This is a genomic window from Phaeodactylibacter sp., from assembly GCF_022763345.1.
Classification (GTDB): domain Bacteria; phylum Bacteroidota; class Bacteroidia; order Chitinophagales; family Saprospiraceae; genus Phaeodactylibacter.
Genome location: NZ_JALEGS010000029.1, coordinates 1 through 115,343 on the forward strand (window position 1 = coordinate 1; position 115,343 = coordinate 115,343).

The 115,343-nt window shown below is 49.2% G+C and carries 90 protein-coding genes, 1 tRNA gene and 1 pseudogene (1 of these 92 running past the window's edge); 42 read left to right on the forward strand and 50 right to left on the reverse strand.

Annotation, left to right across the window (positions count from 1 at the left end; translation table 11 throughout):
• Positions 1–711 precede the first annotated feature (711 nt).
• Positions 712–1,986: a replication-associated recombination protein A gene (locus MRY86_RS07975; RefSeq protein WP_293564882.1), complete on the reverse strand. Its 1,275-nt coding sequence runs from the start codon at positions 1,984–1,986 to the stop codon at positions 712–714.
• A 116-nt stretch (positions 1,987–2,102) separates the two neighbouring features.
• Here MRY86_RS07975 and MRY86_RS07980 point away from each other — a divergent pair, with 116 nt between their 5' ends.
• The 6 genes from MRY86_RS07980 (at position 2,103) to MRY86_RS08005 (ending at position 9,540) form a co-directional block, all read left to right on the forward strand.
• Complete coding sequence (locus MRY86_RS07980) at positions 2,103–4,226, forward strand: carboxypeptidase regulatory-like domain-containing protein (RefSeq protein ID WP_293564881.1); 2,124 nt, start codon at positions 2,103–2,105, stop codon at positions 4,224–4,226.
• Between the two features lie 99 nt (positions 4,227–4,325).
• Positions 4,326–4,889, forward strand: a complete 564-nt coding sequence (locus MRY86_RS07985) for a sigma-70 family RNA polymerase sigma factor (protein WP_293564880.1) — start codon at positions 4,326–4,328, stop codon at positions 4,887–4,889.
• Entirely contained in the window at positions 4,889–6,256 is a 1,368-nt protein-coding gene (locus MRY86_RS07990; protein WP_293564879.1) for a hypothetical protein, read from the forward strand. Before MRY86_RS07985 ends, MRY86_RS07990 begins: the two co-directional genes overlap by 1 nt.
• The gene (locus tag MRY86_RS07995; protein WP_293564877.1) at positions 6,250–7,386 is read left to right on the forward strand and encodes a PKD domain-containing protein; all 1,137 of its coding nucleotides are present in this window, start codon (positions 6,250–6,252) and stop codon (positions 7,384–7,386) included. The genes MRY86_RS07990 and MRY86_RS07995 overlap by 7 nt, the downstream gene beginning before the upstream one ends.
• A gap of 592 nt (positions 7,387–7,978) precedes the next feature.
• Positions 7,979–8,866: a hypothetical protein gene (locus tag MRY86_RS08000; protein ID WP_293564875.1), complete on the forward strand. Its 888-nt coding sequence runs from the start codon at positions 7,979–7,981 to the stop codon at positions 8,864–8,866.
• Positions 8,863–9,540 (forward strand): DNA alkylation repair protein, encoded by a 678-nt coding sequence (locus MRY86_RS08005; protein ID WP_293564874.1) that lies wholly within the window; start codon positions 8,863–8,865, stop codon positions 9,538–9,540. The genes MRY86_RS08000 and MRY86_RS08005 overlap by 4 nt, the downstream gene beginning before the upstream one ends.
• Before the next feature lie 18 nt (positions 9,541–9,558).
• On the opposite strand, the gene MRY86_RS08010 is transcribed toward MRY86_RS08005, so the two are convergent.
• From MRY86_RS08010 to lepB, 3 genes are read right to left on the reverse strand one after another with little or no spacing between them, the layout of a single operon-like run.
• Complete coding sequence (locus MRY86_RS08010; protein ID WP_293564873.1) at positions 9,559–10,314, reverse strand: SDR family oxidoreductase; 756 nt, start codon at positions 10,312–10,314, stop codon at positions 9,559–9,561.
• A 13-nt stretch (positions 10,315–10,327) separates the two neighbouring features.
• Positions 10,328–11,962 (reverse strand): aspartate:alanine exchanger family transporter, encoded by a 1,635-nt coding sequence (locus MRY86_RS08015; RefSeq protein ID WP_293564871.1) that lies wholly within the window; start codon positions 11,960–11,962, stop codon positions 10,328–10,330.
• Between the two features lie 9 nt (positions 11,963–11,971).
• Positions 11,972–13,582, reverse strand: a complete 1,611-nt coding sequence (gene lepB, locus MRY86_RS08020) for a signal peptidase I (RefSeq protein ID WP_293564869.1) — start codon at positions 13,580–13,582, stop codon at positions 11,972–11,974.
• Positions 13,583–13,998: 416 nt separating this feature from the next.
• Between lepB and MRY86_RS08025 the strand changes: the two genes are divergently transcribed.
• Complete coding sequence (locus MRY86_RS08025; RefSeq protein WP_293564868.1) at positions 13,999–14,724, forward strand: DUF697 domain-containing protein; 726 nt, start codon at positions 13,999–14,001, stop codon at positions 14,722–14,724.
• A gap of 21 nt (positions 14,725–14,745) precedes the next feature.
• On the opposite strand, the gene tsaD is transcribed toward MRY86_RS08025, so the two are convergent.
• Entirely contained in the window at positions 14,746–15,741 is a 996-nt protein-coding gene (tsaD, locus tag MRY86_RS08030) for a tRNA (adenosine(37)-N6)-threonylcarbamoyltransferase complex transferase subunit TsaD (RefSeq protein ID WP_293564866.1), read from the reverse strand.
• A 61-nt stretch (positions 15,742–15,802) separates the two neighbouring features.
• On the opposite strand from tsaD, the gene MRY86_RS08035 reads away from it, so the two are divergent.
• The 7 genes from MRY86_RS08035 to MRY86_RS08065 all read left to right on the forward strand — a co-directional run bounded on the left by MRY86_RS08035 (position 15,803) and on the right by MRY86_RS08065 (position 22,621).
• Positions 15,803–16,192, forward strand: a complete 390-nt coding sequence (locus MRY86_RS08035) for a polymer-forming cytoskeletal protein (protein WP_293564864.1) — start codon at positions 15,803–15,805, stop codon at positions 16,190–16,192.
• Positions 16,193–16,355: 163 nt separating this feature from the next.
• Positions 16,356–16,943, forward strand: coding sequence for a hypothetical protein (locus MRY86_RS08040; protein ID WP_293564862.1), 588 nt, complete (start codon positions 16,356–16,358; stop codon positions 16,941–16,943).
• Positions 16,931–17,767: a DUF3822 family protein gene (locus MRY86_RS08045; RefSeq protein ID WP_293564860.1), complete on the forward strand. Its 837-nt coding sequence runs from the start codon at positions 16,931–16,933 to the stop codon at positions 17,765–17,767. Before MRY86_RS08040 ends, MRY86_RS08045 begins: the two co-directional genes overlap by 13 nt.
• A gap of 10 nt (positions 17,768–17,777) precedes the next feature.
• Positions 17,778–18,335, forward strand: a complete 558-nt coding sequence (locus MRY86_RS08050) for an RsmD family RNA methyltransferase (protein WP_293564858.1) — start codon at positions 17,778–17,780, stop codon at positions 18,333–18,335.
• Positions 18,336–18,433: 98 nt separating this feature from the next.
• The gene (locus MRY86_RS08055; RefSeq protein WP_293564856.1) at positions 18,434–18,868 is read left to right on the forward strand and encodes a hypothetical protein; all 435 of its coding nucleotides are present in this window, start codon (positions 18,434–18,436) and stop codon (positions 18,866–18,868) included.
• Between the two features lie 85 nt (positions 18,869–18,953).
• Entirely contained in the window at positions 18,954–20,900 is a 1,947-nt protein-coding gene (argS, locus tag MRY86_RS08060; protein ID WP_293564854.1) for an arginine--tRNA ligase, read from the forward strand.
• A 38-nt stretch (positions 20,901–20,938) separates the two neighbouring features.
• Positions 20,939–22,621, forward strand: a complete 1,683-nt coding sequence (locus MRY86_RS08065; protein ID WP_293564852.1) for a glutamine--tRNA ligase/YqeY domain fusion protein — start codon at positions 20,939–20,941, stop codon at positions 22,619–22,621.
• 36 nt (positions 22,622–22,657) lie between these two features.
• Here the strand turns inward: MRY86_RS08065 and MRY86_RS08070 are convergent, their stop codons facing one another.
• A complete protein-coding gene (locus MRY86_RS08070) occupies positions 22,658–23,008 on the reverse strand; it encodes a hypothetical protein (RefSeq protein ID WP_293564850.1) in 351 nt (116 codons plus the stop codon).
• A 10-nt stretch (positions 23,009–23,018) separates the two neighbouring features.
• The gene (locus tag MRY86_RS08075; protein ID WP_293564848.1) at positions 23,019–24,344 is read right to left on the reverse strand and encodes a DASS family sodium-coupled anion symporter; all 1,326 of its coding nucleotides are present in this window, start codon (positions 24,342–24,344) and stop codon (positions 23,019–23,021) included.
• A gap of 488 nt (positions 24,345–24,832) precedes the next feature.
• Here MRY86_RS08075 and MRY86_RS08080 point away from each other — a divergent pair, with 488 nt between their 5' ends.
• From MRY86_RS08080 to MRY86_RS08090, 3 genes are all read left to right on the forward strand, one after another.
• Positions 24,833–27,703: a SusC/RagA family TonB-linked outer membrane protein gene (locus tag MRY86_RS08080; RefSeq protein ID WP_293564846.1), complete on the forward strand. Its 2,871-nt coding sequence runs from the start codon at positions 24,833–24,835 to the stop codon at positions 27,701–27,703.
• A gap of 46 nt (positions 27,704–27,749) precedes the next feature.
• Positions 27,750–29,057: a RagB/SusD family nutrient uptake outer membrane protein gene (locus tag MRY86_RS08085; protein WP_293564844.1), complete on the forward strand. Its 1,308-nt coding sequence runs from the start codon at positions 27,750–27,752 to the stop codon at positions 29,055–29,057.
• A gap of 294 nt (positions 29,058–29,351) precedes the next feature.
• Positions 29,352–32,000, forward strand: coding sequence for a gliding motility-associated C-terminal domain-containing protein (locus MRY86_RS08090; RefSeq protein WP_293571212.1), 2,649 nt, complete (start codon positions 29,352–29,354; stop codon positions 31,998–32,000).
• Positions 32,001–32,007: 7 nt separating this feature from the next.
• Here the strand turns inward: MRY86_RS08090 and MRY86_RS08095 are convergent, their stop codons facing one another.
• From MRY86_RS08095 to MRY86_RS08110, 4 genes are all read right to left on the reverse strand, one after another.
• Positions 32,008–33,066, reverse strand: coding sequence for an ATP-binding protein (locus MRY86_RS08095; protein ID WP_293571214.1), 1,059 nt, complete (start codon positions 33,064–33,066; stop codon positions 32,008–32,010).
• Positions 33,067–33,113: 47 nt separating this feature from the next.
• Entirely contained in the window at positions 33,114–33,800 is a 687-nt protein-coding gene (locus MRY86_RS08100; protein ID WP_293564218.1) for a response regulator transcription factor, read from the reverse strand.
• Positions 33,801–33,927: 127 nt separating this feature from the next.
• On the reverse strand, positions 33,928–34,281 hold the full coding sequence (locus tag MRY86_RS08105; protein WP_293564217.1) for a DUF4296 domain-containing protein: 354 nt from the start codon (positions 34,279–34,281) through the stop codon (positions 33,928–33,930).
• Entirely contained in the window at positions 34,281–34,778 is a 498-nt protein-coding gene (locus tag MRY86_RS08110; RefSeq protein WP_293564216.1) for a histidine phosphatase family protein, read from the reverse strand. Before MRY86_RS08110 ends, MRY86_RS08105 begins: the two co-directional genes overlap by 1 nt.
• A 203-nt stretch (positions 34,779–34,981) precedes the next feature.
• On the opposite strand from MRY86_RS08110, the gene MRY86_RS08115 reads away from it, so the two are divergent.
• Positions 34,982–35,773 carry an SDR family oxidoreductase gene (locus tag MRY86_RS08115; protein ID WP_293564214.1) on the forward strand — a complete coding sequence of 264 codons (792 nt, stop codon included), beginning with the start codon at positions 34,982–34,984 and terminating at the stop codon, positions 35,771–35,773.
• A 76-nt stretch (positions 35,774–35,849) separates the two neighbouring features.
• Here the strand turns inward: MRY86_RS08115 and MRY86_RS08120 are convergent, their stop codons facing one another.
• From MRY86_RS08120 to MRY86_RS08180, 13 genes are all read right to left on the reverse strand, one after another.
• On the reverse strand, positions 35,850–37,301 hold the full coding sequence (locus MRY86_RS08120; protein WP_293564212.1) for a T9SS type A sorting domain-containing protein: 1,452 nt from the start codon (positions 37,299–37,301) through the stop codon (positions 35,850–35,852).
• A gap of 130 nt (positions 37,302–37,431) precedes the next feature.
• On the reverse strand, positions 37,432–38,241 hold the full coding sequence (locus tag MRY86_RS08125; RefSeq protein ID WP_293564210.1) for a DUF1853 family protein: 810 nt from the start codon (positions 38,239–38,241) through the stop codon (positions 37,432–37,434).
• Positions 38,242–38,321: 80 nt separating this feature from the next.
• Positions 38,322–38,474, reverse strand: coding sequence for a hypothetical protein (locus tag MRY86_RS08130; protein WP_293564208.1), 153 nt, complete (start codon positions 38,472–38,474; stop codon positions 38,322–38,324).
• A gap of 54 nt (positions 38,475–38,528) precedes the next feature.
• Positions 38,529–38,912, reverse strand: a complete 384-nt coding sequence (locus MRY86_RS08135; protein WP_293571215.1) for a hypothetical protein — start codon at positions 38,910–38,912, stop codon at positions 38,529–38,531.
• A gap of 102 nt (positions 38,913–39,014) precedes the next feature.
• Positions 39,015–39,458, reverse strand: a complete 444-nt coding sequence (locus tag MRY86_RS08140) for a hypothetical protein (protein WP_293571216.1) — start codon at positions 39,456–39,458, stop codon at positions 39,015–39,017.
• Between the two features lie 75 nt (positions 39,459–39,533).
• The gene (locus MRY86_RS08145) at positions 39,534–39,929 is read right to left on the reverse strand and encodes a DoxX family protein (protein WP_293571218.1); all 396 of its coding nucleotides are present in this window, start codon (positions 39,927–39,929) and stop codon (positions 39,534–39,536) included.
• Between the two features lie 90 nt (positions 39,930–40,019).
• The gene (locus tag MRY86_RS08150; RefSeq protein ID WP_293571219.1) at positions 40,020–40,484 is read right to left on the reverse strand and encodes a Crp/Fnr family transcriptional regulator; all 465 of its coding nucleotides are present in this window, start codon (positions 40,482–40,484) and stop codon (positions 40,020–40,022) included.
• Between the two features lie 272 nt (positions 40,485–40,756).
• Complete coding sequence (locus tag MRY86_RS08155; RefSeq protein ID WP_293571220.1) at positions 40,757–42,529, reverse strand: SDR family NAD(P)-dependent oxidoreductase; 1,773 nt, start codon at positions 42,527–42,529, stop codon at positions 40,757–40,759.
• Positions 42,530–42,737: 208 nt separating this feature from the next.
• Entirely contained in the window at positions 42,738–43,106 is a 369-nt protein-coding gene (locus MRY86_RS08160; protein ID WP_293571222.1) for a DUF4345 family protein, read from the reverse strand.
• Between the two features lie 2 nt (positions 43,107–43,108).
• Positions 43,109–43,582, reverse strand: a complete 474-nt coding sequence (locus MRY86_RS08165; RefSeq protein WP_293571224.1) for a hypothetical protein — start codon at positions 43,580–43,582, stop codon at positions 43,109–43,111.
• Positions 43,583–43,635: 53 nt separating this feature from the next.
• Entirely contained in the window at positions 43,636–44,202 is a 567-nt protein-coding gene (locus MRY86_RS08170) for a cyclic nucleotide-binding domain-containing protein (protein ID WP_293571226.1), read from the reverse strand.
• Between the two features lie 277 nt (positions 44,203–44,479).
• Entirely contained in the window at positions 44,480–44,947 is a 468-nt protein-coding gene (locus MRY86_RS08175) for a hypothetical protein (RefSeq protein WP_293571228.1), read from the reverse strand.
• 93 nt (positions 44,948–45,040) lie between these two features.
• Positions 45,041–45,916 (reverse strand): RNA polymerase sigma factor, encoded by an 876-nt coding sequence (locus MRY86_RS08180; RefSeq protein WP_293571230.1) that lies wholly within the window; start codon positions 45,914–45,916, stop codon positions 45,041–45,043.
• Positions 45,917–46,347: 431 nt separating this feature from the next.
• Here MRY86_RS08180 and MRY86_RS08185 point away from each other — a divergent pair, with 431 nt between their 5' ends.
• From MRY86_RS08185 to MRY86_RS08200, 4 genes are all read left to right on the forward strand, one after another.
• Positions 46,348–47,199: an ABC transporter ATP-binding protein gene (locus tag MRY86_RS08185; protein ID WP_293571232.1), complete on the forward strand. Its 852-nt coding sequence runs from the start codon at positions 46,348–46,350 to the stop codon at positions 47,197–47,199.
• A 4-nt stretch (positions 47,200–47,203) separates the two neighbouring features.
• Positions 47,204–47,974: a hypothetical protein gene (locus MRY86_RS08190; protein ID WP_293571233.1), complete on the forward strand. Its 771-nt coding sequence runs from the start codon at positions 47,204–47,206 to the stop codon at positions 47,972–47,974.
• A complete protein-coding gene (locus tag MRY86_RS08195; RefSeq protein ID WP_293571235.1) occupies positions 47,974–48,345 on the forward strand; it encodes a GntR family transcriptional regulator in 372 nt (123 codons plus the stop codon). The genes MRY86_RS08190 and MRY86_RS08195 overlap by 1 nt, the downstream gene beginning before the upstream one ends.
• Positions 48,346–48,410: 65 nt before the next feature.
• Entirely contained in the window at positions 48,411–49,319 is a 909-nt protein-coding gene (locus MRY86_RS08200) for a DUF2807 domain-containing protein (RefSeq protein WP_293571237.1), read from the forward strand.
• A 172-nt stretch (positions 49,320–49,491) separates the two neighbouring features.
• Here MRY86_RS08200 and MRY86_RS08205 read toward each other — a convergent pair whose 3' ends face one another.
• The 8 genes from MRY86_RS08205 to MRY86_RS08240 form a co-directional block, all read right to left on the reverse strand.
• Positions 49,492–50,211 (reverse strand): LytTR family DNA-binding domain-containing protein, encoded by a 720-nt coding sequence (locus MRY86_RS08205; RefSeq protein WP_293571239.1) that lies wholly within the window; start codon positions 50,209–50,211, stop codon positions 49,492–49,494.
• Complete coding sequence (locus tag MRY86_RS08210) at positions 50,208–51,185, reverse strand: histidine kinase (protein ID WP_293571240.1); 978 nt, start codon at positions 51,183–51,185, stop codon at positions 50,208–50,210. The genes MRY86_RS08205 and MRY86_RS08210 overlap by 4 nt, the downstream gene beginning before the upstream one ends.
• 10 nt (positions 51,186–51,195) lie before the next feature.
• Positions 51,196–53,388: an erythromycin esterase family protein gene (locus MRY86_RS08215; RefSeq protein ID WP_293571242.1), complete on the reverse strand. Its 2,193-nt coding sequence runs from the start codon at positions 53,386–53,388 to the stop codon at positions 51,196–51,198.
• Entirely contained in the window at positions 53,375–53,686 is a 312-nt protein-coding gene (locus MRY86_RS08220; protein WP_293571243.1) for a hypothetical protein, read from the reverse strand. The genes MRY86_RS08215 and MRY86_RS08220 overlap by 14 nt, the downstream gene beginning before the upstream one ends.
• Before the next feature lie 467 nt (positions 53,687–54,153).
• Positions 54,154–54,699: a hypothetical protein gene (locus MRY86_RS08225; protein ID WP_293571244.1), complete on the reverse strand. Its 546-nt coding sequence runs from the start codon at positions 54,697–54,699 to the stop codon at positions 54,154–54,156.
• A gap of 220 nt (positions 54,700–54,919) precedes the next feature.
• Complete coding sequence (locus tag MRY86_RS08230) at positions 54,920–56,422, reverse strand: S41 family peptidase (RefSeq protein ID WP_293571246.1); 1,503 nt, start codon at positions 56,420–56,422, stop codon at positions 54,920–54,922.
• 65 nt (positions 56,423–56,487) lie between these two features.
• The gene (locus tag MRY86_RS08235; protein WP_293567067.1) at positions 56,488–57,264 is read right to left on the reverse strand and encodes an AraC family transcriptional regulator; all 777 of its coding nucleotides are present in this window, start codon (positions 57,262–57,264) and stop codon (positions 56,488–56,490) included.
• A 530-nt stretch (positions 57,265–57,794) separates the two neighbouring features.
• Positions 57,795–62,930 (reverse strand): choice-of-anchor Q domain-containing protein, encoded by a 5,136-nt coding sequence (locus tag MRY86_RS08240; RefSeq protein WP_293571248.1) that lies wholly within the window; start codon positions 62,928–62,930, stop codon positions 57,795–57,797.
• Positions 62,931–63,708: 778 nt separating this feature from the next.
• Here MRY86_RS08240 and MRY86_RS08245 point away from each other — a divergent pair.
• Both MRY86_RS08245 and MRY86_RS08250 read left to right on the forward strand, forming a co-directional pair.
• Positions 63,709–65,868: a prolyl oligopeptidase family serine peptidase gene (locus MRY86_RS08245; RefSeq protein WP_293571250.1), complete on the forward strand. Its 2,160-nt coding sequence runs from the start codon at positions 63,709–63,711 to the stop codon at positions 65,866–65,868.
• A gap of 53 nt (positions 65,869–65,921) precedes the next feature.
• On the forward strand, positions 65,922–66,128 hold the full coding sequence (locus tag MRY86_RS08250; protein ID WP_293571252.1) for a hypothetical protein: 207 nt from the start codon (positions 65,922–65,924) through the stop codon (positions 66,126–66,128).
• Between the two features lie 788 nt (positions 66,129–66,916).
• Here the strand turns inward: MRY86_RS08250 and MRY86_RS08255 are convergent.
• Both MRY86_RS08255 and MRY86_RS08260 read right to left on the reverse strand, forming a co-directional pair.
• Entirely contained in the window at positions 66,917–68,056 is a 1,140-nt protein-coding gene (locus MRY86_RS08255) for an ATP-binding protein (protein ID WP_293571254.1), read from the reverse strand.
• A gap of 504 nt (positions 68,057–68,560) precedes the next feature.
• Positions 68,561–68,632: transfer RNA gene (locus MRY86_RS08260), tRNA-Arg, on the reverse strand.
• Between the two features lie 104 nt (positions 68,633–68,736).
• On the opposite strand from MRY86_RS08260, the gene MRY86_RS08265 reads away from it, so the two are divergent.
• Positions 68,737–69,105, forward strand: a complete 369-nt coding sequence (locus MRY86_RS08265) for an MmcQ/YjbR family DNA-binding protein (RefSeq protein ID WP_293566826.1) — start codon at positions 68,737–68,739, stop codon at positions 69,103–69,105.
• On the opposite strand, the gene MRY86_RS08270 is transcribed toward MRY86_RS08265, so the two are convergent.
• The 6 genes from MRY86_RS08270 to MRY86_RS08295 all read right to left on the reverse strand — a co-directional run bounded on the left by MRY86_RS08270 (position 69,077) and on the right by MRY86_RS08295 (position 74,247).
• Entirely contained in the window at positions 69,077–69,856 is a 780-nt protein-coding gene (locus MRY86_RS08270; protein ID WP_293566825.1) for a TraB/GumN family protein, read from the reverse strand. The two genes, MRY86_RS08265 and MRY86_RS08270, sit on opposite strands and share 29 nt — an antisense overlap.
• A gap of 117 nt (positions 69,857–69,973) precedes the next feature.
• The gene (locus MRY86_RS08275) at positions 69,974–70,447 is read right to left on the reverse strand and encodes an Lrp/AsnC family transcriptional regulator (protein ID WP_081968960.1); all 474 of its coding nucleotides are present in this window, start codon (positions 70,445–70,447) and stop codon (positions 69,974–69,976) included.
• Positions 70,448–70,649: 202 nt separating this feature from the next.
• On the reverse strand, positions 70,650–72,086 hold the full coding sequence (locus MRY86_RS08280) for a Glu/Leu/Phe/Val dehydrogenase (protein ID WP_293566824.1): 1,437 nt from the start codon (positions 72,084–72,086) through the stop codon (positions 70,650–70,652).
• A complete protein-coding gene (locus tag MRY86_RS08285; protein ID WP_052516423.1) occupies positions 72,079–72,294 on the reverse strand; it encodes a CcmD family protein in 216 nt (71 codons plus the stop codon). Before MRY86_RS08285 ends, MRY86_RS08280 begins: the two co-directional genes overlap by 8 nt.
• Before the next feature lie 186 nt (positions 72,295–72,480).
• Positions 72,481–73,080 (reverse strand): inorganic diphosphatase, encoded by a 600-nt coding sequence (locus MRY86_RS08290; protein WP_293566823.1) that lies wholly within the window; start codon positions 73,078–73,080, stop codon positions 72,481–72,483.
• An 84-nt stretch (positions 73,081–73,164) separates the two neighbouring features.
• A complete protein-coding gene (locus MRY86_RS08295; RefSeq protein WP_293566822.1) occupies positions 73,165–74,247 on the reverse strand; it encodes a branched-chain amino acid aminotransferase in 1,083 nt (360 codons plus the stop codon).
• Positions 74,248–74,363: 116 nt separating this feature from the next.
• Here MRY86_RS08295 and MRY86_RS08300 point away from each other — a divergent pair, with 116 nt between their 5' ends.
• The 6 genes from MRY86_RS08300 to MRY86_RS08325 all read left to right on the forward strand — a co-directional run bounded on the left by MRY86_RS08300 (position 74,364) and on the right by MRY86_RS08325 (position 83,456).
• Positions 74,364–74,822 (forward strand): hypothetical protein, encoded by a 459-nt coding sequence (locus MRY86_RS08300; RefSeq protein WP_293566821.1) that lies wholly within the window; start codon positions 74,364–74,366, stop codon positions 74,820–74,822.
• A gap of 30 nt (positions 74,823–74,852) precedes the next feature.
• Positions 74,853–75,434: a non-canonical purine NTP diphosphatase gene (locus MRY86_RS08305; RefSeq protein ID WP_293566820.1), complete on the forward strand. Its 582-nt coding sequence runs from the start codon at positions 74,853–74,855 to the stop codon at positions 75,432–75,434.
• Positions 75,435–75,525: 91 nt separating this feature from the next.
• Positions 75,526–76,644: a hypothetical protein gene (locus MRY86_RS08310; RefSeq protein ID WP_293566819.1), complete on the forward strand. Its 1,119-nt coding sequence runs from the start codon at positions 75,526–75,528 to the stop codon at positions 76,642–76,644.
• Between the two features lie 3 nt (positions 76,645–76,647).
• Positions 76,648–76,911 (forward strand): preprotein translocase subunit SecG, encoded by a 264-nt coding sequence (gene secG / locus MRY86_RS08315; RefSeq protein WP_293566818.1) that lies wholly within the window; start codon positions 76,648–76,650, stop codon positions 76,909–76,911.
• Positions 76,912–77,004: 93 nt separating this feature from the next.
• The gene (locus MRY86_RS08320) at positions 77,005–77,409 is read left to right on the forward strand and encodes a gamma-glutamylcyclotransferase family protein (protein ID WP_293566817.1); all 405 of its coding nucleotides are present in this window, start codon (positions 77,005–77,007) and stop codon (positions 77,407–77,409) included.
• A 197-nt stretch (positions 77,410–77,606) separates the two neighbouring features.
• The gene (locus tag MRY86_RS08325; protein ID WP_293566816.1) at positions 77,607–83,456 is read left to right on the forward strand and encodes a reprolysin-like metallopeptidase; all 5,850 of its coding nucleotides are present in this window, start codon (positions 77,607–77,609) and stop codon (positions 83,454–83,456) included.
• 35 nt (positions 83,457–83,491) lie between these two features.
• Here the strand turns inward: MRY86_RS08325 and MRY86_RS08330 are convergent, their stop codons facing one another.
• From MRY86_RS08330 to MRY86_RS08350, 5 genes are all read right to left on the reverse strand, one after another.
• Positions 83,492–85,378 carry a glycosyl hydrolase gene (locus MRY86_RS08330; RefSeq protein WP_293566815.1) on the reverse strand — a complete coding sequence of 629 codons (1,887 nt, stop codon included), beginning with the start codon at positions 85,376–85,378 and terminating at the stop codon, positions 83,492–83,494.
• A gap of 89 nt (positions 85,379–85,467) precedes the next feature.
• Positions 85,468–86,355 carry a homogentisate phytyltransferase gene (locus MRY86_RS08335; protein ID WP_293566814.1) on the reverse strand — a complete coding sequence of 296 codons (888 nt, stop codon included), beginning with the start codon at positions 86,353–86,355 and terminating at the stop codon, positions 85,468–85,470.
• A 4-nt stretch (positions 86,356–86,359) separates the two neighbouring features.
• Complete coding sequence (locus tag MRY86_RS08340; RefSeq protein ID WP_293566813.1) at positions 86,360–87,196, reverse strand: methyltransferase domain-containing protein; 837 nt, start codon at positions 87,194–87,196, stop codon at positions 86,360–86,362.
• Between the two features lie 32 nt (positions 87,197–87,228).
• Positions 87,229–88,140 carry a methyltransferase domain-containing protein gene (locus MRY86_RS08345; RefSeq protein ID WP_293566812.1) on the reverse strand — a complete coding sequence of 304 codons (912 nt, stop codon included), beginning with the start codon at positions 88,138–88,140 and terminating at the stop codon, positions 87,229–87,231.
• 352 nt (positions 88,141–88,492) lie between these two features.
• Positions 88,493–89,851, reverse strand: coding sequence for a hypothetical protein (locus tag MRY86_RS08350; protein WP_293571256.1), 1,359 nt, complete (start codon positions 89,849–89,851; stop codon positions 88,493–88,495).
• 295 nt (positions 89,852–90,146) lie between these two features.
• Between MRY86_RS08350 and MRY86_RS27155 the strand changes: the two are divergent.
• From MRY86_RS27155 to MRY86_RS08370, 5 genes and pseudogenes are all read left to right on the forward strand, one after another.
• A pseudogene (locus MRY86_RS27155) lies at positions 90,147–90,680 on the forward strand (trypsin-like serine protease); the annotation flags it as partial.
• 1,053 nt (positions 90,681–91,733) lie between these two features.
• A complete protein-coding gene (locus MRY86_RS08355; protein ID WP_293565565.1) occupies positions 91,734–93,821 on the forward strand; it encodes a GEVED domain-containing protein in 2,088 nt (695 codons plus the stop codon).
• Between the two features lie 34 nt (positions 93,822–93,855).
• On the forward strand, positions 93,856–98,055 hold the full coding sequence (locus MRY86_RS08360; RefSeq protein WP_293565563.1) for a S8 family serine peptidase: 4,200 nt from the start codon (positions 93,856–93,858) through the stop codon (positions 98,053–98,055).
• 33 nt (positions 98,056–98,088) lie between these two features.
• Positions 98,089–99,750: a SprB repeat-containing protein gene (locus MRY86_RS08365; protein WP_293571258.1), complete on the forward strand. Its 1,662-nt coding sequence runs from the start codon at positions 98,089–98,091 to the stop codon at positions 99,748–99,750.
• Between the two features lie 165 nt (positions 99,751–99,915).
• Positions 99,916–100,716: an alpha/beta fold hydrolase gene (locus tag MRY86_RS08370; protein ID WP_293565559.1), complete on the forward strand. Its 801-nt coding sequence runs from the start codon at positions 99,916–99,918 to the stop codon at positions 100,714–100,716.
• A gap of 8 nt (positions 100,717–100,724) precedes the next feature.
• Here MRY86_RS08370 and MRY86_RS08375 read toward each other — a convergent pair whose 3' ends face one another.
• Entirely contained in the window at positions 100,725–102,791 is a 2,067-nt protein-coding gene (locus MRY86_RS08375; protein WP_293571260.1) for a penicillin acylase family protein, read from the reverse strand.
• A gap of 124 nt (positions 102,792–102,915) precedes the next feature.
• Between MRY86_RS08375 and MRY86_RS08380 the strand changes: the two genes are divergently transcribed.
• Positions 102,916–103,653, forward strand: a complete 738-nt coding sequence (locus tag MRY86_RS08380; protein ID WP_293568410.1) for a hypothetical protein — start codon at positions 102,916–102,918, stop codon at positions 103,651–103,653.
• A 12-nt stretch (positions 103,654–103,665) separates the two neighbouring features.
• Here MRY86_RS08380 and MRY86_RS08385 read toward each other — a convergent pair whose 3' ends face one another.
• The 4 genes from MRY86_RS08385 to MRY86_RS08400 form a co-directional block, all read right to left on the reverse strand.
• Positions 103,666–104,208, reverse strand: a complete 543-nt coding sequence (locus MRY86_RS08385; RefSeq protein ID WP_293568409.1) for a GNAT family N-acetyltransferase — start codon at positions 104,206–104,208, stop codon at positions 103,666–103,668.
• 142 nt (positions 104,209–104,350) lie between these two features.
• Positions 104,351–104,707, reverse strand: coding sequence for a DUF5615 family PIN-like protein (locus MRY86_RS08390; RefSeq protein WP_044228129.1), 357 nt, complete (start codon positions 104,705–104,707; stop codon positions 104,351–104,353).
• A complete protein-coding gene (locus MRY86_RS08395) occupies positions 104,707–104,949 on the reverse strand; it encodes a DUF433 domain-containing protein (RefSeq protein WP_044228125.1) in 243 nt (80 codons plus the stop codon). The genes MRY86_RS08390 and MRY86_RS08395 overlap by 1 nt, the downstream gene beginning before the upstream one ends.
• A 240-nt stretch (positions 104,950–105,189) precedes the next feature.
• Positions 105,190–107,568: a M1 family metallopeptidase gene (locus MRY86_RS08400; RefSeq protein ID WP_293568403.1), complete on the reverse strand. Its 2,379-nt coding sequence runs from the start codon at positions 107,566–107,568 to the stop codon at positions 105,190–105,192.
• Positions 107,569–107,700: 132 nt separating this feature from the next.
• On the opposite strand from MRY86_RS08400, the gene MRY86_RS08405 reads away from it, so the two are divergent.
• The 5 genes from MRY86_RS08405 to MRY86_RS08425 all read left to right on the forward strand — a co-directional run.
• Positions 107,701–108,282, forward strand: a complete 582-nt coding sequence (locus MRY86_RS08405) for an RNA polymerase sigma-70 factor (RefSeq protein WP_293568401.1) — start codon at positions 107,701–107,703, stop codon at positions 108,280–108,282.
• A gap of 171 nt (positions 108,283–108,453) precedes the next feature.
• Positions 108,454–109,455: a FecR domain-containing protein gene (locus tag MRY86_RS08410; protein ID WP_293571262.1), complete on the forward strand. Its 1,002-nt coding sequence runs from the start codon at positions 108,454–108,456 to the stop codon at positions 109,453–109,455.
• Positions 109,456–109,643: 188 nt separating this feature from the next.
• Positions 109,644–113,195, forward strand: coding sequence for a TonB-dependent receptor (locus MRY86_RS08415; protein ID WP_293565503.1), 3,552 nt, complete (start codon positions 109,644–109,646; stop codon positions 113,193–113,195).
• A gap of 30 nt (positions 113,196–113,225) precedes the next feature.
• Positions 113,226–114,632 (forward strand): RagB/SusD family nutrient uptake outer membrane protein, encoded by a 1,407-nt coding sequence (locus MRY86_RS08420; RefSeq protein WP_293565505.1) that lies wholly within the window; start codon positions 113,226–113,228, stop codon positions 114,630–114,632.
• Positions 114,633–114,691: 59 nt separating this feature from the next.
• Positions 114,692–115,343: the 5' portion of a glycerophosphodiester phosphodiesterase family protein gene (locus MRY86_RS08425; RefSeq protein WP_293565507.1), read on the forward strand. 317 nt of this gene lie beyond the right edge of the window; only the first 652 of its 969 coding nucleotides appear in the window; it begins with the start codon at positions 114,692–114,694; its stop codon lies off the right edge, out of view.

Sequence of the window (115,343 nt, forward strand, 5' to 3'; positions counted from 1 at the left end):
CGAAGTGGTTTGCGACATCGGAGCAAGCCACTTCCCAGCGTAAATGCTGACATTGAGTAGGTTTGCTGTGGCAAACCACTTAATCGTCAGTATATCTTTCCCCGTTAAGCCCTTCATTTCGTAAATCATCGAAAAAAGAGGGCGTATCGGGAAGCATGCAGGAAAATTATATACTATTTTGTACCTGCAAAGCGTTAATAACGCATCAAATTGGTAATACATTCATTGTATATACATTCGTGGAATTATAATCATTGCTATTGAGTCGCACAGAAATGTGCGACTTTTTTTTGCGCGATCTCAAGTTTTTTTTCACAAGGATGCTTCTTGTTTCCTCTTTTTTACTGGATTTCTGCTACAGGTGTGTCGATTTTGTTTTTCACAAACCCTTGTTTTTGTCTTTGTTCTTCCCTGGATAATGTTGAATATTTGTACTGTGAGAGAGAAGAAACGTTGTCAACGGACCGTAAATCACCTTTCACCATTAAGATTTGAATATGTTCATGGGATTATAATTTGTTAGTAGTGAGCCGTTCGCTACGACAGCTGAACGGCTTACTATTTTTTATAATCTCCGATCAAGATAAAAGAGTACGATTCCAACTAGGTTAAACAAAGGTCGTTTACGTTTGGATACGTACTATTCGTGAGATTTTTTTAGATATGTTCATGGGATTATAAGCTAAGGCTGTGCGAAAAGCACAGCCTTTTTTAATACCCGTACCAATCGTCCCACCATTCTTTCAGCTGCCGCTTCAACTTCTGCTCTGCCGCATTATCCTGTGGCTCGAAAAGCTTTTGACCCTTTAGTTGATCCGGGAGGAAATCCTGTTGCACAAAGTTGCCCGGGAAATCGTGGCTGTATTTATAGTCTTTGCCATAGTCCAGGTCTTTCATCAGTTTAGTAGGGGCATTGCGCAGGTGCAGGGGCACCGGGAGGCTGCCGGTCTGCCGGACCAGCTGCTGAGCCTGATTGATAGCCATGTAAGCCGAGTTGCTTTTTGGGGAACTGGCCAGGTAGATGGCCGCCTGAGATAAAATAATCCGGCCTTCGGGCAGTCCGACCGCTTGCACGGCCTGGAAAGTAGTGGTCGCCATGAGTAGGGCATTGGGGTTGGCCAAACCAATATCCTCTGCCGCTGAAATCAGCAGCCGACGGGCAATAAACTTTACATCTTCCCCTCCTTCGATCATGCGGGCAAGCCAATAGACGGCCCCATTCGGATCGCTGCCCCTGATGGATTTGATAAAGGCCGATATGATATCGTAGTGCTGCTCTCCGCCTTTATCGTACCGGCTGATATTCTGCTGCAGCTTTTGGGTCACCATTTCATTGGTCACGGTGATGGGCTCGGAAGCCTTGCCGTAATTCGTCACCAATTCCAGGATGTTGTAAAGCTTCCGGGCATCCCCACCGGAGTGGAGGAGTATGGCATCGTAGTCCTCTATGTTGATTTTCTGCCCTTTCAAAAACTCATCTTCTTTGAGGGCCTGCTCAATAAGCCCGATCAGTTCATCCTTGCTGAGCGGTTCCAGCACATACACCTGGCAGCGGGAGAGGAGGGCTGGGATGACCTCAAAGGAAGGGTTTTCCGTAGTGGCTCCAATAAGCGTGATGACGCCTTCCTCCACTGCCCCGAGCAGGGAATCCTGCTGGGATTTGCTAAAGCGGTGGATCTCATCGATGAATAGGATGGGGTTGGGGCTATCGAAAAAGCGCTGGCTTTTGGCCCGCTGAATGGTTTCCCGCACATCCTTCACGCCGGAGTTGATCGCCGACAAGGTGTGAAAGGGCCGGTCAAGCTCATTAGCAATGATTTTCGCCAGGGTGGTCTTGCCGATGCCCGGCTGCCCCCAAAGAATAAAGGAAGGGATTTGACCAGACTCAATAGCCTGCCGCAGGACTGCACCCGATCCTACCAAATGTTGCTGCCCTACGTAATCTGCCAATTGGCGGGGGCGCATCCGTTCTGCCAGTGGTCTCATAAAAAATTATTTTTTTTCTTTTCTCACCCAACGCTTCACCCAAATTGCCCGTGAAGGTAACTGAAAGCTTTGCAAAGCTGAATGAATTATCAACAACTGTAGTACAAAAAACGAACATGAAGAAGATTATTACAATGACAACCGCGCTTTTACTGAGCGTTTTTGTTTTTGCTCAGAATCAGGTGACCGTCAGCGGAACGGTTACCAATACAGATGGCACGCCGGTAGAAGCACTGACCGTTGAGGTCTTTACGGACTCTCTGGTAAGCGGCGGCTTTTTATCTGCTGTTGCCCTTACCGATGAAAACGGCGCCTACTCGGTTGAGTTCACCCTCGATGATGCGGATACGCAGGGATGGGCATACGCCAGGATAACCAATTGTGATCAAAATTTCCTCTTTGGTGACGGGACTTGGTCCCCCGCAAATAGTGAGGTGGTTATTGACTTCACTTACTGTGATATTCAGATTACCTGTCAGGCTTTTGTTTATCCGGACTGGCAGGATAATGTAGTGGCTGCCACAATGATTGGAGTCGCGCCGTTTAGCTACGAATGGAGCACGGGAGCAACCACTCAGAGTATTGTGCCAGATGGCAGTGGGCTGTACTGCGCTACGGTAACCGATGCCTTAGGATGTGCGTCCACTGCATGTTATGATGCAACCGGAGGCAGCGGTTCAGACTCTACCTGCGTGGTCAACCTGGTTTCTTCCACAACCGCTGAAGGGCTGGTGATCGAAGCCTTTGCTTACGGGCTGGGCGCGATCGATTACTCCTGGAGTACGGGTGAGGCGACTTCCTCTATTGAAGTGACGGCAGCAGGGACGTACTGTGTGACCACTACGGATGCGGAGGGGTGTGAAGCTACGGCCTGCACCGATTACTTCCCAACTCCATGCGGAGTGAGCATTGAGCTTGATGCTCTTGGGATGGAACTACAGGCTATTCCGCAAGGTGTAGCGCCTTTTGCTTACAGCTGGAATACCGGTTCTACGTTCTCTACAACAGACATTGACCCCAATACAAACTTCTACTCCGTAACCGTATCTGATGCTGCAGGATGCACCGCCACGGCAACCTACTGGTATCAGGGTGGGGTAGACTCCTGCTCCGTTGAGATTATAGCAGTTCAGAATGGGACGATGTTGGAAGCCGTTGTTTCAGGCGCGACCGGGGCAGTTACCTATAACTGGAGTACCGGAGCGACTACCGCCACCATTCAGGACGTTGAGCCTGGCAATTACTGTGTGACCGTAACGACCGCCAATGGTTGCACTTCCACGGACTGTATTTTTATCGTTGACCCTTCAGCCCCCTTTATCATTGACGGATATGTTTACCTGCCCGACAGTATTAACGGTGGTGAGATGGAAGGTTGGGTTTATCTGATCGTGTACGACGAAGAAGAAGGCACCCTGACTGCCGTAGACACTACGGAAATGGAGAGCCTGGGCTTTGAGGGCGCAGCCTACTACAAGTTTGATGCGCAGCCTGCCGGTGAGTACCTGATCAAGGCAGCACTGGCACCCGGTACGAATGGGTATGAAAACCATCTGCCAACCTACTACAGCCATGTCCTTTGGTGGGACGAAGCCAATACGGTCACCCTGCCATTTAATGGCTGGGGCACCTTCAACTTTACCCTGATTCCCGGCGACAACCCTGGCGGTCCTGGATTTATCGGTGGGTACGTTGCAGATGGCGCGAACTTACAGTCTGGTGAGATCGAAGTCCGCGGCAGTGAACCCATGGAGGGCGTTTCCATCATCCTGCTGGACGAAGAAGAAAATCCGGTAAGCTATACCTACACGGATGCCAATGGCGAATTTATGTTCCCAAGCCTGGCATACGGTACCTACAAAGTGGTCATTGAGCACATCGGATACGAGCAGCAGTACTATTGGGTCACCCTGAGCGAGGACAACCCAGGTGCAGAAGGCCTTTATTTTGAAATCGGAGAAGAAAGCATTACTGATACCGACGAGCTGGTCCGTGAAGCTGCACTGTCTGTCTTCCCTAACCCGGCAACCTCCACCTTACAGGTAGTTGCTTCTGAAATGCAGGGGCAGGGCGCTATACAAGTGTGGAATGCGCAAGGACAGATGGTCCTCAGCCGCACGAATATAGAGATGAGCGGCACTACTACTACGCTTGACGTGAGCACACTGCCTGCAGGGATGTACTACCTGCAAGTAACCGCAGAAGGCCAGCTGCTGACCCAAAAGTGGATGAAGCAATAACACCCTTTACGATACGGGCTCAATCAGGGAATACCCGGTTGAGCCCGGTTTTTTGACAGGTTCTTGCTATTTTACACCAGAACAACCCATTAGTATAGCTTGGAAATAGACCCGAAGCTGATCAAGGATTGCCAGAATGGAAACCGGAAGGCACAGTTTGCCCTTTACCGGCTCTGCTATCCTTTGCTTATGGGCGTTTGTCTTCGCTACCGAAAAAACGAGCCGGATGCGGCAGCCATGCTTAATCAGGCTTTCCTGAAAATTCTGGATAACCTGGACCGGCTACCCGGTCATGTGCCCTTTGCCGCATGGGCTAAGCGGATTACTATTAACACCTTGATTGACGATTTCCGCAAGAACCGAAAGGTTAAAGAATTAATCGCCTCCACCTCCATCCACGACCTGCCGGAAGCGCAGGGCGGGGTGGATTATAATGAGGCAGACAAACAATTTGATGCAGAGCAACTGGAGGGCTTTATCCGTCAACTGCCGCCTATGACCTCCAAGGTGTTTAATTTATTTGCAATAGACGGCTATCCGCATACGGAAATTAGTAAGATGCTGGACATCAGTGAGGGGACTTCCCGCTGGCATTTGGCTTCCGCCCGTAAAAAACTGCAGGAAATGATACGCAACGCTATGAATGCTTCAAAGATCGTGTGATGATGGAACCAATGGACGAATTTTTCAGGAAGAAAATGGAAGGGCGGGACATGCCCTTCAACGAGGCGCACTGGGCCGACGCGCTGCAATTGCTGGATGACCGCGATGCCCGGCGCGGGGCGATCTGGTGGTGGCGGTCGGGGTTATTGGCTATTGTATTGGCAGTAGTGGTCTTTGCCCTATGGCCTTCCACATCGAAGCTGATTTCCACTTCTACCGCACCGCTAACAGAAAAACCGGCCGTTGAAAAGAAGGTGGTAAAGCGCTCCCTACCAAAGGAGGGTGGCCTGGCAATGCCTAACCGTGCTGCTGGTTCTGCGCAAGTTGCCAACCCTGCACAAGCCGCTAACCCTGCACAAGCCGCTAACCCTGCACAAGCTGCCAACCCTGAACAGGCTGCCAACCCTGAACAGGCTGCTACTTTAGCTGGTGATGAAACGGAGCCCGCCCCGTCGGTTGAATCCGCTTCCAAGGTGGAACTGCCGCAGGCAGCCTTACCAACAAATGGTGCTTCAAAGCTGAATGAACGCTCGATTCAGGCTGAAAACTCAAAGTCTGCCAATAATGATATACTCCATGAGCGCACGTTACCTCAGAATGCGCCTGCCGCTGAATCAGCTGCTCCGCCCATAGCGATGGAAGATCAGGAGGAGCAACAGGCAGGAAGACAAATGGTCGCTGTTTTTGATCCAATTCCTACCCTTTCATTTGCGTTGGAAAGAGGTGATCGCAGGGATGTGGGCGAATTGCCCGATCCTTGCTGGCCGGTCCGCAAGCGGTGGTCGGTACAAACCATACTAGGAGGCAGCCTGCCTGCCCAGGGCAATCAGGCTGGTGCACTGTTAGGTTTGGGCGCGAGCTGGCCGGGGCGTGATGGCTTCGGGCTTTACGCCGAAGGATTATACCGGATCAGGCCGTTGTCTGGCCTGCCGACGCAAACCTCCCTGCAACGTACCTACGGATTTGGTGTTACAGAAAATGCGTTTGAACTGAGGGCCAACAGCCTGCACTACGTAGATGTCAATGCAGGGGCTACTTATGCTCTTGGCCGTCATCAGTTGCACGCCGGTGCTGGCGCTACGTATCTGGTTGGTGCAAGAGGGCAACTGGAACAGGCGCAAAAGCCGGAAGCGGAACTGGATTACGGGCCCGTTTCCGCTATTTCAGAAGGGTGGATGGCCACAGAGGGGCTTTCCCGCTGGTTATTCCGGGCGCAGGCAGGATATGCATTTGAAGTCTTTCCCAATCTGCAGCTGGCAGGGCGCGTGCAGTATAGCATCACCCCAATCCTATCGGCTACGGCCCCTGAACAGCCCCGGTTGTCGCCGGTTTCATTTGATCTGATGCTTAAATACAAACTATGGTAAATTACAGATGGGCAATGGCGCTTTTGGGGAGTATGATGCTTGCCTTTATGGCATGCGATCCGACGGAGCTGCCGGAGCCCACCGATGGCGATCCTGTATTTCGGTTGGAGGGCAACCTCGACAGTGCCGCGTTTGAGCTGGCAGCAGGAGTAGATAATTATTTCATGTTCACAGAATTGTCCCCTACCAACGACGGGAACTTACAATCGTTGAGCCGCCTGGAAGAATTAGATTGCTCCACTGACTGTGCCCCCGGCTGGCAGTTTGAATTCAGTGGTAGTATTGCCGCTCTGGATAGCCTGCTGGGCATAGGGCAGGTCCCATTCATACAGCCCGGAACCTTCATTACAGATACGACCTACACACTTAATCTTACGGCTAATTCCATCCACTCTGGCGGCGCACCGGTCCTCAGCCACCAATGGGCTTTTTATGATGGTTCCACGGCTGTTACTTCTACTGTGGAAAAAGAAATACCGGGGCCTGGAGCTTATGAAGTCGAGCTTACCACCCTTACCGAGGGGGACTGCCAAAGCTATACCAGAAAAAGTTTCTCTTTTAACACCGTTCAGCAGGGATGTGAGGTGAGCTTTACCATTGACACTACGATTCTCTTTGATTCGCTTATCGTGGCGACGTATGATCAGGGTGGGGGCGCCGAGCAGCTTATTTGGCAAGACTCCATTATCGGTCAGCCCGGAGCCACTTTCAGCTTTTTCCCGCCACAGGGTGCCGGTCAGTTCACGCTTTGTTTGGAGGGCTTTTTTCAGGGAGGCTGCAATGCTGCTTCCTGCCAGACGATTCTTTTTGAACAGGCTGCAGTTTGCCGCAACCGCATAGATGGGGGCATAGAGACAACTATAAATACAGTAGTGGTCCCGGGGCCTTCCAGTGGGGTAGTCATCCGGTATCAAGATGAGCAGGGCAACCTCTATTCTACCGCAACAGGCAGCCAGGCTTCGGCCTTCAATTTTACTATTGAAAGTGCTGAACCCTATGAAAATAACAGCCTTGGGCAGCCGACCCTGCAATTGGGCATTCGTTTTCAGTGCCAGCTTTACGATGAGGCCGGAGCGCCCTGGAAAACAGCCGAAGGAACGGGCACCATCGCCGTAGCCATACCCGACTAAGTATGGTACTTCAACGGTTCTGGCATATGCGCCCCAATCACTATACAAACCGGATTTCATGAATAAAAGGGATTGTTTTTTGCGCGCTGGGGTTCCCGCCCTTAGGGGGAAAAGGGGCGTGCGGAGGCAAAAAAAATCAATCCCTTTTGAAAAATGTCTAGTAGTATGGTATGCGAGGCCATCCACTACAACTTACCTGCACAAGGAGAAAATTATTCCTTGAATAACCCCCTTAAACTTAGTACCTTTGAAAGGCACTATGAATTAAACCCTATTGCTTTGGCGTAGGGAGAAAAATGGTGACTTTTTTGCAACCTTTGCTGATGCAGTGCCGTAAAAGCTGCTGTACCCTCCATCTACTCCCCGTTCAAGCATACATTCCTATTCCAGATTGAAAAAAGCAGTAGGCTTCGGTTGTACCTGATATGCCGGTTGTGCATCAACGGCTCCTTAGTTTAACTGCTCTGACATTTACCTCCCTGAATGTGTCCCTGCGCATGCCACAGGCAGCGCATCACTAATTGTATTGGTCTAATTACCGGACGTATACGGTCGCTGCTGTGTAGGTCCAACTATGAGAAAACAAAAAAGTATGATACCTGGCCACGTACCCAGGGTGTTGACCTATTCAGGCAGCCCCTATCGGACATTGGAGGAGTTTTTCTTAAAACATCGGCCGCCCGAGCAGGCCTTTCTGATCAATGCCGCCCGCAACAGCACTATTGTTGGGGAAAAAGGGACCCGGCTGACCTTTCCTGCGCATTCACTTTCTACTACTACCGGCCAACGGATTGATGGACAAATTCAAGTCCGGCTTACGGAAATCAGTACGCCTGTTGAGCATCTGCTTGCTGCTCGGCCCACGGCTTCGGAAGACCGCGTGGTGGATGCCATCAGTCAGGTGCAATTCAACATATTCAAGGACGGAGCCCCACTGCAGCTCAACGAGCCGGTGATGATGGAAATCCCGGTTAGCCCGCACAATGCCCATCCACCAGGCAATGCAAAACTCTTCGCCCGCAGCCTGCCCACCGTGCGTTCTGTCAAGAGTAATACTTTCCTCGACTGGCGCCTGGTTAAAACTCCGGTGGAAGTGCGCAAGGTAGGAGACCGGCGCTATTTGGGTTTCCCGGTGCAGCGCTGCTCCTGGTACCAATGTGGTCATTTTTTTGCCCGAAAAGATGCCAAGGTCATGGTGACCGCCAAAATTATAGCCAATGCCGACAGCTTTGAAAGCCAGGAGGCCTTTCTTTGGCTGGACAATTCCAGTGTAATCACTAAATTGTATCCCAGTGACCGCCACTTCAGTGGGTTGAATATTCCGCGGCGGGCCTCCGGGCATGTCATCGCTTATGGGATGTCGAAAGGGCAACTTCATTTTGGCGCAGCCCGCCTGAAAAAAGCTGCGGATAAATTGCTGAATGTTTATATGCGACCCATGGCGGAAGCCGAAATTATTGAAGCTATACAGCATTTATGACCTCCGAAGCCTATGTCAACCTGCTAAAGGATGCCTTTCAAGCCAACGCTAACCCCGGGCAAGCCGCTCAGATGGAGGCCTATATGAAACACAATGCCCGGTTTTATGGGATCAAAACGCCGGAGCGGCAAGCCATTGTTAAAAAGCACATCACATCATGGGGGGTGCCAGAAGGAGAGGAGCTGAAAACCATATGCCGGTTGTGTTTCAAACCTGATGCGAACCGGGAGCTGCAATATGCCGTCAACGACTTGCTGCAAAAGTCACGCCGAAGGCTAACCCCTGATTTTCTGGACCTCGTGGAAGAATTAATTCCCCGGAATTGTTGGTGGGATACCGTCGATTTCCTTTCTCCCAAAATTGCCGGTGGGCTCCTGCTGCGCTTCCCGGAGTACCAAAAAGATTACCCTGACCGATGGATTGAATCTGACGACTTTTGGTTTCAGCGCGCCGCCATCATTTTCCAGTTGGGTTATAAGGAAAGAACGGACACCGATCGCCTTTTCCGCTACATCCTGCGCCGAGCGGACAGCAATGAGTTTTTTGTGCAAAAGGCAGCTGGCTGGGCCCTTCGACAGTACGCCCGAACGGCACCCAGCCTAATCCGTGACTTTATCCACCAAAACCCTCATCTTCCCAAACTCACCTTACGTGAAGCCACCAAACACCTGTAACCCGCCCACTCCGCACACCTACCGCAAATAAGACCCCCCATTTGCATCCAGCACGCACCCAGTCGTATACGCCGCCTGCTCCGACGCCAGAAAAAGGATACAATGCGCCATTTCCTCAGGTTGGGCGACTCTGCCATTTGGGATTTGACTGCGGATGGCCGCCCCGCTTTCGCCCTGCAGGTGCTCCGTTGTCATGTCTGTTTCCACAAAACCTGGAGCCAGCGTGCCGATGAAAATGTTGTGAGGGGCCAGGGCCTGAGCCAGGGACTGTGCCAATGCATTCATGCCGGCTTTTGATGCCCCATAGGCCGGGTGCGTAGGCTCTCCGCGGAATGCGCCGCGGGAGGATACAAAAACAATTCGCCCTCCGCCCTGCTCAATCATTTGTTGCGCAACGCAGTAGGTGACATTCGCTGCCCCCGTCAGATTGGTGTCCAGGGTCTGTTGCCAGGCCTCCTGCCATTCCTGATAACTCACTTCTGCAATTGGGTGAGGCCTAAAAACCCCCGCGTTATTGACCAGGATATCGATACCGCCCATTTCTCCAGATACGGCTTCCACCATGCGTTCCACCGCTTCAGGATGGCTGATGTTGGCCCGGACCGCAAAGTGGCCTTCGCCCGTAAGGCTGTTGATGGCATCGGCTGCCGCAGCTTTATTGCTGTTGAAATTGATGGCCACGCGTGCGCCTGCTTCCGCAAAAGCCTGTGCTGTAGCTTTGCCAATGCCCCGGGAGCCACCCGTAATCAGAACTCGTTTGCCTGTAAAATTCATAGACTTGCAGGGTTTACCGCAATAAAGCGAATAGGAATTGAACGTAGACGATTTTGGTAATCAAAGATACGGGCAACATTAACGTGAAGCCAATATTGGGAAGTTTGTTGCCTGCTTTTTCCAGCGCGAAATCCAGCACCGCCGGCTGACTGGCCACCATGCCCGTCAGAAAGCTGAAGGGTATCTTCAAAAGTTTGTAACCGATGAAAAGGGTAGCAATAGCCGTGATAAAACTGATGATTGTCCCGGCCAGGAAGATAATGCCACCACCGCCCTGCGCCACGGTATCTACAAAGGTATGTCCGGAATTCACGCCTACACCCGCCAGGAGCAGGATCAGGCCAATCTGCCGGAGCGTCAGGTTAGCGCTGTAAGGCAAGGTCCAGACAATAGGGCCGGTACGCCTCAGTGCTCCAAGGATTAGCGCCACGATGATAGGCCCACCAGCAAATCCCAGTTTAAAGGAAGCATCGCCGGGCAATTGAAAGGTAATCATGCCCAACAGCAGCCCCAGGGCCATGCCCAGCCCAAAACTTAGCAGGTTGATGCGGCTGAGGGCATCGTAGGAGTCCCCGAAGAGTTTGGAAATCTTTGGTATGTCCTGCCTGCGGGCTACAAAGCGGACCCGGTCGCCCAGCTCCAGCACGAGCTTAGAGTTGGCCAGCAGGTCAATATCGCCTCTTCTCACCCGAGTGATGATGGCGGCAAATCGTTCGTTGAGGTTGAGGGTAGACAGGCGTTCGCCCGCAATATCAGGATTGGAGACAAATATCCGGCGGGTGTCATATTCCGACCGGTCGGAGGACAGCCGAAAGGGCATGTTTTTGCCAATCAGCAAAGTGACCCGTTCAATTTCTTCTTCATCCGCCACCAATGCCACCTGATCGCCCACTTTCAAGGTGGTATCGTAATTGGTCAGCAGGGTCTCATCGCCTCTTACCAACCGCCCAAAGACCACATTCGCATTGAGCTGCCGCTTCAAGTCGCGCAGCGGGATGCCGGCAACATCGGGCTGTGTGACTTCAACGGTCTTGCTGGTTACCGTTTGGCGTACCGGGTATTCCTTTTTTAGCTCCCGCTCTTCGGCCAGATAGTCGATTTTCAGGAGGCGGTGCATGACATTAATCGCAATCATCACCCCGATGACGCCCATGGGGTAGGAGAGGGAGTAGCCAATGACCGCCCGTTCGCTCATGGACTTTGCGGCGGTATTTCCCAGATTAGCATTACTGATGGCATCCAGCAAGCCCGCCAGCGCAGGCGTATTGGTGGTGCTGCCGGCGTACAGCCCGGAGGTGGTGCTGGCATCAAAATGGAAAAGGAAATGCAGCCCAAAGGCAATGGAGGCCGACAGGGTGAGCATCACAATTACAAAGATGATATCCCTCGATCCCCGTTGCCGAAAAGTAGCGAAAAAGCTGGGCCCACTGCTCAGCCCAATCGTGTAGACAAACATCGCCAGCCCCAGGAAAATGATAATATCAGGGATATGGAGCTCCGGGCTCAGCCCGCCAACGCCAAGCCCGACGAACAGCACTGCAGCCACACCGAGATTGCTGCCGCGTATCCGGATACTGCCCACACCGTAGCCCAGGCCAGCTACTACGAATAATAGCAATAGAGGGTTTTCGATGAAGGCGTCAACCATGCAGCTGTTTTATTTCAGATTGCCTACATACTTGAAGAGGCGGCTCCAGTTGATGCCGTTGCCAATCGACCCTTCTTTTGTAGAGAACCAGATGATGATAGGCTTTCCGACGATGTGGTCTTCGGGGACGAAGCCCCAAACCCGGCTGTCTTCAGAGTTATGCCGGTTATCGCCCATAGCCCAGTAATAATTCATTTTGAAGGTATACTCGTCCGTTTCTTCCCCGTTGATGAAAATCTTTCCGTCCCGGACTGCGAGCTCGTTGCCTTCGTACACTCCAATAATGCGTTTGTAGAGGCTAATGTTTTCAGGGCTGACCTTTATTGTTGCCCCTTTTTCAGGCACATATACCGGCCCGTAGTTGTCCACTGTCCAGCCAGGGAAGTTTTTCGGGTCGTGCGGGAAGAGCTTCTCCGGGTTGGTATCCAGTTCGCCGATGTTCATCGGCTCCATCGTGATGCCTTCGTCCAAGTCCTGGATTTTAGCTTTTTGCTCGTTGGAGAGGACGATAATAAATGTGGTATTGCCCTGCTGAGCGATGATGTCCTCCGTGGAAATGCCCCAGTCTGAAAACGGACGGGTATTGATAGCGGTATTCGGGAAAGTCACCTGATACATATATTGCAGGTGCTCGGGATTATCTGCGGGCTGCCCATTGATGTACACCTGCCGGTCGCGGATTTCAAGGCTGTCGCCACCTACGGCAATTGCCCGCTTGATGTAGTGGTCTTTTTTGTCCATCGGGCGGACGACTAGCTTTTTATTCCCGCTCTTGATCTGTCGGGCGTACTGTGGCGGGATAGCGCCCCGATTGTAATCGTGTATGCTCCAGGTCCGGCCGGGGAAAATGTAGACGCTATCTCCCTCCGGGTAGTTGAAAACAATGGGGTCGTTGCGGTCAATGCTTTCGAGGGCAGGCAGACGGTAATAAGGCAACTTGGGCTTCTTCAGGTAAGACTCTGCGTCGATAACCGGCGCACGGTTATGCAAAAGCGGAATCATGGCTATTGTTTCCGGCGTGCGGATGCCATAGTGGGCTTTGCTAACAAACAGAAAATCTCCAACCAGCAGGGACCCCTCCATCGAAGAGGTTGGGATCACGTAGGCTTCGATTAGGAACATGCGGATGAAAGCCGCTGCAAAAACCGCAAAAATCACGGCCTCCGCCCATTCCCGGACCTGAGACTTATGGTAAGGGTTGCTGCTCTGTAGTTTCTTCAGCTTTCGGGTTTGGTTCTCCTCCTGTGCTTCCAGAAGTTGTTGTTTGTACTCCGCCTCTTTGACCAGTGTAGGACCGTCGTACTGTTCCTCCGGCTTGAAAGCCAGGAAGAAAAAGTAAAAGGGCGCGAAAAGCACTGCCAGCACACTGTCCAGGAAACCATAGTGCCGGAACGAGCGCACCATATCAATGGCCATGCCCGCATAGATAAAAATATTGACAATGGGGAACAGCAGCCAGGCCGCATACGTGCCTTTCCGGCCGATGAGCTTGCACCATTCCACGAAATTCAGGCCAGGGACCAGGCCCTTCCACCCGTCTACCCCCGCCTTGGGAAACAAAAAGAAAAGGCTGATGGAGAGCAGAATATAACTGATCAATAAAAAGAGAAAGAAACCCATGCCGTGTTGATTTACTTTTGGTAACGCGCAAATATACTCCTTCGGGACGGAAAAAAAATATACGGCTGCACTTTCGGCCGTTTGCAGCTTCGAGAGCTGCTGCTGTAAAGGTGCAAGTTAAAGCCGAACAGGAGCGTTCCGGAGGATTCGCATAAGCAAAACGCCTGGTAAGGGCTTCCATTGCAGGCACTTGGACGAAAACCGGCAATTATCAGATGAATTACTGTATTTAAGGGGAGTGTGATCCCGAAATCCTAAAACTAAGAAGGACAGAACCAGGGTTTGTTCCTATTGTTTAGAATAAAGCAGGCAGGCCCATTCCCCGCTTGCCAATCGCCGTTTTTCGGATGGTAGTCGAAAAAAAGTGGCAGCTTCGGGCAAAAGCCCTTATTATTGAAACTGAATCAACTCAGTCTATGGAACCGAAAGATTTCTTCGATTACGGTATCAAAAAAGTAAAATCGCAGTTTATGAGCGAATCAACAAGCGAGCGCAGCAAACACGTCGACACGATTATCCGCAACCACATCATTTGGTCAATGGGCTCCGGTCTGATTCCGGTGCTGATTGCCGATATTTTTGCAGTAAGCGCGGTGCAGTTGGATATGATCCGGCAAATGAGCAAGGTGTATGATGTGGATTTCTCAGAGACGCAGGGCAAAGCTATTGTTACTTCACTCACAAGTTCCACGTTGGCCCGGATTGGCGCCGGCAGCCTGGCGAAAATGATCCCGGTCGTAGGTTCTGTAGTTGGCGGTATTACGGTATCGGTATTTGCAGGGGCTTCGACTTATGCCCTTGGGCAGGTATTCAAGCGGCATTACGAGTCAGGAGGCACTATTTTGGACTTTGACCCCGCCCGCCTGAAAAAAATGTACAAGGAACAGTTTGAGAAAGGCAAGAAAGTTGCCGAGCAGCTGCGCAAAGACAAAGCTGCCAAACAAGCTGCGGAATCTGCCACCGAAGAGAATCCGGCAGATTATGCTCAGCCGGAAGCTAATGAGCCCACCGCCACTGAGCCTCCGAAAAGCAAAGAGGATGTACTCGACCGCTTGCGGGAGCTGGGCAAACTGTGGGAGGAGGGCATCATCTCTGAGGAAGAGTTTCAGTCAATGAAGGCGAAGCTGATTGCGGCTTTTTAGCAGAAGATTTCCACGAATCCATTAAAACCGGGCTGCGGGTTGCACCGACTGATCTGTGAATTGCCCGGCCTGATACTTAAAGTAGCCCGCCACGGCAATCATAGCCGCATTATCGGTACAGTATTCAAATTTGGGGATATAGGTCTGCCAGCCTTCTTTTCGGCCCATTTCCGACAGCCCGCTGCGCAAAGCCGAGTTGGCGGACACACCACCGGCAATAGCGATTTCCTTGATCCCGGTGCGCCGGGCTGCCTTGCGGAGCCGCTTGAGCAGGATGCTGACGATACGGTCCTGTACAGAAGCACAGATGTCATTCAGGTGCTGCTCTATAAATTCCGGGTCCTCTTTAATTTTTTCCTTTAGAAAGTAAAGAATGGAGGTTTTCAGGCCGCTGAAGCTGAAGTCCAGATCCGGTATCCTCGGTTCCGGAAAGTCATAAACCGGTTTGCCCTGTTGCGCCAGCTTGTCAATGATCGGCCCGGCAGGGTATTCCAATCCAAGCAATTTTCCGGTTTTGTCAAATGCCTCCCCTGCGGCATCGTCCAGGGTTTGCCCCAGAACTTCCATGCGGTCAGGTGCGCTGACCTTCACAATTTGGGTATGCCCGCCGGAAACAGTCAGGCAGAGGAAAGGGAACTTTGGCTTTGGGTCCTCCGCAAAATGCGCCAGCACATGCGCATCCATATGGTTAACCTCAATCAGAGGGATATTAAGGCTAAGGGCCAGCGATTTAGCGAAAGCGACCCCTACAATGAGGGAGCCCATCAGGCCTGGGCCCCGGGTGAAGGCTACTGCATCAAGGTCGGTTTTTTTGATGCCTGCCTGCCTGATGGCCAGGTCCACTACCGGAATAATATTAATTTGGTGAGCGCGGGATGCAACCTCCGGCACCACCCCTCCGTATAACCGGTGCGCATCCTGATTGGCAACACAGTTGCTCAGGATTTCCCCATCCATAAGCACAGAAGCAGAAGTATCATCGCAGGACGACTCTATCGCCAGTAAGGTGGTAGGCATATTGCTGAATTCATTTTATTTATCGCAAACATAAGTAACAATCCCAAAATCAGTATAGATTATGGCAGCGCCAGCATTAAGGAAGAAAAAGCAACCATCCGAGTCCAACGCTTCATCAGCAGCCCTGCGCAGCACGGATGCTAACTGTGTGGTTTCAACGGGGACCCACATTGAAGGCGATTTTAGGTCAGAGGAGAACATCCGGCTCGACGGCTCCGTCAAAGGGACCGTTCATTGCAGCAAGCGCCTCGTAGTCGGGGAGAAAGGAGCCATTGAAGGCGAAATAAAAGCAGGTACCGCCGTCATATCCGGGCGAATCACCGGCAACCTCACCGTTGATGGGGCTTTACAGCTTACCAGCACTGCAAGAATTGAAGGAGATATACAAGCTAAGCTTATGTCTGTGGAAGAAGGCGCAACCTACAACGGCGCCTGCCGGATTGGCGAATAAGGGGCATTGACCTGTCCTCAGCTAGCAGGCTGAAGTTCAGTAAGATTTGTTGAAGGAAAGTATGAACCGGTGCCTTTCTGCCACAGGACGGTAAAATTGCTCGCAGGCTGATACCAGTTTTTCGGGGGAAATTATTTATACTTGCGTCAAAACAAACCGAAAAATGAGAATAGTCATTAACCTGATTCTAGCCGCCATCGTAGTAGGTTTGGTCTGGGTACTGATCAGCAGTATTCAGGAGCCTATCGCTTTCAAAGCCGAAAAAGAAAAGCGGGAAAATGCTGTGATTGACAAACTGATGAAGATCCGTACGGCTCAGGAAGCCTTCCGGAACATCAAGGGTGGTTTTGCGCCTTCCTTTGATTCTTTGTCTTATGTGCTCAAGAACGACAGCTTTGCCATCGTCAAAGTGATTGGTGACCCTGATGATCCAAACTTTACCGGCGAAATCATTTATGACACGACTTATCTCCCCGCTTATGATTCCATTCGGGCGGTGATGGGAATGTCATTAGATTCTCTGCGCTTTGTCCCTTACGGACGCGGTAAGTCCTTTGACATCAAAGCGGATACCATTACTTACCAAAGTACAACGGTACCTGTTGTGGAAGTAGGTGTACGCCGCAAAGAGTTTATGGGTGCCTTCAAGGACCCCCGCTTTGCTCGTTACGACAGCGGCTACGATCCCAATAGCGTATTGAAGTTTGGTAATATGAATGCACCAAACCTCTCTGGCAATTGGGAAAGATAATCCAACAGCTCATATCGCCAACTTTTGAACTGAGTCATACGAAAACCTATGAACTGTCCATCCTTTTGGGGGTGGACAGTTTTGGTTTTGCTGTAATCAGTGATCAACAGCGGCTTCTTGCACTCCGCCAATATAGCCTGGAGGGCAGTCCTATGGATGCGGAATCTTTGGAGGAACTGGCCCGAAAAGATGAATACCTGTCAGCTACCTACCGCAACAGCCGCCTGGCTTTTGCTACTCCCCGGCAGGTCATTGTGCCAGAACGGCTTTACAACCCTGATGATCATCTTACTTACCTGGAAGGCAGTGTACGGTTGACCAGTCAGGATACGGTTCGGGCCGATCATGTCGCCTCCCTTCGGACTTATTTTGTCTATGCTGTAGATGGCAGGCTTGAAGCTGCTGCGCAGCGTTTGTTTTCAGGTAGCCGGATATTTCACCTTGGAAATGCGCTCCTGGAAGGGCAGCGCCGGCTTACGAATCATGCGGATGGTGCTTATTTCCACCTGTTGGACGGGCAACTGTTCGCTAGCGTTTTGCAGAATGGTACGCTGGCGTTTTTCAATGCTTACCAATACCGGAGCGCAAAGGATTTTGTCTACTACGCTATGCTGGTATTTGAGCAGGCGGTGCTCAGCGCGGAATCCACGCCGGTTTACCTCAGCGGGCAATTGGTGGAAGCTTCCGAAATTTACCGCCTGCTTTCCCGCTACCTGCCGCTCATGGAGTTCATGGACAGCCGGGCGATTTTCCGGTTTGATTTGGAAAACGACCGGGAAGTGGCCTACCAATACTTCGATTTGCTCAGCCTGAGCTTGCTTTAACTATTTACTTATGCGGATTATAGGAGGAGCCTTCAAAGGGCGGCGTTTCAACCCACCTGCAAAAAACTGGCCGACCCGGCCTACGACAGACTTCGCTAAGGAAGGCCTGTTTAATATCTTGTACAATACCTTTGATTTTGAATCCCTCAGGGTGCTTGATCTCTTTGGCGGCACGGGCAACCACAGCTACGAGTTTATCTCCCGAGGCTGCCGCGATGTGACGTATGTAGATAAGTTTCCGGGCTGCGTCAAATTCGTAAAGAAAACAGCAAAAGAGTTGGAGATCGAAGATCAGATCCGGATCGTTCACAGTGACGTATTTAAATTCATGCCCCTGGATGGGCAGCAATACGACTACATTTTTGCCGGCCCGCCTTACGGTTTGCCGGTCATTGACAGTATTCCTGACCTGGTCTTCGAGAACGGCTTGCTGGCGCCCGATGGCCTCTTTGTGATGGAGCACAATCCCAACCACAGCTATCAGGATCACCCCAACTACGAGCAGGAGCGGCATTACGGGAAAACGATTTTCAGCTTCTTCGGTCATATTACGGAAGTAGAAGCCTGACCTTCCTTTTTCGCTCAATGGGAACTACCCTCCGGGCTGAAGTGTTGTCCAATCGACCCGGCTTAAAAAAATGAAAGGAATCTAATTTGCAAGCGGCTATGAAATTGTTTTATCTACTACTGTTACTGGCCTTTCCGGCGGTTACTCAAGCACAGTATGACTTCACTGGCACCTGGACAGGCACCCTCACTCAAAATACCGGAGGGTATGCTCCGGAGTATGAGTTTACGCTCTACCTGCAACAGGAAGGGAAAAAAATTACCGGTCGTTCCTACGTCAAATACGGAAATATCTTTGCTGAAATGAAGCTGGAGGGACAGCTGGTTGGCGATAAAGCCATTCACTGGGAGGAGAGCAAGATCATTGACCACTGGAAGCACGAGAATATGGAGTGGTGCTACAAGGAGGCGACGCTGTTCATCGTAGCTCAGGGTAAAGAAGACAAGCTGGAGGGCCCCTGGAGCGGCAATACCGGCGATTCGGAATGTATCCCAGGCAAAATCATGCTCAGGCGTACTTCCCCCCGTGCCTGAACCTCTTTACAATTGGGCAGCAGAAAGCTGCACGAAACTCCTTAAAAATTGATACTTTTGGCGCTTTGCCGCAATACCCTGTTGAATGAATATTACAGATACAATTCAATCTGGCGTGGTACAGGCTGTTAAGAGCCTGTACGATGCCGACTTTACTGCTGATTCCGTGAATTTGTCCCCCACGCGCAAGGAGTTTGAGGGCGATTACACTGTGGTGGTATTTCCTTATACGAAGATCGCACGCAAGAAACCGGAGCAAATTGGCGAAGAACTGGGGCAGTACCTGAAAGATCAGGTGGCTGAGATCGCTGATTTCAATGTGATCAAAGGTTTCCTCAATTTAGAGGTCAGCGACAGCTTTTGGACGGCTTTCCTGGACGACATCTACGCGAAGGAAGACTTTGGCCGGCAGCCTGCCAACGGGCAAAAGGTGATGGTCGAATTTTCCTCTCCCAATACCAACAAACCCCTTCACCTGGGCCACATCCGGAATATTTTGCTGGGTTGGTCGACTTCTCAAATCCTCGATGCGGCGGGTTATGAGGTGGTGAAGGTACAGGTCGTCAACGACCGGGGCATTGCCATTTGCAAAAGCATGCTGGCCTGGCAGCGGTTTGGCGAAGGTGCCACGCCTGCCTCCACCGGGCAGAAGCCTGACCACTTCGTCGGGCATTACTACGTGAAGTTTGAGCAGGCCTTCAAGGAAGAATACAAAGCCTGGCAGGATTCAAAAGCTGGCCATCAGGCATTTGCTTCCTGGAAAGCCGATGAAAAAGCAGTAAAGAAAGCTGAAAAAGCCCTAGAGGAGAAAACCCGCAAAGCCAAAGGCAAAGCAGAACGGGAAGGCAAGGCGTTTGACCCTTCAGAGTACACGCTGGAAAAGTATTTCTTCGGATCGATCTACAAGAACACCTATTTCAACGAGCACAGCGAGCTCGGGCAGGCCGCCAAAGCGATGTTGCTGAAGTGGGAAGCCGGCGACGAGGAAGTCATTGCGCTTTGGAAGCAGATGAACGGCTGGGTATACGAAGGCTTCGATGAGACCTACGAGCGGCTCGGTGTGGAGTTTGATAAATTGTACTACGAGTCCGATACCTACTTATTGGGCAAGGATACGATCAAGGCAGGGCTTCAGGACGGTGTTTTCTATGAAAAGGAAGACGGCTCCGTGTGGATTGACCTGACCGGTGCCAAACTGGACCACAAGCTGGTGCTGCGGAGTGATGGCACATCCGTCTACATTACGCAGGATATTGGTACGGCACAGGAGCGGTACAAAGACTTTGGCGTGGACAAAATGGTCTATGTGGTGGCTGATGAGCAGGACTACCACTTTCAGGTCCTGTTCGAAACCCTGAAGCGGCTGGGCGAGCCCTATGCGGACGGGCTGCACCACCTGAGCTACGGCATGGTCGACCTGCCTTCCGGCAAAATGAAGAGCCGGGAAGGGACGGTTGTGGATGCTGACGACCTGATGGCTGAGGTCATTACTGAGGCCCGGCAGAATACGGAAGAACGGGATACGCTCGATGACCTTAATAAAGAGGAACGGGAAGCCATCATCCGGCAAATCGGATTGGCGGCGCTGAAGTTTTTTATCATCAAGGTGCAGCCGCAGAAGCGGATGGTCTTTGACCCCAAGGAATCGGTGGACATGCAAGGGCAGACCGGGCCCTATGTGCAAAATGCCTATGTGCGGATCCAATCGGTCCTTCGGAAGGGTGGTGAGCAGGATTTGCAGGCTGCTGCGGAATACACCAAACTGGAAACCATTGAAAAAGCGCTGGCTGGTCAACTATACGCTTTTCCCGGTATCATTCAGGAAGCTGCGGCCAATTATGATCCTTCAGGCGTGGCCAATTACTGTTATGACCTGGCCAAGCAGTACCACCGGTTCTACCACGACTTCAGTATTCTGAATGCAGAATCGGATGCGGCTAAAGCCTTCCGGCTGAAACTGTCACAGGCGGTCGCGCATACGCTGAAGACCGGGATGCAACTCCTGGGCATCGAAATGCCAGCCCGGATGTAACTTCCGATTTCCAAAAAAGACTATTAGAATCCAAAGATATGAGCAACGAAACCAAAGAATCTCTAAACTTCATTGAGCAGATCATTGAAGAAGACATCAAAAATGGCAAGCATGGCGGGCGGGTACATACCCGTTTCCCACCGGAGCCCAACGGCTATCTGCACATTGGGCATGCCAAGGCCATAACGGTCAATTTCGAAATTGCTCAACGGTACGGCGGCAAAACCAACCTCCGCTTTGACGATACCAACCCCAGCACAGAAGAAACCGAATATGTGGAGAGCATTAAGCGCGATGTCCAGTGGCTGGGCTTTGACTGGGAAGGGGAGGCTTTATTTACCTCCGATTACTTTTCGCAGTTGTACCAGTTTGCGGTGGACCTTATCCAAAAAGGCCTGGCGTATGTAGACGACTCCTCGGCGGAGGAAATAGCAGAACAGAAAGGCGATATCGGGGTGCCAGGTAAGGAAAGCCCCTATCGGAACCGCAGCGTGGAAGAAAATCTGGAGCTCTTTGAAGGCATGAAAGACGGAAAGTATCCGGATGGTTCCAAGGTACTGCGCGCTAAAATCGACATGGGGCACGACAACCTGCTGCTCCGCGATCCGGTGCTCTACCGTATTAAGCGGGAAGACCACCACCGTACGGGCAGCGATTGGAACATTTATCCTATGTACGACTTCGCCCACGGGCAGTCCGATTCCATAGAGGGCATTACCCATAGCTTGTGTTCGCTGGAGTTTTTCCACCACCGGCCATTGTACAACTGGCTCATCGAAAAGCTGGAAATTTTCCCCAGCCGCCAGATTGAGTTTGCGCGCATGAACGTGGCTTACATGATCACGAGTAAGCGAAAGTTGCTCCGCCTGGTCAAGGAAGATCACGTGCATGGCTGGGATGATCCCCGTATGCCAACGCTTTCTGGGATGCGCCGCCGGGGGTACCCGCCGATGGCTATCCGTACCTTTTGTAACAAAGCCGGTACGACTAAACGGGAAAACCTTATTGATCTCAATCTACTCGAATTCTGTGTGCGCGACGAACTGAATAAGACCGCTCCGCGAATTATGGCGGTGCTTGATCCACTCAAGGTGGTAATCACCAACTATCCGGAAGGGCAGGTAGAACAGATGGAAGTGGAGAACAACCCGGAGGATGAGTCAATGGGTACCCGGGAGATGCCATTCTCCAGAGAGATTTACATTGAGCGCAAAGACTTTATGGAAGACCCGCCGAAGAAATTCTTCCGTATGGGCCCCGGTCGGAACGTTCGCCTGAAAGGGGCTTACATCCTGCACTGCGAGGACTATGTAAAGGATGAGTCCACGGGTGAAATTAAGGAAGTACACTGTACGTACTACCCCAATAGCCGTTCCGGCGAGGATACTTCCGGCATCAAGGCGAAAGGTACCCTGCACTGGGTATCCATCGCCCACGCCCGCAAGGCTGAGGTACGGCTTTACGACCGGCTGTTTACTGATCCGACACCGGACCGTCACGAGGACAAGGACTTCCTGGAGTTTCTGAATCCGGAATCGCTGAAGGTGCTGGAAGAGGCTTATGTGGAGCCCAATGTTGGAGAACTGGAAGCCGGGCAGCAATTCCAGTTTTTACGGATGGGCTATTACTGCGTGGATCCGGACTCTAAGGCCGATCACTGGGTGTTCAACCGGACGGTGACGCTACGGGATACCTGGGCAAAACTGCAGAACAAAGGCTAGCCCGGCTTAAAAATGAAAGGCATTAAACCCCGGAGATTACTGATTTTCTCCGGGGTTTTGTTTTGGAGGGGGAGTATCTTCTTTCTTTTCCATCAAGCGCAGGACCTCCTTGAACTCTTCGATATCCTGCTCTTTGCGGTCTTCAAACATACGGGCAATATTTCTGCCGCTCATGAACTCGCCGCTGCGGTGTATGCCCCGGAGGAAGGAATCGTAGCCTTTGCCATGGTGGTAGTAGCCCAGAGGGGCAATCACGTAACTAGCCACGAATGATCCGCAGGACTGGCACTGCACAAAAACCTTATCTGACTCGCCGATTTTTCGGACCAGGATATTCCTCATATCCGTGGAATCACAAAACTGGCAATGCTGAGCGTGAAGTTCCATAGGTTAGGGTTTAAAAGAATAGGGGAATATAGAAAATACTTGCGACCGCAGTACCGATCAAAGCCAATAAAGTTAGTATTAAGCCTGCAATTAGCATATCCTTCGCCTGCAAGAGCCCTGAGCCGAAAGCGATTGCGTTGGGTGGAGTGCTCACGGGCAGCGCCATGGAAGTGGAACACATAATAGCGATAGCAATGGAGAACAGCAGCTCATTGCCGGGCAAAGAGACCGCAACCGGGATCAAAAGGTTGGCGGTAGCCGTATTGCTCATCACGGTAGTCATGCCGGCCGCCATCAGGAGCAGTATGGCAAAGACAAACAGAAATCCCTGATCCATAGGGATGGCCTGAGCGATGGTGTCGGTCAGGCCGCTTTCGTCCAGCACTACGCCCAGGCAAAGGCCACCACCGAGCATAAAGAGGATGTCCCAGGAAATATTTCGGAAATCAGCCGTGTTGAGCAAGCCAATGCCGAAACTGATGATGATGCACAGGAGCCCCACAAATCCGGTGCTTAGCCCCGTCATGCCACCGGTAAGCCATCCAAGAATGGTCAGGGCAAAAATGACCATGACAATTTTCTGCCTCACAGTGAAGTTATCTGCCGAAGTTGGGTCTTCATCTATGGTGATTTTAATCTCACCAGGAGGATAAAGCCGGAGCAACAATTGCCAAAGGGCTGCAAGCAGCAGCAGTAACAAGGGGATGCTGATGACCATCCAGCGGGCAAAAGATATTTCTATACCTGCCTTGTTCAGGTATTCCATGGCGATGGCATTGGGCGGTGTGCCAATAGGGGTGCCCAGCCCGCCGATGTTACAGGCAAAGGGGATAGCCAGCGCAATAGCCTTAGAGAAGGTAGACCCTGCGGGGATTTGGAGAATGAGCGGGCCTACAATCGCAAACATCATAGCGGCGGTAGCCGTATTGCTCATCCACATGGACAAAAGGGCGGAAATGGCAATCAGGCCAAGGAGGACCCGTTCGGGGGCGCTGCCGGTCTTTTGAATCATCCAGTTGGCAATACGCCGGGCCAGCCCGAACTTATTGAGCAGGGCAGACAGCACAAACCCGCCCATAAACAGCAGGGTGATGTCTCCAAAAAAGGCCTGAAGGAAGTCATCTTTTTGTGCATCCCTGCCCAGTCCATTGAGTACGGGGAGCAACCAAAGTACACTCATAGCGAGCACCCCCAGGCTGGTAATGTAGAGGGGGACCGTTTCCGTAATCCAGAAAAGTGCCGTGATCAAAAGAATGGTCAGCGCCACAGATTCGCCCGGCCCAAGCCCTAACACAGCCCGGTAAAGACCGAATGAATGGGCCAATAAAAAGGCCATTGCGATGCTTAAAGCAGGCCAGTGAGGTCGAAGTCGTTGGAAAATCAGTTCCATCTCTATAGAATTAAGCGCCAATATTAGGGGATAACACCGGAATGCCAAAGTTTACCCGGACTGATATTTATCACTTTGAAAATGAGTGTCTTCTGAATAATTTTCCCTTCTGGGGGATCCGCCAACTATTGACGGGTGAATTGCCAATTTTATCAAAAAAAACGAAGAAAAATGTAAGCCTGAGAAAATTTACTATATTTAACCCGCGACAAAGGATAGGGCATAAACACAAAATTGCACCCCAGTTCCAGCCCTTCAGCTTATTGGCACACAAAATAAATAGCGATTCATAAGGCCGGGTATACTGCCTGACTTTTCCAGTTTAGCAGTACGAATGCTCATGTGCTACGGAAGTACGTGTGACCTGACTACTATATCATAGTGGCCTACGCCACCGTGTTTTGCATTCATTAGTTCATTAAACTCAAAATTGTATGAATTACTCTACAAAGTTCAGCATGCTGCTGGCTTTGCTGTTCACTACTGCAACAGCAATGGCTCAGTTCAACGTGACTGGCAACGTAACCGATGGGAGTGGAGAACCTCTGATTGGGGTTTCTATCATTGTCAAAGGTTCCACAACGGGTACCGTTAGTGATTTTAACGGTGACTTCAATCTAAATGTAAAAGGAGAGCGTGCTGTCCTGCTGTTCTCCTACACCGGCTTTGCTTCCCAGGAAATAGAGGCCACTCCGGACAACAACCGCCTGAATGTTATCCTGGAAGAAGACATTGCCGATCTCGAAGAGGTGGTGGTGACGGGCCTGGCCTCAGGGGTGAAACGCTCTAATTTGGCGAACAACGTATCTACCATTTCGAGCCAGGAACTTACCGAGGTGACCACTCAGCAAACGATAGATGGTGCTTTGTACGGTAAGATGACCGGCGTGAACATCATTTCCAGCTCCGGTGCGCCCGGTGGTGGTATTGCTATGCGCCTGCGGGGTATTTCTTCCCTAAGCGGCAACAACCAGCCGCTGTTTATTATCGACGGGGTGTACATCAGCAATGCTGAAATTCCGAGTGGTTTGCGTTTTGCTTCCGGTGCGAACTCCGGCTCTGAGGAGAATGCTTCCAACCGTCTGGCGGACCTGAACCCTGAAGATATTGAAAGCATTGAGGTGCTGAAGGGCGCCTCTGCCGCGGCCATTTACGGTACACGGGCGAATGCCGGTGTGGTCATCATCACGACCAAGCAGGGGCAGGCTGGGAAAACCAAGGTACGCTTCGAGCAGGACTTTGGTGTGAACACCATTCAGCGTTTTGTGGGCCGCCGTCAGTACACGGCTGCCGAAGTGGAAGAGGCCTTCGGTCCGGATGAGCGGGCTCGTTTTGAGCGTGCTGTAGCGGACGGCGAAGTGTTTGACTACGAGCAGGAAATCTATGGCAATGACGGCTTCATCACGGATTCCCGTATGTCTATTTCCGGCGGTAATGAGAAGACGACTTTCTACTTCAACACCAGCTACCGGGACGAGGAAGGTATTATTGAAAATACCGGATTTGAACGCTTCTCTATGCGTTTGAATGTGGACCACCGCATTTCAGATAGGGTTCGGATTGGCATCAACTCTAATTACATCAACTCATTTGCCAGCCGGAGCTTTACCGGTAATGAAAACGAGGGAGGCCTGAGCTATGGCTACAACCTGGCTTTCACGCGTGACTGGGTGAACTTGTTCCCGGATGAACTGGGCAACTACCCGACGAACCCTAACGCGGCGGGTAACCCCATTTTTGTTCGCGATAATACCTGGAACGAAGAGCGCAACAACCGCTTCATTTCCGGTGCTAATATGGAGGTTAACCTCTATCAGACCGACCGTACGGTTTTCAAGCTGACGGGTAATGTGGGTATTGACTTCTTGATGAATGAAACGTCCGTTTATGTTCCGGAGACCCATCAGGCACAAGCGGGCGGTACCAACGGATTCATTGGTGAGGGCCGCAATGGATTGATTAATTACAATTACCAGGCTTTTGCGGTACTAGACCACTACACAGAGAGCAACATTAACTTTAATACTCAGGTAGGTATGACTTACCTGAATTTCGACCGTGATCTGGTTCTGAACCGGGCTTCCCAGCTAATTCCCGGACAGACTAATCTTGAGAACGCGGGCGCACAGCAAATCAGCCAGGCTTTGGCTACAGAAGAAGACTTTGGTATTGTTGCTCAGGAGCAAATTAACTGGGACGACAAAATCATTGGTACTTTGGGTATCCGCTTTGACAAGTCCAGTCTGAACGGAGCACCCAATGAGTTTTTTGCTTTCCCAAGAGCATCTTTGGCCGTTAACGTAGCGAACTTCGACTTCTGGAGCATCAATAGTATGAATCAGTTTAAGCTACGCGTGGCCTACGGTGAAACCGGCAGCAGTGCATCCTTTGGTTCTCTGTTTACAACACTGCTACCTGTAAACATCGGCGGACAGGTTGGTATTCGTTCCGGTGGAAGCCTTGGTGATCCAAATCTGGAGCCGGAAACTTCTCAGGAATTGGAATTTGGTGCTGACATCGGTATCCTGAACAACAAGTTGAACCTGGGTGTGACTTACTATATCCGTGATGTTGAAAGCCTCCTTTATCCATTTGACATTCCATCTTCAACGGGATGGGCGGACGAAAGCCGGAACGATTTTGACCTTCGTAACCAGGGGCTTGAGTTGCAGCTGGGCTTTACGCCGGTCAATCGTGATAAGTTCCAGTGGAACTCTACCGTCAACTACTGGTACAACCGTTCGGAAGTGACCCGTCTGGGGGTGCCTCCGTTTGTTCCAACTGGCGTTGCTTTCGGACTAGGGCTGGGTACCTTCTTTGTTGAAGAGGGAGAACCCATCACACAACTTAAAGGTAATGGCGCAGAAGGCCCTGAAACCATTGGTGATGTAGAGCCTGACTTCCAGCTGGGCTGGTTCAACCAGATTAAGATTGGCAACAACATCGACTTTACCTTCCTGACGCACTGGAAAGAGGGAGGCGATGTGCTTAACCTGTCCCGTCTGCTAACGAACCTTGGCGGCACTACTCCTGAAGAATACGATGATCTGGTCGGTTTTGTGGAGGATGCTTCTTACTTCCGTCTGCGTGAGGTTGGTTTGTACTACACCCTGCCTAAATTCAGCAATACCATTAGCCGCCTGCGTGTGGGTGTCTCAGGCCGTAACCTGCTTACCCTGACCGACTACAGCAGCTACGACCCTGAAGTTTCCACCAAAGGAACGACTGGCTTGTCCACAGGTATTGAAGTAACGCCTTTCCCAAGTACACGTCAGGCTTATTTCCATGTTACTGCTGAATTTTAATGAGGTCAGACCGGCCCAATTGTTGAACTAAAAAGGAAACATTCCTATGAAAAATATAAATCTGATCATAAGCACATTATGCCTGCTGGTCCTTGGTGCCTGTACTATCGACGAGCAGTTTGATCCCAACGCCCCGAGCGTGAGCGCTATCCTTTCGGAGGCAGAGCCCAACGAGCTGGACCTTTTGGTCTACGGAGCAGAAGCCCGGATGCGAACGGCCTGGGACACGTACATTACCTCCACTGGCACAGTCGCCCGCGAGCTTTACCTGTTTGATGCGGACCCTCGTAACACAGAGGATTTGCTAGGCAAAGAAGGGCGGAGCCTGGATAATAACACTTTTTACCTCACTGCGCCATGGGGCACCCGCTATCAGGTAGTGAAAAATGTAAACCTGCTGTTGGAAGCCCTTCCCAATTCTCAGGGCGCTTCTGAAGCGGAGCTGGCTGGCTACCGCGGCTATGCAAGAACGGTTAAAGCGCTGATGTTCCTGCAGGAGCTCATGCGCCTTAACGATAATGGCATTCGGGTGGATGTTGCCAACCCGGAGAACCTGGGGCCATTTGTCAGCAAAGCAGAGGCTTTTAATGAAATTTTCACCCTTTTGGATGAGGCATATGAAGACTTGCAGAACGGTGAATTCCACTTTCAGCTTACAGACGGATATGGAGGTGGATTCGAAACGCCAGAAGGTTACGCCGAGTTCAACCGTGCCATAGCGGCCCGTGCTGCTACGTACGCTGAACAGTACGGTAATGCGCTGAGCTATCTGGAAGATTCCTTCCTGGACCTTGACGGTGACATCACTGTGGGGCCTGAAATGATCTTCAGCACCGCTTCCGGTGATGTACTGAATCCGGTATTTAAAATTCCCGGGCAGAGCGGCGACCAAATCATTGTCCACAACTCCTATATCGAAGATATCCGGGAAGGAGATACACGGCTGTCCAAGTTCCGCCCACGGGTGGATGCCACCTCTCAGGACGGGCTGAACGGTACGCACGAGACGGCCCTGTACGGGTCTGCACTCGACCCAATCGACATTATCCGAAACGAGGAGCTGATCCTGATCTATGCGGAGGCTAGCATTCAGGAGGGTAATCTGGATGATGCAGTGACGGCCCTCAATGTGATCCGCAATGCGCATGGACTTGGCGATTATGACGGCGATGTTAACCGCGATGCGCTTATCGAGGAAATGCTGTACAACCGTCGCTACTCCTTCTGGGGGGAAGGCCACCGCATGTTCGACCTGCGCCGCTATGGTTTGCTGAATGCGGATAACCTGCCGATTGACCGGCCTGGTGATCAGGTATTCCAGCAGTTCCCGATTCCGCTCAACGAGAATCAGTAATTGACAAGCAGGCGCCTTAAGCGCTAGTTGTAGTATGCCCCGGAAGCGAAATAATGGCTTTCGGGGCATTTGTATTTTAATACGCGGAAACCGACCGTTCCGTAAAGCTTCATTTCAACCGGGCTGCACTTATGGCAGATTGTTATATCTTTGCCGGTACCACAGCAACAAATCAAATCTCCAATCTTTTTTACCCCGGTCAGCCTTAAATCAGTTTCCAGGTATTGGAAACGGGCGGTCTGATCTATGGGGTCGGGCTCCTTTTGTTTTTTGTTTCCGAAAAAATGAATCGCTATGAATATTCGCTTAGCAGGCTTTTGTCTCTTTTTGCTGCTGTTTGGAAGGATAGGTTTTGCTCAGGATTGTGACAATTTTACCATCACGGTATCAGCGGATACCACATTGTGCACGCCTGGCGAGCCGGTGCCGGTTGGTGCCGTTTTCTCTACCACGCCATTTAATTTTCAGTGGTCGCCCTCTACCGGGCTGGCCGACCCATCAGCCGCCGTGACAACCGCAACCCTAACTTCGACCCAAACCTACACCATCACTGCCCAGGCGATAGGCGAAAACCTTATTTTCAACGGCGACTTTGCGCTGGGCAATGTAGGGTTTACTACCGATTATGGGCAGGGTAGCGGTGGGCCAAACGGGCCCCTGCATAACGAAGGTGAGTACCTGATTAGCAACAACCCGATGTCTACCCATGAGGACTTTGCGCCCTGCGGTGATCACACCTCGGGCAATGGCAACATGATGGTGGTGAACAGCTCCGATCAGCAAAACGATGTCTGGTGTCAGGTGGTGAGCGTTACGCCCGGCACAGACTATGCCTTTTCGGCCTGGGTCGCTTCAGTGACTACAGAAAACCCTGCGAATCTGCAGTTCTCCTTCGATGGCATGCTGTTGGGCAATACCGCAGAAGCCACCCCGGTCACTTGCGAGTGGGTGCCCTTCTATGCCACCTGGAATTCGGGGGGCGCCACTGATGTGGAAATTTGCGTGACCAATGTCAACAACGAGTCTACGGGCAACGACTTTGCACTCGATGACATCAGCTTCGGCCCGGTTTGCGAAGCCACTGCAGAGCTAACCATTACCGTGGGCGAAACGCCGGGTACAGTCCCTGATGTCGTTTGCGAAGCTAATACGAACAGCATCCTCTTGTCCTGGTCGCCTACGATGGGGGCAAGCACGTACCAAATGGATGTGCTAGACGGGCCAGTAGGGACCTTCACTTCCGATACCACTTACCTGATCGAAGGGCTGACGGAGAATCAGCAGGTGAATTACGAGCTGTTTGCCGCGTCAGCGGAAGGCTGCCTGAGCCACGTCTACTCTGGAGGATGCACCACGCTGGAATGCCCGGATTACACCTTAGAATTGGAAGGGGCAACCGAAATTTGCGAAGGCTCGCCTTTGGACCTGGCCTTGCTTATTGAGACAGAAAGCCCGGGCCCCTTTACGATGGAGTACACCTATAATGGGCTGACGAATACCCTTCCGGGGCTGCAAGCCGGGATGAATAACCTGTCTGTGCCTGTTCCAGGCAGCGGGAGCATTGCCATTACCAGCTTTTCTGATAGCAGCGCCCCAGCCTGTATCCACAATGGCCCCTTCCCGTCCCTGGATTTCGATGTTGTGCCTTTCCCGGCTGCCGGAGTAGGGAAGGACCTGGACTTTTGCGCGGCACTGGACAGCCTGTTGGACTTGAGCGGTATTCTGGCCGGAGCGGACGCGGGCGGGACCTGGGCCGTTACCGCAGGAGATGTACCCGGTGGCGCCCTCGATGCCTCCACCGGGCAATTCAACCTGGCGCAACTGACTACTTCCGGAGCTATCCAAATAGCCTACATGCAAAACAATGGTATTTGCCAGCCGGATTCTGCCTTTTTCAATCTTGATATCCTTCCGGTTCCTTTGGTGGAAACCGGTGGGCCGTACAGCCTGGACTGTGATACCGATGAGGTCGTTGTCGGCAGCCCCGCTATGGCTGGGTTTGCTTATGCATGGACGCCCCTGGACGGAGGCGTGCTGTCCGATACAGGCATCGCTAACCCCACTGCCTCTGAAGCAGGCGATTATCTACTTGAAGTCACGAATACGAGTACCGGATGTACGAACGCGGTCACCCTAACAGTTGCTGACAATCGGACTACCCCTGAATTAATTGTTAGTATCACCAATCCGGGCTGCACACCTGATGGGACCGGAAGCCTAAGCGTGGATAGTGTTGTTGGTGGGCAGGCGCCCTATTTGTTTGGCTTAAATGACCAATCGTTGCAGCAGTCCCCTTCCTTTACAGGGTTGCAAGCGGGGAGTTACAGCCTCCGTGTACAGGATGGCGGTGGCTGTGAGGGCGTTGCGCTATTTGACTTGGAATCAGCGGCTCCGGGAGGTTTTCGGCTGTTCTCGCCCGGGCAGGGGTCAGCACCCATCATTATCCCGGGCGATTCCATAGACCTGGTGGCGCAACCGCTGGACGCAGGTACGGAGCTTCCTGAGAACCTGGTTTGGGAACCGGCAGTATGCCAGGGCTGTGCAACGGTGAGGGTAAGCCCGGAGCGCACCACCACCTACACCGTTACCGGCACTACGAGTGATGGCTGTACAGTTACAGCAAGCATCGTCGTGGAGGTGAATAATGTGGAGCGGATTTATGTGCCTACTGCTTTTTCACCCAATAACGATGGCATCAATGATGTGCTCCGGCCCTACGCCGGCCCGGAATTTGTCCGGGGTGTCAGCTTCCGCGTTTTCAACCGCTGGGGCAGCCTGGTTTATGAAGCAAGCGATTTCCAGCTTCCTGCTAGTCAGACGGGTTGGGAGGGATTGTACAAAGGGGAGACTGCTCCGGCAGGCGTCTACGGATATCATTTGGTACTGGAAAGAGGCAATGGCGTTGCTGTGGAGCGGTCAGGAGAAGTAAATCTGATCCGGTAGCGATCAATCAGGCACCCTTTTTTAGGGTGAAACCAAAAGTAGAGCCCAGGCCAGGCGTACTCCGCACGTTGATGGTCTGTTTGTGCGCTTCAATGATGTGCTTTACAATGGACAAGCCCAGCCCTGAACCGCCGCGCTCCCGGGAACGGCTTTTGTCTACCCGGTAGAAGCGGTCGAAGACGTGGTTGAGGTGTTTTTTGGGGATGCCCAGCCCATTGTCTGCGACTTCGATGAGGATATTGCCGTCCATATCGTAGAAGCCGATGCGGGTGCGGCCATGCTCTTCCCCATACTTGATGGAGTTGCTCACCAGGTTGGTCAGTACCTGACGGATGCTCTCCCGGTCAGCCTGTACCTTAAAACTCTGAGAAGCCCCATCCTTGAATTCGAGTGTAATATTTCGTTCTTTGGCTTTGAATTCCAAGTCCTCAAAAACTTCAGCAGCCAAGGTGTAGATATCAAAGCTCTGAATCTCCAGCATTAGCTCTCCGGATTCGAGGCGGGAAATGGCTTCCAGGTCTTCCACAATGATGTGGAGGCGCTCCAGGTTCTTGGCGGCTTTTTTGAGAAAGGTGGTGTTGACGTTGGGGTCTTCCAGTGCACCGTCGAGGAGGGTATGCAGGTAGCCCTGAATATTGAAGATGGGGGTTTTGAGCTCGTGGGAGATGTCGCCAACAAAGTTACGGCGGTACTCTGCCCATGCCTTATACTTGTCTAGTTCCTCCTTTTGCTGTTCGGCCCATTCTGCGACCTGTTTTTCTACCTCGTCAATGATGTTTTCGCGTACATCAATGTTTTTATTTTTCTCCTGTGGGGAGACTTTGTGCTTATGGATGGTTTTGTAGATGAGTTTGATCTTACGGTAAATGTACTTGCGCAGGTAGAAAATGGTAATCAGATACGCAGAGGCAAACAGGGCAATGCCGAGTAGCGCAAGGGTAAACATCCAAGTGAACTCAAAACGGGCACGCACTACCTCAAGCACCCCCCAGACGAATAGGGAGGATGCCGTGATGTACAGCGCAACAATTTGTGCAATTTGCTGAGGCGTAGGGTTTTTGAGCATCAGGTCGTTGTTATGTTTGATGGGATTATGAGGCGGTCTTACGGGGTCTAAAATTCAAACTTATAGCCAATACCTTTGATGGTTTTGATGTAATGGTCTCCAATCTTTTCCCGGAGTTTCCGGATGTGGACATCAATGGTGCGGTTGCCAACGATGACGTCCGTGCCCCAAACCTTATTGAAGATTTCCTCTCTGGAAAAGACTTTGCCGGGCTTGGACACGAGCAGGTAAAGCAGCTCGAATTCCTTTTTTGCCAGTTCGATAACTTCTTCCCCCTTGGTGACGGTGACCCGGTCCCGGTCAATGATGAGGTCGCCTATGGAGAGCGTATTCGGTTCTTCCCGTTCTTCTTCCCGGCGTTCGGAGCGCCGGAGCAGGGCTTTAATACGGCTGAGGAATACCCGGGGACGGATGGGTTTGGTGATGTAGTCATCTCCGCCCACGTCTAGCGCCGCAATTTGGGAATAATCCTCCTCTCGTGCAGTGAGGAAGGTGATCAGGGTATGTTCAAACTCTGGTTTGCTCCGCAACTGCCGGCATACTTCCACGCCGTCCATTTTTGGCATCATGATATCCAGGATGATCAGGCGGGGCTTTACTTGTTCGGCAGTCTTAATGCCATCTTCTCCATTGGATGCGGTAAAGACTTCGAATCCTTCCTTAACGAGATTATACCGGATAAAATCAAGTATATCTGGTTCATCATCTACAATGAGAATTTTGACAGGGTCCATCTATGTGAGGATTGGTTGAAAAAGGGGCTATAATAAATAGTAGCCCAAGTCGCATGCCGTCAAAGTTAACGGCTTCACCAGGCGGATTCAGCGAAAGGGGCATTAAGTATATGTTAAGAAATGGCGGTCAGTCCCGCTCTTCCGGGTCTTTGGACTTGGCGTTGAGCTTTTCCACGCGCTCCATCACCTTATCATAGAGGGCCTTCATTTCTTCTGGTTTTTCCCGCATGGCCTCCAGTGTTTGCTGCATTTCCACCGAGTCTATGCCGTGTATGGTGTAGATTTGCTGGTAGTAGGTTTGAGACATGCTGTCCTTGGTTTGGCCTCTGAGGGCCTGCAGGGCAGCTTCGGCAATATGCACATCCGCCAGCACATCAATTAGCTTTTCTTCTGAGATGCGGGGTTTTTCCTCCGGTGTTTCACAGCCGGAAAAAAACAAGCTAAGGCAGCAGGCAAGCAGGAGTAAGATGGCGTATCGCATTAGGAAAAATACTGTTTCGGGTAATGAAATTCGCTTAGGCGGCCGGTTTGGGTGGTGAATGCAGCCCAGTCGTCCACCTCTGCATCTACTCTAAACGTCCCGCAGGTCGGAATATTGGCGATAAAGGTTTCGGCAAAGGAATTGGCAAGGGTGGTCCAGGTAGGATTGTGCCCGAAAAGGTAAACCACTTTCCATGCCGCATCAAACTGCTCGATAAGCCGCAAAATATCTTCCGGGAAGGCTTCGTAAATGAGTGGTTCTTCCTGCACTTCCGTTTCGGGGTATTGCAGGGCTTTTGCGTAATATTTAGCGGTGGTACGGGCGCGCACCGCCGGGCTGCTGATGATGCGGTCCGGGGCTAAGCCTTTGGCACGCAGTAGCTTGCCCATGAATGGCGCATCACGCAGCCCCCGCTTATTCAGAGGTCTTTGAAAGTCTCTCAAGCTGGCATCCTCCCAACTGGATTTTGCGTGCCTGACGAAGTAAATGGTCTTCATAGTTAAATGTGCAGATCGGAGGAGGCACGTTTGCGGGCCCCTCAGGGTTATGGTGAGGGGAAATATAATGCTTTTTGCAAAAGAACAAATCGTTTACAGTTGCAATGTCGTTTGGTAGATTTTGGAGGCGGTCGGAGTGGGGAATTTAGAAGCAGAATCTGAGGATTCGACTTTTTTCGGTTAATTTGCAAAAAAAACCAGGCATGCATTTTAAGGACAAAGTGATTTGGATTACGGGGGCTTCTTCCGGGATAGGGGAGCATTTGGCTTATGCCTTTGCAGAGCACGGAGCAGATTTGGTGCTGTCTGCCCGTAACGAACAGGAATTGCAGCGCGTGCAGCAAAATTGCCCCCGTAGCAGCCGGGTATTGCTCCTGCCGATGGATGTCACGGAATACGATAAGGTTTCCGGTATTACTGCTAGGGCGATCAATCATTTTGGGAAAATTGACGTGCTGGTCAATAACGCGGGGATCTCTCAGCGTTCTCTTGTAGCGGACACCGATTTGTCGGTAGATCAGAAGATTATGGATGTCAACTTTATCGGTACGGTGGCAGTCACGAAGGCAGTGTTGCCTTATATGCTGCGCCGAAAGCAGGGGCAAATTGTGGCCATCAGTAGTGTGATGGGCAAAATAGGTACGCCGAGAAGGTCAGCCTATGCGGCGTCCAAACACGCACTGCATGGCTTTTTTGACTGCCTCAGGGCCGAAGTCTATAACAAAAACATCCAAGTGACCCTGATCTGTCCGGGCTACGTACATACCAATGTTAGCATTAACGCCCTGACCGGTGACGGTTCGCCCAACAACAAGATGGCGCAAACAACTAAGCAGGGGCTGGAGCCCAATGATTTCGCCCGCAAAGCACTTCGGGCGATTTATAAAAAGAAAGAAGAGGCCTACATCGGCGGCAAGGAGATTATGGGCATTTACCTGAAGCGTTTTCTGCCCGGTGTGTTGTCTCGGGTTGTGCGGGGCATGGATGTAAATTAGTGCAGCAAGTTGCTGTATTGCAAATTAACAAAGCCCCGGCAGAAATCTCTGCCGGGGCTTTGTTATAAGGATTTACTTATTGCTTGACCACACTTTTTGTGCTCGTACCCTTTTGAGTAGTAATTTGAATCTGGTACAATCCACCCGGCAGACTGCTCAGATCAAACGCTGTATGATGTGTGCCGGAAGAGCGCACCGAAAACTCCTGAGTTTGGAGGACCTGGCCCATTGCATTCAGGCAGTTGAGTTGTACCGGGCTGCTTTCCTCCAGAACATACTGCACCTGTACCAAGTCCGTTGCAGGATTTGGAAAAACGGACCACTCTGTCACCGGTTCCACATTACTTCGGGTGCTGCTTACATTGGCTGTAGCCAAAAACTTCACTGCAACTTCTGAACCCAAGAAAGTGCTAAGGTCTAAAACAGAGTTGCCAAATTCATCCAATAGCAGGAAGAAGCCGCCTTCATTGAGGCCATCTCCTTCCTCATCGTAGAAGCGTATTTCGTAGCAGCCTTCGGTTTCGAGCGAGAGGCTGATTTCTTCGTAAGTACTGTTGGCGAGCGTGCCTTCGGCGGCGATATTACCATTCTCATCCACGATTTGCCAGCGGTTATTGTGGTCTTCTGCATCACTATCAGACTGAATGTAAAGGTCCAGGTTTAGAGATACTTCTGGTGCTTTGATGAAGGGAACAGCCACTTCATTGTTTGACAGATCATCATCTGATGCCGCCAGAGAAAGGGTGAATGCATTTATCCCTGGGTCTAGGTCTACATTTTCAAACAAGACGGGGGCTTCTGCACCCGTAGCCAACTCGCCTGTCCACTCGTAAGTATCGAGCAGCTCGCCTTCGCGCCGGAGTTCTATCGTGGCAGAAGTCAATGGTGCACTGCCGGAATTGTATAGATTGGCCCCAACCGAGCCATCGTAGCAGGAGCTGTTCCCGATATCAAAAGTGTGAATGGCTGCATCTTGCTCCAGCAAAAGCTCATCTTCGCAGGAAAAAGCCTGGTTGACGACATAGTTGACAGACCAGTTGGAAGGGCCAGACCACATCTGTGGTACTTTGACTTGCATATCCGGGCAAATCATGACTACCGTTGGGAAGCCTTGCAGCCCATAGGCCGCCTGTAACCGGAAGTTTTCCACGTCTATCATAGGGTAGGGGGTGCCATTGACCCAATTGCCCTGGGAGGGGCCTGCCTGCCCCGTGAGTTGTTCGTAGGTCGTATTCGGGTCGCCTTCCACAAAAATGACCATGATTTCGTCGCTGCCTTCAGGGCCATAAGTTTCATAGACTTCTTCCATCACGCCGCTTGTATGCAAAGCCCAGCAGGGGGCACACCAAGCAGCTGAGATGATCATAACGACGGGTTTGCCCTCGCTGAGGTAGTCGTAAAGGCGATGGTCGTTGCCATTAATGTCGGTGAGTGTGAAAGGCGTAGCCCATGCTCCGGGCTGAAGCTGAGCCTGCGCGGTAAATGAGGTAACCAAAGAGAGTAAGAGAATGAAGTAAGTGTTTTTCATCTGTATTCAGGTGATTTACTTGTGAAAAAATAGTAGTTACCAAAATACTTGAATTTACAGTTTGCTGCAACAGGATTTGACGAAAATCAGGCTTTGACCGATGAAGAGCTTATCCGGGGGGGAGCAATGCTTACCAGAAAACAACGAAACATTTAATGATTTCATCATTTTTCTGCTTGACCCAAACCATGGGGGAGCGTTTCCTATCTATTTCGGCTTTTAGCATGGAACAGGCATCGGGGAAGGGGAGCCATTGTACCTGAGGGTGGGGCGTGATGAGCCAGTCCGGTTTTTGTGGGATAAAGAATGCCGCATTCCGGAAGTTCTGCAATTCGGAAAAGGTCAGGTAGAAGCCGGCAATGCAGTCCGGGTTAAGTGGGGCAATGTCAAGTTCCTGTTGCTGAAAAGGCAAAAAGAGTTGCGCCTTAAAGCATAGCCTTTGTTCCAGTGCCTCGGAAGTCAGCCCGTAGCGTTCCAGGTAACGGTTGGCCAGTTCGCTGTACAGGAGGGGGAATTGTTTGCGGTGCAGCTTCTCCAGTTTTTGCACGAAGCGGTCCTTTCGGTTGGGCCCAATCCAGGGAGCTAAGGGCGTATGGTGCTCTTCCAGGGTGTCGAGCAGGTAGAACTTGTACGCCACTTCCAGGTGAACGGGCTGGCTTTGGAGGTAAAACAGGGCATCTATTTCACCCATCGTCCGTTTGCCCTGCTGCATTTGCAGGTTGTCGCAAATCCAGGAAACCGAAGGGCGTTTTTTTAGCGCATGAAAAACAAACGCCTCCGCCAGTTTGCCGAGCCGGTGTTGATCAAAGGCAGCTGTCTCCTCCAAAGGCTCAGGGCTAAGAGAAAGCGCTATTTGCCGGAAGGGGGATACCGTGGTGCCTTCCCAGAGGGGTGGGGTGGTTAGGCAGCCGTGGTAACGTTGCTGGGTGCGTACATTCATACTTTGCTGAAAGTACGAAGGATTTAATTAATTTCATATTGGTTTAGATTCCACTCTTCAGCAGCATAAGCGTCAGATCATCAAACCTGTTCCGATGCTTTCCAGTCGCAGGCATTCCCACCTACACCGTCCGCAACGCAGGCAATCTGCACCCGCTCATCTTCGTAAAAGCCGAAGTGGTCTCCATTTTTTACTTTCCCCTTTTTGGAGAGGCTTTTGGCGATGTATTGCATTGGCTTTTTGGGATGCTTAGCTTTCTGATTTGCCATTCGATTACAGTGCTACAGTTACCGGTTCGGGTGTGGGTAGATTTTCCAGGTCAGCCTATTTACTTTCCAGGCACCGTCCTCCATAATCAGATGCCACCTATGTTGCCCATAAATAATTTGCCGTTGATTATCCTCCGTAATTATAGTAGTCTTAAAATCAGCATTTAGAGACCCGGTTTGATGCCCACAAACAACTTGCCGGTTTGAAATTTCGATACTTTCCAAAATACTTCCGTTGTCTGATGCTCTGAGCCAATTCAGAAAATTCGCTTTCCCCTTAATGTGGTGCCCGGCGGTTGGTGAGACTTCAATGTCATCAGAGCAAAATTTAACAATGCCGCATCTATCCGAAATTTCAGTAGCTATCCAAATCTTATGAAGGCCGATTATGTCTTTTTCCATTTTTGATTTAATTCAAATGGAGTCATATCTTTTGGTTTCGAGCGTTTCGTTTTACAATATAGCTAAAGGCATAGAAGAAATTACATGATTAGGAGTCGTATTCTATTTTTTGTGTTGGGCCAGGTAATAAGAATAAAAACTAAAAATTATTGCAGATGCGGAGATTATGGTCATAACTGTTCCGGGCACGAAATTCACAAATCCGCCCAAGTCCATAAACAGGAAATATCCTAAATCTGCTAAGCCACCAATTAAAGCTGCAAGAAAAATCGCATTTCGATTTCCTTTCCATACAAAAAAAGCTGAGATGAAAGTTACATTACCAATCCAGAAAAGATTGAATCCGTGTTGCCCAATAATCGCTCCAGATGCCTTTGAATAATCCATTTGCAATGTACTTGAGTCAACGGCATCTGCAATTCCAGAAACTGAAGATGTTATGTCTCCAGTCAAAATACCTCTCATTGTCATTACTCCTGCAAGAATATGGACAAGTCCCCAAATAATCCATAATACTGCACTTAATTTAAATAATGTAGATTTCATTTAGATTTGATTTTTTAACTAAAAATTCACTATTTTAATGCACAAGTGTTAAAGAAACAATGTATAGCTTAACGGCTATTTAGATAGTATTGGTTCTTTTTTTAATCTGCCCCAAGCCACAAATGATGCAAGAGCAAATAGTATGATATTTGGCACTGGCGGTTCACTTACAGAAATATGGTAGATAGCGGCAAAAATCATAATTACAGCCAATCCTATAGCCGCGATTGGTGTGAGTATTGGTTTGATTCTTGACAAGGCAGGAAGTATTAAACCAACACCTCCAAGTAGTTCACTAATTCCTATAAAACGTATCATTCCTTCAGAAAAGGAGTTAACGAATGACATTCCGTTTGCCGCTAACTCATTGATCGGAGCTGTAGTTTTCATGAATCCTGCCATAATAAATGCTGCAGCTAATACGCCCTGAGCTATCCACAGCGCAATGTGAAGTCTTTTTGAATGTATCAAATCAATTTATTTTTGATTAAAACTCAAATGTATAGGACTAGGCAGCCCTATACATTAATGTAGATTAAGAAATGAAGTATTAGGAAGGAATTATTTTACCCGGTGCTTTCTTTTCACACTTGAAAGAGCCTCCGGGGTGATGCCGAGGTAGGAGGCAATCATTTTTTGTGGGACTCTTTGTACAATATCAGGATATGTTTCAATAAAATGCTCGTAGCGCTCTATGGCAGAGGCACTCATCAACATGATTATTCTTTGTTGAAGAATTTCAAGTCGCTTGATAAGCTTCTGGGTGTCCGTTACAGATACGTTATCTTTTGTTATTTGGATGACTTCTGAATCTTCCAAAGCATCAATAAATAAGTCACAAGGGGTTTGGGGGGGGACACTATCAGCAATAATCCAATTTTCAGGTGCAAACATATAAATGTGCTCTCTGCCTTTATTATCAATTGAATAACTTCTTAGCAAGCCTGATTGAACATGATAAACTTTGCTATTCAAGTCTCCATTTCTTTGTAGAATTTGTCCTTTTTTGATTTGTAATCTTTTCAATTTCTTTTTTGGTTCATTTTTCGTATGCTTATTTGACTACGCAAGCTGCGGGGCAGACTCTGCCAAGCGCGCTTTTGTCTATTTTTGCCATAATCCTGCCGGCCGTCCTGGCACAGCAGTCGGGCACAACTCTTTGATCATCAGTTTTCATTTGCTCCAAACATCGTCTAAGTGTTGTAACGGATTTACTGGCACTTATTTTCGGGAGGTAATATACATTTTTAAAAGAAAAAGCGTTTATGCCAATAATAGCGAGGATTGACATTGCCTGTTTAATCCTGCTGTTCATTGAGTTGATTAAACCATTGACTAAATACAGTGCTCATTTGCTTCGGGTGGCTTTCAGTTAATAAGTGTTTTCCTTTTCCCAGATAGTGAAACGTCGCATTCTTAAAGTTTTCCATAGCATATTCCACCGCTTCTTTTCTGTTTACCAAACCCTTTTTGGCATAGAAATAAAGTTTTGGAACTGTTGATTCTTTCATGCCATTTGAAATATAGGTCAGCAAATCGGCAAATTCACTTTCGCCTCTTCCTTTGGTAAATGACAGAGAAGCAGGATCAGGGCCGTTTGTTATAGCGTACCTTCTTTCTTCCTCATCCCAAGGTTGGGAATAGAACTCGTAAGCCTCTTTTGGCAATTTTCTCCCTGCAAAGAAATTAGTGGATAGTTTTTTGCCGGCAAAGTTTCTTTTTACCATCCATTTTTCGTTTCCCTCCTGAGTTCTTGTAAGCCTCATAAAAGCTTTGAAGCTGAATGGCAATTGGTCATACATCACATCTGCAGGCATAAATGGGGCTTCAAACAGCGCAAGGCCTTTTACATTTTGTGGCTCACGAATGGTATAGAGCATTCCTGCAATGGAACCAATGTCTTGAACCCAAAAGGTTATATTCTTTAGTCCCTTGGCTTCAATGAAATCTTTCAGCATCTGATACTGTACTTCCACAGATACATTTTTATCGGAGGGGAAGCTCGATTTGCCAAAGCCCAGAAAATCTAATGCAATTACCTTTTTATTTTCATCAATATCTGGGATGATATTTCGCCATATGTACAGGTTTGAAGGCAGTCCGTGAAGCAAGAGGATTGGGTCGCCTTCGCCCGATTCAACATAATGTACTTTTTCGTCGCCAAGTTGTATGAATTTTGACTCGAATGGCATTTCCGCCGAAATACCTTTTTCAACCTTGGTTGCTTTGCCTAAATAAGGGTCCTGTGCTTTCAGGTTGGAGCAAAACAAAACGGCACATGCTAAAAAGAGTGTTCTGACGATTGTATTTTTAGGAATGGGCTTTTTATTTAATTGCTTGAATATAAACTTTGGTGCAAGTCTGCTCATTATTTTGAGCTGGGTAGAAATGCCCGGCGTAATTTCTTCTTTGCTGTTTATGTAGCCTTTCCAAAATGCTTGGGCTAATTTTTCCGGAGGCATTGGTTTTAAATTATCGTCCTCTGCAATGTCTGCCCCGTGAGCCAAAGGCGTATCTACCACCGGAGGCAATAATTCCAACACTTTTATATTATGAGGTTTTAAATGAAGCCGTATGCTTCTTGTCCAAAAATGTAAAGCGGATTTTGTGGCAGAATAGACAGGTGCTTGTGCAAATGGAACATAGGCCAAACCCGAAGAAACATTGACGATAACAGCTTCTTTGCTTTTCTTTAATTGTGGTAAAAAATAATGCACCAAACGAATCGGCGAATTGAAATTTATATCAATTTCAGCAAATTGTCTTGTTAAATCGTTTGCTTCATGGCCGGTATCAAGCAATAGCATTATGCCTGCATTGTTTATCAGCACATCAATTCCACCAAACTGTTGGTCGATATCTTTTGCCAATTTTCTGACTTCTGCGTCAGAAGTTACATCACTTTGGAAAAAGTGGACTTTGGGGTTCTCGGCCTTTACTTTTTCAAGTTTGGCTAAATTTCTGCCGGTAATAATGACGGTATTGTTATTTTCTAAAAACTTTTGAGCCAGCGCAAGTCCAATACCTGAACTCCCGCCTGTTATCAATACTTTTTGATTGGATGTGACCATTTGTCATTGTTTTTTTAAGAAAAGAAGGAAGACCCGGGAGGTCATTTTCGAAATTTGATACCCGTAATGATATACGTTTTGTTGCTTAGGTCGGTCGGTATATCATTTCTCGTCCAGTTTTCATGAATTCATGTCATTAGATAGTATAGACACCTAAAGTCTCCAGGTGTAAAGACTTCTGATAAAAAATCTTGAAAATCCACAAATCCTAGTTAAGCGCTCCTGTGATCAAAAGTTTTGAATGCATGTACCAAAGAATAGGAGTTGGGACTAATTCGAGAAGGATCACTGCCCAAATAACAGGCGTTGGTGAATAATGAATAAGTGCTGCCGCCCTTACGATCCCGCCGATGAATAAAGCGATCATTAAAAATCGAAATAGCATCACTTCTGAAGGATCCCAAACGCAATAGAAAAACCCCAAGGCGGTAGATGCCCAAATGGCAGCGATGAATCGATGAGAATTATCAGCCATCGGCTCTATGGCAGGGTCATACGGGCCCGTCATGGCATGAACACCGGTTCCGATAGCTATCAACCCATAAAGGATGAGGAAAACACGAATGAATAGAAGCATTATCAGGAAATTTTAGAGGTGGGTTTGAGAAAGCAATAAGCCGCAATAATGATGGGTATGGCAAAGGGAATATGCTGCAAAATATCGCGTGCTCCTGCATTAGGTACGAAGCTGCCCCAAACAAACACATCCACTGCAATCACCAACAAAAGGGTAACTAAGTGGAAATAACCTGCCAACCTGAATTGTCGAAAAGAGATAGCCAACAAAACGAAGATGGGTGGAAGAACATCACCAACAGCTTTGAAAATGGAGAGGATTTTCGAGAACCGGATGGCTGCATCCGAATCTGGAACTATGGAAAAGGAACCTTCGGCAGCCGCAGGGTGAGCTACCCAAAAAATGCCGATACCAATTAACATTCCAGCCGATATGAAGCTTGCCCAGACGCCAATTCTTATCTGGCGTGGCAGGGTTTTAGCAAGCGGATTTTTGAAGGAGCTAGTACTCATGAATGGTTTATTACTTTTTTTCAAAAGTAAGACCCGGTTGGCTCAATCCACTTGATAAATGATAAGTTCGGAGCGGTCTAAGCGGAAAACCTCATCTTTCTTAATCTACTCAGCGTTTCGGGTGTCACCCCCAGGAAAGTTGCCACGTCTTTGAGTTGAAAACGCATGAGTACTTCTGGGTGCTTTTGTTCCATGTATTCATAGCGCTGTAAGGCATCCAGTTTGAGAAACATCCTACGCATACTAAATTCTTCAATGAATTCCTCTTCTGCCATTCTTCTTCCAACCCGCTCAATATAAATGGATTGCTGATACAGATCGGCAAGTTGATCAATGTCCAAGGTTAGAAACTCGCAATCTTCTTCACAAATGATAGAAAGGTCACTCGGCCCACCAGTAAGTACACTATGTAAAACAGTAAACACTTTGGGTGCTACGTAAAAGTGTGTGGTCTTTTCAATACCATTATCCATTTCAAACTTTCTAACTGCACCTTTTGTCATATGCCAAATCGTTTTGCAGGGCTTTTGTAAGCCAAGGATCACTTCTCCTTTTTTTGACTTGACAGCTTTTAGGTGTTGCTTGTACAATTGCCAATCTTTATCTGGCATCTTTCCGGCAATATGTTCAATGTATTTTCTCATTACCATTTAACAGGCTCATTTTTACATTTGTTACTCTGGTGATTTAGTCCTAACAAAATGATTGATCACTTTGCGCCTAAAAAGCAGATAAATCCCCATTAACTGAAAGATTAATGTGGCAGTAAGCGCAGTAAAGACTTGCTTCCACCAAACATATTGAGGGTAGGGAGCAACAAAATGGCTTGTGCTCTGGTAATGGTTAGCACAGTTAAGGCAACTATGACATATATGATCTTAGGTCTGCTCTGCTTGCTCATCGTTGTTTGTATTATTAAATTCACTTGGTAATGGGGTTCGGTCTTATCAATCTGATAAAAATATAGATATGGCTAAGGAAAGCAGCCAATCCATAGGTTACGAAGGTTAGCCAAATCACGCCTAAGTTCTGATCGTATAGCTTTAAGCCGAAAAATTGTGGAAATGCAGTAATCAAGTCGGCAAATCCGAAAATGTTGAATACCCAAACCAAAGGAATGGCAAATTTCCATTTACTTTTCAATGCGATGGATGTGATAATGGCAAGGATGGCAGTGGCCAGGTCCCAAAGTCCTACAGTTGTTAAAAACTGACTTGGAAAGCCATCGTAAAACTGCTCCTTCGCCATAAAAAGCAGACCCAGGTACCGGAAGGCATTTAGAAACACAAAAGGCAGCAGTGCATCATGAATGGAAAGGTTGGCCAAGCGTGGTTTAATCCACCAATTGAATCCAAGGATAATACTGATCGTGCCGATGATGGCCTGCAAATTGATAATAGTAAAATTGTCCATAAGGCGTTTTTTATTTACCTCTATAGACAATGCAATCAGAGATGTGTAAAGACTTTGAAGAAATTTTTTTTAGTTCAAGTTCAGGCGGTTCTTCCAATCAGCACTTTCAAAAATTTCAAGGAGAAAGTTTTTCTTGTCAAAGGTGGTTTTAAAGCTATGGTCTTGGTGCAACGCTGCAATTTTCAATTCAGAATCATCCACCAAAAAATCAGCATCAGGCTCCAATTGCTCTTTGAATGTTGAATACTCTTTTCGGTTGAATAGCAAATTTTTGGCGTCCACCATTCCATTTTCTGTGGCGAAGGTTACTTTCTTATGGCATCTGCAAGGGTTGGCTTTATTGACCAATCCGCATTTGTTTTGCATAAAATTGTACAAGTCTTTCCGGGCTTTGCTCAATTTCATTCGGTAATTGGTCTTGCTTATTTCCATGATTTCTGAACCTACCGTATGATCTGCTCCGAATATTTCTCCAATGATATAAATCATTCGTTGCTCTTTGGTCAGGCAAAGGAGCATCCCCGATAAACACTGCAGACGGACTTCCCTGATTTCTTCGCTTTTAATGAGTCGCTCCTCTGAGGTCAACTCTGTACTCTCAGCACTATCCAGTCTTCTTCCTAATTCTTCGTAAGTGGTGGCGAAAATATCAGGAGGATTTCTTTGGTCGTTTAAAAAATGGTTTTTAGTAATTCTGTAAGCCCAGGTGGTAAAAGAGCTTTCTTGTTTGAAGGTGCCTAAATTTGAAATTATTTTTATCAAAGCTTCCTGTGTCAGGTCTTCTGCATCCGAAGTATTCCCTGTCAGTTTCCAAGCAAGATTATAAATAACCGGTTGGTGTCTTGCTACAAGAGTTGTCAAAGCGGATTCCTTCCCGTCCAAAACCTGTTGGATAAGTTCCTTGTCCGTTTGGTCAGAACTATATGTACTTTTGAATGGATTCATTTTGCTGGTTTTAAATTGCCGCTAACTCGTTTAAGGCTATGTTTGGAGCAGGTTTGTCATGACAATCAAGGAATTGTGCCCGCCCGCTGTGCCAGAGCTTGCCCCGTATTTCTGCGGGGGGGGGGGACAGGTCCTTATTTTAATTAGGTCCACGCTCTCAACATAGTATAAGCCTTTACATCACTCCAAACCGTCAACTCTTTCCTGGAATCGCGCTCCACTATCTCTAAGGTACCCTCTTGCCTTAGCAAATCCTAACGTACGAACTTATTTCAATCAGATTTAGGACCACCCATCTGTTCTGATTTGCAAAAATTAGTCTGCCCTCAGAAAAGAAGGCCTAAAAAAATCTAGGAAAGGTTGCTTATATCAAATATTCTTGTGTACATTTGTAGTGTACTAGGTAAGTAGTACACTAAATCAATAAGGTGATGATAACAATAGAGCAACTCAATTTTCACTACAAAAAACAGAGCCCGCTTTTCAGTGATTTAGATCTTGATCTACAATCCGGCAGTATTTGTGGGTTGCTGGGTAAAAATGGTGCAGGAAAAACAACTTTACTCAAGTTAATCGCTGGATTAGCTTATCCAAAAACCGGCAGGCTAACCGTTAATGGCTACAATCCGGCGGATCGGAAACCTGCGTTTTTGGCAGACCTTTACCTCATACCTGAGGAATACTTCGTACCAGCTATGAAGATCAACACCTTTGAAAAAGTGTATGCTGCCTTCTACCCCAAATTTAGCGCAGCGCAATTTGACAGCTACTTAAACGAGTTCGAGATTGACCGCAGTAAAAGAATGCATAAGCTTTCTTACGGTCAGAAAAAGAAGGTCCTATTAAGCTTTGGTTTAGCAACAAATGCCAGCTTGCTGGTCCTTGACGAGCCGACTAATGGCTTAGATATCCCCTCTAAAAGTAAGTTTAGAAAACTAATTGCCAGTTCGATTGATGATGACAAATGTTATCTCATTTCGACCCATCAGGTTAGAGACATGATTAATCTGATCGATCCGGTCATTATCCTCGAAGACGGCAAGATCATTTTTAATGCCAATATTGAAGAGATCACCAACAAGCTACATTTTGGGGTACACTACAATGAGAGCCTGATTGGCGATGCCCTTTACGCCGAACGAACACCGGGCGGTTATTTAGCCGTTACGCCAAACCTGAATGGGGAAGAGACGGAAGTTGACCTCGAAGTGCTATTTAATGCCGTCGTGCAAAGCAAAGCCCGCGTGCAGGAGCTTTTTCACCGAACGCTAAAAACTCAATGATATCATGACTACCAATCAAATTTTTAGTTTCCCCAGGTTCATGCACCTCTTCCGCGAAGAAACTTTTAGTGGGCACCGCATGACTTTGATCGTGGCCAGTGTCGTTTTTGTTTTTTTGGCCATCAACGCCGCTATCATGGCAGAGGGTCAGGATTTCGTTAACTTTCACCAAGTCTGGTACAGCATGATCTTACTGGGTAGTGGTTTTTACTTCACCAGCAATAGCTTCAACGAACTCAATCAAAAAGAACAGCGCATGCAATACCTTAGCTTGCCTTCTTCGATCTTTGAGAAGTTAACCATGAAGCTTTTGATTACTTCTCTAGGTTATGTTATTCTATTCACCGCTCTGTATTGGGTCTTTGCACAGGTAGCCGATGTCATCGCAGCATATTTTAATTATTCTTTTCTACCATTTAATCCGGTAGCCCCCTTCTACCTGTTTATGATCAAGCTGTACCTGGTTATCCAATCCATATTTATACTCGGAGCTATCGCCTTTAATCGGTTTGCATTCTTCAAGACGCTTTTTGCACTATTCTTGCTGGTACTCGTTTTTGGGGGAATAATGTGGATAATCTTTCGGATACTTTTTGCTGAATACTTCGATGGCGTATTCACACCGGTTGATAATGTGCAGGTAATGCCAGGCAAGAACTTCCAAAATTTCATTGAGTTCACCGCATGGCCTGTACTGCAGCATATCTTCTGGTTTGTTCTCGCGCCGCTTTTTTGGGTTGTTGCTTATTTCAAACTTAAAGAAAGAGAAGTATAATGGATTTCAAGAACACTAAAACGATATATGTCCAAATTGCCGATTACATCTGCGAGAACATTCTTGCCGAAAAAATCAAGCCGGGCGAAAAAATACAGTCGGTGCGCGAAATGGCTGCAACGATACAGGTCAACCCCAATACGGTCATGCGTACCTACTCTTATTTGCAAGAACAAGAGATCATCTACAATAAACGGGGTATCGGTTACTTCGTAGCGGATGATGCTACTCAGAAAACCACAATGCTCCGACGGGAGGAATTCATCACCCAATACCTCCCGGAAGTGTTTAAGACCATGGAGTTGCTTGATATTGATTTCGATGAATTGAAAAGTATTTATCACCGCATTAGAAACGGGCATCAGAATTAGAGCAGATCAAAATTCCAAGTCCTGGCGCATGCTCATCATCAATTGACTTTTGAAATTAAACAATTATGAAAACCAGTAATAAAATTCTTTTAACCGCTATTTCCGTTTTGGGATTGTCCATCCTAAGCATTTTGATTTTTGCGAAAAGCAGCCTGGTCACCATCGAACAAAACAGCATAAAGGGCAGTGGAAAAATCACCAAAATAGATTACCCAATCGAAGATATCTCCATGTTGGAAGTTGAGGAATTTTTTGAAGTGTATGTCACCATAGGCGAGGCGAAATTAGAAATAGAAACGGATGAGAATATCCAGGCTTTATTGCGTACCAGCTATGACAATTATTACGCAAGCACTGGACAGGACGACTATAAGCGCGTGCTAAAAGTTGATAAAATGAATAACACAAACCTCAATCCTACTCAGGCGATCAAGTTATTCCTTGCTGTGCCCACTTTAGAAGGCATCGACCTGGGCAACCACGCAACTGTCGTTTTGGAGGACGAAGTGATCAGCGAAAAATTCCGAATAAAATTGGATGAGTTCGCAAACGCCTCTTTGAAGCTACAAACGAAAGAACTTGAAGTGCATGTTCAAAAAAACGCCACCTTGGAAATCCTGGGGGATGTTGGTGATACCAATATCGAAGCGGAGGAATTCAGCAAAATCAATATTGAAACCATCGATGCGGATAAAGTAAGCATCACAACCAGAAACCATTCAGACCTGAAACTAAAAGGCCAAACAAAAAGTGTGGAGGTCAACACAGAAGAGTTTTGCAAAATCGATATCGCCGAATTACAAGCGGTTGAGGCTAAAATACACACGCGAAATCATTCTAGCGCTTCGCTCTACGTCACCGGAGACTTGGAGGTAAGAGCAGATGAATTCTCAACGGTTAATTACCGTGGCAACCCTACGATCACTGGAAAATACTTACATAAGTCGGCAACGCTGGAGTCGATTCAGGAATAAAGAATATTGATACCTCATAAGTTGGGTGTGATTTGAAACTGTCATGTTTTTACGCAAGTCTACACAGGCAGGTTATTCACCTCAAGGGGGGCAGTCGCTCCGGAATATGCAAGGGGGGGAGCCAAATCGGAATAAGGTGGGCAATGGGGCCAAAATATGCAGCAACTTATATTTATTTGTTCTCTTTAATCAGCTGCTCTACATTATATTTGAAAGTGGCCGATACCGGGATCATTTTACCATCCACTTTAATCATATTCCCTTCTATAGTTTCAATAAACGAAGCGTTTACAATGAAGGACTTATGGACTCTTATGAAGCGCTTTTCAGGTAATTTATCTTGTAAGTCGCTCAGTTTATCCAGGACCATTAGCGGTTTATTGTTCAAGGTATAAACCTTGACATAATTTCCACTTCCTTCAATAAAGAGTATATCTCTGAAGTAATGTTTATGGATTTTTTTATCGGCTTTGAAGAAAATAAAAGTAGCTTCTGCACTTTTTGGTGCCCGGGGCCTGTCCTGTTCTAAAGGGGCATTTTTTTTCAAAATAATTTTATTAACAGCACTCAGAAAACGCTCAAATCCAAAGGGTTTAAGCAAATAGTCTGTAACCCCATACTCGTAGCTTTCTACCCCGAATTCAGAAAATGCTGTAGTAAGAATCACATGTGGAGGGTTTTTCAAAGTCTTGAGCATTTCCAAGCCAGAAAGTGATGGCATTTTAATATCAAGAAACAAAATATCGATCTCTTTTTGGTGTAAAACATCTATAGCCTCAAAGGCATTGTTGCATTTGCTCACCAGATGAAGTGCATCAATTTGGTTAATATACTTTTCTAGAACCTGCTGGGCGATCGGCTCATCGTCTACTACTAAGCATTGGTATCTCATAGTTCAATGTGTAAAGTCGCTTTAAAAAATGATTCAGTACGCTCCGTCTCAAGCTGATGGTTATTTGGATAGACTAACTTTAATCGCTTCCGCAGATTATCTAAGCCTGTACCGCTTTTTTGAGTTTTTTCCAGGCTTTTGCCCAATGAATTGTGAGCTTCAAAAAAGAGGTCATTACCCTGTAGAGAAAGGGAGAAATGGGCAAAGCTTTTGTCTGAGACCAGATGCAGACCGTGTTTGAAGGCATTTTCAACCAACGGTATGAAAAGTAATGGAGCTATATCGGTTTCATTGTCCATCCCGGACACCTCCCATTTAATATCCGCATTTTTGCTTAGCCGTATTTTTTCAAGATTGAGATAGTCTTCAATGAAAAGAATCTCTTCTTTCAAACGTACCTTGTCCGCCTTACTACTTTGCAGCAGGTATCGCATGAGGTCAGAGAGTTGCAATAAGGCTTCAGCGGCTTGCTGATTTTGATTCTGTACGATAAGACCGTACAGATTATTTAGTGTATTGAATAAAAAGTGAGGGCTTACCTGCGATTTTAGCAAAGAGAGTTCGGCTCTAAGCTGCGCATTTTCGGACTTCAGTAGCAAACCTTGTTTTTTCAAATATTCCCTTGAAAATTTAAAAGAGCTTGTGATTAAAACAAAGAAAAAGAGGTTTGTGAAATGCTCAAATGCGGACGAGGTAAATAAATTATCTCCTGTAAGAAATATAAATCTTAAACCTACAGCCCCAAGACCAATGACAAAAACAAGTCCCGCTGAATAGAGGACATATTTTTTTCTAAAAAAGTAGGTTGGAAGCAGATAGTAAAGGTTGACATACACGACTACAGCCGCAACCCCGAGGACTAAAAACCATTTAGCGTAATCCTGGAATTCTGCATCAGGGTTCTGCAACCAAAACAGTAGGGTAAAGGCGCCCCAAAAGAGGATATGAGGCAAAACAGCCATTGCTTTTTTCATATTACCATATTCAAGGATTAGCTATTTCTTGTGCAGGGGATACCGTTTTAATAAAAACTACTGCATCAATTATACTGCTCCAATTTTTGGAAGTTGCAGCAGATTGATGGTCAAACAAACGCAATGAAGTGCCCTCTGAGAAAAAAGGCTCATTTTCAGCTCGTGCCAGCGGAACAAACCCTTGCGCTATACCTTTGCTTGCAAGTTGAAATTCGAGGCTGTTTTGACTCGGGGATTTAACAGAAGTTCCCTTTTTGTTGGGTTTCACAAGACCGTATTCACCTTCAAAAGCAGTAAAGCCAATGGTGTAAATTTCGTCAATAAAATCATCGTAAATCAAATCACCCATAATGGTAGCCTCTGGGATTGGGATACCTTGAATCTTCAAAGGTTCAATTAAGTTGTTATTCCGGATAAAGTGATAGGATCCTCCTATAACAATAATCTTTTTATCAGGATAAACATTTTTGAGAAGATGGATTATATTCTCAGCCATTAATTCGTCTCTTCGGTTGTTTATTGGAATGATGCTTTTTTTATTGAATATCATTTTCAAAAGTCGAAGATCAGAATAGGCAAGAATACCCTCGTCATTACTTTTTACCATCTGAGCAACGGTGTGTTCCTTAATCTCCACCAATTGTCCTGCTATCCATTGGCTTAACTGCCTAAATTTGATTTTTTCCTCTTCGGTCATCTTAAAGCGAATCCTAGATAATCCACCTTTAATTCCACTTTGTTGGTAACCATTTTCTATGTCCTGCCAAATTGCGATATACTCTCTATACGCTTCGTTGCTTAGCACTTCCGGGAATTTATCCTTGAAGATTTGCTCAAGAAATTTGCTGTAGTTGTGATTGTCAAAGCCATAAGAAGAACTGAATTTACAATCAAAACCTGCAAATTGAAGCGAGTGGCCGCCTTGCTTGTGTTTTTCAATGAAAGAATAGAAATCATTCCATTGCGCTGTCTTCCAAAAATTCCATAGAGCACTCCTGATCTTTTGGGCATCATGGGTTTTTTGAAATTCACCATTTGCTACCATTAAATCAAACATACCGGCTTCAAATAGTACAACCTCAAAGTCCATTTCCTCTACGAGGTATTTTACAATTTCGGAACGCCTTTCAAATGTACTGCCATCAAAATGTGTAGCTTCTCCTAGGAATACGATTCGTCTTTCTGAGATTTCATCTTTCAAAAAATCAAACTTTCCTGCATGGGTTGAATCATTGTTTAGGATGTGAACATTGTCATCTATCCAATGATCAGAAAGCTGAGTTGGTTGAGAGAACGCTTCTGCAGAGCATAGGAAGGTGATTGCCAAAAGCGCAATAGCACTTTTCCCGGGGTAATCCAATTTAGCTTTTGCCGGTTTCCGTTTTGAAAACATATAAGCCAACCCGACAAGCAACAAAAGCCCAACAGTGTCCACGATAAATTCGGTCCAATTGATTGACCAACTAAATCCTTCATTAGTGGCTTCTGACAAATCCAAGAATACTAAGGCAAGTAACAAATTATTGGCGTTGTGCGCTCCCGAAACAAATTCTATCCTGTTTTGAAAAATAACGATCATAGCAAATGCAACCCCAAATAACCAAGAATACAGAAAATTATGAAGACCATAGCCGAAGTGCAGGACACCAAAAATCAAGGCATTCACAGTAATAAGCCAAGGGATATTTTTAATACGAAGGTAAAGCCCTTGCAAAAAATATCCACGTATGACAAGCTCTTCAAAAAAAGACTGAATACCAATAGAAACGAAACCAACCAGAAGTAACACCCAAAAATGGAAAAAATTGAAACTTTCCAAAAAAGCTCGAAACCTCTCAAAATCCAAAAGTAAAGAACTTAACAACAGCAAGAGCCCCCAAAGGCTGAAGCCATAAAAATAGGACTTCCAACTAAACTTTTCATGTGTGGTGAGGAAAGACTTTGCAGGCCTTTTATGCAACTTGCTTGCCGCAATCAGAAAAGCAAGCAGTGCCAAGCCAAACACTACAGCAATGAGGCTGTAGGTCCCTAAATCTTTTCCAAAATCGCCATCAGGAAACAAGGGCTTTATTGCAGGAAGGATCTGGCGGATTACCAGATTCATCACAATGATAGCCAGCACTGGCGCCAATATACTCAATGCATATTGCCACCACTTATTTTCACCTAAACGAGCATTTTCAATAAAATTAGTTTCCATCATTCGGCGCTTTTTCAGAAGTAGACTTCTCCCGTGACCTTTGTATTGCTCCCCACAGGATACTTTCCATCTCATACTTTGTGCTGTCAGCAGCCAACTCGTTAAAAGACGCTGAAAATTCGGGCTTTTCTATTTCAAATACTGCGGATTCTCCTTTTGGGTAATCTTTCGACTTAAAAAGCCCCCACAGGAAGGAATACTCCTTTTTTTCTTTATCAGGAGGGCTGGGCTCAGTACGCTGCTGCGCATTTGCGGCAATCGAGCTGATTAAAACGGCGACAATCAAAATTAATGCTTTCATTTTTCCAAAGTTTAAATGTGAATGAACACTTCAAACTTCCGAGAAATAAAACAGGAATTAAATTTAGATTGACTACCTCATCTGGAAATCGTGTGAAATGATGATTTTCTTATGTGAATGGAGGTTGCCAATATTGCCGCCAACGGTTTGTATTCGGTGTATACGGTATCTGAATGCTCCATTTTTCCTATAGCCTGACAACTATAGTCGCTATAAACTTCATTTTACTGGACTTTGCATCATCCTTCAAGCCAAGTTGCGATCTTTTAAGACCCTCTCCAAATCTTTGTCCTTATTTGGGGTTTTCAGTATTTTATAAATGAAAACAACGGGAATGAACATGGGAATCAAGAATCCAAAATGCTTCTCCGAAGATAGGCTCCATGAAACGAGTCCGAAAATGAGTATTCCTACAAGAAAACCAATAGATACAGCACCTCATGCTTGTTTAGGCACAAGATTATACTTTAAATCTTTTTGGGCATTCCGTCATCATAATCAACGGTCCATTTTTCCTCATATATGGAGGAATATTCAATTTCAATATTGAAAGGAAATTCAAATTCATCTGGCTCTTTTACTTCAAAATATTCCAAAATTTTTGGCAACTGAGATAGTTCGCATGAATAAGTAAATAATATTTGTTCTTCATTTGGCGTCAACGTACTCCCCTCTGATAATGAAGATGATTCCACTAAATGACCAAAATCTCCCAGTTTAGGAAAATTCAGATCAAAGAACTCATCCATATCCACACTAAATTCCTCACCATTCATTTTTATTTTTGATGAATTAATTATCGCGGGTCCTAGCCCCTTATTTATTAAAGCAAATGTTAATGATTGTATGCTGTCTTCAAGCACACTACGGGTCTTAAAATTCAATCTTGGTGTAACAGATAATCTGCTTTGTTCATAGATTATGTTTGTCTGATAGATAAAAATAATCAAAGTCAGCAAACTGATTGTAATCGCTGATATTCCAATTATTCTGTCTGTAGTTTCTCTTCTCATTTCTTTACTTCGCTTAACCGACTCACTAATGGAGGGTGCATCAAATTTAAGGGTGAAGCAATGTATTGCAGGCAGTTCAGAAGCATCTTTATCATCTTGTCAATCAAAACTTTACTAAGATGCTGACCGATCCAAACCGCATCAAGTGCAAATATAGTACAGAATGGATCGCTTTACAATGGAAAGCAATGCCATAAGTGCAAAAACTGTGATCTGTCATTCACTGTTCATCAATTAGGCCGAGGACAAATTTCATAGTTGTATCCTCATTGTTCAGGAAATCACTCAAGGAAGTAGTTACTTCATAGTCAGGCATAATGCCTGATCCGGCAGGCTGATTTTCTGTGACGGGTACATTCTGATCAATATTCACCAAAGAAAAATCAAATTCAATTTTTGAATGAGGGAGTACATAAGAAACTGGAAAGATGCCATTGTGCCCGTAATATCCACCAGATGTTTCTTCTCCAACTACAATGGCATCGGTATTGCCAGCTACCATAGCGGCAAATAGACTCGCAGCAGAAGCGGTTTCGGGCCCTACCAGTAAATACAAAGTACCCGTGAAAGCGTTCTCTTTAGGGGAAATGGTTTTAGGTTTATCGTAATAAAAATTACCGTCTTCCCCTTCTGAAAGGTTTTTCTTGACCTCTTTTTTGACGACAATATTTGCGAATGGTTTTTGATACCACTTGATATTTAGGTGTCTAGTCTTTGGTAGTTTTCTACAACTTGTCCAGGCTTGTTGAGCCTCTTTAAGTGGCTTGTCTATCAAAAAACTTCCAGTCTCAACATCGTTTGGGCCAGTCCCTCCTCCATTATAGCGAACATCTACGATCAAGTTTTCAACTCCATTTGCTTTTAGTTCAGAAAATGTGGAATCAAGAAAAGCCATGTATTTTTTGTGAATTGGGTCATCCTCATTTCTTCCTATGTAAAAGCTATTTATTTTTAGCAGAACCGTGTTAGGATTGATTGCTGATAATTGATACAATTCCTTTTTTTCTGTCATTTCAAGATAATTCCAAAAATACAGGTAATCGGATGGCATACTGTGCATTTTAGACCTGTTTTCTTTATATTGTTTATTAGATATACTTTGCAAATTCAGCTGTTGAGTAGCTCCATCAGGCTCCTGATAAAGGATGTCGAAGCTTTCTTTTTGCCCATAGAACATGCGATAGTAAAAAGGGAAGCTTTTTTTGAAGCCAATTTTCTTCCCCGTGGTGTTGTAGCCGTCTGTTGTCCAGTAAATTCCCAGCTCTTGGATTATTTCCTCCATTTTTTTACCATTAATTTCAATAATACGGCTACCAACAGGAATTTCAAGGCTATCGTTGTTGCATACCCAGTAATCTTCAACGTCGCTAATCATAAAAGGAAAGTAACCCCATGATTCATTTCGAATAGACTCTATTACTTTATCCGGTAAATCAGTGTTGTTATGTAAGCTTCCTTCAAAATCGGTAATTGTACATACAATATTGTAAAAATCACCTAAGCTGCTGCTTTGTTTTATTTGGCTATATGCCCAATTGTAAATGCTGTCTATTTGATTCTTTGTGCGATATTTATAAAGTCCCGAGTTAGCGATTTCGCGAATCTCTCTGAATAATTCCAGGTCTTTAACCATCTGCTCTTGGGACAGTTCTGAATCAAAGCTGTCTTGTGCAGAAAGGCTAAAACTGAAAAAGAAGAGGAGACAGATGGTAATTTTGTTCATAGTACAATCTTTTGGAAGCAAAGTTAGTGTTGCATTGCTTCCCAAACTTGTACAATCTTGGCACGCTAGAAAATTTGATTTTTAAACGCTCTTGGAGAAAGGCCTACGAATCGCTTAAACTGCTTAGAAAAGTGCGCGCTATCTGCAAAATGAAATTGATGGGCAAGATGGGTTAAGTTAGTATCCTTACGGATTAACTTTTTCATCTCGAAAACCTTCCTCATGATGACATAATGTATCGGAGAAAGCCCATGTTTGAGGCGAAACTCCTTTGCTAAACTGAACTTATTCATTCCCATGAATTTTGCCAGATCGTCTAGTGTTATCTTTGTTTGCAGTGAATTGTCGATCAGCTCTAGCAATTCCTGCCATTGATTATTGAAAACCGGATGATGGTCAAGTTCAAAAACATCTTGCTTTTGAAAGCTATTGAGCAACTGATTCAAAAGGGTACTTAAGCAATCAATATTTCCATTTGAAACTGAATCGACGATTCGAAGGAAAGCGCTTTGGCTGGCAGGATTGATAGGTTGTTGCAGTGAAAAATTCACGTTTTCATCCTTCAAAAAATAGCTTACCACATCCTTCGACAGGTATAAGGTGATAAAGTCATTTTTGTGGGAGGAGTCAAAAACAGGATTAGCATGAATCTCAAAGGGATTGGTGATGGTAATGAAACCTTTATCTGACAGGACAGTCGTATCCCCTATTTTGACCATCTCCCAGCCGCTATTGATCAGTGTAACACAGTAAGTTTCATGAAAATGTTCTGGGAAACTAGTTTTAAGGTTAGAAAACCTCAATAATTCCAACCCATCAAATTCGGATATTTTTAGCTCCATTGTGATTGACCACTACAGGCTAGTTCATGAGCGGCAACGGATTTTACACCCTAACTTTTCAGTTTAGAGCTAGCCTTTGTGTTTTGTTTTTCGTTACTCCACCCGATGGTTAGGAGTGAAATTTGAAAAAAGCGAGGAAAAGCAAGATTTTGTGGTTTGCCACACCTATAAAACCTACTTTTTCTCATGGGATTGCATCCTGATGCAAAGCTAACACAAGCTGTTCGGAAGTTTAGCACCATCAAGAAGTTGAAAAGTCAAATAGTTTGCATTTAAGCTTCTCCAGCAGAGGGTTAAAAGCCGGCGGAGTACCGCATTCATTGAGCTGGCAGACATGATCGAGGGTTAAGCCATGTAAAAAAGCTCGATTAAGCGCCGGGTCAGGGATTTCTTTCAGAAGTTGGAGTTTGATTATAAGCCTTTTGGGCCTACTGCGCTGAGACCGGGACAGGCTTCCATCAAACAGAAAATCCCGAACCCAGGCAATAGCCAGGATTCGGGATTAACTCAAATGGATATAAAGTTTAGCGCTACTGGCGTACCACTTTCAGTATCTCCCGGTAGCCATCGTCTGTTATGGTTTCAAGGAAGTACATCCCGGCGGGCAGGTTCCCGGTATCCCATAGCAGCTCGGTTTCACCGGTACGCAGGGTCTGCCGGGCTACGCGCTGGCCGAACTCATTGAGCAGGGTAGCGGTACCCTCCGCAGGGAGAGGCCTGCTGAAGTGTAGGGTAAAGGCATCCTGCACCGGGTTAGGCGATACGGTGGCTTTTGGCAATTCAGGAATTTCCGTTTCCCATATCAGGTTATCAGGAGCCGAGAGGTTCGCATTGACCTGGCTGCGGTAACGGACCATGCCAAAGGATGCACTGGCATCCCCATTCGGATCGGTGGTAAATACTGCCAGCCCCATTTCCACGCAGTTGTCCATCGGCAGGTAGGCCTGATGGAACAGCTGCCAGTCGCCATTATCTGTATTGCGATAGAAGGCGCGGATGTAGTCTCCCTGGCGTCTCAGTCTCAGCCAGTATGGGAATGAAGCATACAATAGGTCTGAGGACCGCACCCCATTTTCCTCAGTCCGGATTTCACGCCGTATTAAATTGGTGAGGTTGGAATAAATAGCAATCATCTTTGCGCCCGGGGCACTACTCTCCCGGATCATGAGCCCGGCGTAGCCGCCCTGAACGTTCTCAATGCGGGCCTGAATACCGCCGTTGCCGCACAGGGGTACGCTGGCAAAAGCCAGGTTGTCACTGTCCTGTGGAATAAGGTTGTACCCTCCAGTGCTGATGCTGAAGTCGCCAAGGTCCGGGTTGTCACCGGTACAGGGGTCGTAGGTGTAGCTGCTGCCATCGCCCTGATCGCCGATATCATTGGCGGTCCACGGAAGGGGCAGGGCAGTACCGATTTCCACGGTCACTGTTGCCATACACAAAGCGGAGTTGCCATTTACATCGGTAGCCGTCAGGGTCACCATGTTTTGGCCCAGATCCTCACAGTTGAAATGCATAGGGCTAAGCGTCAGGCTGGCGATACCGCAAGCGTCTGTAGAGTTGTTGTTCACCTCATCGGGAGCAATACTCGCACTTCCTCCCGCATCCAACTGAATGGTCCGGTTCTGGCATCGAGCCTCAGGGGCAATATTATCGATGACAGTGATGCTGAATTCGCAGGTTGCTGAGCCGCAATCGTTCGTACCTGTAATAACAACCTCTGTTGTGCCTACTTCAAAAGCGCTGCTACTTCCCGTTCCTTCACCATTCGCAATAGTCGCACCTGAGAACACATAACTGTAGCTTGGTTCTGGTATGCCATTTGCTATTGCATCGTAGCTCACCAAGGCTGAACAGGCATCCGGATCTACATTTACAGAAAGCTCGCCAGGGCATGCGGTAAAGTCGGATGTTGGTTCGCAGGAGCAGGGCTCAGGCGCGGTCATGAGCGTAGCACTGGTGAAACTACAGTCTGATGAAAACGCGGCTGTCAGGATAACATCATTGCCATCTGAAGGCAGTTGCACTCCTGTAAAAGTATAAGTAGTTGTACAGGTCAGATCAGCCTCCGTCGTCGCCAGAGTCGTATTCCCCAGCTTCAACGTCAGGGTACCATCAGTTGGCGCATAAGCAAAAGTCACCGTTACGTCTGCGGTGAAGTAGTCATCGGTGTCATCGATGGTGCCGTTGCCGTCGCAGCCGCTGGTGTTGTCGAGGCTGATGTCGGTGATGGCGCAGGCTGGGCTGCTGCCGCCGCTGAGGCTGCCGCAGCCGCCGCTCAGGGCAATAGATCCCGAGGATAATGCACAACCTTGCGGGTCAGTCCAGCCAGTCGTGCAAGGAAGGTTGTCAACGGAGCCGTTCGGGTTGGAGGACCATTCCGTAAGTCCTCCCGAAATTAAATCAATGCCAAAAATCGCCCATTTCCCTTCAATGTAACCTATGACAAAATCGTTCATCGACTGCCAGAAAGGTGCACCTTCTGCATAGTCAACGAAGAAGTAAGTGCCGTTAGGCCCAAAGCAGCCAAAACCGGATACGGTGATGTCAGATGGGATAAACTCCCCACTGCATTCGGGGGCCGTACCGATTTCATCATCACTGTAACTGCACCCCTCAGAGAAGGTGGCTGTCAGGTCAATATCACCGCCATCGGCCAGCATCTCCACACCGGTGAAGGTGTATGATGTAGCATCGGTAACAGATACATCGACCACCTCACTACTGATGACGTTCGGACCATTGAGCGAGAGAGTGCCGCTGGCAGGTTTTTCGCTGTAGGTCACCGTCACATCGGCGGTGTAGGTATCGTCGGTGGTACAGGTGGTGTTGTTGCGGTCGGCCTCACTGATGTTGTCGATGGAAATAGAAACAACCCTGCCTTCGATGAGCGTATTTTCATAAGCCCCCATGTCCACGGTACCGTCTTGGATGCGGGTGGTACCCACAAGGTCAGTAGCGGCTACGTCCGTATTGTCACCAGCATTGATGGCAGGCGAGCAGCCATCGAGGGTGTAGTCATCGTTGGTGGCATCGGTGAAGAGTGGGTCCAGGAAGATATTGTTGCCCCCGTTGGTTACACCCGTAGGCAAGCCACTCTCGAAGAGCGAATGGGCGATGTTGGCTGTGGCCCCGCTCAAATTGAAGAACTGCTGGTCATTGAGCGTCCCTTGCCCACCGGTATTGCCCCAAAAGATACAGTTTTCCATGGTCAATCCGGAATCGTCGTTTACGACCCCTCCGCCGGCCGAAGTGACGGAAGTGTTATCAGCAAAGGTGCAGTTGGTTAACGTTGCCTCTGTTACTTCGTAAATGTAAACAGCACCGCCCCCTGGATAGTCTTCATCCCCCTGTGCCGTGTTTTTGGCAAACAAGCTATTGGAGATGGCAAGCAGTTCATTGTCTCCACCAGCACCGGAGATGGCCCCTCCGTATAGTGCGTTGTTATCCAAAAAACTACAGCGTTCTATTTCAAGGCCATATTCGTAAATACTTTCATATCCAATGGCCCCACCATCCTCCCCTGTATTGTTGATGAACTGGCAATCGGTAAAGCTGGTAACAGCTGCATAGGAAGGAGAGTCTAGATAGACCGCACCTCCATCTCCTGCACTGTTGTCCGTGAATATACAGTTGGAAACAACCGTGCGAGCTTTGTAAGACGGGTAATACAAATACATAGCACCGCCGATGCCATCTTCTGCTGTATTTCCGGTAAAGGTGCAATTTTCGATGGTCAGGTCACTGCTATCCTCGTCCAATACCAACCCGCCACCGTCGTCGGCCGTGTTATTTACAAACGTGCAGTTTTTTACGGTGCCCCTACCGTATGCGAGGTAGTAGCCGCCGCCTTCATCATAGGCGGAGTTGCCGTCAAACACACAACTGTCAACCGTCAAGGAGGCATCATCTGTGTACAATCCGCCGCCTTCATAGGCGCTGTTATTTACGAATGTGCTGTTTTTTAAGTCGACGTTACCGTCTTCAAGGTAACAACCGCCGCCGTAAGCATCATCATCGTTGTTGTTTTCAAAATGGCAATTGTCAATCATCACTGCGGCATCATAGGTGTAAAGCCCTATACCATATCCACCGTCAGAACGATTGTCTTCAAATTGGCAGTTCTCAAAACGGGCGCTGCCTCTGTCAACATAGGCACCACCGCCGTGGTAGCCCAAGTTGTTGACGAACTTGTTGTTAGTAAACAGGGCGTTGCTGTTTTTAGCTACCAGGCCGCCGGCATCATAGCTGTAAATCTCTTCACTTTCAATGGTTATAGAGGCAGAGCCCTCATCCGGTGAGTAACCACCGGTAACGGTGCAGCCTTCCAGGAGGGTCTGGTCGTTGTTGTTGATGCTGAGAACTACATGGTGAGTGTTGCCGTCGTTCAAAGTGTTGTCGTTGTCAATATCGCCCGATAAAATGGTTTCATTACCCGGCGTGCGCTCGATAAGGGCCGTTTCAGTACCGGCAAAACCGCCGTATACTTTTACACCGCTGCTGAGGACAAAGGCGTAATCTCTCGGGGAACTGCAACCGGTACATCCCGTCGGATAGTCGGCGGGCTTATAAGTACCGGCAGCCATCCAGATTTCGGTCACGCCACAGGTATTGTCAATGGCGGCCTGCAGGTCGCTCGTCGCATTGGCCCAGGAGGAGCCGTTACCCGTGCCGGTGGTGGTCACATAGATGCGATTGGTAACGCCTTCACAGGGAGGGATGACCGTCATCGTAATCCCCGCACTCGTCGCCGTAGTCGGGTCGGCGCAAGGGTCATTGCTCGTCATTTCACAAGTGACCACATCGCCATCGGCCAAAGTCGTGCTGGTGTAGGTGGCCTGGTCCGTGCCGACGTTTGTGCCGTTCACTTTCCATTGGTAGGCAGGCGAAGTGCCGCCGTTCGTCGGGGTGGCGGTGAAGGTGACGGAGGTGCCGGTGGTGATACTGTTGCCGGGGTCGGCGGCGATGGTTACAGTAGGATTAGTAGGGATAAGAATGATGTTGAAATCGGTAATTGGTTGACCATCACATGCATTTCCCGGGAAAGGCAACCAACCCGTAGTTGGAGGATAGGGCAAGGTTGGTGTACTGTTAATGAAAAGGTAGGAACCATAATCCCATAGGACCCATGAAGTGCCATCAAAGAAAATTTCGTAGCTGCTATTGTTAGACTTACCCCAATATCCACCACCTAAATAATCACCTCCATATAGGTATTCGCCATCAAAAGCTGTACAGCTTGTCGTAACTTGAATTTTAGAACATGATGGCGGGAATGTTGGAGCCTCTATCATCGTAAATGCATTGCTCGTTGTTGTTGCCGGGTCGGCGCAAGGGTCGTTGCTCGTCATTTCACAAGTCACCACATCATCATCGGCCAAAGTCGTGCTGGTGCAGGTGGCCACATGGTCGTCCACGACATCGAAATGGAGGGCGCCTCCCGAAACGCCTGTTGTAGATTCGTCATTCAAACACAGATTGTCGGTGGCTGTAGAAAAATCAGGGATAGAGGACTTCGCATACACCGATAAGGTCAGAAAGAGACTAAAAAGTAGGAGTAATTGCGTGAGCCCTCCCCGACTCCGGGTAGAAGGAGCGTTTGTTGGGCTACTTTCCTTTCGTAAAGCGGGCCATAGAGTATAGGGGTTAGGTAGAAGTCTTTTTTTCATAGTGTAGATTAGATTTGTTATTACATTTTGCAATTCAAAACAAGCTGTAGTCTTTTCTTTAGGCTGCGAAAACTTCAAACTGGTCCTGCTATATTGAAAGCAGTAAAAAGACCGGGGTAGCAGCGATAAAGAGCGTAAGCCTCTTAGGAATCAAGACAAGTAAAGGGTTCCGTCTTTTAGGTCGTGCGTATTCACTTCAGGGCAAAGTTCACCTTTAGTACATGTGTTTCTTACAAAGCGAACCGGACAAAAACAGGACAAAATGACTTTTGTCTTATTTGTCAAAAGTAGTTTTCAGCGGGAAGCCATCACCTGAGGCTTAAATTGGAGACCTTTTCTGCTATATTTGACAAATAGTGGTAAATGAAGGAATAAAGACAGAAGCGTTGACAAAAGAACAGGCGAAGGCACTCGGACAGCACCCGGACAGTAATGGTAAATGAGGAGGGAGCCCTGCATTGCCCGGTCCAGAGGTAAGGATGGCTGTGCTTTTGGGCAGGGCAAAAATTACAGCGACCCATGGCCTTACTTATCGTACATGTGGCTATCCCGGCTTTTTTTGGCGCTTAGAATGGCTGGCTTCTATTTTGCCATTATGAAGACTTACGACTATCAGTAGGTTTATTGCGCGTGATTATCTTGGAAAATAGCAGCCGGATTGATAATCGCTAATACAAAATTGCTAAAAACTGTGCCCTGGAATCGGGTCAGGAGAAAACCAAAAACAATTTTTCTGCCATACTAATGGCTTCGGATAAAGTTTACTAAAAGCAAACACATGCAACAGATCTCTTTTTGGAAAATAGGGTTAGTAGCCGGCTTATTGATGGCGATGCCCGCAGCAGGCACAGCACAGGAAGGTGAGCTCACGCTTGATGACCTGTTCGCAACGCCAAAACTGACGGGAACAACTCCGTCCAGGCCTGCCTGGGCACCGAACAGCGAGCACTTCGCCTTTTCCTGGAGTGAACCTGGAAATCCCGGGCGTGGCCTCTGGGTATCCACAAGCGATGGGAAGGAAGTGCGCCTCCGTTCCGATACGGCCTCCGCGTCCGTGCGCGATGTGGCCTGGGCCGACGGGAACACCATCGTTAGCCTGCGAGGTGGCCACCTATGGCGGACATCGCTGCGCCAGGGTGAGGATCTCCAGTTGATGCCCGTCGAGGCAGGTGCACACAACCTGTCGATATCGCCAAACGGCAAACAGGCGGCGTATATCAGCAACGGTGACCTGTGGCTTGCGGACTTCGCTTCCAAACAGAATCGAAAGCTCACAGAGATCGGCATTGCCAGTCTCTCGAGCTTACCGAAGGGGCGCTACAGCCGGCCGGAACGTGAAATCGGCCCGGGCATCTGGAGCGGACCAACGTACAAGTGGTCCCCGGATGGCAAGACCATCGCGATTCATGTCGTTGACAGGCGCGAGATGCGAAAGGTGCCCTTCCCGGATTACCTCGCTGCCGAAACCAATTCCAATGAGGTCCGCCGGGGTTACCCGGGCGATCCAAACGAGATTCGAAGGGTGGGCCTTCTCGATGTGGAAAGCGGTAATATTACGTACCTTAATTTGCCAGACCCGCAGGCCAATCAGGTCATCGACTTCAGCTGGTCACCGGACGGTGCGCTGCTGGTTGATACCGCATCCGACACGGCGGTTGAACGTAAGCTGTTTGTCGTTGCACCCGGAGAAAGCCAGCTGCGCGAGATTTGGCGGGGCGTTCGGGAGAGCCGTATGTACACCTCGTTTGGATCTACCTGGCATTCGGATGGAAAGCAGGTCGTTTTCTTAAGCGATCTGGGCGATCGCTACGGCCTTTATACGATCGATGCCTCATCGTCTGGAGACCGTCCGCAGCTCCTGACTGATCCGTCCTACGATGTGCTGTCCGCTCCAGGTATTGCTGGTGATGCCCTGTTTTATACAGGCAACGGCGTTAATCCGTACGAACAACACGTGTATCGCCTGAATCTGTCCGGTGGCGATCCCGAGCAAGTGACACGTCTTCCGGGCCGCAACGATGGCTACCCCTCACCGGATGGGCGGTACCTGGTGTTCATGCACAGCAATGACACCTCACCGCCCGAGCTTTACGTGGTGAGCAGCGAAGGGGGGGAGGCTACGCGAATAACCCACTCGCCCTTGCCCACCTTCACGGAGCGGACCTGGACGGCGGCGGAATACGTCAGCTTCCCCAGTCTAGTAGATGACTACACACTCCACGCCCGGATTCTGAAACCTGCCAACATGCAGCCCGGTAAGCAATATCCGGTGCTGTTTGGGCCCGTGTATTCGAATACAGCGAGGAACCGCTGGGCCGGTAACTACAGCCTCGTACAGCAGCTGTTGGTCAGGAAGGGCTATGTCATCGTGCAGGTGGATTCACGCGGCAGCAACGGTTATGGCCGGGCATTCCGTGAAGCATTCCTCCTGGGTTTTGCCGGCCAGGACATTGAGGATTACGCAAGTGCCGTTGCCTACATGGAATCACTGGATTATGTCGATCCCGACCGCATCGGCATCTGGGGCAGCAGTTACGGTGGCACCCTCTCCGTTTATTCGCTGTTGATGAAGCCAGGCTTATTCCAGGTGGGCGTTGCGGCAGCGGCGGCGGTTGACCCGGCGTTCTTCGGCACGGACGACGTCGCGATTGTTCGTACCCCACAGACCCACCCGGAGATTTTCGAAAGAAAAGCAGTCAACTATGCAGCAAATCTGGAGGATAGACTCCTGTTCATCCACGGCATGCAGGACCATGTGGTCCCCTTCAAGACCACAGCCGCGTTAGCGGAAGAGCTGATTAAACAGGGCAAGGACTTCGACTTTGCGTTTGCACCGGGTGCGACGCATGGATGGAGCCGTGAACGGAACTACGATCGCTACCTGTTCGGCAAGATCATCGAATACTTTGACCGGCACCTGGCTGTCCCGTCTGAGTAGAGGTTTGGAGGCGTTTTATTGCAGGGGGGTGACGAACGGTAACAGCCCCTTGATTGCTCAGGCTTGATTGCACCCTTTACCACGGCATAGGCATCCGGGAAAAAGCCCGCAGAGGGCGCAGCTTTATCCCGCCCGGTATGCTACGGCGCTGGAAAACAGAAGCTATGGGCGAATTTGCCAGCCCTATTTTCCCGGGCCGGTGGGGAGTGCCAGCTGGGGCATTTGGGGTGGAGATGGCGGGGGGCGGTGTGAAGGTTTGATTATTGCATAAATGCATGTATCGCTTCGACCAACTGGTACACCTTCGTAACCATGGACGGGGGGGATTCCTAATTTTGATCTGGATCCGCTTCTTTAGCGCGTTTGATGGCATCTGATTCTTCCTTCAACTGGAAGCCACAATCATGGTCCGTAGCCCCATCATGGCGCGTAATGATACTATTTACAATAGCGCCTTTAAAGGTCTGCATAGGTAGCGGAAGTTCGGGGCTAGCGTAGTAGCTGACTGTAGGGAAGCGCCAGTATAGCCTTTATGAGGCACGGAGCTTAACCTGGAAGGCGCCCGGCCATTTAAAGCGCCGTCCTGATGCGGTATGGGCGTAGTTGCATCCCTTTGCACAATACACATTCCGCACCTACGGCGCGGGGGAAGCTTCGGCTTTTCTTTCATACTCACCATGACCCCTAACGGGGCTTATACCGATTGACTGCTCCTTACATTGAGCACGATGACCGCCACAGCTCTTCCTCAAAGGATGGCAATATCAATGCCTGTCGGTACTTCACGGCGCTGATGTGGTGGATGTAGCGTTTGGAAAAAGTATTGGGAATAGTACTTTGGATTTTGGGTTAAATTGTAATAATGCCGTACTTACAGGACTGGTTACTGCTCTTCTTTCTTGTCAACAACCTGATGATTATTGGAATGTGCTACCGTCTCTTTGAGACTTGGCTGTTACGGTTTGGAGATTGAGTTCCGTAGGAACGGTACCGCCTTCGCACGTTCGTAAGCGCATAAGAGATGTCCTCACCGCACCAGAGACCAGCGCTACAGCCCCCCTAATTGTTGAACCGGCAGTACCCTTATCTGCTCAGACAGCGCATATTCCCGGTTTCCAGGGTAAATGACGTAGAGCTGCGACAGGTTCAAATCTTCTATAGCCTGGTGCATAGACCTTGTACGCTTGGGGGCATCCATGTATTTGAATTCGGCACCGTAGGAGCGCCCGTTGGAATGCCAGTATAAATCCAGTTCGACGCCAGCGTGGGTACCGTAGAAAAATACCTCATTGTCCCGTTTGCCCAGCTGAGCAATGGTTTCCTCTACCGCAAAGCCCTCCCAGGAACCCCCCAGCTTAGGATTTGTAAGCAAGTCCTTTTCCTGATGGATATTTTGCAAGGTATGAAAGAGGCCCGCATCCCGGATGTATAGCTTTGGGCTCTTAACCAGGCGCTTTCCTACATTGGTATGCCACGGCAAAAGTATCCGGATCATAAAGGTGTCTTCCAAAATGGAAATATACTTTTTTACCGTATGGTCCGATATGCCAAAAGAGCGCCCCAGCTCACTGTAGTTTAGCGTTTGACCATGATAATGGCTTAGCATTACCCAAAAGCGGTACATAGTAGAGGAAGGTATAGAGCTCCCCAGAGCGGCCAAATCCCGCTCCAGAAAAGTAGCAATGAAGTTTTCCCGCCATAGCCGGCTTTCCTCCTGCCCTTCTGCCAGATAAGACCGGGGGAAACCGCCGCGCAACCACAGCTTTCGGTAATGTGCAGCGCCCACCTCCGGCAAGTTGAACCCAGACAGATAATAATAACCGATACGTCCGGCCAGCGATTCGCCACTTTGTTGCTTCAGACTGGAGGAAGCACTACCGAGGATAAGATATTTCTGGTTGTTCTGCTGATCGACCAAATAGCGCAGTAATGAAAACAGCTCCGGCTTTCGCTGTATCTCATCAATCATGATCAGGCCTTCCAGGTTTTCCAATGCCAGCTGAGGTTGCTCCAGCATAGTGAGGTCTCGTGGGTTCTCCAAATCAAAGTAATGGTCAGGCTGGAAGGTCTTGGCAAGGGTCGTTTTTCCCGCCTGACGGGGCCCCAGCAGGGCAGTCACGGGGAACACGCGCATCAGTTGTGCTACCGCTGCCTGATCTTGTTTCCTATCGAGAAGCGTTTTACTCATACCCGAAAATATACATTATCCTTGAAATTTCGAAGTAGATATTCGAATTTTCAAGGGAAAATGCACCAAAACTTGAATATGATTAGAGCACGTTTGGAACAGGTCACGGAATACGTAAGAGTGGGTGGCGGCTGCCGGAATTACATGTTCGACGGAGGAGTCCCGGTTCAACCGGGATAAAGTCTTGCGAATTTCTAGCGTTCCTGCCTGCCAGCGAGATTGGCGAGCAGGCAGGCTTGTTCACTTTTCGGTTCCGGTAAACCAGGAAAAAAGTGAAAGACCATCGGCTTAAGGCGAAGAACAGACTAAATCGCCATGCCTGATAGGGCGCTCAGACACCGCATCTGCGTAGATGTTTGCGCAATGTTTACGCAAGCGGCGCTGAAGCCTTTATTTTATGGGCACTCTGGTGGCCCCGCCAGGACTTCCCGGTAAAGCTGCGTGACGGCCTTGTGGGCCTACTACGCTAGACCGGGACAGGCTTCTCGTCCTGTCGTGGCAAAGTGGCCCCGCCAGGACTCGAACCTGGATCAAGTGTTTAGGAAACACCTATTCTATCCCTTGAACTACGGGGCCTGTAAGGATGGATATTGAACGCCCCAAAGATAAAAAAAATCTCAAGCCACAAAATGTCGTTGTGCTTTCCTGCCAAAGGCTTAACTTGAGGGAAAAAGAACGCCATGAATATCGAAGCTTTCCGGGCCTATTGCCTCCATAAGCCTGGAGTGGAGGAGACCCTGCCTTTTGGGCCGGATACCCTGGTCTTTAAGGTGATGGGCAAAATGTTTGCAGCTACCGGGCTGGACGAGGAGGCTTTTCGGGTCAACCTCAAATGTGACCCGGAGTGGGCACAGCAGTTGCGGGAGGAGCATCATCAGATCATCCCGGGATGGCATATGAATAAAAAGCATTGGAATACGGTGTACTTCGAAGATGGGCTGGAGGAGGCTTTGTTGCTCAAACTGATTGATCACTCCTATGACCTGGTGGTTTCTAAGCTGCCTAAGAAAGACCGGGCGTTTATCGAGGAGGCACAGGAGCGACGCTAAGCCCTTGCTTTTTCAACAGGCGGAGCACGCCTCTGCCGCCGTACAGATGGCCTGCGCCAACTGCGCAAAATACGGGTTGCCCGGCGATCATCTTTCCGATGCGCTCCGCCATAATGGCATTGCGCCGGTACAGCATAGGGTACCGCATGCCGGAAAGGCTGCGTTTGGAGGATTGATGCAACTGAGGGAGATTGCCTGCCGCATACAATGCCGCCAACCGGAGCAAATGCCGCCGGTGCTGCCGGAAATGACGGGCCATAGCGACAATAGACTGTGCCTGTACCTCCGGTGGTATTTTTTGCAGCACCTTCAGCTGTTCTTCGTAGGTTTCAATGCCTAGTATGGATTTGTCTGCCTGCCGGGCGTATTGCCATAGCATTTCATCCAGCGCCATGGGGTGGTCTTCTTCCAACAGGCGCTCGTTGATGATGTTGCTGACCAGCAGTGGGGGGAGCTGCCGCAGTGGGAATATATCCACGCCTAGCGCCCGCAGGAAGAACTTCCGGATTTTCTCTAATTTACGAGGGGGCAGGAGGGCTTCCAGCGACTGTGCAGGCACCTGTTGCAATAGGCCCGTTTGCGCTTCCTGATCCAGGCTGCCAAGATCGAATTCCAGTGCCAGTGCTTCACATTGGTCAATGTAGCGGCAGGCTTGTTCGTAAAAGGTATAGGCGCGGTGGTCCCTGACATGCATCGTGCCAAAGAGATAGGACGGGGCCATAAGGTCGGGAGACCGAACGGACCACAGCATGGTGTGATATTGTTTTGCTGACATAGAGAATGTTGAGCCTACTCCAAAACGCAAAGCCGTTGCTGTAGTTAATTCAGCAACGGCTGTGATCGGTGTGCCAGGGCATTTGCCGGGCGCTTACTCGTAACGGTAAGGTAGGACTTTGGCGTCTTTAACAGTGGAAAGCGTCATCAGCGTTTTCAGGCGCTCAATTTCATCAATTTGCGAAAGCGTCTTGAACAAGAGTTTTTCGTAGGTGGGGATATCCTTGCAAACGATTTTGATCAGGAAGTCCGCTTCCCCGGTAATGATATAGCATTCCGTGATTTCCTCAATTTCCTTGATTTTCTCAAGGAAGTGGTTGAGGGCATTTTCCTTTTGCCAGGCCAGAGATACCAATACGAAGGTCTTTACATTCAATCCGATTGACTGCGGATTAACCTTGGCGTGGTAGCTTTCAATTACGGTAGAGTTTTCAAGCTTTTTCACACGCTCCAGGGTGGGAGCGGGGGAAAGACCAATACGCTTGGAAAGCTCCAGGTTAGTAATTTTGCTGCTTTCCTGAAGGATTTTCAGAATTTTGAGGTCAATTTTGTCCAGTTTGTCCGACATTTTCCTGTTGATTATTCAGTTTTTACAAAACCGCTCTAATATATTGACAAAAACAGCTAATTGCAAACCCCGAAGGGGTATTTGATAATAAAATATTTTGCAAAATAGCTTTTCGCCAAATATACTAAGGGTGTATTGCTAGACAGCGGGCACGTTTTGGGTGCCCGCTGTACGTTGTAAGTTGAGGAATGCCCCGTGCTGTTTATGGGAAAATTCCAAGCGACAGGTAGTCGCTGCTGATTTTATTGATCGCGCTTACGAAGGAGGCGGTCCGCAGATCTTCCACCTTGCGCTTGCGCATCATGATCTCCCGAATCTGCTGATAAGCCGTGATCATCGTCTCTTCGAGCCCGGAGCGGACCAGGTCGATTTCTTCTGCCCCGCGGGCAACCATCATGCGCTCCCGGTCGGTCACGCTTTTTCCGGTGGTCCGCTCGATCAGGTCAACCAGGTTTTGGTTGATTTGCTGATTGAAACGCTTTTCCATACGGCCGAAGCGCATGTGCGACAGGTTCTTGAGCCATTCAAAGTAAGATACGGTCACACCGCCGGCGTTGAGGTACACGTCAGGAATGATCAGCTTGCCATTCTTAAGAAGTACTTCCTCTGCCATAGAGGTAATCGGGCCGTTAGCCGCCTCAGCGATGATCTTCGCTTTGATGCGGTGTGCATTTTCGGTCGTGATCTGATTCTCCAGTGCCGCAGGGACCAGGATATCGCACTCGAACTCCAGTACGCGGGTACGGTCCTTCTTATCCAGGTTTTGAGCGCCCGGGAAGCCAAGAATAGAGCCGGTTTCTTTCCGGAACTTCAACAGCTCGTGAATGTCGATGCCTTTCTCATTGTAGATGGCACCTTCCACTTCGCCAACGCCCACGATAATCGCGTCGCCTTCGTCCTGTGAAATGGTAGCGGTGTAGGAGCCCACATTACCGAGGCCCTGCAAGACAATTTTCTTGCCTGCAATACCCGGTTCCAGCCCCAGTTTTTTCATGTCATCCACCTGATCACAGGCCTCGCGGATGCCGTAGAATACGCCCCGCCCGGTTGCTTCTGTCCGGCCACGGATACCACTTTGGTTCACCGGTTTGCCCGTAACACAGCCGGCGGCATCAATGTCATCGCCTTTGAAGGTGCGGTAGGTGTCATAAATCCAGGCCATCTCCCGGGAGCCGGTCCCGTAATCGGGCGCCGGTACATCCACTGACGGGCCGATCATGTTCCGGCGTACGAGTTCGGTCGTGTAGCGGCGGGTAATTTTCTCCAGCTGAGAGGGCGTGAATTCCCACGGGTTGATTTTTACCCCGCCCTTGGCCCCTCCGAAGGGGACATCCACGATGGCACATTTGTAAGTCATCAGCGTGGCCAAGGCCATCACCTCTTCCTGATTGACGTGGTTGCTGTAACGGATACCGCCCTTGGTGGGGGTACGGTGGTGGCTGTGCTGTACGCGGTAAGCTTCGATGACTTTGTACTCATTGCCTACTTTGACGGGGAAGCGGATTTGGTAAACGGCGTTGCATTCCCGGATCTGATCCAGCAGCCCGCGGTGCAGGCCCGTGTGCTGTGCTGCTTTTTCAAAGTAGTTTTGAACACTCTGATAGAAGCTCGTTTGTGATTTCGGTTCGAGATCAATCATTGTCCTTAATTTGGTTCTCTAATTTGGTTAGTTTCCTGTCGAGATAAATGAGGAAAAGGACAAGACCGGCAAATATGGCCAGGATGACGGCGACTACGACGTAGATCTTCCCCGTGCTACGCATGAAGTCTGTGTCTCCGGTTTGGGCCTGGAGCGCAGAAAAAAAGGTCAGGAAGACCAGGATTGAAGATAGGCGTCTTTTGATCATAAATGGTCCTATTTGTTTGGCTTGGTTAGGATTTCCCCATCCGGTTACCGACAATAGAATTTCGGGGGCTAAAGTCGTTTTTATTTTCCACTCCGCAAAATAAAATTTGGCTTTTCGGAGTCAAATTTCGGGTTTATTTAAAAACGGCTCCAGCCCGTGTTTCTTCCAGAAACCACTAACGGTGCTTTACTGTTCGTAGTGTGCGATGAGGGCTAAAGTTTTCGATTCGTCCAGCCAGCCTTCAAAGGTGTTGGTACCAAGCCCGTCGTAGTACAAAAACCAGGTTTCAATGATGTGGCGCGCGCCATCATAACGGATGCTGAAATCGGTGAAATCCTCAGGCGTGATGGTCTGCAGCGTGGCATCCGTTGGGATAGCGATGACCTTTGTGTCCAGTTCGCCCTCATCCAACAGCTGCAAGGCGCCAATAGGCCGTGCTTCAACCACGGTGCCGGTAGGCAAAGCCGCACAAAGCAGCAATACATCCACAGGGTCGCCATCGCCACCTGCCGCTTTGTCCATTCGGGTGGAGGGGATAAAGCCATAGTTGCCGGGGTAGGGGAGAAAGTCAATTTGCCTGTCTTTCCCGTCCCGTTGGTCAGCTTCGAAGCGCTGGTTGTCTTTTTGGTATTCTATCTTTTGGTTGGTGCCGGCGGGGATTTCCACGACCACGTTAATCCCATTGGGCGTTCGTGCAGGATAAGCTTCCGGGTCGGCTGGAGCGGCGTCCGGTTGGCAACTATATATAAGGAGTGCGAAAAACAGGAAAGGCCATTGTTTTTTCATCGGATTGAGGTTTAGGGTAATCCTAAAAAAACAGGGGCAGCTGTTTTGGCAGTGCCCCTGTCGTTTGCATTGAGTCAAATATACCTATGCATTCACAGCCTGCCCCTGTACGGGAACAATCCAGCCATGCTTGTCTTCAATTTTGCCCGAACGCATGCCATCGATTTGTGCTTTGATGAACGGCCCGACCTTGCGTTCTTCTACAGGCGGAAGCTCCATCTCAAAGCCATCGTAGGCGACCTTGGAAACATGGGCCACCACCGCTGCGGTACCGGAGCCAAATACTTCCTGTAATTTGCCAGCTTTGTAGGCCTCTACCAGTTCGTCAATTGCGATAGGGCGCTCTTCCACTTTATACCCATGTTCAGGCAGCATTTTTAGAATAGTGTCCCGGGTAATGCCCGGCAGAATGCCGCCATCGAGTTTAGGTGTTACCACGGTACCGTCGATCACGAAGAAGATATTCATGGTACCCACTTCCTGTATGTATTTAAACTCCCGGCTGTCCAGCCACATAACCTGATCGTAGCCTTTTTCATTCGCCAGTTTGGCAGGCAAGAGGGAGGCAGCGTAATTGCCTGCAACTTTGGCTTCGCCAGTGCCGCCTTGCACGGCTGCACGGGCGAATTGCCGGTCGGCAACGAGGCTTACCGGTTTGGGGTAATAAGGGCCTACAGGGCCGGTGAAAATGATGAACCGGTACGTTGCAGAGGGCTTCACTCCTATGAATTCGTCCATAGCAAACATATAAGGGCGCATGTAAAGCGCACTGCCTTCCTGTGGCGGGATCCAATCGCTATCCAGGTCGACCAGGGTGTGAAGGGCTTCCAGGAACAGCGCTTCGGGGACTTCGGGCATGCACATGCGGCGGGCAGAGTTGTTGAGCCGCTTGGCGTGCATCTCAGGGCGGAGGAAGAAAGGCGTGCCATCGTGAGATTTAGAAGCCTTCATGCCTTCAAAGATCGCCTGTCCATAGTGTAGGACCATGGCGGCAGGGTGCATTTCGAAACGGCCGAAAGGGACAATTCTTGGCGACTGCCACTCGCCGTCTTGGTAGTCGGCCACAAACATATGGTCTGAAAATACCCGTCCGAAAGGTATGTTGTCAAAATCCACTTGTCCGAGCCGTGAATTTTGAGCTTTCGTGATTTTTATATTAAATTTCATCTGCAATATTTTTAATGCGAAAGTAAGAAAAAATTACAAATATTCTATATTTGGAATAAATTCACCTCTTTGCTTATTGATTATTTGGATAACGATCTTGATTTAAATCAAATATTTTGAATTCTACCTTTTTTGATTTCCATCTTTTTCCCGTCCCGGAACAAGCGCAGCCTAAAAACGGCATCAGTGGTGCGGGAAATCAGGGCATTTGGGTTTGGTACGAAGCCGAAGCGGCGCAGCAGGCAGAAATGGAAGGCTTTTTGGCCAAAGTGTTCGGCGCTGCGAAAATTGACCTCGCACAACAGGCAAAACACATCTGTTTAACAAAAGAAGAATCCATTAGTTTCAGCCGGTTGGAGGGGCACAAAACTGCAAAATTCGTTTTCCTCTTCGGCATCAGCGGCAGGCGGCTGGGTTTACATTTTCAGCTGCACCCCTATCAGCCCGTGCATTTTGGATCCACTACTTTTATCCTTACCGATAGCATCGCTGCCATTTTTGAGGAGCGGCAGGCGGGCGGTAAAGAAAAATCCGGACAGCTCTGGCGAACCCTCAAAGCTTGCTTCCACGTTTAAAACCTATCAAACAAAACCTAATTATAATTCATGCAATCTATTGTATTCGCAACCGGCAACCCTAACAAAATCTCTGAAGTCAGCCAGTTGCTGGAAGGCAAAATTGAAATTCAGGGCCTGAAAGACATCGGCTGCGACGAAGTACTGCCGGAAACCAGCCCAACCATTGCCGCCAACGCCTCAGAAAAAGCGTGGTATGTTCATAAAAATTACAAGGTCGACTGTTTTTCTGAAGATACCGGGCTGGAAGTGGATGCGCTGAATGGCGAGCCGGGCGTCTACTCTGCCCGCTATGCCGGCCCTGCCCACGATGATGAGGCCAACATGAGCCTGTTGCTTGCCAATATGAAAGGGGAGGAGGACCGTAAGGCCCGCTTTCATACAGTGATCAGCCTTATCATTGATGGGAAAGAGCATCAGTTTGAAGGGACGGTGGAAGGGCAAATTATCCATCATAAAAAGGGCAATCAGGGGTTTGGTTACGACCCTGTCTTTATGCCTGATGGCTTCAACCGTACCTTCGCCCAAATGTCTGCCGAAGAGAAAAGCAGCATCAGCCACCGGGGGCAGGCCGTGCGCAAGCTTGTGGCCTTCCTGAAGACGAAAGTTTGATTTAAAGGAAGTTTTTCTTAATTTGATTGGCTGGAATAACCACTTTCAGTTGTTGCAGGGAGCTTATATGCCTCATTAATGTATTTCAATCATGAATGCCGAAACCTTTAGCCGATATCTGCAAGACCGGTCTTTGCTGCATCAGCTGCCCTACGAGGAGCTGAAAACTATGGCGATGCAGTACCCTTTTTGCCAGCCATTGCAGTTGTTGCTGCTGAGAAAAAGCCTGCAGGACCGCCGGGAAGACTGGGATGCCGTACTGGCAAGAGTCGCAGCTACCACGAGCGACCGGAGCTTGCTGTATGCGGAAGTGGAAGCTTATCTGGAAACAGCACCGGAAGAAGAGGTTTTTCAGTTGTCAGAGGATTATCTGGAACTGAGCAGCCTCGAAGAAGACTCAGCAGAAGCCCTGGAGCTCTCTGATTTGGATATCAACCCTGAACCCTCGGAGTCTGCACTGGAGCTGGACTTTGGTTTTGATGCCGAAGCTCCAGGCGAAGCGGATCACAGCCCGGAAAGCGATACCCCTACCGCCGGTTTGGGGGAAAAGCTCGACCTTCCAAGGGTAGATACGACTGACGGGCAGGAAACCGATATCGAAGCCTGGAAAAACCAGGAACTGGAGGCATTGGAATCTACACTGAATGAAGTTTCGCCGGACACTGCAGCTCATCCCGGAGCGGAGAGCCGTGGGAGCGCCCCAGCCGAGGAATCAACCCACACTGCCTTCCCCGCTGTTCCCTTTGATCACGCCATAGCTACTGCTATTGCTGTAGCGGGCCTTCTCAAGCCGGTGGCCCAGCCTGCCCCAGAGGAAGCGCCAGTGGCAGACCGCATGGCGCCCCATGAGCCCTTGCATGCGCCAAAACCTTCACCACGGCCCAAGAGCTCCTTCACCAGCTGGGTCGCGCAGTTCCAACCCCCGGATATCCAGACCCAGCTCAGCGAAATCATGGAGTCCAAAAAAATGGAGGACAACCGGAAGACGCGAAAGAAGAAGAAAAAAGGGCATCCTACCAGCAAAGTAGACGAAATTGTGCTGCAAAGCATAACCGAAAATGGCAACCTGGTTTCCGAAACCCTGGCTAAAGTACTGGCTCAGCAGGGGCAGTACGAAAAGGCAGAAGAAATGTATCGCCGTTTGATGTTGGTTTTTCCGGAAAAAAGTGATTACTTTGCGCAGCAAATTTTGAATATAAAAAGCGATTAAGATATGCTGACTACCATGACTGTACTGATTGCCCTTGTCTGTGTGCTACTGATGGGCGCAGTTTTGATCCAGAACCCGAAGGGCGGCGGTGTTGACTCTACCTTTGGTGGATCGCAAGCCAATCAGATGTTTGGCGCAGCCAAGTCTACGGATTTTATTGAGAAAGCGACTTGGTACCTCGCCATTGCGTTGTTCGTGCTTTGCATCGTAACAAGCATGATGGTAGGCGGTACAGAGGGTGCGATTGAGCAGTTGCAGTCTCAGTAATTTCATCTGACAGCACTCGTTGCTGTTGAAAGGGCTGAATAAAAGTGTTGACCGCTTTGTTCAGCCCTTTTTTCATTAAATCAATCTTTGAAAATGCGCCCTTTGTTCGTGTACGGCACCTTGCTCTTTCCAGAAATCCTGCACGTACTGCTCGGCCGCCTGCCCGGCTCATCGGAAGCCCTTCTATCTGGTTATCATCGCTTTTCGATACACGATGGGGCTGATGTCCGCCCGTACCCCGCAGTATTCCCGCGTCCGGGCGCTGAAGTTCATGGACTGTTGCTTTCTGGGCTTTCGCCGGCGGAGCACGCCGTATTAGATGCCTACGAGGGTGAGGATTACGTGAAAACAACAGTCTCCGTGCTACAGGAGGACCGACAGCTGGAAGCCATTGTTTATGCCTGGCGTGCGGACAAAAGAGGGCAGCTGAAAGGCGCATGGGACCCGGAGCAGTTCAGGGTGCAGCATCTTGAGGCCTACCTCCGGCATATGAAATAGAAAAAAGCCGGATAAGCTTCAGCTGACCTTCCTGATGGCATATTTCCTCTGGCAGGGTTTCGAAAATATAATTTCTTTTTCCTAAATTGTGAGCCCTCCCACCAACAATCACTTACCGGGCAACACTACAGCTAGTCTTTCATAACCCATTCGGCCATTTACACCGCTTGTAAATGGTGCGCAAAACACAAGTAAGCATGAAAAAAACGCTCTACCCACTTGCATTGCTATGCCTGTTCTTATCCCTCCCTCATTTCTCATCCGCACAACAATGGTTTAAAGAAGCCCATTTGCAAGACGCACAGCGGCTTGGCGGCCCTCGTCAGATACAGCCTGATGAAGCCCGGCTTATTAGTGTGGACCTGGAAGCGCTGATCTCCGTGTTGTCTGAAGCCCCAATGTGGCACACACCGGAGGCTGCGGAAGGGGCTGTGCATCTGCAGTTGCCCTTGCCCAACGGCCATAACCGGACCTTCAAAGTAGTGGAGGCACCGGTCATGGCGGAAGGCTTGTCCGCCCGGTATCCCGGGATGCGCTCCTTTGCGGCCTACAGCCCGGAGGATGGCACCGCCTACGCCCGCTTTGGGTACACCCACAAGGGGTTCCACGCCATGATTCTTTCCGGGCTGCACAGTACAGTATTCATTGATGTTTTCTCAGATGGGCAGACCCGCTACCATCAGGTGTACTACAAATCTAACTATAACGGCATACCAGGCAATGAATTCAGCTGCCGGATGCATGCCGATGCAACCACAGAAGCTACCGGTAATTCAGATACTCCGCCTGCCGCCCTGCTGGGTGATTGTTTGCTGCGCAACTACCGCCTTGCGATTGCCTGTACAGGGGAGTATGCACAGTTTCACGGTGGTACCGTGCCCGATGTACTAGCGGCCTACAACGTGGCCATGACCCGGGTCAATGGCGTTTATGAAAGGGACTTTACGGTCCATATGGAGCTCATTGACGAAACGGATCAGGTCATTTTCCTGGATGGGGCCACGGATCCCTTTACCAATAACAGCACCGGTACGCTAATCAGCGAAAATCAGGGTGTGGTAGATGGCCTGGTAGGCTTCGATAATTATGATGTCGGGCACGTATTCAGCACAAGTGGAGGTGGTGTGGCCTCTCTGGCTTCGATCTGCACCAACCGAAAGGCCCGAGGCGTTACGGGGTTGCCATCACCAATTAACGATCCGTTTTATATTGATTATGTAGCCCACGAGTTTGGTCATCAGTTTGGCGCCAACCATACCCAGAACAACAATTGTAACCGGGTGGCTGCTGCAGCCATGGAACCTGGCAGTGCCTCCACGATTATGGGGTACGCTGGGATTTGCAGCCCTAACGTTCAAAACAACAGCGACGACCACTTCCATGCCATTAGCATACAGGAGGTCACCAATACGATAGAGTTTGGGGCTGGTAGTACTTGCCCCGAGCTGATTGATGTCGGGAATACAGGGCCTATCCTTACGGATGAAGAGGAGGTGCTGTTCCTGCCGGTATCCACGCCTTTTTTCCTCAGGGCAGAAGCGATGGATGCTGAAGGGGATGCACTGACCTATTGCTGGGAACAAATGGATAATGAGATAGCAACGATGCCTCCTGTTTCTGCCAGTACAGGCGGGCCGGCTTTCCGGTCTTTATCGCCAACTCCTGATCCGGTGCGCTACTTTCCCAATTTGAATGCAGTGGTTGCCAATACACAAGACACCTGGGAGGTACTGCCTTCCGTTTCCAGAACCATGAGCTTCCGGTGCTCCGTCCGGGATAATTTTCCGGGAGGTGGATGTGTGAAGGCTACGGATGTGGAGCTGGTTTTTTCAGATGACGCCGGCCCATTTGTAGTGCAACAGCCCAATACCAGTGTAGTCTGGGAAGTAGGCGCTCTGGAAACCGTCACCTGGGATGTAGCGGGTACCGATGGTGCACCGGTGAATTGCAGCGCTGTGGACATTTACCTGTCCAAAGATGGCGGCTTCACTTATCCGGTGCTACTTGCGCAGGGCGTGCCTAACGATGGAGAGCAGGAGATTCTCGTTCCGCTCGAACTGACCAGCATGGCAAGGATTCAGGTGGTCGCTTCCGATAATATTTTCTTTGATATTTCTGATGAGGATTTCGAAATTCAGTTGCCGCCCAGTCCGACGGTCTTAATGGCATCCACGCCTTCAGCTCAGGCGCTGTGCAATGACGAAAGTGCTACGTTTGAGATTTTTACCACTCCGGTGGCCGGGTTTTCTGAAATGCTGGACTTGTCGGTGACCGGGCTTCCAGATGGGGCCACAGCTACCTTTAGTGCCAATCCGGTCGGGGCAGATGCCTCAAGTGTTCTTACCATTAGCAATCTGGCGGATGCTGCTTCGGGCGTGTATGAACTTTCCCTTGTGGCGGCGAGCCCTTCTGTCAGCAAGAGCATAGAACTTATTCTGGATCTCGCCGCGGGTGCTCCTGTAGCGGCCATCCCTGGCACACCGGCTGGGGGCGCCCAATCGGTGCCCTTGAATCCCACGGTGAGTTGGTCGGCCTCTGCTTTTGCGGATCAATACAGGCTGGAGGTCGCCACTTCGCCGGCATTCGGTGCAAGCACGGTCATCGAAGAGACCGTTTTAGATACTACTCTTGAACTGGCGGGACTAGCAGAGTTCACGGTTTACTACTGGCGGGCAACTCCGGTTAATGAATGTGGAGCAGCCCAGGCCCCGGTATGGTCAAGTTTCCAAACCCTTGGGAACAATTGCACCGTGTACACCGATGCCGAACCTGACTTGGTAATCCCGCCCAGCGGCACTGGTGAATTTACGACTACCCTGACTACCGATGGCGACTTTGCGATACAGGACCTCAACGTAGGCTTAGCCATCAATCACACCTGGCTTGGCGATCTGTCTGCGGCCCTATCTTACGAAGGCGGCCCGACCGTCACCCTGTTTGATCAGCCGGGCGTTCCGGGGTCAGACTTCGGGTGTTCTCAGGATGATATGCTGGTGGGTTTCGATGATGAGGCCTCGCTCACCGCTGATGATTTAGAGAATTTGTGTGAGGCCAGCGGCCCCTATGGTATTTCCGGCAACTTCCAGTCTCTAGACCCACTGTCTGCTTTTGCAGGCTTATCAGCTTCCGGTACCTGGACCCTCACCATCAGCGATGCTTTCAATCAGGATGGTGGAAACCTGGTGTCCTGGTCGATTGAAGCCTGCCCCCCCTCTGATGTGCCAGACCCTGCGGAAGTTTTGGCCAATCAAACACTGGAAGTCCCTTATGCACAGCAGGAGGACATCACCGCTGATTTTCTGGCTTTCGAGAAGGGGGCCCTTGCTCCGGAAGACATCTTCTATACCCTAACTGCTTTGCCTGAGCATGGGGCACTGCAACTGAGTGGCAGTGGTGCCCTTTCCATTGGCGATGTATTCAGCCAGGCAGATGTCAATAACGGGCTGCTGTCCTATCAGCACAATGGGAGCGCTGCCACAACCGATCAATTTATGTTCGACCTCACGGATACAGAAGGCGGATGGCGCCCGGGCGAGACGTTCGAACTGCTGATTTTGGAGCCTGCTGTATTATCAGCTCTGGCCAGCATAACTAATCCACTTCGTTGTACCGGCGATACGGATGGCGCGATTGAAGTCGCCGTAGCCGGTGGGTTGCCGCCTTATGTTTTTACCCTGAATGCAGGCACCCCACAGGACAACCCGCTTTTTGATGGGCTTGGAGCTGGTGTGTATACCATCGTTGTAAGTGATGATTCCGGGCAGGAGATTACCTTGCCTTCGGTAGACCTGCAGGAACCCGACCCGCTGGAGCTGTCCGCAGGGTTATTGGTTAATACGCTGGTTTTGGAAGCTACAGGGGGCACGGGGCCTTATCAGTATAGCCTGGATGGTGGTGTGGCCTTCGGTCCGGAGTCCTCCTTCGAGGGGCTGCCCAATGCCGTCTACAGCATCGTGGTGGAGGATGCCAATGGGTGTCTGGCTTCCGTTGAACTGGAAGTGAATTTGCTGCAAAGTGCAGACCTTTCGGTAACGGACAACAGCTGTGCCGGTGCCGCCGATGGCAGCATCACCGCTACGAATATTCAGGGTGGGGTAGGGCCTTACAGCTACAGCCTGAATGGAGGGGACACCCAGTCGGGCCCGGAGTTCACGGCTTTACCTGCCGGCAATTATGACCTGCTGATTACGGACGCCAACGGTAGCGTGTTGCAGCTGGATAATATCGAAGTCGGTGCCCCGGATCCGCTGCAGTTCAGTACCGGTCTCACCGGTAACGACCTAACCCTTATTGCCACCGGTGGTACACCGCCCTATCAATACAGTATTGATGGTGGTGCGACTTTTGGCACAGCTATGGCGTTCAACGACCTGCCCAACGACACCTACGAGCTGGAAGTCCTTGATGCGAATAACTGTTCGGTTGCAGGTAGTATCACCATCAACCTAATTGTTGCCGCAGAATTCAGTATTACCGATGCTTCCTGCAGCAATACAGCCGATGGCAGCCTGACGGTGGTCTCCATAGAAGGAGGGGAAGCTCCTTATACCTATCAGTTGGGAACCGGGGCTGGACAGGACAGTCCGGTGTTTGAAAACTTGTCCGCAGGCGATTATGGGCTTACGATTACGGATGCGAATGGCAATCTGTTCCAAATAGCTGGCTTATTGGTTGGTGCTCCGGCCCCACTTACCTTATCCGCAGAGGCTACACTTAATGATCTTATCTTATCCGCTGAGGGTGGTACGCCGCCCTACAGCTACAGCATTGATGGCGGAGCGACATTTGGCGATGACTTCACATTTAACGGTCTGCCTAACGGTACCTACGCCATTGTGGTAGAGGATGCGAATGGCTGCGCGGTTGCGGGCCAGGCAACAATCAATATCATCACAAGTGCTGCTGCATCTGTAGTGGAGGTGAGCTGTGCCGGTGCGGCAGATGGGCGCATCAATGTGGATGGAGTGCAGGGCGGTGTGCCTCCCTATGCCTACAGCCTGGACGGTGGGGATCCGCAAGACAGCAGCATTTTTGAAAACCTGCAGGCTGGAACTTATACCGTAGCTGTTACCGATGCCAACGGCAGTTCCTTCCTGGTAACGGATATTGTGGTGGGAGCGCCACCTGTGCTGGAACTGGCAGCTGATGTGGAGGACAATACCCTGACCCTGCAGGCATCAGGAGGTACGCCGCCTTACGCCTTCAGCATAGACGGTGGGGATACTTTTGAACCTTCCGGTGTTTTCACCGGGCTGGACAACGGAGACTATACCGCTCTTGTGGTGGATGCAAATGGCTGTACCGTTGGGGTTGATGCTAACATCAATATCATTGTTGGTGCCAATGTCGATGTACAAAATGCATCCTGCGCCGGCGATGGCGATGGAGCCATTCAGGTGTTAAGCGTAACCGGTGGCGTTGCTCCTTACATCTATCAGCTCAATGAGGGAGGCTTTGGAAGCAGCTCGGTATTTTCAGATCTTGCTCCTGGTGTTTATAATCTGGAAATTCAGGACAGCGAAGGGTTTATTTATAATATCGCTATTGAAATTGATTCGCCCGCACTGCTTGAGGCGGCCGTTGAAGTCGTTGAAGATGCGATTACTATTGCAGCCTCTGGTGGTACGCCACCCTATGTATACAGTATTGACGGAGGGGCGAACTTCGATAGCCCGTCCTCCATTACCGGCCTGCCCAACGGCGTGTACGAGGTAATAGTGATGGACATCAACGGCTGCCAGAGCGAAGTGCAAAGCGTCACCGTTATGGTTTCCAGCTTAGGAGGCTTCCCGGCAGACTGGGCCGTACGTCTTTCGCCCAATCCTACTACCGGGCCTCTGATGATGGAGGGCAACGGCTTTGACGTGCCGGAACTGCAGTGGTCACTCGTAAGCCCGTTGGGGCAGGTGCTGCAATCGGGACGGGTGCCAGTCACGCATCAGCAGTGGCAATTGCCGCTTTCGCTCGGACAGTTGCCCTCAGGCATCTATTGGGTGGAGTTGCGCACGGCAACAGCCCGCGGTGCCTGGCCCGTGATTAAGCGGTAGGCGGATTAAATTGAAGGGATCAAAGGAGCGCTGGGTTATTCAACTTCCCAGCGCTCCTTTTCTTTTTCGGGGCGGGCTTCCAACTTTGGGGTTTCGGGCACAAAGGTGATGTCTTCAAACGTAACTGCTCCCTGGGTATCTACATGCAGCAGAATAGACTGATAAGGCTGAAAGTCAAGCTTTACCGGCACCTCATGACCATTGTAATGGATTTTCACCGGGCGTGAAACACCGTTTTCCATAAGAGACTGACCGTAGCCCATCGGAAAACTTACCGTTTTGGTTTTTGGGTGGGCAAAGAAGCACGTCAACCCTGTTCCTGATTCCCGGCACCAGTATTCCGGCAGGTCTGCACCGGTCACAACCGGCGAAATTCCTGTACTTATGGATTCCCAACGGCGGTAAACCGAAGGCAATTGCAGGAGGGTGTCCACCAGTTTTTGGTAACCCACCGTATCTGTGTTTAGGCCGGGCGGTTGGGGCACCTGTTGCATGACTATTTTCAGGTCCGACTGTGCGGCTCGTATAAATGCTTTGAGTGAGGCCGTATCCAGGTAGTTGGCATCCACATACAATGTTTCCACTTCAGTTTGACCGGATTGAAGTTTCCCATCATTTACATTGGCTTCCTTTAGCAGGTTGGCATTAATCCAGAGTGGGTGGTAAGGCTGCAAAAATTGCGGCAACTGCAGGTAGCGGTGCTCATTGTGGCTCCAGGCCCATATGTATTGTTTTTCTTTTGGCATTTCCCCTTTAATCCATTGATCTTCCAGTGGCAGGTAGACGGCGACTTTACTGTAGGTATGCCCCTGCTGAAGCGCTTGGCTAACCTTAGTGAGGTATTGATTGAATACCGGAAGCTCCCGTGCCAGATTACCGGATGGGCCAAGGTGCACGCTTGCAAAAAAAGTATCCTTTTCGGTACGGCCCATTGCTTTGCCATGCCAGATGACCTGATTGACCCCGTTGGCAAAAAGGGCATCTGCCAGCAGCTTCAGGTCTGCTGTTTGTTCGCGTTTCATCCAGTCGGCCGGCCAGCCATAAAGGCAGGTGAAGGCCTCAGCGGTCACTTTGGGCCGGCCAGTCCAGGCAGCAGCAGCGGCAGGGATATTGGAATAGTAAGGCTCGTAGAGCAGGGCTTCACTTTCCGGCACATCTACCGAGGCATAAGCCTGGAGGATATCACAGGGGGCACCAGCGCACTGTGCGCGGCTGTAGGCTCCTAACTCATGCGCAATAGCACTGAAAGGGCGGTAAAACTCATCAATGACCAGTTGGGAAATGAGCCGCTGATAGTCGTATAGCACATGCTGATAAGGTAACCTGGAGACATACAGGCTGTCTAAATAAGGCTCCAGGTCATACCCATAAATGGCGCGAAAGTCTTCCATGAACCCAGTGGTGCCCAGATAGCGTTGCTCCACCTCCCAGGAGTCCACAAAAATGCCGCTTTGGGTGCCCGATTGCAGGGCGGGCTTGAGGGCTTTACCCATCCGCTCAGCATAGTTTCTAAGCGCCTGCTCATTCAGGTGGTCCACAACCAGCCCTTTCCGGGGATGCTCCCAATGCAGGCGGAGTACCTGCCGGAAACTACTGTCGTTGAGCAGCATAGTGGCTTCCTCCCGTGGCACCTGCGTATCGCCAAAGGGCCAGAGGGTGCCAAAGGTTACATCAAATCCGAGGCCCAGGCTATCCGCTTTTAGTTTGGCGTACCTGACCTTTTCCGACCATTCAGGCGAAAGCCATTCCTGGCGGGGCGTAGCGACGGTGTCCCGCCGGTTGAAGGGGTAAATCCAGGCCACTTCCACACCCCCGAAGTGATTGGCCTTCAACCATTCCAGGTCGCGGTCAATCTGGGCTTCCTGTATTTCGCTGGCAAACCACCACCATCTGGTCCAGGGTCGGGCGTTGTCGGCATGCATTTCCTTAGAAGTATTGGGAACCTGGCATCCAGCTAAAATCAAAAGCAGAGGAAAGAAATAACTTTTCATAGTAGGGTCGATAAATTGTATCAGGCTAGCCACCCGGCGGTGGCGAACAAGCCATATTCTAAAAAGAACAGCCCCCACACGGCCTGATAGTAGCGCATGATGGACGCTTTTTCCGAGAGGTCTACCCGGCTGGCCAGGAGGAGAAAACCCAATAACAGGCTAAGGTGCCCCAGGCCAAAGAGCAAATGATGTACCTGAAGGTCAGCCCATAGAGGAAGGGTGGCCAGCAGGAGAAATAAACCGCCCAGGAGGCTGTTGCCAATCCAAAAAACGCGCCGGAGGCCGACTTTGATCGATAATGTCTGAATACGGTAGGCCTCATCTCCTGCCGTATCCGGCATGTCCTTAAACCAGGCGATAATGAGCCCGTAAATGAAAATGGCAACCGTGAGCCAGATAATGATGGGCGGAAGCGCGGTCTCTCCGCTCAGTTGATTGTAAAAGTGGAGGAACAGAAGCAAATTGACGATCAGCCCGCGCACCGCAATAATGCAGAAGGCTGCCCAGAAGTGAAACCGCTTCAATCGGAGCGGGGGCAGGGAATAGGCGATGCCCAGCAGCAGGCTCAGCCCAACGGTCCACATCAAAAAAGGACCTCCGTACACAGCAAGGGCAAGCGCAATAAATAGTGCAATACCAATAATGGCTTGTCCGGTACGGACAGTGTAAGCACCCGATGCGAGCGGCAGGTAAGGCTTATTGATGCGGTCGATTTCGATATCGGTCAGCTGATTGAGCCCAACGATAAAAATATTGGCACCCAGGCAGCTGATCCAGGCGGTAAGGAAGGTGTGCCAGTCTCCTGTATCTTTGCCAGCGTAGCTGAGGGCAAGGACAAAAAGTGCCAGCACGCTCAGGCTTGTACCAATAATCGTATGTGGCCGGCTGAAGCGGATGAAGTCCATCATGAGGCTATACCGGTTTTTGAGCTTGCAAAACCCCGAAGCAAATGGTACCATGCCTGAACCCCCGGGTCATATACCGCATGGCCAGCGCCCCGCGGATGGTAGGCAGCCCAGCTTTGAGTAACCCTTTGAGGCTTTTTAGTTTCAGGGCAGACTGGATCACCGCCTGCCAGAAGGGAGCTACCTGAGCACTCCAGTCATCCGTTTGCAGACTGGTGAAACCCGCTTTTTCTGCATCCTGACACAGCCTGGACAGCGGAGCCAGGGGCGGAAGGTGGTACAAATGCCGGATACGGTTGAGGATCTGTTCGTCCTTTGAGGTTAGAGGCGGTGGAGTTTCGCGGTGGCACCAGGTTGCCATGAGGAGTTTGCCTCCGGGTGCCAATAAGTTATAAAATAACTGTAGCATTTTGGCTTTGTCCTCAATATGCTCTGCACTTTCCATCGACCAAACCAGGTCAAACGGGCCATCTTCAGGGCGGAGCAACATCATATCCCGGGCTTCGGTATTTACAATATTACTCAGGCCTGCTTCCCGGTTGTAGGCGGTGCCGCGTTCTGCCTGTACGGTGCTTAGGGTGCAGCCCAAGACATACGTTGCCTGTAGTTTTTCTGCTAAATACCGGGAGCTGCCGCCTACGCCGCAGCCGGCATCGAGAATCCGGCTGGCCTGCCTGACACTGCCCCATTCCAACATCACACTGACCAGGTCAAGCTGTGCCTGCCGGTGGTCTTTATCGGAAGCCCCATCGCCATAGTAGCCATGATGCATATGCTCCCCCCAGGTATCCAGCCATACCTGAGTGGAGCGGTCGTAAAAATGAGCGATCTTGTCATTGAGCACGGACTGTAATTTTAGGGGATGAATCAATGGTTTTAACGAAACAAAGCAATGAGCAGGAGGATCAGCACGGCCGTAATGAGCAGTGCTACAATTTGGTGCCGGTTGAGGCGCTCCCGCTCAGCCTCTGGTATATGCGACTGATCGGTAAAAGCCATGCGGACGTAGCCAAGCAGGGCGGCGGGTATAAACAGGAACCCGGCCAGCGACCCAATCAGTACCCTGAAGATCATGAGCAAACGCCTGCCCAGGCCCATTTTCTCAGGCTCAGTTTGAGCTACAGGGGCAGGGGGCTGCTCCGTAGTATCGGTCAGCGGTTTGCGGCCAGCCAGTGCAATGCCGTATTTCCCTTTGCCATCCACCCACTGCGGCTTGACATAGCAGACTTGCAGGTCCTCAAAGCCTGCCTCCCGGAACCATTGCCAGTATTCTTCTTCTTTGGGAAAGAGCATCCAGAGTTCTGCGATAAACCGCCCCACGGGATTAGCCGGTTCCAAAGGGCCAATCATCAGTGCCAGCCCGCCAGGCTTCACTACCCGGTAGGCTTCGCGTATGCCTTTGGCGGGGTCTGGCCAGTATTCGATACTCCCCGCCGAGACATAGCGGTCGAAGCTGTTGGAAGGCAGTGGAAGATTTTCGGCATCCCCCTGAAGGAAGGTGCAGCCCTGTAGTTCAGGCTTGGCTTTCGCCTTTGACATTTGGTGCGGGCTTTGATCCACACAGGTGACCTGTTGGGGAGGGACGATCTTTACAATCCCTTCTGTGTTAAAGCCCGTGCCCGACCCTACATCCACAACTTTAATGCCGGCTTCCTGCAATTGCCCGAGCTGCAGCGCCTTGTCCCGCATAGGGACTGTCCAAAAGAGCGGATTGACAATTTTGTCGTAAAAGATGGATAGAAAGCGGTAAAACCAATACGCTTCCTGCTTGTGTTGTACTAATCTCATAATGCTGAAAGATTAACGCCAGATACTGCTGGCGAGCATCGTCAATATAAGACATTAATGCTAACCTACAGCTTGAAAATGGATTATACCGACGATAAAGTAGTTTGCTGTGGTAAACCACTTAATCGTCGGTATAAACGCTGGAAAGTGACCTGCTTCTGTCCTGACAAGCTACGCTTTGTCACGGGACGATGTCGCTAGTCCAAAATTCCAGACGATGAATGTCTGGATCATTGACCCTACATTCATCGTTCCCTCGTGCTGACCGTCAGCGCCAGTAGGTGACCACTATGTTAAGCGTATATATTTTAGCTCCCTATGCTGTAGAGTTTGGGGCTTTGTTAAAGAACGGTTATTCCAATGCGATTTTAAGAACGCTTGGCCGACTGCCATGTGTATATATAGGCGGGATTCGTGCATCAAAAACAACGCTGTCAGGGGTGACGAGCCCTTTTCTTATAACATCTGATCCAAGCAGAGAACAGTAAAGCAGGCTATCTGCCGGATTGACCTCTACGGCAGCAATGGGGGCATCTACGGTTATTAATTTAAATTTTCGGGCATCAAGGTCGGCAACGCCGATTTGCCGGGACTTTGGGCTGGCCCAAAAAAGCTGGTTATGGATGCTGTCAACAGATAGCCCATCCGGGTAAAGCCCGGCATCGGAAATAAAGTCGGGGTCTACCTGGAGGGTAAGCAAGTCTATTCTTCCAATTTTATGATTGGACACATCCGTCCAGTAAAGTTTCTGGTTTGCAATATCCAGCTCTACAGAAGAAGGCTTGCCTGGCAAACGGTTTCCAAAGGCGGAGTCAAGGAGTTGTCCCTCGTAGTTAAAGACCTTAATGGTAGAATCGCCATAATCAGCACAGAATAGCATCTCTTTGTCTGGGTATAGGGCAATGCCTGCGGGGTATTTTACCTCTTTAATGTGCTGGTCCTTTAGGCTGCCGGGGATAATTTGTGAGTTGGTCATGTTCAACCGGGCACAGGAAATCCCCAGATAAGACTCGCTGGAATTGGAATTGGCCCAGAAAAGCAGCTGGTTTTTGTAGTCATAGTCCATACCAGTGAGGTACCTTCTGTTGGAGATAACCTGAATGGGTAAGTCTCCTTCTGGAGGCATTACTGCAATTCCGTTATCATTTCTAAAAAGGAGTAAGGTTTTTGGGAGGGAAGGAGTTGAGGCAGATATACTCTTGAAGAGAAGAAAACCGGTCGCAAGAACAGTACAAACGGCAAAGATTACAGCTTTAAAGGAAGCGTTTTTGAGGGGGGCAGCTACCGGAACGGGCCTTTCCTCTGCATTTTCGGCTTTTTCTTCTGCAACCTCCTGATTGGCAGGGGCTTCGGAGGTGCCAGCTTCAGCATGAGTGAATTTGCCATAATCATCGTAGGACTGGTAACCCATGTAAATGGCAAACATGTTGCGGGTAGTGCGGTTGCCCTGGCTCTCTCTGGTAATGAAGATTCGCCTAAAAGAATCATAGGAAATGGTAGACCCATCGGGTATTGCCCCGTTTTTAGGATGTTGCCAACCACAGGCCGCGATTAGGGCGAGGTCTTCAGCACAACGCTTTTGCAATTGCTGATGGAAGTATTTTAGAAAAGGATCGATCTCTGACTTTGTCCATTTTTCAGGCGGTTCTCCACCGGTATCATTGGTAATGTGTTGGGCTACATCAATCCAGAATTTGGCTTTTGTGCTCATTTGTTTGCAAAAAGTTTGCAAAACGCAATTGCAAAGGGGAGGTTAGGTTGCGTTTCGGGGTATTGTTTGATATTGACATCGTGAATATATGGATTTTCACTGGTAGAGGCTCCAAGCGGAGGCGGCTAATTTTCATGCAGAATCATCTTTTTTGTGCATCGAAATTCCGGTCATGAAGTAAGCCGCTTTCTATTGTTTTTTGAGGTGCTTTTCACCCTGCGTCCTTTTTCTATTCGCCAGCTGATTTGACTCACTTTGCGTTAGCCTTTCCAGGGCTACTTAAAAACCAAATTCTATGAAACGAATCGTAGTTGATTACGCTTTGCCTCAAACAGCCTTAATATTTGCATTGTTGTTTTTGTCTGCACAGCAAACATATGGTCAAGGGTCGCCTCAATTGGAGTCCCCATTGCAGTTATTCGAAAATGCAAAACCAATACCTTTACCAAAGTGGGCTCCTCCGGTAGACAATCAGCCCAACCAAGTCACCAGGTTTGATGTAGCTACACAATCCGTTTCTACTTACGATTTGTCCGAAGATTTGTCCCCTTTGCCATCAGTAGGCTCCCCGGGAGTTGAGCTGCCTGATTGGGCTTACCCGGGTAATGATATTCCAGATGCTGAGGAGCTACTAACTTTCACTAATCTCAGCTTGGTGACCAATACCAATGAATACCCTTGGAGTGCGAGTGTAAAACTGTTTATTGAATGGCCTAATGGGCAGATCGGTGTTTGCTCAGGAGCGCTCATTGATCCTAAACACGTGCTCTCTGCAGGCCATTGTGTTTACAGCCACACCAATGGAGGATGGGCCGATCAAATATTTGTGTACCCTGGATACCAGAATCAACAAGCTGTCTTCGGGGGTGGGATTTCAGCTTCACTCACGTCCCTAACAGGTTGGACTGTAAACCAAGATTTTAGTTTTGATCTGAGTGTCATCGAATTAGATAGGCACATAGGTGGTATAGCAGGCTGGTATGGCTATGACCAAAATAGCAATAACAATTTTTTCCTGAATAATACTTTTCATAACCCCGGTTATCCTGCGGACCCACCCTACGATGGTGAATTCATGTATTATTGGTACGGCGATTATGACCTTACTTTCAATGAGATCGTTGTCCATTACAATTTAGGATATCCTGGTCAAAGTGGCAGCAATTCCTATCATATAGCCAATAACGACCGACGGACGCATGCTGTGCTAACACATAATGCAGCCCCTTTTATTAATTCTTCTATACCAGCTACAGGTCATACTCGTTTAACACAAGGCAAAGTTAACTGGATTAATAACACTATTGCAGACCATATATCTAGTACTCCTGATTTATTGCCCCTAACATTATTTGGGGCCCCGGGTAGCATACCCGCAGGCAATTCACTTTCAGCGCTCTCGGTATTGATACATAATTATTCAGTAGCTGCTTTTTCTGGAAACCTGCAATTAGAAGTTTATCTCTCTGACAATGAAATCATTTCAACTTCAGATACTGAAATTTTTAGCGGTAGCGTCTCAGGCTTCAACCTTCCGGCAAGAGGTACACAAGAGGTAAACTTTACGCCGAATAGCATTCAGGTCCCGAGCAATACCCCCCCTGGCAACTATTTTATTGGTATCAGGATAGCTAATTCTGACGCTGATAACAGCAATAACACGAGCCCTGAGTATTATCTGATGCCTATTACTGTTACACCCCCACCATGCCTTGCGCCAGCAGGTTTGAATGCTACTAGTACTGGATATGCTCACGTATCACTGAGCTGGGATCCAGTGCAAGGAGCTACAGGGTATCAAACCCGATTCCGGCTACTTGGTAATTCTACCTGGAACCTAAGCAGTAATATATTTTCTAATACTGCTGTAAACTGGGGAGGGATGACGCCATGCAGTACCTACGAGTTCCAGGTAAGGGCGCAGTGTGGCAGTGATTTTAGTGATTTTAGTAACACCATTGTTGCTATTACAACGGGCTGCGGTGATCCATACTGCTACACCTATGGGCTTTCTTGGGACCAATGGATCGAAGGTGTTACCTTTTCAGACCTCAACAATAGTTCTTCCAACGGATACGGCTATACCAACTTTACGAATCTGAACGCCACTGTAGAGCAAGGAGGAGGCTACAACATTGGGTTAAATCCGGGTACAGATGTAGCGTCGACCACTCTGTACTGGAGAGTTTGGATTGATTTCAATAACGATAATGACTTTGGAGATGCCGGGGAACAAGTGCTTTCTGTTACTGGTAGCAGTACCGCCCTGGCCTCAGGCAATATCGATATCCCGGCAAGCGCCTCTACAGGTACCACACGGATGAGGGTTGCTGTCAGCCCTGATGGGTATCCTACGCTGTGCACCACAAATGGAGATAAAGATGTGGAAGATTACAGCGTAACTATCATAACGCCTCCCTGTCCACTACCAGATAATTTCGTAGTGGAGTCTGTAGGGGTTTCTCACGCGGTGCTCGATTGGGACGAGGTTTCTGATGCAGAAGACTACATCATACGCAGGCGCAAACAGGGTACAACTACCTGGGTGGAAGGTACAGTTGCCAGCTCCTCCGCCATTTGGGCCAATTGCGAGCCCTGTACGACCTACGAATTTCAGGTTTTGACCAATTGCAGTAATAGTAATAGTGGTTTCAGTAACACCATCACTGCAACAACACAGGGCTGTGGGGATAGTTACTGTTACAGCTATGGGCTTTCCTGGGATCATTGGATTTCCGGTGTCAATGTGGCTAGTCTTGCAAATACTTCAGCAAATGGATATGGCTACACGGACTACACAAACATCAGTGCAAATCTCACTAAAGGCGACAGTTACACCCTCAACCTTACTGCAGAGACGGATATAGCACCTGCAAGTATTTATTGGAGTGTTTGGGTGGATTTCAATAATGACAATGACTTTGCGGATGCTGGTGAGCAGGTGTTTTCGGCTACCGGACCCAGCAATGGCATTACCACCGGAAGCTTTACCGTGCCTTCAGCTTCAGCTACGGGCCCAGCCCGGATGCGGGTGTCAATGGGGCGCGATGCCTATCCGGCGCCATGTGAAACCGGCAGCTGGCTGGATGTGGAAGATTATTCCGTCAATCTTTTGGCCCCTAACTTGTTCTTAAATGTTTCCCCGCCTAATTTATCCTTTCCGGCATCTGGTGGTTCTTCCAGTTTGATGGTCAGCTCCAATACATCCTGGACTGTAGTGGACGATACTGCCTGGATCATAGTGAATTCCCCCAATGGCTCCGGCAGTAGCACTTTGAATGTGGATTGTAGTCCTTATACCGGACTGGTACCCCGTACTGCAAACATCACAATTGCCACCACTGATGGGCTTATTGTCAGGCAGGTGCAAGTCACTCAGCAACCGGCCGATCCTCTATTGGAAATTAGTCCGGCAGTGCTGAATTTTGGAGCAAACGGTGGAAGCGCATCCGTAAACGTGACCTCCAATCAGGACTGGGTAGTCGGTTCTCCCGGAGTAAGTTGGTTTCAGATACCTATGACAAGCGGTACAGGAAACGGTGCCATTACAGTACAGTGCAACCCCAATACCAACAATAATAGCCGCAGTGGTACAGTAACCCTCACTGGCAGTAGCGGCGGTACGGCAACCCTTACCGTCACACAACAAGGCAATCAAATATGTGGTACGCCACAGGCCCTGTCTGCAAACACCTTGCAGCCTACCCGGGCAACGGTATCCTGGGAAGCGGTCAATGGGGCCACCGCCTACTCGCTTGAAGTGAGGCTTTTGGGCAGTAACACCTGGGAATCTTTCACAGTGGCTACTACACAGGTGGAACTGTCAGGCTTTGCCCCCTGTGAATTTTATGAATTCAGGGTGATGGCCAATTGTGGCAATACGTTCTCAGTACCTTATACCTTTCAGACCGAAGGGTGCGGTCCCTATTGCGACAGTTACGGTATGCGCAGCCTGCAGGTACTGGATTAATCCTCTTAAAGAACTATTCAAAAGATCGGAAACGATGAAAAATAATATAGTATTCGGCATGCTGGCGGTCCTTTTTTTACCGTGCCTGGCTCAGGGGCAAGCAGAAGAGCCTAGGCTTTCCAATCGTTTCGAGAAAGCCTATGAAGAAGTCCAAAAAGCGACTAACCATGAGCGGTTACAACAAATTATTCAGGAGCAAAGGCAGGAAAATGCCCGTTTACAGATCATTCTGGATTCTCTGGAGCGGGCAGGTGTGAAAACCCGGGGCGAAGGCTGGCAGGTAACCGATATTGATGAGGCAGGAAAACTTATTTATACGGCTAATAACAGCAATCTTATTGCCGGCGCCACAACTTCTACTGATCAGCTTTGGGGGGGGAGTTATAACCTGAACGGTGATGGGATGTTTGCAGGTATTTGGGAGGCTGGTGAGGTGCCATTAGTTTCACATCAGGAATTAGAGGGAAGGATAATTCTAAAGAATAGTACCTCCGCCGATGATCATGCCACCCATGTCGCAGGTACGATGATTGGAGCAGGAGTAGAGCCCAGTGCCAGAGGAATGGCTAATCAGGCTTTGCTACATGCCTATACCTCGCTTTTTGATAATTCCGAAATGGCATCAGCTGCCTCAAACGATAACCTGCTCATATCCAATCATTCATATGGTCAGATTACGGGCTGGTACTACGGAGAATTTGTAGCGAGTCTAGGTACAGGATATTATTGGTTTGGTGATTTTAACGATACCGAAGATGATCGTTTTGGTCGTTATACAAGTAGGCCTCTTGGATGGGATCAAGTTGCTTATAATGCTCCTTACTATCTAATTGTTAAGTCAGCCGGTAATGACCGAAATGATACCGGGCCTTCCTCGGGAGAGTATTTCGTTAGAAACAATTTGGGTAGTTGGGTCAGCAGCAGTGCATTTCGGGAAGATGATGGTGGAGCGGATGGATATGACTGTATACCTGAGGGCGGTGTAGCTAAAAATATCCTTACAGTAGGTGCAATCAATGATTTGCCAGGTGGATATACCAATAGCATGGACGTAAGTATGTCTTCTTTCAGCAGTTGGGGTGGGGCCGATGACGGTCGCATTAAGCCGGATATTGTAGGCAATGGAGTAGGGCTGTATTCTTCTACTGCAGCTTCAGATACCGATTATAGCTCCTTTAATGGAACCTCTATGTCGGCTCCGAACGTATCAGGGAGTTTATTACTGTTGCAAGAGCTTCATGCAAGGGAGACGGGTAGCTTTATGCGCTCTGCAACGCTAAAGGCGCTTGCCATTCACACTGCTGATGAGGCGGGCCCTGCGCCAGGGCCCGATATGGCTTATGGTTGGGGAGTGCTGAACGCTAGGAAAGCGGCAGATTTCATACTCAGCAGCCTCGATAATGATGGTGCAACAACCATTGAGGAAACACTCAATACCAATGGCACATTCTCTCAAAATATCGATAGTGAAGGTGGACCGATCCGGGTAACGCTGGTTTGGACTGACCCCCCGGGACCATCCTGCTCTTCGTCAGGGTGCCCGCAAGCACTGGTAAATGACCTGGAGCTTCGGATCGTGCACAATGGAACTACTTATTTCCCTTACACTATTCCCCAGCCCGGAGCACCTGCTCAGACCAATCAGCCCAATAATGTAGACAATGTAGAACAGGTATATTTGCCTGCTACAAACTCAGGCTCCTATCAAGTACAGGTTTTCCACAGCGGTCAACTGCAAGGCGGTAACCAAGATTTTAGCCTGTTAATTTCCGGAGGCAGTGGTTCGGGCAGTGCCTCCAATCAGGTATTCATTCAGAGCAGGCAATTGAATGGACAACTAAAAGACTCAGGTCATGATTATGGGTATGCGGATTTCACAAACGAAGTTCCCGTAAGCCTGGACCCCGGGCAAAACGTCAACCTAACGCTTGCTGCCAATGGTGATGGTGCCTTCCTGCCGGTGTATTGGTATGTTTGGATAGATTTAAACCAAAACCAGGTATTTGAGTCGCCCGGTGAACTCATGCTTAGCAGCGGCCCGGTTCAAGATGCAGTTTACAATGGCAGTATTTCGATTCCAACTACCGCAATCAGTGGAGACACCCGTATGCGTATTACTGTTAGCCAGGAATCGGACACAGGGCCCTGCGCGGTACATAGCGGTGAGACGGAAGATTATACGGTGCTAATCGGTGCTCCTGCAAGTATAACCTTATCTCCCGGTCAGCTAAGTTTCCTACCGGCAGGCGGCAGCCTGGCGGTTGCCTTGTCTACCAATTGCAACGATTGGTCCTTCTCTAATGTCCCCTCATGGTTGCAGGTGCAGCCGGCATCTGGAAGTGGAGACGCCAGCATTACGGTGATGGCTACAGCTAATGTTCATCCCAACCCCAGGACCGCTTCTGTTACTGTGTCAGGCTGTGGCATCAGTACGACTTTAAATGTCACTCAAAATGGTCAGAATGGTGGTAGTGGGATCAGCTTTACACCACCCAATATTACCCTGGACTGGGCTCAGGGTAGTACAGCACAAGGTAATGTTGTAGTTGGCAGCAGTGCTTTTTGGACGGCTCAGCCTAGCGACTCCTGGATAGAGCCCAGTCAATATGCAGGTACCGGCCCGCTCGCACTCACTATTTCGGCTGCATCTGATAATTCCACCGGGCAGAACCGGTTTGGCACGATTACATTGATGTCTGGTGGAAACAGCTTTGTAATCAATGTTGAGCAACTGCCTGAGCCGACGACGGGCACTATGCCGCCATGGGGTGAGCCTACGCCAACCAATCAGGCTGGCACCTTTATTGCGCAGGTTCAGGTAGAAGGGCTGCCTGCGAATGCAGCAGACTGGGTTGCCGCCTTTGATCAAGATGGTAATGTGGCTGGTAGCAGTCAGGTCATTCTCAGTCAGGGTATTGCTTACATCAATATGGTGATTTATGCAGATGATGTACAGACTCCTGAAGATGAAGGGGTTGGTGCGGGCGAAGCCTTTACTCTTCATCTATGGGACGCCAGCGAAGATGAAGTTCTGGATTACCCGTTCACCGGAGCTGCTACCCTTTTTACAGAATGGGTAAATACGAACGGGGCTCCCATGCCTGCATACAGCAACCCGGATGCTATTTATAACTTCGAGCGCTCTTTTATAGATATCATACCCCTGCGGGCAGGATGGAATCTGGTTTCCACAGATGTGGTACCTACAGACAGTAGTGTCGTCAGTTTGTTCAGCGGATTGCTGCCTGGCAATCTTGAATATGTTACCGGTTTTGATCAGGATGCTATATTTTATGATCCCTCTTTGGCCCAGTTTAGCACGCTTACCCATTGGACAAGAGGTTTTGGGTATTGGGTAAGGGTTACTCAGGAAGATACCCTGCGCATACCCGGGCAACTTATTCCGGATACCTACTTTAAGCCAATGCAAGACGGTTGGAATCTGGTAGCTTATTTGCCACAGGACACACGTGCCCCGCAAGATTACCTTAACGGGTTTATTACTGAAGGGCAATTGATAATTGCAACAGGCTTTGATGGGAACTACATCTATTATGACCCCGAAGCCAATCCAATTTTTAATGGTTTACAGGAAATGCGCAATAGCCTTGGGTATTGGCTCAGGCTACAGAATACTGGCTCACTTCAATCAGTTGATATCCGGGGTGCCGGGCAGCGTCCGAACCTTAATTATTCCTTCCTTTGGGGTACAACCAATGCACCGGCTGGGTCGGTTATTGAAGTGCTTAATGAAAAACAGCAACAGGTTGGTGTATTGCGGGTTCAGGAGGACGGCTTGATTAAGCCCAAACCGTTTTATGGTGAGGACCTGTCCATAGATTCCGGTGATGGCATTCCGGAAGGAGAGCATTTGTATTTCCGCTTCGGCCAACAGATGGCGGATACCGTGCATATCTTTTACAGTGACCGTTTGCCCCACCGGTTGTCTTTCCAATTCTCAAGCTTCCCCTCTCAACGAGCTTTGACTGCGTCCCCAGTGCCCTTTTCAGAAATACTTAACCTAAAGTATGCACTATCAGATGGTGGTGAGGCACTGATTTTGATTCGGGATGCCCTGGGGCGGACCATACATCAACAGCAATTGCTGCATGCCTCAGGGGGGACCTACCAAACTACATGGGCCTGCGCTTCAGCAGCAGAAGGGTTGTACACCATTAGTTTGATTCATAATGGTGCGAGGATTGAATCCCTCCCGGTTATTCTACAGCGATAAGTCAATGCCTGAAGCTAAAAACCCAATACGGCCATGATTATACTGAAACCTGAATTAGCTAAAGCTTTCCTTTCAGCCTTTTGGTGGTTAATGCTATTTAATCCACAAACCCTTAGGGGGCAGCCATCTTCTTTTGATTACACGCCGACTATCTTTGCAGGAGTCCTGTTGGGGCAGGTAGAACTTGACGCTTCGCCTGCGGCCACAGGTAGTTGGGTTGCTGCCTTCGACAGCGAAGGGAATTGTGCAGGGGCATCCGAAATCGTATCTTTTGATGGCGTCACTTATGCCAATCTGAACATTTTTGGAGATGATCCGTCAACAAATACGATTGATGAAGGGTTAACGGAAGCCGATGTGTTTATGCTGCTGCTCTACGACCCCATAGAGGATCAAGTCTTAGCGTATTCCGAAAACGGGCAAGCGGTTCAACTGGGAAACTGGACGAACAACAACGGTGCCCCCATGCCTGCATACAGTGACCCTTCCCGGGTTTTTTCGTTCACTTCGGGATCATCAGTATTGGAAGTTACTGATATCTTAACGGTCTCGCCTGCCTGTGCTGGTGATACCAACGGAAGCGTTGCTATTACTACAGAAGGCATTTTTCCTCCCTTGAGCTTTGTTTGGAATACCGGCGCAGAAGGTGCGACCTTAACCGAAGTAGGCGAGGGAAGTTATACTTGCACTGTAACGGACGCATCCGGTCAGGTGGTTACCATTGGACCGGTCACGCTTCAGGAGCCACCTCCACTGCTTGTTGAACTGGCTGATGGGCTTGATACCTGCAACGCTAATATGGGGCAGCTGGCAGCGATTGCGGACGGGGGCACCCCTCCTTACAGTTATTCCTGGTCACATGGGGTGGAAGGGGCATCAGCTCAGGCCCTTGCTGAGGGCATTTATACCGTGCAGGTCATGGATGCCAATAGTTGCAACATTTCGGCTAATGCGACCGTGGAGCCCACTCCTGAACCGGATATAGTTTGGCAGAAGGAAGCACCTCTTTGCTTTGGTGGAACGGAGGGAAGTATTAGTGCTGAAACCGATGGTGGGGTGCCGCCCTTCACCTGGTTGTGGAGTACCGGATCGGCTTCCAATTCCATAGAGGAGCTATCTGCCGGTAATTACAGCCTGACTGTAACAGATGGATATGGTTGCAGCTATGTATTTCAACAGGAACTGCTTCAGCCCGACTCTCTGGCGGTATCGTTTGATGTAGAGCCAGCTTCATCCCAGGGAGGTGGCAGTGTATTTACAGCGGTCAATGGTGGTACCCCTCCGTTACTATACGAGTGGGATGCCCCGGGCTGGCCAACTACCGCCGATTTATTACAGGTAGAAACAGGGACTTACACATTAACGGTCACAGATGCAGCAGATTGTATTTTGGTAGATAGCGTAAATGTACCGTTAGGGGTAAACATAAGCTGGGCTGCTACGGAGTTAAATACCCGGTTTTTTCCCAATCCATCAACTGGGGAAAACCTGTTTTTGGGGTTTGAAACAGTTATACCTGCTATAAGTACAATTGAGATATATCAGGTTGATGGACGCTTTGTTGGAACATTCCCAATACAAAGAGATGGTCCGTATTATAAAGCTAATGTAGGGATTATATCCTCAGGTGCTTATAAAATTTTTCTTCCAGAGCTAAAGACTGGAGTGCCTGGAATATGGTTCGTGAGCCCTTAAGGTTTTACTTTAATTGGGCTACATACCACACCTTTAATGAAGAGGTACTCCTCAGCGAGCCGAAGCAGGAAATTCCTTTCTTGGAGGAATTGCCGGGCCGTAGCACAGCAGAGTTGTCTGCAAGGGTGGAGAAATCCACAGAAATGCCTACCTTTTGTCAAAAATATGCCCAAGATATACGCCAATCAAACAGAACTTTACTACGAAGAGCATGGTAAAGGTCCTGAGACGCTGCTGTTTGCTCATGGCCTGCTTTGGAGCAGTCGCATGTTTGCGGATCAGATCGCGTTTTTCAAAGACCGGTACCGGGTCATCGCCTACGACCACCGGGGACAGGGGCGGAGTGCGGTTGCAGAGGGTGGGTACGATATGGATACCCTCACCGGGGATGCTTTGGCCTTGCTTGATACCCTGAAAATCGACCGCTGCCACTTCGCAGGACTGAGTATGGGTGGGTTTGTCGGGCTGCGCCTGGCCAGTCGGCACCCTGATCGAGTCCAGTCCTTGATTCTAATGGGTACTTCTGCCCAGGCAGAGCCGGCAGAGAACATCCCGCGCTACCGGATGCTCAACCGGATTGTAAAACTAGTGGGCACCTGGGCGGTCAGGCGGCCAGTCATGAAGATCATGTTTGGCCCATCCTTCCTGCAAGATCCTAACCGGCGTTCGCTCAGGAAGTATTGGGAGCAGCAACTGACCCGCAACAGCCGGAGCATTACGCGTGCAGTGGAAGGCGTCATTGAGCGGGAAGCAGTACCACCAGAGGCCTTAGCTGATATTCAGTGCCCAACGCTGGTATTGGTCGGGGCGGAGGATGTTGCCACCGTTCCCGCCAAATCAGAATACCTTGCAGCGCACATTCCAAATGCCCAATTGCTCATTATACCCCGCGCCGGCCATACCTCATCCGTCGAAGAGCCGGAGGCGGTGTGTGAGGCTATGGCTGCCTTTCTGGATAAACAATAAAGCAGGGCCTACTCCGGATGATATATCCGAACCGCTCCGTTTAGCACCGCCTCCTTATCCAGCGTCATCGGCTTTAGCTCCTGCTGAGTGAAGCGCTGCATTTGGTCAGTATAGTGCGGGCTGTCGGGGCGGGCGGAAGCTCCGTAGGCGTTGATGCTTTCAATTTGAACCCTTTCCTCGCTGTAGCGGACAAATTGTATGTAGGAATCACCGGAGACCGGGCGCAGGCGGCCATCCTTTTGCAATTCGCTACGTACTGCGGCGAGTACATCCGGGCCGCCACCCATGGGCAGGCTGATATCGCCCCGGCGGTGCTGCTGTAGCTTGCCGAGACGGACTACAGGTTGTCCAAAGTGCTCGACGAAGTGGTCTTGAACGGAACGCAAGGCTTCTACCAGCCGTATTTTCGGAAGGGTATCGAGCTCCAGCACTGACTGTCCGGATTGCAGCGCAGATTCCAGGTGGAAATAGGCAAGAATGGCCGTGGCAGCGGCCTCGCTATTAGCATCTGCCACCCGGTCCCAATCCCGCAGCAGGAGGATTTGCTCCTGAATTTCCGGATAATCAGCCGGGTTGAGATGGAAAATGGGCTCAAACCAGGGTACGGCTACCATGGGCTGCTCATAAGCCTGATCATACTTGATGCGTTTGAAGTCCTCGTAGCTCACCTGCTCGTATTGCTGTATTAAAGCCTGAAAGCGGGCGCCCCGGTTGGTGAGGTCGTTGGGGCGTTGGTACCCCATGTGGGGTGGTACGGCAGTGGTATCGGGGTTGTCTCCAGGGCCAGTGCTGCGGAAGGGGGTGTGGTTGCAGTTGTAAACATAACCTGAAGGCGGGTCAAATACCTGCACCAGCTGGTCTACCGGGTAAAAGTCATTTTCCCAAAGGGTGGCGGAAGTATCGCCGGGCAGTATGCCTGACCAGTCGTAGTTGGGGTCCCGTTTGGGCAGCAGCCCATTCCCGAGATGATAAATATGCCCTTCGCGGTCCGCATACACGATGTTGGTGCAGGTGATGCCTTGAAGGTCCAGCGCCGCCCGGAATTCATCCCAGTTCCGGGCTTTATTCATGCGGTACCACTGCTCCGGTGCTTTGATGGTCTGATTGGCAACGGTGCGAAGGGCGAAAAAACCATTGGGCGTTTCGAAGGTAATGCCGTATTTGCTCTGGTAAAACTTTTGCTTTTTGCCTACCGGCAGCAGGCCCAGCAGGCGGATGCGGGCTTTGTAAAAGTCAGGCTCCAGTTTCAGCCATTTCCCATTAAACCGATAAGTCAGGTCCCGTTCCGGGTGCATCTCCAGTTTGTAGATATCTGTGAAGTCGGGATAATTGACGGTATGTGCCCAACCGAGGTAGGGATTGGTGCCCAGGAACAGACTGACACCCCCCGGGAAATTCGCGCCCAGCATATTCCAGCCCTCTTCACTGCACACATGAGCCTTGTACCAGGAGTAGAGCCCTTCCAGCGGTTGGTGAGAATTGGCAAGCAGAAAGGTCTCGCCGGTTGTCGTTTTGTGCGGGGCGATGGCGGCGGCATTGGAGCCTCTTTCCTGATCAACTTCCTGCCCCATGCGCCCGCTGAAAATGGCGCCCAGGGGCTCATCAATTTGCGAAAGCAGTGCCAGCCCGAGCATGTAGGAGGGGATAAGGTCTTGCCCGTCCACCGGGAAAAGCCTGCGGTGGAGGACTTCCTTTGGGTGCCTGGCTGCATAGGCGTTGAGCCCATCGGCATAAGCTTCCAGTATCTTCCGGAAATCCGGGCTGAGGTCGGTGGTGTAGCGCTCCCGGGTCGTTTTTCTTGCGCCCAGCAGGTGCACAATCACATCAAGCTGAGCGCCTTGCCTGCCAAAGACCTGCCCCATCAGCCCTTTAGCGGGCAGCAGTTGCTTTTGCATGGTGAGAAAGTCATCCTCGGCAGTGGCCCAGGCCAGCCCGTAGGCGACTTCAGCATCCGTAGGGGCAAAGATGTGGGGTACGCCCCATTGGTCGCGGGCGATTTCGATATTGGCAGGGTCAATCTGAGCGGGAAGAGCATATTGGGTGAGCCAGAGACAGACGAATATTAAATATCGCATTGAACCGGTTTTGCCCTAAAGATAAAGAAGGATTCTCGAATTTCTGCGGGCGAGGTGCTGTTTCCTCAGGCAACACCCTAACCCCGGAAGTCGTTATACCTATTGTATCAATCCATTTAACCCCATGAAAAATGAGGATATAGCGCTGACTATAGACGAGGCTATTATAGAGGGCCACCTAAAACAAGCGCTGGACCTGCTGGCGCAAAGCGTTGAAGACGAAGCCGATAAGGAAGAAATCATCCTGCTTAAAGCACGGCTGAACAACTACCAAAAGCGCCTGAACCGGGGGACCGCAAGCCAGGAACACCTTGACTTGGAGCTAAATCAGATCCGCTCGTCTATCCTTAGTCTGAACCGCCACTTGCATGCAGCAGTGGCTGACGCTGAAAGCGAGGACCGTAGCCTAGAGTTACTGGAAGAAATCCACGCTCGAATCAAAGCGACGCACAATGCCTACCTGGCGCAGTGCAATATTCGCAATCTCCTTATGGCGTCCTTGCGCCAACGTTTTGGTATTGAGGATGTGGACCACTATTACCATGTGTTCGCGCAGTATTACGATCAGATGACCGATAAGGAAAAGCGATACCACCGTATGATAAGGGGGTATACTCAGAATGTTATCCGGGAAAATCATCAGAAAACCTACGATCTCCTTAAAGCCCAATCAGCGCTAAAATCCCTGGTGCCGCGATTGGAAGAGCTGGAACAGCACCTGGTGGTTTGGCTCAGCAAATACGAAAGTCTTTTCCTGCCTGACGAATCCATCAGCCTGGTCTACGTAGGCTTCGAAGAGGGCGTAAAATTCCCCACCGGGCTGGAGCATGACCTGAATAAATATATCGCCAGCCATTCGTAGGTTTGGCGGCCGCTACCCGTGCTTAATTTTCAGCCAATCAGATTTGCTGATCCCGTACCAGTTATGGTCGGCTCCGTCAAATTCAAAGACTTCAATCAGCCGGAGCCCTACCTTTTGCAATACTTTGTTGGAGCCGATATTGTCGACATGAGCACCAGCGAAAATTTCTTCCAGCTCCAGCGTTTCGAAGCCGTATTTCAGTGCCGCCAGGGACGTTTCGGTGGCAATGCCTTGCCCCCAGTATTTCCGCCTGAGCCGGTAGCCAAGATCGTAGTAGTCCATATCGTCCCGCACGGTGGTCTCGAACTTCAGCCCTGACCAGCCGACGAAGTCCTGCGTGGCTTTGTCAATCACCGCCCATCTGCCTATGCCATATCGATCATACTGATTGCGGACATAGGCAATTGTATCATGAGCCTGATCCATTGTTTTGATGGGGTTGTTCCCCAGGTATTTATGAACCTCAGGATCGGAATCCAAATCGAAAAACCCCTGAGCATCCTGCTCCTCCGGCTTTCTTAGGATATACCTTGCTGTTTCTATGGTTGGGCTCATGGTGGTTGGGTTGTTTTACAAAAAGGGTTATACGCAATAAGGGCTGTGCAGCCGCAGTACGCAGCGCAGCGAAGTATTGTTCGGCTGCACTGGGTTAGGCACAGTATGATTTTTTAATTATTCTTCTTTTTTGACTTTCCTTTTAGGAATGTACTATCACCGTTTCATTGCTTAATTCAATGACTTTTTTACCCGATTCAAAGAAGTCAGTTATGGTTTTAAAGTTTTCCTCAAATAGCTTAATCAATTCGGTATTAATTATATTTCCAGTAGTGACCATTAAGATGTTATCGGGCTCCCCTTTAACTACTCGGTATTTTAAGAAATCACTGTCTTTGGTTATTACAATTCTTGTTTCCTCAATTGATTTTTCAATTATCTCAATATCGGTAGTGTTATTACCTTTCGGTAAATCTGATGTATGAATCGAGTCGTAACCTCTAACATTCAACCATTTACTCAATCGTCTTGGAAAATGAGCATCAACAATAAATTTCATCAAGCAGCTTTAATTTTCGTTATGCTTTCTACATTCGCTAATCGAGCTGCAAAGGCTAAACATGCTTGAATATCCTCTAATTCTAAATCAGGGTAGTCAGCTAAAATTTCTTCGTTCGTCATTCCTGCTGACAATAAATCCAAAATCATTGATACAGGGTATCTCATATTTCGGATTGAAGGCTTACCAAATAAAATTTCCGGATTCATTGTTATCCGGTATAATAATTCCGATTTTTCCATGTTTTTCTGCTTTTCGTCGCTGGGTTTTAAAAAAAAGAAAGTTACCTCTTATTTCTGAATAATTCAATTCATTGCCTCCTTCATACCTTTCAATAACAGCCTCTGCTTCTCCATACCTGTATTGTTATCATTGTATTTTCATCTGCTTTTATATTTTTCAGCTCATTCAATCCTACCGAAGTACCGACACGCAGGCAGACATTGAGTAGGTTTGCTGCTCCGATCTTTATCGGAGACCACTTAATCGTCAGTATATTTCCCATTGGCACGTTGCATGGGGTTTTTCCCACTCTCAATCTTATGCTTTTTGAAGACTTGGAAGCGTGACGGGACCTGCCGCAGTGGCCAGCTGTTATTGCTCAGCCCGGCATCTGCTGTTTCCCGGAAGGGATCGATTTCAATGGCCTTGACCGGCTTTTCCTTAACGAAAACCTTGGTGAAGGCCGATTCGTTCTTGCGCCAGATTTGGGCAGGGATGCGGTCGATCTCGGTGCTGCCGTCCTCGTAGGTCCATTGTATGATGACCGGCATGACGAGCCCGCCCTTGTTGCTGAAGTGCAGCTCGTAGTAGTTCTTATCGCCAAACTGTTGCTGTTTTTCCTTTTTGCTGAAGGGCTCATCGTAGATCACAATTTTCTGCTGTGTCACGCTGTCTGCCGTTTCCCAGGGCCTGTAGTTACTGTAAAAATCCTGTAGTTCAGGGTCTTCCTCATCGGCAGGGACGATACCTGCTTCTTCATTACGGATTTGGGAAAGATCCCGGAAAGGCTTGGATGCCCGTACGGGTTGGGTGATTTCCCGGCGTTCGGGGTCATTTTCCAGATCGACTTTGTACCATTTGACGCTATCAAGGGCAATATCCACATAGTCCGTACTGTAGAACCAGCCCCGCCAGAACCAGTCGAGGTCCACGCCGCTCGCATCCTCCATCGTCCGGAAGAAGTCAGCCGGTGTGGGGTGTTTGAACGCCCAGCGGCGGCCATATTCCCGAAAGGCGTAATCGAAGAGCTCCCGCCCCATGATGGTTTCCCGCAGGATGTTGAGGGCAGTGGCTGGCTTGAGGTAGGCATTTGAGAAATAATCCTTAATGTTTTCACTGTTGGTCATGATAGGCTCGAGTTGCCCCTTCGGCATGCTCATATAGGCCGTGATCTGATGAGGCGGCCCCGCCCAGCTCTGGTAGTCGGCGTCAAATTCCCGCTCGGCCAGGAACTGCACGAAGGTATTCAGCCCCTCGTCAAACCAGGCCCACTGCCGCTCATCGCTGTTGATGATCATCGGGTAGTAGTTGTGGCCCACCTCGTGGATGATGACCGAAATGGCGCTCTTCTTTGCTAGTTCGGTGTAAGTGCCATCAGGCTCGGCGCGGCCGGGGTTGAAGCAGATCATGGGGTATTCCATCCCATTGCTGGCCTCTACCGAAATGGCAGTGGGGTATGGATAGGGGATACTGTACCTGGAATAGGTCTTCAGGGTGTGGGCTACCGCTTTGGTAGAGTAGCGGCTGTAGATAGGGTAGGCTTCTTTGGGATAATAGCTCATGCACATCACCCGTTTGCCATCGCTGTTGTAGTGCGGCATGGCATCCCAAATGAATTTCCGGCTGGCGGTCCAGGCAAAATCCCGCACCTGATTGGCATGGTAAATCCAGGTTTGGGTTTTCTTAGCAGGTTTCGCTTTTTCCTGGGCTTTGGCTTCCTTCAGGGTGACGATTTCTACCGGGGCGTCCGCGGTCTGGGCGGCTTCCCAGCGCTCCAACTGTTTTGGGGTAAGCACATCCGCATAATTGAGGCATTCTCCGGTGGAGCCGACCATGTGGTCTTCCGGCAGCGTAATGCGCACGGTATAGTCGCCGAAGGTCAGCGCAAACTCGCCCCGGCCGGTGAACTGATTGTTTTGCCAGCCTTCAAAATCGGTGTAAGCGCAAAGGCGGGGATACCATTGGGTGATGGTGTAGAGGTAGTTGTCGTCCTCCGGGAAGTACTCATAGCCGCCCCGGGGCAGGGTAGCGGCATTGCCGGTAGCTTCGAGCAGGTGATTGAGGTACACCCGGTCCACGATGTAGTAATGCCAGTCCACCCGGAAGCGGAAATGCTCGCCCGGGCCCAGGGTTTCAGGCAGTTCCACGCGCATCATGGTCTGATTGATGGTATACTCCAGCGCCTGGTCGTTCTCATCGGCTACAGCTTCAATGTTCACGCCGTATTTATCCCGCCCGCGCCAGGTTTCCAGGGCTTTGAGTTCGTACTCGCTCATCACAGGTTTGATGGAGCTGGGGTCGAAATATTGGTTGTCATTTTTCGGGGAGTGCTGGTTTTCGTCCAGTTGGAGCCACAGGTAGCGCAGCGGCTGAGGGGAGTGGTTGTAGTAGGTGATCCACTCGCTGCCATCCAGGCGCTGTTCCTCGGTATTGAGGGTGCAGTCGATTTCGTAGTCGGCCCGCTGCTGCCAGTAATCGGGGCCGGGGGCACCATCCCAGGCGTGGTAGCTATTGGGCGGAGTGATGAGGGTGCCCAGTTGCTCAAATTTGTTGCCGTGGTCGGCGCCGGGATTTTGGGCATGAAGGCTTGTGAAGAGCCCGAACAGGGCCATTGGAAGGAGGAATCGAAGCAGTTGCATGGTCGTGTAAATGTGGTTTGAGGGGCTAAAATACGTTTTTCCGGTGGGCTGGGGGTGGGCAATTGTTGCGGAAAGCTTCCTGAGTAGTCGTGGTTTTTGAATTTACAAAAACTTAACCCCCTGAATAGTACTTTGGCTGCTGCATTATCTAATTTTGAAAAACGCATTTACTCTACACCACTAGTGAATATAGTCAGAGCAATAAAGAGCGGTGATGAATCTGAATTTCGGTCGTTGTATGACAACTACTTCCGCCGGGTGTATTTTTTTGCTTTAAAGAGCGTTAAAGATCCCACTGAAGCAGAAGACCTGAGCCAAAATATTTTTCTAAAAGCATGGGAAAACCGGCATCGTTTTAAGGATGACCTGGACATAGAACCACAGCTTTTCCAAATTGCCAAAAGCACCATTATCGATTACTTCCGTGCAAAGACTACTCAACAGCAATTAATCAAAGCACTGGCAGAAGATGCACCGGTAAACCGCGGTGCAAACCCTCCGCAATTTTCAGAGCAATCAAAGGTTTTGATCTATCTTCAGAAAGCAATAGAAGACTTGCCGCCTAAAAGGCGAGAAGTTTTCAAATTGAGCCGTTACCATGGCCTTACCTACGATGAAATCGCTCAGGAACTTTCCATTTCCAAAAATACGGTGCATGTCCATATTACCAAGGCTCTGGCTACGCTTAGAAAAAAATCGCTTCCTGATTCGTGAATGACCGCTACGCATAAGTAGCATCGGCTCGGATTTCTCTGATAAATGTCAGGCTACTTCTCCCAGTAATTGTCTTTTCCGGTAAATTTTTTAATTTTTTCTTTCGCGGAGTAATCCTATCCGGATTGGCAACCGTATGCCCTTATTGAAACGTGTTTGGAAACGACAAGGATGAAAGAAAAGAAATTGATCGATAAGCTCCTCCGGGGAGAATGCTCTTCTGAGGAACTGGAGCATTTACAAAGGTACTGGCAAGGTTCGGATCAATCGGGACTTGAGGAGATGCTAGAAGACCATTGGCAGTCAACAGCGCAACCTGAGGAGTCTGATACCTCGGACCTGCAGGAACGCCTGTGGGAAAAGATAGAAACTGCACGGGAAAAGCCCGCACCTTTAACTATTCGTTGGACAAGTTCCTGGGCATTTAGAGGAGCTGCTGCCGCTGCTGCAGTACTTTTAATCACGTTTGGGGCATATTGGTATCTCCAGTCATCAGCGGGTCCTTCTGGTCAACAACTAGTTGAACAAGTTAATCTGGACGCAGCACCCATGCCAGTTGAACTCGAAGACGGGTCGGTAGTCTGGCTAAAGAGGGAGAGCAAGCTAACTTATTTAGAGCCCTTCTCAGAAGGTGAGCGATCTGTACAATTGATCGGTGAGGGCTTCTTCGAGATCGCCAAAGACCCTCAGCGCCCGTTTATTGTGCGAACCGATCATTTAGATACCCGGGTTTTGGGTACCTCCTTCAATTTGAAAGCAGAGGAAGGTGACAGCATAGTCCAAGTGGCGCTGGTAGAAGGTAGTGTAGAGGTAATTTGGGACGCTCAACGGGACACTTCCGTAAGGATATCACCTGGAGAGCAGCTCACCTACCATCATCAAGTACAGCGGGCGGAGAAAGAACGGTTTGTTTCGGATGCCCCGTACGCCTGGAAAAACGGGGTGATCTATTTCACGAAAGCAGATGTCTACGAAGTAGCTATGACCTTAGAGAAATGGTATGGGAAGCCCTTCAAGATCAAAGGAGACAGTTTGATTTCCGGCAAACTTGTCCACCGGTATAACACCAAAAAACTAACCTTAAATGAAGTATTACAAGGCATCAGTAAAGTAATGGATTATCGTTTTGAGGCGCAAGCCAATGGAGATATACTGATCCTGCCAAAGGACTAAAATCAAATCATAAGAAAAAGCCAGCTAGCGGACTAGCTGGCTGAGCTTTTAAACCTTTGCCAACCCTTTCCCAAAGCAAGTTTGGCCGCGAGCATTTGGGATTAGGTAACAGGCAAAGGGTGTAATCCTATTATTTAAAAACTCAATTTGAAATTATGAAACTTTGCTTACTAAGAAAAGTTTTCGCCATGTCGAAATTCTTTTTATTCGTGGGTTGCTTGCAGGCACTGTTTGCCACAGTTGCCCTGGGCACTTCCGGTCACGCTCAAATACTGGAAGAGACCTATATTTCCAGCAATTGGGATAACCTAAAATTAGAAGCAGCCTTTGCCGATATTCAGCGGCAGACGGACTTCTTCTTTACCTACAACTATGATGCTATTCATAGGATACGGGTGTCAAACAAGCAGCAGAATCTTCCGCTCGCAGGTTTGCTAAAGTATTTATCTGGCAAGTCGAACCTAAAGTTTCAAGTAGAAGAAGAAATCATTTACGTCACGGTTGACGAACAGATACTCGAAGCTCCATCCCGGCATAGGCTCAATTTGGAAGTGCCACCAACTTTGGAGTTGCAGCAACTTGCGCAATTGGAAAACACCAAAATCATTTATCAGTTGTCCTCTCTCGTATCAGGCGATGACCGGTTAGTAAAGGGGGTGGTAAAATCAGCAGAAGGAGAACCCCTTGTCGGGGCTACGGTCTTGGTAAGGAGTACCGGCAATGGTACGGTAACTGACGTTGATGGCTCCTTTTCGATTATTGTACCGGATGAAGAGGATGTGGTACTAATTGTTTCCTATGTCGGATATGACTCTAAGTATATTTCTTTAAACAACCGCGCTCAACTGGAAATCATCCTAGATACCTCCTCTACGGAACTAGATGAAGTTTTGGTCATTGGTTACGGCACGGATACGAAGGAGAAGTTCAATGGTGCCGTATCAAAAGTAGATAACAATACCCTCAATAATTACTCTGCAGCCAGTTTCGATCAAGCAATAGCTGGTACGGTTTCAGGGGTGCAAATTTCCGGGAACAACAAGAATCCGGGAGAGAATTCGGTCATTCAAATCCGAGGTATCAATACCCTTACAGCTGGTACCAACCCACTTATAGTAGTTGACGGCAACCCGCTTACAGAAGGTTCTGCCCTGAGCGCGATCAATACGCAGGATATTGAGTCAATAAGTGTCCTGAAAGATGCCGCATCAGCAGCAATCTATGGTTCCCGGGCCTCAAATGGAGTTATATTGATTACGACCAAAAAAGGGCAGGAAGGAAAACTCCGAGTGACTTACGATGGTTATCTTGGATTCCAGGAGCGCATTGATAATTTTGAGTTGGCTGATGCCTACGGAACAGCCCGTTTTGACTTCGATGCCAGAAATTTTGGCTACCTCTCAGGCGGGGAAGGCAGAAGCATTTCCGATGATAATGCGACGCGCGATGCCAATGGCGGCGGCAAGCGTTCCCGTGTTCAGCCCTTCCTGCAAGATTACCTTAACGGAACGCCAGGCTTAACCAACACAGATTGGGCGGATGCGGTGTTCCGAACAGCACCCCAGCAAAATCACTACCTGAATTTGAGCGGGGGCAGCTCTAATACAGATTACTCTGTTTCTTTTGGGTATTTTGATCAGGAAAATATCGTTGTTGAAGCAGATTATCAGCGGTACACTACCAACTTTCAGATCAATTCCCAGATCAATGACTTTATCCGCTTTGGCGTAACTTCCAATGCCGCCTTTTCAACCTCACGACCAGTTGGATATCGTGGTTGGTCAGATTTTAATTTGGGTGCCCAACCTGATCCTGCTCAGGCCATCATGCTGATGTTCCCCTACTATTCCGTGTACGAAGAGGATGGCTCTCTGGCAGTTGACAATCAATTGCAAGATAATAATGACAATTGGGACGGGCCGATTTCCGGAAACGCTGTTGCAACCATGGCACTTACCGATCATAGTGATCAGGATTTCCGCCTTTTTGGAAATACCTACCTTGAAATTGAGCCTCTGCCTGGGCTTAAGTTCCGCACCTCCTTTGGCGGTGACTATACTACAGGAACCGAAGAGTTTTTTGCGCCCTCCACACTTGGCAACTATCGTTTGCCTGTGGCTAATTCTCTGGCCATGTCTTTCAAAAGCGATACCAGAAGGGAAAACTATATCACCGAAAACCTGCTGTCTTACAACCTTTCAACCGGTGCTCATTCTTTTGACGTATTGGGGGGCTACTCTTATCAGCAGGAATTTCGGAACCGGACCCGACTGGAAAGCGAGGACTTTGTGGATGACAACTTGCGCAATATCTCCGGAGCAGTTAACCCGCTTGCCACTTCTGTGAGCAGTAAATGGGCGCTGGAATCCGTCTTTAGCCGCTTGCAGTATGGTTTTGACAACCGCTACTCTCTTTCCGGGTCCCTGCGTCGTGATGGCTCTTCCCGCTTCGGGGCGAACACCAAGTACGGCACCTTTGCTTCTCTATCCGCAGGCTGGACACTGAGTAATGAAACCTTTTTCCCCGATAGTGATCTGGTCAGTTTCGCAAAACTGAGAGCCAGCTGGGGACAAACGGGTAATAACCAGATTGGTGATTTCGCCTCTATAGCTTTGGTGGACCAGGATAATTATGTTGTCGATGGAGGTTTGGTAGCGGGATCCTACACCCGCACATCTCCGAACGCTGACCTTTCCTGGGAGACCAATACTTCACTTAATTTGGGTGTTGACCTGGGCTTCTTGGACAATAAATTACTGCTTACCGCAGAATACTACACTTCAAACACAACTGATTTGTTGCTCAGTGTACCCGTACCTCAGCAATCTGGATTCAGTACTTCCCTGCAGAATATTGGAGAACTTGATAATAGAGGCTTTGAATTTGAGCTTCGTGGCAGGGGCTTTAAACTTGGTGCGGTGGACTTTGGCTTCAACGCTAACATCTTTACGAATGAAAATCAGATCGTGGCCCTGGGTGCAGGACAGACACAGATCATTCAGGGAAATGGAGGGATGGACTTCATAACTCGTGTTGGCGATCCTATGGCTCAATTTTATGCCTATGATGTTATCGGCGTGTATCGTTCTGCGGCAGACCTTGAAGCAGAAACTATCACTCCTTTGCCCGGTACCGAGGTAGGTGACTATATCGTTCGGGATGTGAATGGCGATGGGCAGATTACTCCTGATGATCGCACAGTGCTGGGGGATTACAATCCTGATTTCACCTATGGTATTGGGTTGAATTTTGGCTATAAAGGGTTTGATTTGGCTCTACAGTTTAATGGCATAGAAGGGCGTAAAGCTGCCGACCGGATGATCCGCAATACGGAAAGTGGAGAAGGCTTTTTTGTGCCTTCTCAATACTATGTGGACAACTATTTCACGGATGATAATCCCGATGGGTTTTTCCGCCGGCCGGATTTCAGCAGCTTTTCTTCTGCGGGCCGTCTGACCCGCTCTTCAAATCTGACGGTTCTGGATGCAGATTACTTCCGTCTGAGAAGCCTGCAGATTGGCTATAACTTCCCGCGCGAGTGGGTACAGCGGGTAGGTATTGAGGGCTTGCGTCTCTACATTACGGGTAATAATGTCTTCAATATCTCTGACTTTAGAGGGTACAACCCAGATGGAATTGACAACCGCTCAAACACCCGGCAGACCCTGACCAGGGGATGGATTCAGACGACTAACCCACTCACCCGGTTTATGGCTTTTGGTGTCAATGTGAGATTCTAGTCAAACTTTCAAAACTTAAAATCAAACAAAATGAATTTTTTCAAATATATACTTCTGGGTGGAATTGTGTGTTTAGTGGCAGCTTGCTCAGACGAATTAGATTTAACCCCCATCACAGAAAAGGCGGCTAACAGCTTCTTTGCAAGTGAAGCTGAAATAGAAAGCGCAATCGCCGGTGTTTACGCGCAACTGCAAAGCGGAGGTTTGTACGGACTGGATTTAATCGGTGTAGGCGAAATACCGGGGGAGGATACTTTTGAGGAAATCGCTGCCAACGATGGCGGCCGTTTCGGCCAGTTGGATGACTTTTCTACCAATGCTGACAATGATTTGGTAGGTGACATTTGGCGAGAGTCCTACGAGGGCATTCAAAGAGCCAACGTTGTACTAAACCGGATTGAAGACATCGAGTATGAAGACCCCTCCATCAAAACTGCTCGGATTGGAGAGGTGAAGTTCATTCGGGCTTTATTGTATTTCAACCTTGTACGTCTTTACGGAGATGTTCCTCTCGTGGTGGAAGAAACACTCAACCCCTCTGACTTTTTTGGTCAGGGACGCACCGCTGCTTCCGAAGTATACCTGCAAATCGAAGCTGACCTGGAGGATGCCATTCAAAGTTTACCCCGTGAAAAATCAGCGGGAAGGCCAGCGCAGGGAGCAGCACAGGCACTTTTGGCAGATGTATTGATGAATCAGGGCAATTATAACGATGCAAGAGGCTTATTAGAAAGCGTTATCAATTCCAATATTTATAGCCTGATGCCAACCACAGCAGATATATTTGGTATGGCCAACGAGGGCAACGAAGAAGTGCTTTTCGAAGTCCAGTTCGCTAGTGGCGTTAATGGCAATACAGAGGGTAGTCCTGCTGCCACACAGTTTCGTCCGTCTGGGACAACCGGTAACGCGAAGGGCCATAACCTGCCATCTGAGGCGTTTGTGAACAGCTTTGAAGCTGAAGACACTCGACGGGATGACTATGTGGACCTGGATGCAGAAGCCAATCCATTTTACTTCTCCACTAAATACGAAGTGTCTCCCACTGGGGTGAACGACAGTGGCACCGATTACTACGTCATTCGTTACGCTGATGTGCTGCTCAAGTATGCGGAGGCGCTTACAGAGACAGGGCGGCAAGACGAAGCGCTTCCTCTCATCAACGAGGTGCGCAACCGCGCCGGGCTGGGCAATACGACTGCTGCTTCACAAGCCGAAGTGCGGGCCGCTATCGAGCTGGAACGCCGCTTTGAGTTCATCGGAGAAGGCCACCGTTGGTTCGATCTAAAACGTACTGGCAGGGCAGTGGAAACCATGAATGCCTGGTTCCAGGCTAACAATAGGAACATTACTATAACCGCCGACAACCTCATTCTTCCCATTCCTCAAAGCCAGATAGATACAGATCCTGCTATTGCACAAAATTCAGGATACTAAATCAGTGAAATGCCGCAGTAGCGCTCCGCTACTGCGGCTTTCCAAAAAAAAACATCATCATGAAACATACGCTGATTTTTCTATTCATCGCCGGGGGCGCAGCCCTCCTGTTTACCAGCTTTTCAGACAAACCAATTGATACTTACCCACCCGTCTTTTCCTCCTATCAAGATATCATTCAGTGGATAGACCAGCCAACAGACGATTACATTATGGTGGTGGCGCACCGGGGGGACTGGCGAAATGCGCCTGAAAACTCTATTCCTGCTGTCCTAAACTGCATTGAGATGGGCGTGGAAATCGTAGAGATTGATATTCGCATGACAAAGGACAGTCAGTTGGTGGTCATTCACGATAAAACACTGGACCGAACTACCACCGGAACGGGGAAAGTAGCTGACTGGACATTAGACTCCATCAAAACGCTGAACCTGAAAAACGGTGCTGCTGGAACGACTTCCCACCGTATTCCTACACTGGAGGAGATGATGCTGGCTGTGAAAGGCAAGCCGGTCCTGCTCAACCTGGACAAAGCCTGGAGCTACCTTCCTCAGACCATTGACGTCCTCCGCCGTACAGGTACCGTTGAACAGTGTATTTTTAAAGGCAATGAGCCTTACGGAAACATGCGTAATACCCTGGGCAACTTACTCGATAGTATTATTTACATGCCTATGGTGTGGCCGGCTGACTACAACATTTACAAGAAAA

What these genes read in the sequence shown, in the direction of transcription:
- MRY86_RS08055 (WP_293564856.1), top strand. Translation starts at nt 18,434, where the DNA reads ATGAAATTGTTTTATCTACTACTGTTACTGGCCTTTCCGGCGGTTACT.
- MRY86_RS08025 (WP_293564868.1), top strand. Translation starts at nt 13,999, where the DNA reads ATGGAACCGAAAGATTTCTTCGATTACGGTATCAAAAAAGTAAAATCG.
- MRY86_RS08130 (WP_293564208.1), bottom strand. Translation starts at nt 38,474, where the DNA reads ATGCAATACATCGCCAAAAGCCTCTCCAAAAAGGGGAAAGTAAAAAAT.
- MRY86_RS08295 (WP_293566822.1), bottom strand. Translation starts at nt 74,247, where the DNA reads ATGAAATTTAATATAAAAATCACGAAAGCTCAAAATTCACGGCTCGGA.
- MRY86_RS08385 (WP_293568409.1), bottom strand. Translation starts at nt 104,208, where the DNA reads ATGAGCCCAACCATAGAAACAGCAAGGTATATCCTAAGAAAGCCGGAG.
- MRY86_RS08170 (WP_293571226.1), bottom strand. Translation starts at nt 44,202, where the DNA reads ATGAGAAAATACATTGAACATATTGCCGGAAAGATGCCAGATAAAGAT.
- argS (WP_293564854.1), top strand. Translation starts at nt 18,954, where the DNA reads ATGAATATTACAGATACAATTCAATCTGGCGTGGTACAGGCTGTTAAG.
- MRY86_RS08365 (WP_293571258.1), top strand. Translation starts at nt 98,089, where the DNA reads ATGATTATACTGAAACCTGAATTAGCTAAAGCTTTCCTTTCAGCCTTT.
- MRY86_RS08010 (WP_293564873.1), bottom strand. Translation starts at nt 10,314, where the DNA reads ATGAATTTTACAGGCAAACGAGTTCTGATTACGGGTGGCTCCCGGGGC.
- MRY86_RS08210 (WP_293571240.1), bottom strand. Translation starts at nt 51,185, where the DNA reads ATGAAAAAAGCAATGGCTGTTTTGCCTCATATCCTCTTTTGGGGCGCC.
- MRY86_RS08275 (WP_081968960.1), bottom strand. Translation starts at nt 70,447, where the DNA reads ATGTCGGACAAACTGGACAAAATTGACCTCAAAATTCTGAAAATCCTT.
- MRY86_RS08270 (WP_293566825.1), bottom strand. Translation starts at nt 69,856, where the DNA reads ATGCTGTGGTCCGTTCGGTCTCCCGACCTTATGGCCCCGTCCTATCTC.
- MRY86_RS08410 (WP_293571262.1), top strand. Translation starts at nt 108,454, where the DNA reads ATGAAAGAAAAGAAATTGATCGATAAGCTCCTCCGGGGAGAATGCTCT.
- MRY86_RS08400 (WP_293568403.1), bottom strand. Translation starts at nt 107,568, where the DNA reads ATGCAACTGCTTCGATTCCTCCTTCCAATGGCCCTGTTCGGGCTCTTC.
- MRY86_RS08125 (WP_293564210.1), bottom strand. Translation starts at nt 38,241, where the DNA reads ATGAATGTACGCACCCAGCAACGTTACCACGGCTGCCTAACCACCCCA.
- MRY86_RS08225 (WP_293571244.1), bottom strand. Translation starts at nt 54,699, where the DNA reads ATGAGAAGAGAAACTACAGACAGAATAATTGGAATATCAGCGATTACA.
- MRY86_RS08075 (WP_293564848.1), bottom strand. Translation starts at nt 24,344, where the DNA reads ATGGCCTTTTTATTGGCCCATTCATTCGGTCTTTACCGGGCTGTGTTA.
- MRY86_RS08305 (WP_293566820.1), top strand. Translation starts at nt 74,853, where the DNA reads ATGCAATCTATTGTATTCGCAACCGGCAACCCTAACAAAATCTCTGAA.
- MRY86_RS08035 (WP_293564864.1), top strand. Translation starts at nt 15,803, where the DNA reads ATGGCAGCGCCAGCATTAAGGAAGAAAAAGCAACCATCCGAGTCCAAC.
- MRY86_RS08085 (WP_293564844.1), top strand. Translation starts at nt 27,750, where the DNA reads ATGAAAAATATAAATCTGATCATAAGCACATTATGCCTGCTGGTCCTT.
- MRY86_RS08245 (WP_293571250.1), top strand. Translation starts at nt 63,709, where the DNA reads ATGCAACAGATCTCTTTTTGGAAAATAGGGTTAGTAGCCGGCTTATTG.
- MRY86_RS08320 (WP_293566817.1), top strand. Translation starts at nt 77,005, where the DNA reads ATGCGCCCTTTGTTCGTGTACGGCACCTTGCTCTTTCCAGAAATCCTG.
- MRY86_RS08255 (WP_293571254.1), bottom strand. Translation starts at nt 68,056, where the DNA reads ATGAGTAAAACGCTTCTCGATAGGAAACAAGATCAGGCAGCGGTAGCA.
- MRY86_RS07975 (WP_293564882.1), bottom strand. Translation starts at nt 1,986, where the DNA reads ATGAGACCACTGGCAGAACGGATGCGCCCCCGCCAATTGGCAGATTAC.
- MRY86_RS08065 (WP_293564852.1), top strand. Translation starts at nt 20,939, where the DNA reads ATGAGCAACGAAACCAAAGAATCTCTAAACTTCATTGAGCAGATCATT.
- MRY86_RS08090 (WP_293571212.1), top strand. Translation starts at nt 29,352, where the DNA reads ATGAATATTCGCTTAGCAGGCTTTTGTCTCTTTTTGCTGCTGTTTGGA.
- MRY86_RS08310 (WP_293566819.1), top strand. Translation starts at nt 75,526, where the DNA reads ATGAATGCCGAAACCTTTAGCCGATATCTGCAAGACCGGTCTTTGCTG.
- MRY86_RS08120 (WP_293564212.1), bottom strand. Translation starts at nt 37,301, where the DNA reads ATGAAAAACACTTACTTCATTCTCTTACTCTCTTTGGTTACCTCATTT.
- MRY86_RS08155 (WP_293571220.1), bottom strand. Translation starts at nt 42,529, where the DNA reads ATGGTCACATCCAATCAAAAAGTATTGATAACAGGCGGGAGTTCAGGT.
- MRY86_RS08230 (WP_293571246.1), bottom strand. Translation starts at nt 56,422, where the DNA reads ATGAACAAAATTACCATCTGTCTCCTCTTCTTTTTCAGTTTTAGCCTT.
- MRY86_RS08160 (WP_293571222.1), bottom strand. Translation starts at nt 43,106, where the DNA reads ATGCTTCTATTCATTCGTGTTTTCCTCATCCTTTATGGGTTGATAGCT.
- MRY86_RS08205 (WP_293571239.1), bottom strand. Translation starts at nt 50,211, where the DNA reads ATGAGATACCAATGCTTAGTAGTAGACGATGAGCCGATCGCCCAGCAG.
- MRY86_RS08105 (WP_293564217.1), bottom strand. Translation starts at nt 34,281, where the DNA reads ATGCGATACGCCATCTTACTCCTGCTTGCCTGCTGCCTTAGCTTGTTT.
- MRY86_RS08070 (WP_293564850.1), bottom strand. Translation starts at nt 23,008, where the DNA reads ATGGAACTTCACGCTCAGCATTGCCAGTTTTGTGATTCCACGGATATG.
- MRY86_RS08290 (WP_293566823.1), bottom strand. Translation starts at nt 73,080, where the DNA reads ATGAAAAAACAATGGCCTTTCCTGTTTTTCGCACTCCTTATATATAGT.
- MRY86_RS08215 (WP_293571242.1), bottom strand. Translation starts at nt 53,388, where the DNA reads ATGATGGAAACTAATTTTATTGAAAATGCTCGTTTAGGTGAAAATAAG.
- MRY86_RS08180 (WP_293571230.1), bottom strand. Translation starts at nt 45,916, where the DNA reads ATGAATCCATTCAAAAGTACATATAGTTCTGACCAAACGGACAAGGAA.
- MRY86_RS08335 (WP_293566814.1), bottom strand. Translation starts at nt 86,355, where the DNA reads ATGATGGACTTCATCCGCTTCAGCCGGCCACATACGATTATTGGTACA.
- MRY86_RS08325 (WP_293566816.1), top strand. Translation starts at nt 77,607, where the DNA reads ATGAAAAAAACGCTCTACCCACTTGCATTGCTATGCCTGTTCTTATCC.
- MRY86_RS07980 (WP_293564881.1), top strand. Translation starts at nt 2,103, where the DNA reads ATGAAGAAGATTATTACAATGACAACCGCGCTTTTACTGAGCGTTTTT.
- MRY86_RS08100 (WP_293564218.1), bottom strand. Translation starts at nt 33,800, where the DNA reads ATGGACCCTGTCAAAATTCTCATTGTAGATGATGAACCAGATATACTT.
- MRY86_RS08375 (WP_293571260.1), bottom strand. Translation starts at nt 102,791, where the DNA reads ATGCGATATTTAATATTCGTCTGTCTCTGGCTCACCCAATATGCTCTT.
- MRY86_RS08330 (WP_293566815.1), bottom strand. Translation starts at nt 85,378, where the DNA reads ATGCATGCCGACAACGCCCGACCCTGGACCAGATGGTGGTGGTTTGCC.
- MRY86_RS08390 (WP_044228129.1), bottom strand. Translation starts at nt 104,707, where the DNA reads ATGAAATTTATTGTTGATGCTCATTTTCCAAGACGATTGAGTAAATGG.
- MRY86_RS08265 (WP_293566826.1), top strand. Translation starts at nt 68,737, where the DNA reads ATGAATATCGAAGCTTTCCGGGCCTATTGCCTCCATAAGCCTGGAGTG.
- MRY86_RS07995 (WP_293564877.1), top strand. Translation starts at nt 6,250, where the DNA reads ATGGTAAATTACAGATGGGCAATGGCGCTTTTGGGGAGTATGATGCTT.
- MRY86_RS08380 (WP_293568410.1), top strand. Translation starts at nt 102,916, where the DNA reads ATGAAAAATGAGGATATAGCGCTGACTATAGACGAGGCTATTATAGAG.
- secG (WP_293566818.1), top strand. Translation starts at nt 76,648, where the DNA reads ATGCTGACTACCATGACTGTACTGATTGCCCTTGTCTGTGTGCTACTG.
- MRY86_RS08285 (WP_052516423.1), bottom strand. Translation starts at nt 72,294, where the DNA reads ATGATCAAAAGACGCCTATCTTCAATCCTGGTCTTCCTGACCTTTTTT.
- MRY86_RS08420 (WP_293565505.1), top strand. Translation starts at nt 113,226, where the DNA reads ATGAATTTTTTCAAATATATACTTCTGGGTGGAATTGTGTGTTTAGTG.
- MRY86_RS08345 (WP_293566812.1), bottom strand. Translation starts at nt 88,140, where the DNA reads ATGAGATTAGTACAACACAAGCAGGAAGCGTATTGGTTTTACCGCTTT.
- MRY86_RS08050 (WP_293564858.1), top strand. Translation starts at nt 17,778, where the DNA reads ATGCGGATTATAGGAGGAGCCTTCAAAGGGCGGCGTTTCAACCCACCT.
- MRY86_RS08235 (WP_293567067.1), bottom strand. Translation starts at nt 57,264, where the DNA reads ATGGAGCTAAAAATATCCGAATTTGATGGGTTGGAATTATTGAGGTTT.
- MRY86_RS08195 (WP_293571235.1), top strand. Translation starts at nt 47,974, where the DNA reads ATGGATTTCAAGAACACTAAAACGATATATGTCCAAATTGCCGATTAC.
- MRY86_RS08110 (WP_293564216.1), bottom strand. Translation starts at nt 34,778, where the DNA reads ATGAAGACCATTTACTTCGTCAGGCACGCAAAATCCAGTTGGGAGGAT.
- MRY86_RS08135 (WP_293571215.1), bottom strand. Translation starts at nt 38,912, where the DNA reads ATGGAAAAAGACATAATCGGCCTTCATAAGATTTGGATAGCTACTGAA.
- MRY86_RS08005 (WP_293564874.1), top strand. Translation starts at nt 8,863, where the DNA reads ATGACCTCCGAAGCCTATGTCAACCTGCTAAAGGATGCCTTTCAAGCC.
- MRY86_RS08240 (WP_293571248.1), bottom strand. Translation starts at nt 62,930, where the DNA reads ATGAAAAAAAGACTTCTACCTAACCCCTATACTCTATGGCCCGCTTTA.
- MRY86_RS08115 (WP_293564214.1), top strand. Translation starts at nt 34,982, where the DNA reads ATGCATTTTAAGGACAAAGTGATTTGGATTACGGGGGCTTCTTCCGGG.
- MRY86_RS08200 (WP_293571237.1), top strand. Translation starts at nt 48,411, where the DNA reads ATGAAAACCAGTAATAAAATTCTTTTAACCGCTATTTCCGTTTTGGGA.
- MRY86_RS08080 (WP_293564846.1), top strand. Translation starts at nt 24,833, where the DNA reads ATGAATTACTCTACAAAGTTCAGCATGCTGCTGGCTTTGCTGTTCACT.
- MRY86_RS08000 (WP_293564875.1), top strand. Translation starts at nt 7,979, where the DNA reads ATGATACCTGGCCACGTACCCAGGGTGTTGACCTATTCAGGCAGCCCC.
- MRY86_RS08350 (WP_293571256.1), bottom strand. Translation starts at nt 89,851, where the DNA reads ATGAGCACAAAAGCCAAATTCTGGATTGATGTAGCCCAACACATTACC.
- MRY86_RS08040 (WP_293564862.1), top strand. Translation starts at nt 16,356, where the DNA reads ATGAGAATAGTCATTAACCTGATTCTAGCCGCCATCGTAGTAGGTTTG.
- MRY86_RS08395 (WP_044228125.1), bottom strand. Translation starts at nt 104,949, where the DNA reads ATGGAAAAATCGGAATTATTATACCGGATAACAATGAATCCGGAAATT.
- lepB (WP_293564869.1), bottom strand. Translation starts at nt 13,582, where the DNA reads ATGGGTTTCTTTCTCTTTTTATTGATCAGTTATATTCTGCTCTCCATC.
- MRY86_RS08355 (WP_293565565.1), top strand. Translation starts at nt 91,734, where the DNA reads ATGACGCCATGCAGTACCTACGAGTTCCAGGTAAGGGCGCAGTGTGGC.
- MRY86_RS08370 (WP_293565559.1), top strand. Translation starts at nt 99,916, where the DNA reads ATGCCCAAGATATACGCCAATCAAACAGAACTTTACTACGAAGAGCAT.
- MRY86_RS08360 (WP_293565563.1), top strand. Translation starts at nt 93,856, where the DNA reads ATGAAAAATAATATAGTATTCGGCATGCTGGCGGTCCTTTTTTTACCG.
- MRY86_RS08015 (WP_293564871.1), bottom strand. Translation starts at nt 11,962, where the DNA reads ATGGTTGACGCCTTCATCGAAAACCCTCTATTGCTATTATTCGTAGTA.
- MRY86_RS08185 (WP_293571232.1), top strand. Translation starts at nt 46,348, where the DNA reads ATGATAACAATAGAGCAACTCAATTTTCACTACAAAAAACAGAGCCCG.
- MRY86_RS08140 (WP_293571216.1), bottom strand. Translation starts at nt 39,458, where the DNA reads ATGAAATCTACATTATTTAAATTAAGTGCAGTATTATGGATTATTTGG.
- MRY86_RS08220 (WP_293571243.1), bottom strand. Translation starts at nt 53,686, where the DNA reads ATGAAAGCATTAATTTTGATTGTCGCCGTTTTAATCAGCTCGATTGCC.
- MRY86_RS08280 (WP_293566824.1), bottom strand. Translation starts at nt 72,086, where the DNA reads ATGATTGATCTCGAACCGAAATCACAAACGAGCTTCTATCAGAGTGTT.
- MRY86_RS08190 (WP_293571233.1), top strand. Translation starts at nt 47,204, where the DNA reads ATGACTACCAATCAAATTTTTAGTTTCCCCAGGTTCATGCACCTCTTC.
- MRY86_RS07990 (WP_293564879.1), top strand. Translation starts at nt 4,889, where the DNA reads ATGATGGAACCAATGGACGAATTTTTCAGGAAGAAAATGGAAGGGCGG.
- MRY86_RS08095 (WP_293571214.1), bottom strand. Translation starts at nt 33,066, where the DNA reads ATGCTCAAAAACCCTACGCCTCAGCAAATTGCACAAATTGTTGCGCTG.
- tsaD (WP_293564866.1), bottom strand. Translation starts at nt 15,741, where the DNA reads ATGCCTACCACCTTACTGGCGATAGAGTCGTCCTGCGATGATACTTCT.
- MRY86_RS08415 (WP_293565503.1), top strand. Translation starts at nt 109,644, where the DNA reads ATGTCGAAATTCTTTTTATTCGTGGGTTGCTTGCAGGCACTGTTTGCC.